Origin of the sequence: Lysobacter niastensis (genome assembly GCF_031457115.1) — a bacterium.
Classification (GTDB): domain Bacteria; phylum Pseudomonadota; class Gammaproteobacteria; order Xanthomonadales; family Xanthomonadaceae; genus Lysobacter_J; species Lysobacter_J niastensis_A.
In genome coordinates, this window is sequence record NZ_JAVDVY010000003.1 from 334,333 (window position 1) to 447,247 (window position 112,915).

Annotated in this window: 103 protein-coding genes and 1 tRNA gene (2 of these 104 running past the window's edge); 52 read left to right on the top strand and 52 right to left on the bottom strand. The window is 66.1% G+C overall.

The window, feature by feature from the left end; genetic code table 11:
- Together J2X06_RS16240 and J2X06_RS16245 are read right to left on the bottom strand one after the other, a co-directional pair.
- On the bottom strand, window positions 1-332 hold the 5' portion of the coding sequence (locus tag J2X06_RS16240; protein ID WP_310064215.1) for a nuclear transport factor 2 family protein. Its footprint begins 103 nt before the window's first position; 332 of the gene's 435 nt are visible here — the first part of the coding sequence; the start codon lies at window positions 330-332; its stop codon lies off the left edge, out of view.
- Between the two features lie 196 nt (window positions 333-528).
- Window positions 529-1,272: an SDR family NAD(P)-dependent oxidoreductase gene (locus J2X06_RS16245; RefSeq protein WP_310064217.1), complete on the bottom strand. Its 744-nt coding sequence runs from the start codon at window positions 1,270-1,272 to the stop codon at window positions 529-531.
- Between the two features lie 99 nt (window positions 1,273-1,371).
- On the opposite strand from J2X06_RS16245, the gene J2X06_RS16250 reads away from it, so the two are divergent.
- Window positions 1,372-2,283: an AraC family transcriptional regulator gene (locus tag J2X06_RS16250; protein ID WP_310064219.1), complete on the top strand. Its 912-nt coding sequence runs from the start codon at window positions 1,372-1,374 to the stop codon at window positions 2,281-2,283.
- Window positions 2,284-2,316: 33 nt separating this feature from the next.
- Here the strand turns inward: J2X06_RS16250 and J2X06_RS16255 are convergent, their stop codons facing one another.
- The 3 genes from J2X06_RS16255 to J2X06_RS16265 form a co-directional block, all read right to left on the bottom strand.
- Window positions 2,317-3,357, bottom strand: a complete 1,041-nt coding sequence (locus J2X06_RS16255) for an esterase/lipase family protein (protein ID WP_310064221.1) — start codon at window positions 3,355-3,357, stop codon at window positions 2,317-2,319.
- Between the two features lie 166 nt (window positions 3,358-3,523).
- Window positions 3,524-4,381 (bottom strand): PA4780 family RIO1-like protein kinase, encoded by an 858-nt coding sequence (locus tag J2X06_RS16260; RefSeq protein WP_310064223.1) that lies wholly within the window; start codon window positions 4,379-4,381, stop codon window positions 3,524-3,526.
- A gap of 191 nt (window positions 4,382-4,572) precedes the next feature.
- The gene (locus J2X06_RS16265) at window positions 4,573-5,748 is read right to left on the bottom strand and encodes a glycoside hydrolase family 18 protein (protein WP_310064225.1); all 1,176 of its coding nucleotides are present in this window, start codon (window positions 5,746-5,748) and stop codon (window positions 4,573-4,575) included.
- 117 nt (window positions 5,749-5,865) lie between these two features.
- Between J2X06_RS16265 and J2X06_RS16270 the strand changes: the two genes are divergently transcribed.
- Window positions 5,866-6,684: a hypothetical protein gene (locus J2X06_RS16270; RefSeq protein ID WP_310064227.1), complete on the top strand. Its 819-nt coding sequence runs from the start codon at window positions 5,866-5,868 to the stop codon at window positions 6,682-6,684.
- Between the two features lie 235 nt (window positions 6,685-6,919).
- On the opposite strand, the gene J2X06_RS16275 is transcribed toward J2X06_RS16270, so the two are convergent.
- The gene (locus tag J2X06_RS16275; RefSeq protein ID WP_310064228.1) at window positions 6,920-7,360 is read right to left on the bottom strand and encodes a hypothetical protein; all 441 of its coding nucleotides are present in this window, start codon (window positions 7,358-7,360) and stop codon (window positions 6,920-6,922) included.
- 450 nt (window positions 7,361-7,810) lie between these two features.
- On the opposite strand from J2X06_RS16275, the gene J2X06_RS16280 reads away from it, so the two are divergent.
- Both J2X06_RS16280 and J2X06_RS16285 read left to right on the top strand, forming a co-directional pair.
- Entirely contained in the window at window positions 7,811-8,128 is a 318-nt protein-coding gene (locus J2X06_RS16280) for a hypothetical protein (RefSeq protein ID WP_310064230.1), read from the top strand.
- A 143-nt stretch (window positions 8,129-8,271) separates the two neighbouring features.
- A complete protein-coding gene (locus tag J2X06_RS16285; protein ID WP_310064232.1) occupies window positions 8,272-8,814 on the top strand; it encodes a hypothetical protein in 543 nt (180 codons plus the stop codon).
- A gap of 244 nt (window positions 8,815-9,058) precedes the next feature.
- Here J2X06_RS16285 and J2X06_RS16290 read toward each other — a convergent pair whose 3' ends face one another.
- Together J2X06_RS16290 and J2X06_RS16295 are read right to left on the bottom strand one after the other, a co-directional pair.
- Window positions 9,059-10,855, bottom strand: coding sequence for a CPBP family intramembrane glutamic endopeptidase (locus J2X06_RS16290; RefSeq protein ID WP_310064234.1), 1,797 nt, complete (start codon window positions 10,853-10,855; stop codon window positions 9,059-9,061).
- Window positions 10,856-11,127: 272 nt separating this feature from the next.
- Window positions 11,128-13,695: an alpha/beta hydrolase family protein gene (locus J2X06_RS16295; protein ID WP_310064236.1), complete on the bottom strand. Its 2,568-nt coding sequence runs from the start codon at window positions 13,693-13,695 to the stop codon at window positions 11,128-11,130.
- Window positions 13,696-14,263: 568 nt separating this feature from the next.
- Here J2X06_RS16295 and J2X06_RS16300 point away from each other — a divergent pair.
- Entirely contained in the window at window positions 14,264-15,994 is a 1,731-nt protein-coding gene (locus J2X06_RS16300) for a TPR end-of-group domain-containing protein (RefSeq protein WP_310064238.1), read from the top strand.
- Between the two features lie 28 nt (window positions 15,995-16,022).
- Window positions 16,023-16,745 carry an rRNA pseudouridine synthase gene (locus J2X06_RS16305; protein ID WP_310064240.1) on the top strand — a complete coding sequence of 241 codons (723 nt, stop codon included), beginning with the start codon at window positions 16,023-16,025 and terminating at the stop codon, window positions 16,743-16,745.
- Window positions 16,746-16,782: 37 nt separating this feature from the next.
- Here the strand turns inward: J2X06_RS16305 and J2X06_RS16310 are convergent, their stop codons facing one another.
- On the bottom strand, window positions 16,783-17,256 hold the full coding sequence (locus J2X06_RS16310; protein WP_310064242.1) for a DUF1456 family protein: 474 nt from the start codon (window positions 17,254-17,256) through the stop codon (window positions 16,783-16,785).
- Window positions 17,257-17,511: 255 nt separating this feature from the next.
- On the opposite strand from J2X06_RS16310, the gene J2X06_RS16315 reads away from it, so the two are divergent.
- The gene (locus J2X06_RS16315) at window positions 17,512-18,870 is read left to right on the top strand and encodes a sensor domain-containing protein (RefSeq protein WP_310064244.1); all 1,359 of its coding nucleotides are present in this window, start codon (window positions 17,512-17,514) and stop codon (window positions 18,868-18,870) included.
- Between the two features lie 150 nt (window positions 18,871-19,020).
- Here the strand turns inward: J2X06_RS16315 and J2X06_RS16320 are convergent, their stop codons facing one another.
- Together J2X06_RS16320 and J2X06_RS16325 are read right to left on the bottom strand one after the other, a co-directional pair.
- Window positions 19,021-20,562, bottom strand: a complete 1,542-nt coding sequence (locus tag J2X06_RS16320; protein ID WP_310064247.1) for a M20/M25/M40 family metallo-hydrolase — start codon at window positions 20,560-20,562, stop codon at window positions 19,021-19,023.
- A gap of 86 nt (window positions 20,563-20,648) precedes the next feature.
- A complete protein-coding gene (locus tag J2X06_RS16325) occupies window positions 20,649-21,596 on the bottom strand; it encodes a M14 family metallopeptidase (protein WP_310064248.1) in 948 nt (315 codons plus the stop codon).
- A gap of 331 nt (window positions 21,597-21,927) precedes the next feature.
- Here J2X06_RS16325 and J2X06_RS16330 point away from each other — a divergent pair, with 331 nt between their 5' ends.
- Entirely contained in the window at window positions 21,928-22,722 is a 795-nt protein-coding gene (locus J2X06_RS16330; protein ID WP_310064250.1) for an OmpA family protein, read from the top strand.
- Between the two features lie 141 nt (window positions 22,723-22,863).
- Here J2X06_RS16330 and J2X06_RS16335 read toward each other — a convergent pair whose 3' ends face one another.
- The 4 genes from J2X06_RS16335 to J2X06_RS16350 all read right to left on the bottom strand — a co-directional run bounded on the left by J2X06_RS16335 (window position 22,864) and on the right by J2X06_RS16350 (window position 29,180).
- Window positions 22,864-23,466, bottom strand: a complete 603-nt coding sequence (locus J2X06_RS16335) for a DUF6445 family protein (RefSeq protein WP_310064252.1) — start codon at window positions 23,464-23,466, stop codon at window positions 22,864-22,866.
- Between the two features lie 10 nt (window positions 23,467-23,476).
- Window positions 23,477-24,907, bottom strand: a complete 1,431-nt coding sequence (locus tag J2X06_RS16340; protein WP_310064254.1) for a hypothetical protein — start codon at window positions 24,905-24,907, stop codon at window positions 23,477-23,479.
- A 61-nt stretch (window positions 24,908-24,968) separates the two neighbouring features.
- Window positions 24,969-26,987 (bottom strand): M13 family metallopeptidase, encoded by a 2,019-nt coding sequence (locus J2X06_RS16345; RefSeq protein ID WP_310064256.1) that lies wholly within the window; start codon window positions 26,985-26,987, stop codon window positions 24,969-24,971.
- 135 nt (window positions 26,988-27,122) lie between these two features.
- A complete protein-coding gene (locus J2X06_RS16350; RefSeq protein ID WP_310064258.1) occupies window positions 27,123-29,180 on the bottom strand; it encodes a M13 family metallopeptidase in 2,058 nt (685 codons plus the stop codon).
- Window positions 29,181-29,357: 177 nt separating this feature from the next.
- On the opposite strand from J2X06_RS16350, the gene J2X06_RS16355 reads away from it, so the two are divergent.
- Window positions 29,358-30,200, top strand: a complete 843-nt coding sequence (locus tag J2X06_RS16355) for a TSUP family transporter (RefSeq protein ID WP_310064260.1) — start codon at window positions 29,358-29,360, stop codon at window positions 30,198-30,200.
- 36 nt (window positions 30,201-30,236) lie between these two features.
- Here the strand turns inward: J2X06_RS16355 and J2X06_RS16360 are convergent, their stop codons facing one another.
- The gene (locus J2X06_RS16360) at window positions 30,237-31,478 is read right to left on the bottom strand and encodes a PilT/PilU family type 4a pilus ATPase (protein ID WP_310064262.1); all 1,242 of its coding nucleotides are present in this window, start codon (window positions 31,476-31,478) and stop codon (window positions 30,237-30,239) included.
- 335 nt (window positions 31,479-31,813) lie between these two features.
- Between J2X06_RS16360 and J2X06_RS16365 the strand changes: the two genes are divergently transcribed.
- Window positions 31,814-32,194 (top strand): cupin domain-containing protein, encoded by a 381-nt coding sequence (locus J2X06_RS16365; RefSeq protein WP_310064264.1) that lies wholly within the window; start codon window positions 31,814-31,816, stop codon window positions 32,192-32,194.
- A 462-nt stretch (window positions 32,195-32,656) separates the two neighbouring features.
- On the top strand, window positions 32,657-33,298 hold the full coding sequence (locus J2X06_RS16370) for a response regulator transcription factor (RefSeq protein ID WP_310064266.1): 642 nt from the start codon (window positions 32,657-32,659) through the stop codon (window positions 33,296-33,298).
- A gap of 244 nt (window positions 33,299-33,542) precedes the next feature.
- Here the strand turns inward: J2X06_RS16370 and J2X06_RS16375 are convergent, their stop codons facing one another.
- Window positions 33,543-33,959: a hypothetical protein gene (locus J2X06_RS16375; RefSeq protein WP_310064268.1), complete on the bottom strand. Its 417-nt coding sequence runs from the start codon at window positions 33,957-33,959 to the stop codon at window positions 33,543-33,545.
- Window positions 33,960-34,267: 308 nt separating this feature from the next.
- On the bottom strand, window positions 34,268-35,290 hold the full coding sequence (locus J2X06_RS16380) for a lysyl oxidase family protein (protein WP_310064270.1): 1,023 nt from the start codon (window positions 35,288-35,290) through the stop codon (window positions 34,268-34,270).
- A 259-nt stretch (window positions 35,291-35,549) separates the two neighbouring features.
- On the opposite strand from J2X06_RS16380, the gene J2X06_RS16385 reads away from it, so the two are divergent.
- From J2X06_RS16385 to J2X06_RS16410, 6 genes are all read left to right on the top strand, one after another.
- Window positions 35,550-36,059: a DUF2975 domain-containing protein gene (locus J2X06_RS16385; RefSeq protein WP_310064271.1), complete on the top strand. Its 510-nt coding sequence runs from the start codon at window positions 35,550-35,552 to the stop codon at window positions 36,057-36,059.
- 17 nt (window positions 36,060-36,076) lie between these two features.
- Entirely contained in the window at window positions 36,077-36,298 is a 222-nt protein-coding gene (locus J2X06_RS16390) for a helix-turn-helix domain-containing protein (protein ID WP_310064272.1), read from the top strand.
- 4 nt (window positions 36,299-36,302) lie between these two features.
- Complete coding sequence (locus J2X06_RS16395) at window positions 36,303-36,782, top strand: hypothetical protein (protein ID WP_310064273.1); 480 nt, start codon at window positions 36,303-36,305, stop codon at window positions 36,780-36,782.
- A gap of 88 nt (window positions 36,783-36,870) precedes the next feature.
- Entirely contained in the window at window positions 36,871-37,533 is a 663-nt protein-coding gene (locus tag J2X06_RS16400) for a glutathione S-transferase family protein (protein WP_310064275.1), read from the top strand.
- A gap of 118 nt (window positions 37,534-37,651) precedes the next feature.
- The gene (locus J2X06_RS16405; protein WP_310064276.1) at window positions 37,652-38,260 is read left to right on the top strand and encodes an FMN-binding negative transcriptional regulator; all 609 of its coding nucleotides are present in this window, start codon (window positions 37,652-37,654) and stop codon (window positions 38,258-38,260) included.
- Between the two features lie 210 nt (window positions 38,261-38,470).
- Complete coding sequence (locus J2X06_RS16410) at window positions 38,471-39,115, top strand: outer membrane beta-barrel protein (RefSeq protein ID WP_310064278.1); 645 nt, start codon at window positions 38,471-38,473, stop codon at window positions 39,113-39,115.
- Between the two features lie 8 nt (window positions 39,116-39,123).
- Here J2X06_RS16410 and J2X06_RS16415 read toward each other — a convergent pair whose 3' ends face one another.
- Window positions 39,124-39,774, bottom strand: a complete 651-nt coding sequence (locus J2X06_RS16415) for a CPBP family intramembrane glutamic endopeptidase (RefSeq protein ID WP_310064280.1) — start codon at window positions 39,772-39,774, stop codon at window positions 39,124-39,126.
- Window positions 39,775-39,867: 93 nt separating this feature from the next.
- On the opposite strand from J2X06_RS16415, the gene J2X06_RS16420 reads away from it, so the two are divergent.
- Together J2X06_RS16420 and J2X06_RS16425 are read left to right on the top strand one after the other, a co-directional pair.
- A complete protein-coding gene (locus tag J2X06_RS16420; protein WP_310064282.1) occupies window positions 39,868-40,551 on the top strand; it encodes a TetR/AcrR family transcriptional regulator in 684 nt (227 codons plus the stop codon).
- A 29-nt stretch (window positions 40,552-40,580) separates the two neighbouring features.
- On the top strand, window positions 40,581-41,423 hold the full coding sequence (locus tag J2X06_RS16425) for a class I SAM-dependent methyltransferase (protein ID WP_310064284.1): 843 nt from the start codon (window positions 40,581-40,583) through the stop codon (window positions 41,421-41,423).
- Window positions 41,424-41,470: 47 nt separating this feature from the next.
- On the opposite strand, the gene J2X06_RS16430 is transcribed toward J2X06_RS16425, so the two are convergent.
- Window positions 41,471-42,064 (bottom strand): DUF6151 family protein, encoded by a 594-nt coding sequence (locus J2X06_RS16430; protein WP_430539613.1) that lies wholly within the window; start codon window positions 42,062-42,064, stop codon window positions 41,471-41,473.
- 172 nt (window positions 42,065-42,236) lie between these two features.
- Between J2X06_RS16430 and J2X06_RS16435 the strand changes: the two genes are divergently transcribed.
- Window positions 42,237-43,952, top strand: a complete 1,716-nt coding sequence (locus tag J2X06_RS16435) for an AMP-binding protein (RefSeq protein WP_310064288.1) — start codon at window positions 42,237-42,239, stop codon at window positions 43,950-43,952.
- Between the two features lie 113 nt (window positions 43,953-44,065).
- Window positions 44,066-44,704 (top strand): DUF4136 domain-containing protein, encoded by a 639-nt coding sequence (locus J2X06_RS16440; protein WP_310064290.1) that lies wholly within the window; start codon window positions 44,066-44,068, stop codon window positions 44,702-44,704.
- A 91-nt stretch (window positions 44,705-44,795) separates the two neighbouring features.
- Here J2X06_RS16440 and J2X06_RS16445 read toward each other — a convergent pair whose 3' ends face one another.
- Together J2X06_RS16445 and J2X06_RS16450 are read right to left on the bottom strand one after the other, a co-directional pair.
- Window positions 44,796-45,941 (bottom strand): SDR family oxidoreductase, encoded by a 1,146-nt coding sequence (locus tag J2X06_RS16445; RefSeq protein WP_310064292.1) that lies wholly within the window; start codon window positions 45,939-45,941, stop codon window positions 44,796-44,798.
- 300 nt (window positions 45,942-46,241) lie between these two features.
- Window positions 46,242-47,462: a S1 family peptidase gene (locus J2X06_RS16450; protein ID WP_310064293.1), complete on the bottom strand. Its 1,221-nt coding sequence runs from the start codon at window positions 47,460-47,462 to the stop codon at window positions 46,242-46,244.
- Between the two features lie 305 nt (window positions 47,463-47,767).
- On the opposite strand from J2X06_RS16450, the gene J2X06_RS16455 reads away from it, so the two are divergent.
- Together J2X06_RS16455 and J2X06_RS16460 are read left to right on the top strand one after the other, a co-directional pair.
- Window positions 47,768-48,163, top strand: coding sequence for an EF-hand domain-containing protein (locus J2X06_RS16455; protein ID WP_310064295.1), 396 nt, complete (start codon window positions 47,768-47,770; stop codon window positions 48,161-48,163).
- A 95-nt stretch (window positions 48,164-48,258) separates the two neighbouring features.
- On the top strand, window positions 48,259-48,873 hold the full coding sequence (locus tag J2X06_RS16460) for a dihydrofolate reductase family protein (protein WP_310064297.1): 615 nt from the start codon (window positions 48,259-48,261) through the stop codon (window positions 48,871-48,873).
- A 66-nt stretch (window positions 48,874-48,939) separates the two neighbouring features.
- On the opposite strand, the gene J2X06_RS16465 is transcribed toward J2X06_RS16460, so the two are convergent.
- The 4 genes from J2X06_RS16465 to J2X06_RS16480 all read right to left on the bottom strand — a co-directional run bounded on the left by J2X06_RS16465 (window position 48,940) and on the right by J2X06_RS16480 (window position 53,443).
- A complete protein-coding gene (locus tag J2X06_RS16465; protein WP_310064298.1) occupies window positions 48,940-50,481 on the bottom strand; it encodes a serine hydrolase in 1,542 nt (513 codons plus the stop codon).
- A 351-nt stretch (window positions 50,482-50,832) separates the two neighbouring features.
- Complete coding sequence (locus tag J2X06_RS16470; protein WP_310064299.1) at window positions 50,833-51,483, bottom strand: hypothetical protein; 651 nt, start codon at window positions 51,481-51,483, stop codon at window positions 50,833-50,835.
- Window positions 51,467-52,906 (bottom strand): phospholipase effector Tle1 domain-containing protein, encoded by a 1,440-nt coding sequence (locus tag J2X06_RS16475; protein WP_310064301.1) that lies wholly within the window; start codon window positions 52,904-52,906, stop codon window positions 51,467-51,469. The genes J2X06_RS16470 and J2X06_RS16475 overlap by 17 nt, the downstream gene beginning before the upstream one ends.
- Window positions 52,907-52,927: 21 nt before the next feature.
- Window positions 52,928-53,443: a hypothetical protein gene (locus J2X06_RS16480; protein ID WP_310064302.1), complete on the bottom strand. Its 516-nt coding sequence runs from the start codon at window positions 53,441-53,443 to the stop codon at window positions 52,928-52,930.
- 341 nt (window positions 53,444-53,784) lie between these two features.
- Between J2X06_RS16480 and J2X06_RS16485 the strand changes: the two genes are divergently transcribed.
- Window positions 53,785-54,840, top strand: a complete 1,056-nt coding sequence (locus J2X06_RS16485) for a nuclease-related domain-containing protein (protein ID WP_310064303.1) — start codon at window positions 53,785-53,787, stop codon at window positions 54,838-54,840.
- 9 nt (window positions 54,841-54,849) lie between these two features.
- Window positions 54,850-55,074: a hypothetical protein gene (locus J2X06_RS16490; RefSeq protein ID WP_310064305.1), complete on the top strand. Its 225-nt coding sequence runs from the start codon at window positions 54,850-54,852 to the stop codon at window positions 55,072-55,074.
- A gap of 251 nt (window positions 55,075-55,325) precedes the next feature.
- On the opposite strand, the gene J2X06_RS16495 is transcribed toward J2X06_RS16490, so the two are convergent.
- Window positions 55,326-56,204, bottom strand: coding sequence for an acyltransferase (locus tag J2X06_RS16495; RefSeq protein WP_310064307.1), 879 nt, complete (start codon window positions 56,202-56,204; stop codon window positions 55,326-55,328).
- Between the two features lie 30 nt (window positions 56,205-56,234).
- Between J2X06_RS16495 and J2X06_RS16500 the strand changes: the two genes are divergently transcribed.
- The gene (locus tag J2X06_RS16500) at window positions 56,235-56,594 is read left to right on the top strand and encodes a hypothetical protein (protein WP_310064308.1); all 360 of its coding nucleotides are present in this window, start codon (window positions 56,235-56,237) and stop codon (window positions 56,592-56,594) included.
- 9 nt (window positions 56,595-56,603) lie between these two features.
- On the opposite strand, the gene J2X06_RS16505 is transcribed toward J2X06_RS16500, so the two are convergent.
- Window positions 56,604-57,077: a hypothetical protein gene (locus J2X06_RS16505; protein WP_310064310.1), complete on the bottom strand. Its 474-nt coding sequence runs from the start codon at window positions 57,075-57,077 to the stop codon at window positions 56,604-56,606.
- Between the two features lie 325 nt (window positions 57,078-57,402).
- On the bottom strand, window positions 57,403-58,248 hold the full coding sequence (locus J2X06_RS16510; RefSeq protein WP_310064311.1) for a hypothetical protein: 846 nt from the start codon (window positions 58,246-58,248) through the stop codon (window positions 57,403-57,405).
- Window positions 58,249-58,416: 168 nt separating this feature from the next.
- Here J2X06_RS16510 and J2X06_RS16515 point away from each other — a divergent pair, with 168 nt between their 5' ends.
- A complete protein-coding gene (locus J2X06_RS16515; RefSeq protein ID WP_310064313.1) occupies window positions 58,417-59,403 on the top strand; it encodes a hypothetical protein in 987 nt (328 codons plus the stop codon).
- 525 nt (window positions 59,404-59,928) lie between these two features.
- Here the strand turns inward: J2X06_RS16515 and J2X06_RS16520 are convergent.
- Window positions 59,929-63,369 carry a methylmalonyl-CoA mutase family protein gene (locus J2X06_RS16520; RefSeq protein WP_310064315.1) on the bottom strand — a complete coding sequence of 1,147 codons (3,441 nt, stop codon included), beginning with the start codon at window positions 63,367-63,369 and terminating at the stop codon, window positions 59,929-59,931.
- A 179-nt stretch (window positions 63,370-63,548) separates the two neighbouring features.
- On the opposite strand from J2X06_RS16520, the gene J2X06_RS16525 reads away from it, so the two are divergent.
- The 3 genes from J2X06_RS16525 to J2X06_RS16535 all read left to right on the top strand — a co-directional run bounded on the left by J2X06_RS16525 (window position 63,549) and on the right by J2X06_RS16535 (window position 67,519).
- A complete protein-coding gene (locus J2X06_RS16525; RefSeq protein ID WP_310064317.1) occupies window positions 63,549-64,829 on the top strand; it encodes a 2OG-Fe(II) oxygenase in 1,281 nt (426 codons plus the stop codon).
- A 249-nt stretch (window positions 64,830-65,078) separates the two neighbouring features.
- The gene (locus J2X06_RS16530) at window positions 65,079-66,182 is read left to right on the top strand and encodes a Glu/Leu/Phe/Val dehydrogenase dimerization domain-containing protein (protein WP_310064319.1); all 1,104 of its coding nucleotides are present in this window, start codon (window positions 65,079-65,081) and stop codon (window positions 66,180-66,182) included.
- Window positions 66,183-66,361: 179 nt separating this feature from the next.
- A complete protein-coding gene (locus J2X06_RS16535) occupies window positions 66,362-67,519 on the top strand; it encodes an isovaleryl-CoA dehydrogenase (protein ID WP_310064320.1) in 1,158 nt (385 codons plus the stop codon).
- Between the two features lie 75 nt (window positions 67,520-67,594).
- Here J2X06_RS16535 and J2X06_RS16540 read toward each other — a convergent pair whose 3' ends face one another.
- Window positions 67,595-70,381, bottom strand: coding sequence for a S8 family serine peptidase (locus J2X06_RS16540; RefSeq protein WP_310064322.1), 2,787 nt, complete (start codon window positions 70,379-70,381; stop codon window positions 67,595-67,597).
- Window positions 70,382-70,479: 98 nt separating this feature from the next.
- Between J2X06_RS16540 and J2X06_RS16545 the strand changes: the two genes are divergently transcribed.
- The 7 genes from J2X06_RS16545 (at window position 70,480) to J2X06_RS16575 (ending at window position 76,306) form a co-directional block, all read left to right on the top strand.
- On the top strand, window positions 70,480-71,118 hold the full coding sequence (locus J2X06_RS16545) for a GNAT family N-acetyltransferase (protein ID WP_310064324.1): 639 nt from the start codon (window positions 70,480-70,482) through the stop codon (window positions 71,116-71,118).
- Between the two features lie 99 nt (window positions 71,119-71,217).
- The gene (locus J2X06_RS16550) at window positions 71,218-72,393 is read left to right on the top strand and encodes a thiolase family protein (protein ID WP_310064326.1); all 1,176 of its coding nucleotides are present in this window, start codon (window positions 71,218-71,220) and stop codon (window positions 72,391-72,393) included.
- Between the two features lie 120 nt (window positions 72,394-72,513).
- Window positions 72,514-72,882 carry a hypothetical protein gene (locus J2X06_RS16555; RefSeq protein WP_310064327.1) on the top strand — a complete coding sequence of 123 codons (369 nt, stop codon included), beginning with the start codon at window positions 72,514-72,516 and terminating at the stop codon, window positions 72,880-72,882.
- A gap of 156 nt (window positions 72,883-73,038) precedes the next feature.
- Window positions 73,039-73,413: a hypothetical protein gene (locus J2X06_RS16560; protein WP_310064329.1), complete on the top strand. Its 375-nt coding sequence runs from the start codon at window positions 73,039-73,041 to the stop codon at window positions 73,411-73,413.
- 167 nt (window positions 73,414-73,580) lie between these two features.
- Window positions 73,581-75,191, top strand: a complete 1,611-nt coding sequence (locus J2X06_RS16565) for a carboxyl transferase domain-containing protein (protein WP_310064331.1) — start codon at window positions 73,581-73,583, stop codon at window positions 75,189-75,191.
- 192 nt (window positions 75,192-75,383) lie between these two features.
- Window positions 75,384-75,938, top strand: a complete 555-nt coding sequence (locus J2X06_RS16570) for a bactofilin family protein (RefSeq protein ID WP_310064332.1) — start codon at window positions 75,384-75,386, stop codon at window positions 75,936-75,938.
- A complete protein-coding gene (locus J2X06_RS16575) occupies window positions 75,935-76,306 on the top strand; it encodes a hypothetical protein (protein WP_310064334.1) in 372 nt (123 codons plus the stop codon). Before J2X06_RS16570 ends, J2X06_RS16575 begins: the two co-directional genes overlap by 4 nt.
- A gap of 60 nt (window positions 76,307-76,366) precedes the next feature.
- On the opposite strand, the gene J2X06_RS16580 is transcribed toward J2X06_RS16575, so the two are convergent.
- The 3 genes from J2X06_RS16580 to J2X06_RS16590 are packed head-to-tail and all read right to left on the bottom strand — an operon-like array spanning window position 76,367 to window position 78,731.
- The gene (locus tag J2X06_RS16580; RefSeq protein WP_430539615.1) at window positions 76,367-76,618 is read right to left on the bottom strand and encodes a DUF6587 family protein; all 252 of its coding nucleotides are present in this window, start codon (window positions 76,616-76,618) and stop codon (window positions 76,367-76,369) included.
- Window positions 76,615-78,489 (bottom strand): ferrous iron transport protein B, encoded by a 1,875-nt coding sequence (gene feoB, locus J2X06_RS16585; RefSeq protein WP_310064336.1) that lies wholly within the window; start codon window positions 78,487-78,489, stop codon window positions 76,615-76,617. The genes J2X06_RS16580 and feoB overlap by 4 nt, the downstream gene beginning before the upstream one ends.
- The gene (locus J2X06_RS16590) at window positions 78,486-78,731 is read right to left on the bottom strand and encodes a FeoA family protein (RefSeq protein ID WP_310064338.1); all 246 of its coding nucleotides are present in this window, start codon (window positions 78,729-78,731) and stop codon (window positions 78,486-78,488) included. The genes feoB and J2X06_RS16590 overlap by 4 nt, the downstream gene beginning before the upstream one ends.
- A gap of 146 nt (window positions 78,732-78,877) precedes the next feature.
- Here J2X06_RS16590 and J2X06_RS16595 point away from each other — a divergent pair, with 146 nt between their 5' ends.
- The 9 genes from J2X06_RS16595 to J2X06_RS16635 all read left to right on the top strand — a co-directional run bounded on the left by J2X06_RS16595 (window position 78,878) and on the right by J2X06_RS16635 (window position 89,192).
- The gene (locus J2X06_RS16595; RefSeq protein WP_310064340.1) at window positions 78,878-79,660 is read left to right on the top strand and encodes an enoyl-CoA hydratase/isomerase family protein; all 783 of its coding nucleotides are present in this window, start codon (window positions 78,878-78,880) and stop codon (window positions 79,658-79,660) included.
- A gap of 161 nt (window positions 79,661-79,821) precedes the next feature.
- Complete coding sequence (locus J2X06_RS16600) at window positions 79,822-81,822, top strand: acetyl/propionyl/methylcrotonyl-CoA carboxylase subunit alpha (RefSeq protein WP_310064342.1); 2,001 nt, start codon at window positions 79,822-79,824, stop codon at window positions 81,820-81,822.
- A complete protein-coding gene (locus tag J2X06_RS16605; RefSeq protein WP_310064343.1) occupies window positions 81,819-82,712 on the top strand; it encodes a hydroxymethylglutaryl-CoA lyase in 894 nt (297 codons plus the stop codon). Before J2X06_RS16600 ends, J2X06_RS16605 begins: the two co-directional genes overlap by 4 nt.
- Window positions 82,709-85,303 (top strand): sensor domain-containing protein, encoded by a 2,595-nt coding sequence (locus tag J2X06_RS16610; RefSeq protein ID WP_310064345.1) that lies wholly within the window; start codon window positions 82,709-82,711, stop codon window positions 85,301-85,303. The genes J2X06_RS16605 and J2X06_RS16610 overlap by 4 nt, the downstream gene beginning before the upstream one ends.
- Window positions 85,304-85,351: 48 nt before the next feature.
- Window positions 85,352-85,837: a GNAT family N-acetyltransferase gene (locus J2X06_RS16615; RefSeq protein WP_310064346.1), complete on the top strand. Its 486-nt coding sequence runs from the start codon at window positions 85,352-85,354 to the stop codon at window positions 85,835-85,837.
- Window positions 85,838-85,895: 58 nt separating this feature from the next.
- Window positions 85,896-87,254, top strand: a complete 1,359-nt coding sequence (locus tag J2X06_RS16620) for a metal-dependent hydrolase family protein (RefSeq protein WP_310064347.1) — start codon at window positions 85,896-85,898, stop codon at window positions 87,252-87,254.
- A 31-nt stretch (window positions 87,255-87,285) separates the two neighbouring features.
- On the top strand, window positions 87,286-88,056 hold the full coding sequence (locus tag J2X06_RS16625; protein ID WP_310064348.1) for an SDR family NAD(P)-dependent oxidoreductase: 771 nt from the start codon (window positions 87,286-87,288) through the stop codon (window positions 88,054-88,056).
- Window positions 88,057-88,126: 70 nt separating this feature from the next.
- On the top strand, window positions 88,127-88,693 hold the full coding sequence (gene yeiP / locus J2X06_RS16630; protein ID WP_310064349.1) for an elongation factor P-like protein YeiP: 567 nt from the start codon (window positions 88,127-88,129) through the stop codon (window positions 88,691-88,693).
- 55 nt (window positions 88,694-88,748) lie between these two features.
- Entirely contained in the window at window positions 88,749-89,192 is a 444-nt protein-coding gene (locus tag J2X06_RS16635) for a GNAT family N-acetyltransferase (protein ID WP_310064350.1), read from the top strand.
- 46 nt (window positions 89,193-89,238) lie between these two features.
- Here J2X06_RS16635 and J2X06_RS16640 read toward each other — a convergent pair whose 3' ends face one another.
- The gene (locus tag J2X06_RS16640; protein ID WP_310064351.1) at window positions 89,239-89,802 is read right to left on the bottom strand and encodes an NUDIX hydrolase; all 564 of its coding nucleotides are present in this window, start codon (window positions 89,800-89,802) and stop codon (window positions 89,239-89,241) included.
- Between the two features lie 153 nt (window positions 89,803-89,955).
- On the opposite strand from J2X06_RS16640, the gene J2X06_RS16645 reads away from it, so the two are divergent.
- Together J2X06_RS16645 and J2X06_RS16650 are read left to right on the top strand one after the other, a co-directional pair.
- Entirely contained in the window at window positions 89,956-91,527 is a 1,572-nt protein-coding gene (locus J2X06_RS16645) for an amino acid permease (protein ID WP_310064352.1), read from the top strand.
- 102 nt (window positions 91,528-91,629) lie between these two features.
- Window positions 91,630-93,054, top strand: coding sequence for an amino acid permease (locus tag J2X06_RS16650; RefSeq protein WP_310064353.1), 1,425 nt, complete (start codon window positions 91,630-91,632; stop codon window positions 93,052-93,054).
- A 79-nt stretch (window positions 93,055-93,133) separates the two neighbouring features.
- Here J2X06_RS16650 and J2X06_RS16655 read toward each other — a convergent pair whose 3' ends face one another.
- The gene (locus tag J2X06_RS16655; protein WP_310064354.1) at window positions 93,134-93,469 is read right to left on the bottom strand and encodes a high-potential iron-sulfur protein; all 336 of its coding nucleotides are present in this window, start codon (window positions 93,467-93,469) and stop codon (window positions 93,134-93,136) included.
- Between the two features lie 92 nt (window positions 93,470-93,561).
- Between J2X06_RS16655 and J2X06_RS16660 the strand changes: the two genes are divergently transcribed.
- The 3 genes from J2X06_RS16660 to mtnC all read left to right on the top strand — a co-directional run bounded on the left by J2X06_RS16660 (window position 93,562) and on the right by mtnC (window position 95,683).
- A complete protein-coding gene (locus tag J2X06_RS16660) occupies window positions 93,562-94,200 on the top strand; it encodes a methylthioribulose 1-phosphate dehydratase (protein WP_310064356.1) in 639 nt (212 codons plus the stop codon).
- On the top strand, window positions 94,197-94,754 hold the full coding sequence (locus J2X06_RS16665; protein WP_310064357.1) for a 1,2-dihydroxy-3-keto-5-methylthiopentene dioxygenase: 558 nt from the start codon (window positions 94,197-94,199) through the stop codon (window positions 94,752-94,754). Before J2X06_RS16660 ends, J2X06_RS16665 begins: the two co-directional genes overlap by 4 nt.
- A 230-nt stretch (window positions 94,755-94,984) precedes the next feature.
- Window positions 94,985-95,683 carry an acireductone synthase gene (gene mtnC / locus J2X06_RS16670; RefSeq protein ID WP_310064359.1) on the top strand — a complete coding sequence of 233 codons (699 nt, stop codon included), beginning with the start codon at window positions 94,985-94,987 and terminating at the stop codon, window positions 95,681-95,683.
- A gap of 29 nt (window positions 95,684-95,712) precedes the next feature.
- On the opposite strand, the gene J2X06_RS16675 is transcribed toward mtnC, so the two are convergent.
- The 13 genes from J2X06_RS16675 to hisS all read right to left on the bottom strand — a co-directional run bounded on the left by J2X06_RS16675 (window position 95,713) and on the right by hisS (window position 108,938).
- Complete coding sequence (locus J2X06_RS16675; RefSeq protein WP_310064361.1) at window positions 95,713-96,297, bottom strand: YdeI/OmpD-associated family protein; 585 nt, start codon at window positions 96,295-96,297, stop codon at window positions 95,713-95,715.
- 4 nt (window positions 96,298-96,301) lie between these two features.
- Window positions 96,302-97,888, bottom strand: coding sequence for a calcineurin-like phosphoesterase C-terminal domain-containing protein (locus tag J2X06_RS16680; protein WP_310064363.1), 1,587 nt, complete (start codon window positions 97,886-97,888; stop codon window positions 96,302-96,304).
- A gap of 91 nt (window positions 97,889-97,979) precedes the next feature.
- Window positions 97,980-98,597, bottom strand: coding sequence for a bifunctional phosphoribosyl-AMP cyclohydrolase/phosphoribosyl-ATP diphosphatase HisIE (hisIE, locus tag J2X06_RS16685; RefSeq protein WP_310064364.1), 618 nt, complete (start codon window positions 98,595-98,597; stop codon window positions 97,980-97,982).
- Entirely contained in the window at window positions 98,587-99,363 is a 777-nt protein-coding gene (hisF, locus tag J2X06_RS16690; RefSeq protein WP_310064366.1) for an imidazole glycerol phosphate synthase subunit HisF, read from the bottom strand. Before hisF ends, hisIE begins: the two co-directional genes overlap by 11 nt.
- Window positions 99,357-100,106, bottom strand: coding sequence for a 1-(5-phosphoribosyl)-5-[(5-phosphoribosylamino)methylideneamino]imidazole-4-carboxamide isomerase (hisA, locus tag J2X06_RS16695; protein WP_310064368.1), 750 nt, complete (start codon window positions 100,104-100,106; stop codon window positions 99,357-99,359). The genes hisF and hisA overlap by 7 nt, the downstream gene beginning before the upstream one ends.
- A complete protein-coding gene (gene hisH, locus J2X06_RS16700) occupies window positions 100,103-100,702 on the bottom strand; it encodes an imidazole glycerol phosphate synthase subunit HisH (protein WP_310064371.1) in 600 nt (199 codons plus the stop codon). Before hisH ends, hisA begins: the two co-directional genes overlap by 4 nt.
- A complete protein-coding gene (hisB, locus tag J2X06_RS16705) occupies window positions 100,702-101,790 on the bottom strand; it encodes a bifunctional histidinol-phosphatase/imidazoleglycerol-phosphate dehydratase HisB (protein WP_310064372.1) in 1,089 nt (362 codons plus the stop codon). The genes hisH and hisB overlap by 1 nt, the downstream gene beginning before the upstream one ends.
- Window positions 101,787-102,878: a histidinol-phosphate transaminase gene (gene hisC, locus J2X06_RS16710; RefSeq protein WP_310064374.1), complete on the bottom strand. Its 1,092-nt coding sequence runs from the start codon at window positions 102,876-102,878 to the stop codon at window positions 101,787-101,789. The genes hisB and hisC overlap by 4 nt, the downstream gene beginning before the upstream one ends.
- Window positions 102,875-104,206 (bottom strand): histidinol dehydrogenase, encoded by a 1,332-nt coding sequence (gene hisD, locus J2X06_RS16715; RefSeq protein WP_310064376.1) that lies wholly within the window; start codon window positions 104,204-104,206, stop codon window positions 102,875-102,877. The genes hisC and hisD overlap by 4 nt, the downstream gene beginning before the upstream one ends.
- Window positions 104,203-105,117, bottom strand: coding sequence for an ATP phosphoribosyltransferase (gene hisG / locus J2X06_RS16720; protein WP_310064377.1), 915 nt, complete (start codon window positions 105,115-105,117; stop codon window positions 104,203-104,205). The genes hisD and hisG overlap by 4 nt, the downstream gene beginning before the upstream one ends.
- A gap of 39 nt (window positions 105,118-105,156) precedes the next feature.
- Entirely contained in the window at window positions 105,157-105,468 is a 312-nt protein-coding gene (locus J2X06_RS16725; RefSeq protein WP_310064379.1) for a YerC/YecD family TrpR-related protein, read from the bottom strand.
- Window positions 105,469-105,618: 150 nt separating this feature from the next.
- Complete coding sequence (locus J2X06_RS16730) at window positions 105,619-107,508, bottom strand: HAL/PAL/TAL family ammonia-lyase (protein WP_310064381.1); 1,890 nt, start codon at window positions 107,506-107,508, stop codon at window positions 105,619-105,621.
- 2 nt (window positions 107,509-107,510) lie between these two features.
- Window positions 107,511-108,938, bottom strand: a complete 1,428-nt coding sequence (hisS, locus tag J2X06_RS16735) for a histidine--tRNA ligase (protein ID WP_310064384.1) — start codon at window positions 108,936-108,938, stop codon at window positions 107,511-107,513.
- 146 nt (window positions 108,939-109,084) lie between these two features.
- On the opposite strand from hisS, the gene J2X06_RS16740 reads away from it, so the two are divergent.
- Window positions 109,085-109,161 (top strand) — tRNA-Pro (locus J2X06_RS16740).
- A 349-nt stretch (window positions 109,162-109,510) separates the two neighbouring features.
- Here the strand turns inward: J2X06_RS16740 and J2X06_RS16745 are convergent.
- The 3 genes from J2X06_RS16745 to J2X06_RS16755 form a co-directional block, all read right to left on the bottom strand.
- Window positions 109,511-109,873, bottom strand: coding sequence for a hypothetical protein (locus tag J2X06_RS16745; RefSeq protein ID WP_310064386.1), 363 nt, complete (start codon window positions 109,871-109,873; stop codon window positions 109,511-109,513).
- Between the two features lie 680 nt (window positions 109,874-110,553).
- Window positions 110,554-110,922: a hypothetical protein gene (locus tag J2X06_RS16750; protein WP_310064388.1), complete on the bottom strand. Its 369-nt coding sequence runs from the start codon at window positions 110,920-110,922 to the stop codon at window positions 110,554-110,556.
- Between the two features lie 12 nt (window positions 110,923-110,934).
- A protein-coding gene (locus J2X06_RS16755) for an RHS repeat-associated core domain-containing protein (protein ID WP_310064390.1) crosses the window boundary here: on the bottom strand, window positions 110,935-112,915 show its 3' portion. 1,028 nt of this gene lie beyond the right edge of the window; only the last 1,981 of its 3,009 coding nucleotides appear in the window; its start codon lies off the right edge, out of view; it ends in the stop codon at window positions 110,935-110,937.

Sequence of the window (112,915 nt, forward strand, 5' to 3'; positions counted from 1 at the left end):
ACCGCGGCATTGCCGGCGACGTCCAGCACGGTGCATGAGCGATCCCATTGTTCCTTCGGCGTCTTCAGCGCGCCCTGCCGCGTCAGTTCGACCAATTCGTCCCTGCTCATGCGACGCAGGCCCAGGCGTTCGTCTGGGGTTTCGCCCAGCACGCGTCGCTTGGCGAGATCGGGGTGCAGCGAGCGGGCGACACGCTCAGGATCGCCCTCCAATTGGCCGTCGACATAGTCGAAGCAAGTCGCTTCGATCGCGGCGCGGGTGGTCGGTTCGATCGCAGGCGACACGGTGGTCGCGGCCGATGCAGCGGCGAGCGCTAGGCTGAGTATGGTCACGGGCTAGTCCTTGCATGCGGGCATACGAAAGCAGGTGCCAGCCTACCGCTTCTTGTTGCCCGAGGAGAAGGTCGACTCCCCTCCTTTCCACCCTACTGGAGATCGAGCAGTTCGTCCTTTTGTTGTCGGTTTGGCATTTTGGGTTCGAGCCGCAGGCACCTTGGACAGCCGGCCGCCTCCTGGTGGCGAGGACTGTTCATCTCGACTGGGCCAGCGCCACCGCATCTGCACCCGCGGGAAACCGCAGCTGTCCGGTCGTATCGTTCGCAGCACGCCACACCACCTGCGCCACATCCGATTCCTTCGTCACGGCGGTCGGCTGCGCAAAGCCAGCGAACACGCGCTCGGCAAACGGCGCATAGATCTCGGGAATCAGGCCCGCCATTCGCGGTGCGCCGTTGCTGGTGAAACCCGTCGTCGGGCCATAGCCGGGCTCGACCAGCTTCACGAGGACGTCGAAGGCCTCCAGCTCGAACGCCAGCGAACCGGTGAAGCCTTCGATGGCCGCCTTGCTCGCGGTGTACGCCGCAGCCAACGGCATCCGCGCCAACGTCACGCTCGAGGTGACATTCACCACCACGCCCGAGCGGCGCGAGCGGAGCTGGGGCAGCACCGCGTGGGTCATCGCCATCACGCCGAAGGTGTTGGTCTCGAACACTTCCCGTACCGTGGACATCGGCGTGGCCTCGAATGCGCCGACGACCCCGATGCCCGCATTGTTGACCAGCACGTCGATCGGCCCGCTGGCGTCGAGCGCGGCCGCGATGCTGTCGGTGCTGGTCACGTCCAGCGCCAGCACGCGCATCCGCTCCGACCTGGGCAGCAGGTCTTCGCGCGGCGTTCGCATGGTCGCGATCACGTTCCAGCCCTGCGCGTGGAAATGGCGCGCGGTCTCCAGCCCATAACCAGAGGAGCAGCCTGTAATCAGCACGGTTTTCATGATCTGTATCCGAGTGGGGAAGCAATGCGGCTACGATGGATGAAGCGCGCCGGACGCTCTACCATCAGGCGTCCGGACTTCATTGGCGATCGTCCAGCCATGAGCGACCCACTGTCGGAAGTCATCGCGCTGCTGCAGCCGCGTACCGTGTTCTCCAAGCGCATCAGCGGCGCCGGCCGTTGGGGCGTGCGCTACTCGGATTACGGCCAGCCCAGCTTCTGCGCGGTGCTTGAAGGGAGTTGCCGTCTCGCCGTCGACGGTCACCCTGCCCTTGTGCTCGAAGCCGGTGACTTCGTGCTGTTGCCGGCGACGCCGGGCTTCACGCTATCAGGCTTCGAGCCGGTGACGCCCGAGCACATCGATCCGAAGGTAGCCGCCTCGCCGACAGGCGAAGTCCGCCATGGCACTCGAGGCGGACGCCCCGACGTGCGCTTGCTCGGCGGTTACTTCGTCTTCGATTCACCCGATGCGGTGTTGCTGGTGTCGCTGCTTCCCACGGTGGTGCATGTGCGCGGCGCCGAGCGTCTGACCATGCTGGTGCGATTGGTCGGCGAGGAATCGGGCGAGCGCAGGCCAGGCCGCGAGCTCGTGCTTACGCGCCTTGTGGAAGTGCTGCTGATCGAAGCGCTGCGGTCGGCGTCGGGCGAACACGCGCCTCCCGGGCTGCTGCGCGGGCTGGCCGATCCGCGACTCGCGCCCGCGATCCGGCAGATGCACGACCGACTCGCGCATTCGTGGACGGTGGAGCAACTGGCCAAGCGGGCCGCGCTTTCACGGTCGGCTTTCTACGAGCGCTTCACGCGAACCGTCGGCGCGACGCCGATGGAATACCTGCTCACCTGGCGCATGGCCGTCGCGAAGAACCTGCTGCGCCACCACGATGTCGGGCTCGCCGAAGTCGCCGAACGGGTCGGCTACGGCTCGGCAAGCACGTTCAGCACGGCGTTCAGCCGGCACGTGGGGCAGCCTCCCGGTCGCTATGCACGGCAGCCAATCGACGCCGGCCACTGACGGGCCCGCGACCGAGATCCACGACATCGGGACCTAACCCACTGCAGTGGACTTGCGGGGCGCCTCGGTCGAACCGCTGCCACGCTCGATGAGATCCTCCCGAAGAATCCGCAGCACTTCCGCCACGGCCTGATCGTGGTCGTAAACGTCGTGCCCCGATTTGAGGACCAGCGTCGATGCCGCGCCTGGAAGCAGCGCACTGCTCAGCGGCACCGCGCCATCGCTTGCAGGCTCCCAATCTGGCAGGAAGGCGGCAATGGTGTGGTAATCGATGCCGGCTACCGGCATCAGCGACTCGCCAGCGCGGCGAATGGGTTGCGACACCTGCAGCGTGCTGATGCTGTTGACCCTGGCCTGCTGATAGGTCACGCGCAACGCCTCGTTCACCATGTCGGGGTGGTCGCGCGCAAAGCGGCTCAGCGACTGTATTTCCGGAGACCTGCCGCCCACCAGGGCGCGGAACAGCCGCCCAAGCCACAGGTCGGCGTTGGGGCTGCCCTTATGTGGTGCCGCCATGAAAATAGCGCGGGAAACACCTGGATACGGCTGGAAACGAAACACGCTTTCGATGTCCGTTCCATCCGCCGTGTTTGCCTGCACAGTTTGGGGCGGCACGGTGAACGCGGTGGACCAAAGCGCGTCTCCGCTCTCCACGCACAGCATTCGCGCGACCACACCACCAAGACTGTGTCCGATCAGGACGATTCCCGACCGCGCCGCAGCACCGCCTTCTGGATCGAGCGCACTCCACGCTCCGTCGAGATAGCGCTGCACGCGGCGACGCAGCGCCAGCGTCGGTGCATTGGCGTGGTAGAGCACATGCCAGACCTGGAAGCAGGCGCGCAGTTCGGGATCACTGCGTATTTCGTTCGACAGCTGGGCCCACGCAAGCTGGCTGCCTCCCAGCCCATGGATCATCACGATCGGGCGCTTGTCCGGATCGTAATCGTCGAGCAGGCGCAAGCCAGCGTGACGGCCCACGTCGTTGCCGATGAGGTCCCACGCCGCACGCAACCTGGCGGGGTTGATCGCGTGCCTCGCACCGAGGATTCCGCTGGCGAGGTGGTTGCGCATCGGAGCATCCGAACTCCAAAAGGAGATGCCGGGTCCCGTATACCGCGGGTCGCATGAGGCGCTGGAGCCCGATACAACGTCCGGCCGAGACGACTCGGATTATAGGTATCGTTTCCGGCGGCCGATGCCGTGCAAGTTCTGGGCCCGCACCCGCGGACGCGGACCCTCAGTCGGCCAGGGCCGCCTCTTCGCGTCCCTGCTGGCGGATCAGGGCCTCGTCGCGGGCCTCGTTGATCGCGTCGCGGACGCTGTCGATGTCGGCAAGACGCTCGTCGTGCTCGAACTCACCGGTGAGCACGCTGTCGGGCTGCAGCGAACCGGCCTCGAACAGCGCCCACATTTCCTCGCCGTACCAGGTTTCGAGCAGTTCCGGCGCCCAGCGACCCAGGCTCGCGGTGAGGTTGTTGACGTCGCGCAGCAGCATCCGCCGCGCGGCGTTGTTGCCCGCGGCACTGACCACCTGCGGGAAGTCGATCACGATCGGGCCATCCGGGCCGACCAGCACGTTGTACTGCGACAGGTCGCCGTGGATCAGGCCGCAACACAGCATCCGCACTACCTGCCGCACCAGCACCGCGTGGAACTCGCGCGCCTGCTCCGCAGTGAGTTCGACCTCGCCCAGCCGCGGCGCCGAAAACCCGTTCGCGTCCGTCACCAGTTCCATCACCAGCACGCCGTGGAAATAGCCGTGCGGTTCAGGCACGCGCACGCCGGCCTCGCGCAGCTGGTACAGCGCGTCGACCTCGGTGTTCTTCCAGGCGGTTTCCTGCTGCTTGCGGCCGTACTTGGTCGCCTTGCCGATCGCACGAGCCTCGCGGCTGCCGCGCACCTTGCGCCCTTCCTGGTACTGCACGCGCTGCTGGAAGCTGCGCTGCGCCATGTCCTTGTAGACCTTCGCGCAGCGCACCTCAGAGCCGCTGCGCACCACGTACACGGCCGCTTCCTTGCCGCTCTTGAGCGGACGCAGTACTTCGTCGATGACGCCGTCGTCGATCAGCGCCTGCAATGCGGCAGGAGTCTTCATGGAATCCAGGGAATGGGTCCAGGCGCGGGCGGCGCGGACCGGGGCGGCATTCTCGCATTGGGAGGCGCCGGGGTGGCCGGTTTGGGCCACTGGGAACGGGGCCCGTTCAGGCGGCGGCGGTGCCTGGGGGCCCCATGAGGGGAAGGGGCCGGGTTCATTTTGCGGCGCGGGGCGTCAGGCTGGCGGGCTTCTCATTCAAACGGTCCGACCATCGCATCCAGCAGGCTGTGCTCCTCGTCGTCGCCGGTCAGCTCCCACATGAAGACCCCACGCAGGCCTCGATCCTTCGCCAACTGCGCGCGGATGCCGATCGACTTCGGGTCTTCGTAGCTGACGAACACGCGCTCGGCGGCGTTGAACAACCACGGCGTCTGCGCGATCGGATGCCAGTGCTGTTGCCACTGGGGGGCACCGAGCAACCTGGTCTTGATGGACGCCCAGCTCCCCACCTCGTACGGAGCACCGTAAGGCTGGTACAAGCCGTCCCTGCCCTCGCCGATCACACGGAAGCCGCGCCCATAGAACGGCACGCCCAGCACCAGCCTGTCGGCGGGCACGCCATGCTCGCGGTAGTAATCGACCGCGCCATCGACGTTGTTCCAGCGGCGCAGCGCCGGGTCGAGCGGGTCGGCGGGGTCTTCGCGCAACGGTGCGTTGAAGGTGGAGACTTTGGAGAACCCGGTGCCCATGTCGTAGGTCATCAGGTTGATGAAATCGAGCGTCCTGGCCAGCGTCGCCAGCTCGAAGCTGCGCGCCGGGTCGTAGGCGCCGGCCGATTGCATGCGTCCGGCCGGCAGCGCCGCGGTCAGCAGCATCGGCTGTTCGCGTGCCTTGCCAAGGCCATCCAGCCGGCGGCGGAACTCCTGCGCCAGCAGGGTCATGTTGTGGCGGTCCTGCGGCCGCGCGGCGATCTCCGGCGGCCCGCCCTGGACCGGGAACTCCCAGTCGATATCGACGCCATCGAAGCTGCCACGGTGCTTCTCGAAGAACAGCGCGATGCACGAGTCCACGAAACGCTTGCGGCTGGCCGCGCTGAGCGCCGCATCGGAAAACCCGCCCGCTTCCCAGCCGCCGATCGAGATCAGCGTGCGCAGCTTCGGGTGCTGCCGCTTAAGCTCCTTCAATGCGGCGAAATGCGCGTCCGCATCCGCGCCGACCACGCAGTGCCCGTCCTCGATCCGCGCGAAGGCGTAGAACAGGTGCGTCAATTTGTCGGCCGGGATTTTGTCCACCGGATAGCGCCCGGCCGAGCCGCCCGGGTAATAGGCCCCGATGACCTTCGCTTCTGTCGCCTCACCGGCACAGGCGCTACCGGCGATGGCAGCCGCGAGCAACATGGCCACGGCGACCAGAGTCCTTCGAGACATGCGCGTCCTCCTCTGCGAAGGGGGAAAGATAACCGCCTGGCCAGGCGCCATGGGTGGCCGGGGCCCGAAACCGCCTCCGTAATCCCACTCATCCGTCGAGACGACAAGGAGAGGCCCATGGCCATCGGACGCAATAACCTGGCGCTTGTGCAATTCCACAAGGCGGTGGAGACGCACAAGGAAGCGCGACGGGCGCTGTGCTTCGGCGACTCCTGGTTCCAATACCCGCCACACCCTACCGACCTCAACAAGCAGATCGCCAAGCTCTTCAAGGGCACGCTGTTTCTGCGCGAAGGCGTGGCCGGGCGCGACAGTGCGATGTGGAAGGCGGCCATGCCGCGCATCCAGCGCGAGATCGGCACTTATCGCTTCGACGCGATTCTCCTCTCGACCGGCGGCAACGACATCGTCGGCGAAGAACTGAGGGAGTTCGTCAAGACGCCCATCCAACCGCAATCACCGGGCAACTCGGCCTGGGGGGAGATTCCGGTGCCGGTCTTCGACCACATCCGCCTGGAAACCTTCGAACACGCGCTGCGCTATGCGATCAAGGACATCAAGGAGGTGGTGCAGTGCCGCGACCTGTACTCACCCCAGTCGATCATCTATCTGCACACCTACGATTACATCTGGCCATCGGGCGTCGGCTACAAGCTGGGGCCGATCAAGATGCAACCCTGGGTCAAGCCATACCTGGACCAGGTAGGCCTCACCGATCCAAAACGCCAACGCGTGGTCACCCACTGGCTGATCGATCAGTTCACGCGCGAGCTGCGCGCGTTCGTCTCGCAGCACGCCAACATGATCCTGATCGACTCACGCGGCGCGTTGAGGAGCCAGCAGCAATGGGAGAACGAGATCCACCCCACGGCCCAGGGCTTCGAAAGCATCGCGCGCAGGTTCTGGAAGCCGGCGCTTAGCGGCACGCTGGCCTGACGTGGCGTCGTCAGCATCCCGCATGGCGGACGGCATCGGGCGAGTCGTCATCCCAGCGGAAGCTGGGATCCGTTTTGCTTTTGCTCTTTGGCTTCACGGACACACGCAAAGGCAAAACCAAAATGGATCCCGGCTTCCGCAAGGATGACGTCCCAGCGGATGTAATCGCAGGTGGCGTGCCTGATCGTCGGCACAACCACCTCCTCCGCGTCGCCTCCTACGGCGACAGCACCTCCTATGGCGACAGCACCAACTCCCGCACCACCTCACTGCCCAGGATCTCCCGCATTTTGGCGCGCGATGCCGTGGCCTCGTTGGCCTGCTCGCGCGTCTGGTTGTTGACCTTCAGCGCCACCGGCTCCGAGCGCTGGCGCAACCCATCGAAGCTGGCCATGTTCGCGTAGCGCACGACCAGGTACAGGTCGGCGTCGCTGGGGCCCTGCGGGCTGGCATCGTAGATGGAGTAACTGATGATGTTGCCGGCCTTCTTCTGCGCTTCCATCACCGGCCGGTAGGACTTCTGCAGGTAGGACATGTAGTTGTCGAACTGCCCGTCCATCACCTTCACCCGGGTGACGACCGATACCGGCCCTTCCGAATATGGCAACTCCTGTGCGCACACAACGCCGGACACCGTCAGCAACAGGACCGCGAAACCCTTCTGCAATTTGTTCATGGCGAATCTCCCCGCGGGGTTGCCACGCCGGAAGTGCCCGGCGCAGCGCGGTGTCGGCCGTCCCCTGAGCGTCGCCATCGCCCACGGGGGAACGCTGTCTCCTGGAAGGAGCGGACAGACGCCCGGACTGCGCGGGTTGGACTGTGCAAATGGACGCCCGCACTGTTTCCAAGAACCACCGACATGAGGGGCGCTTCGCTTACGCGAAGCGGCTCGTGTCGCACGCGCGCGGCTGATCTGATCGAAACCGCGGATCTCGGAAGCGCCACTAGACATCTCGTTGCTCGCGCGTGGCCGCCGCAGTGTCACGGCTTCGTTGAGGCTCCATGCCAGCACGGACTTGGACATCTGCCTGCAAGCAGATGTGTCGTTGAGATGGAGCGCAAAAACCAGAACGTGCACTTCAGGGGGTGCACCCCAACCCCTGTTTTTTTGCAAGAGGAAGCGAAGATGAGCAAGACACGTTTGTTCGCGATCTCGTTCTGTACCGTCACCCTTTTGGGTGGCTCGACCATCGGGTTCGCGGGTGAAGTGAAGGGTCCGCCGGGCACCTTGGACAACACGAACTACACCGGAGCCCGGGAGAACGCGAACTCGAACTGCGCCTACAGCGGGTTGAATGATTTCGACTCGACAGATCCGATGGGCCAGATGTTGAAGCAGGTCCAGACCGCGGCGGACTCCTGGAAGCTCTACGGCCTGGAGCATGGCTTCCCGGGTAAGTCCGGAGCCTGCAGGGGCGGCACCAACGAGAATCGTACGAAGTAGTGGGTCCGCACGCTTGGCCCCGGCGCTGGCTCGGGGCCAGGCGGAAGGACGTCGTGCCTTTCTCAGCCCATGGCCACGGAAGCGCCAAGAGTCAGCTGTTGACTAGAAAGAATGCACCGACATCACGTCAATGGAGAAGCATCATGTTTACGATGAAGTCTGTCCGCATCGCCCGCCACGTCTCTGACTGGCTGCGAGCCACGACACTCACGGCTGCTGTGGCGGCATTGGTGTTCGCCGCCCTGGCGATACCCGCGAGTGCGGGTCCGGGGAACACGCAGGTATCCGGAATCGGCGTGTTCAACAACGCGTGTCAACCGCCGGCCGGGAGTCCACCCGGCGATCTGGGGGATTACCCTCCGATCGAGCTCTCCGACGGGGGTCTGGAGGGCTGCTGGTACACGTACGTCTCCGCATCCAAGTTCAACCCGAGCGGCACGTATATAGAGCAGGGAACCGAGATCTTCGTCGGCTGCCTGAACGGTACGAAGTGCGGAACCTTTGAGACGACCTACACCTTCACGGCGAAGTACGTGGACGAGACGTTCGCGGAGGAGCTCCACGGCCGCTGCCACCACCCGATCGTGGGCGGCACAGGGGACTTCGCGACGGCGACAGGCGTGATCCTGTTCAAGGACGACGTTGTCAACCTCAAGTTCAACTACAGGGGGCACATCAGCCTGTAATGACTTGTGCGCGAGGAAACCCTCGCATCAATCGATGACGCTCTGGAGCCTCGACCGCAAAGCAGAACGCGCTGTTCGCGAGGCTCAGTGGCGTCGTGCGCGAGGCTCGGAGGCTGTTGGGCGAGTTACGCGGGGCGACTCCCGGCGATGTGGCTCAGGCTCGCGGGCAATCTCCCGGCAGCAGGAGCAACTCCACCACGGCCCTCCTCTCTCGGAGGAGGGAGACAAGCGTGGAGCCTCAACCTCACATGCGCAGCGAGAACGCCAGCAGGTTGTTGAGGACGTGCAGAGCTATTGCCGGGCCGAGGGCCTGCGTGCGCTTCACCAGTGCGCCGGCCAGCAGGCCGAGGGTGAAGTAGTACGGGAAGCGCGTCAGGTCGTCGTGGATGGCGGCGAACATCAGGGCCTGCAGGAGGTTTGCCCAGCCGAAGCTGATGTAGCGCGACAGGCCACCGAGTACGACGCCGCGGAAGATGATCTCCTCGAAGATCGGCGCCAGCAGCGCGACGACCAGCAGCGTCAGCAACGGACCGGCATCGCGCGCGCCGGCGGCCAGCGCATCGACCATTTTGATCTGCATGGTCGCGTCGCCACCGCCGGTCGACTGGTGCCACAGGGCGAGCAGCCAGCCCACGCCCAGCACGATGGCCCAGGCCAGCAGCACGCGCCACCATGCCTTCAACGCGGCACGGTCGCCGATGACCTCTCGCCGGCCCATGCCAAACACGATCGGTAACGTGCACAACAGGCCGACGACGGCGCCCCAGGCGGTGATGCGGAACAGGGCCTGCGGGGGCGGCACTGACTCCTCGCCCAGCAGCATCGCCAGCGTGTCGGGGGAGACCACCGCCGCGACCACCAGCGGCACGCACAGCATCAACGCGAGGCCGTACCAGGCGTGGCGCAGTCCGATGCTGTGGAACAACGCGTAAGGCGCGTTGCCGCTGACCTCGCGAATCAGGCCGCGGTAATGGATCGGCACCAGCAGCAGGCCCGGCAGCAGCGCGATCATGCCGATGGCCAGCAGGCAGATCATCGAGGCCATGAGCATGGGACGCGTCATGAGCGTGCCCGGCGCGCGCGTGGCCACGATGGCAAACCGCTGGGCATTGGCGGCCAGCTGGTCGGTGTCGGTCATGTCGACCAGTTGCGCCGCAGCAGGCATGTCGTTGGCGGCGATGGCGACATCGAAACGCACCTGCTTCAGCGCTTCGGTCTTGTCGTCCTCGTCGCTGAGCAGCTTGCTTGCGGTGGCGACGTCGCCCGCACGCAGGTAGGCGCGGGCGGCGATGGCCGGGGCGATCTCGAATTGCGCACCGGCATAGCGGCGCAGTTCCGCCAGCGCGGCCTGCGGGTCCGGCAGCGCCAGGGCGGCTTCGATGCGCTTGCGCGCAGGCCAGGCCCCGTCCGCCAGCGGTGCGTCGCGCAGCAGGGCCGTGGCCGCGGCGAACTCCTTGCGCCTGGCGAGATGGGTGACCGCCGTCGCCACGCTGGAGGGTTCGCCGAGGAATGCGGCCATGACGGCCAGTTCGCCGGCGCGCTCGGGCTGGTCCTCGCCTTGCAGTGCGTCGGACACTTTGCTCAGCAACGCGCGACGCAGCGGCGTGGGCCAGTCCCTGGAAACGGCGACCAGCTTCTCGCCCTGCTCCACCGCGTCCTCGCCCCACAGCCGCTGGAGTGCGAACAGTTGTGCGACGGGCTCGTTGGGCCATTCCGATTCAAGCGCTTTCGCACAGGCTTCGAAGTCGTCCGGTGCGGACTCGACGTACTCGCCGTAATCCTCATCGGTGAAGTTCTCGATGAACCTGCAACGTGCTACGGCGATGGCCGCGTCGCGAGGCTGGGCGCGGATGGCGGCGTCGAACTTCGCCAGCACGTCGCGATAGGCGGCCGCCTTGGCCTGCGTCACGTGCACGACGCCGCTTTCGGGCGTCGGTGCTACGGGCGCTGGCGCGCGACTGGCCGCGTGTGCGTGAACGGTGACGGCAAGCATCGCGCCCCCCAACGCGATGCCAGCCAAGGCATTACCGATCCGTGTCATGAATCCCTCACCTTTGATGGCGCAAAGCTACCCCGGCAGCAGCAAGTCGGCTGTTTGCGGTGCGAACGGTGCCCCCCACCGTTGGCCCGGGCCGGATTGTTGAGTCGCCCTCTTTGACTCCTTTCTTCGTGGGCAGCCGTGTGTCCGTCGCGACCCGGTTAAGTTCTCACGTCTTTCCGCCATCAGCCGAGAACGACTGCCCGAAACGGCACGAGCCCGACCCAGGACGCTGATCACGAGTCACGGACTGACGAATGGCGCCGGCGTGACCTTTATTTCGCCCCTCCCTGCCCCGCGTTGACCGTGGCGGGGCTGGGCGTGGTCGGTGCAGGCGATGCGCTGGCAGCGGCCGGCGCGGGCTGGTCGCCGAGGTTGGCTTTCAGGAACCCGGCGATGCCGGTCCAGGCGATGTCGAGTGCGATCGGATCGTCGAAGCCGTGGCCCATGTCGGGAAAGGCCAGCACGACCGGCGGACGGCCTTCCAGGTTGAGCATGCGCACCAGGCGGCGGGTGTGCTCGAAGTCGACGCGCACGTCCTCGCGGCCGTGCACCAGCATCAGCGGCAGGTCGAGCTGGCGCGTGTGGTATAGCGGCGAGACGGCCTGGATCTGCTCCATGTCGGTGTTCGGGTTGCCCATCCGGCGCTCCTGTACCTTGCGGGACTCCGCATCGCGCATGAAGTCGCTGGAGGTGAACACCAGCGCGCGATCACTGACGCCGGACATCGACACCGCGCAGCGGTAGCGGCCGGGCCAGCGCATCGCCGACACCAGCGCGGAGTAGCCGCCGTAACTGGCGCCCATCATGCACATGCGCTTGTCGTCCAGCGGATAGGCGGCCAGTGCGACGCGCAGGGCGGCGTCGATGTCGTCTTCGATCATGCGGCCGAAGTTGCCGCGGGCGGCGTCGCGGAAGGCCTTGCCGTAACCGTCCGAGCCGCGGAAGTTGACCTGCAGCACGCCATAGCCCTGCGAGGCCAGGAACTGGACGTCGCGATTGAAATGCGTGTCGTCTCTGACGCCCTCGGGCCCGCCGTGCGGGTACACCACCACCGGACGCTTGCCGGTGCCGGGCGGCAGGGTGAGGAAGGCCTCGATGGGCAGCCCGTCACTGCCCTTGGCCGTGATGACATGCGTCGGGGCGAAGGTCTTGTCGGACAACCAGGGGGCGATGTCTTCCAGCAGTTCGGCGCGCTTGCGGGTGCCGTCGTAGCGGTACATCTGCGGCGGACGATCACTGGCATCGACCCACAGGATCAACTGTTGGCCATCGCCACTGCGATCGATCATGCGAACGGCGCGGCCGGGAAATGCCGCCTGCAGTTGCCGCTCGGTCTGCTGGCTGGCGCTGTCGAAGTACTCGGTGACCAGCCGGCCGGACTCGTAGTAACGCGCGGCGACGGGTTCGCGGCGGTCATCGAACAACATGCCCACCACGTCGACGCCGGGCTTGGAGAACAACGTGCGGGTGACCTTGCGCGTGGCCGGGTCGAACGCGACCAGGTCGCGCTGGCTGCGCTCGTCGTCGGTGAAGCCGTAGATGGTCTCGCCGTCGAACGACAGGCCGGCGGGCTCGAATCCGCCCTCGGCCTTGGAACGCCACACCTCGTTGAAGACGCCGTTCTTGCCGTGCATCAGCACCAGGGTTTCGTCGCGGCTGGCCATGGCCACGCGCAGGCGGCCGTGGCCGTCGGCGTACCAGCCCAGGTCGTTCTCGACGCCGACGTTGAGGCGGTCGCGGCTCCTGGCATTGGCGAAGCCGCTGATCGTCTTGTTGCCACTCAATGCGACCAGGTGCACCGCCAGTTTTCCGCGGCTGTCGAAGCCTTCGAACAGGATCATGCCGGGCGCCGCCGGCATCAGGTCGACGACGCGCCCCGTGCCTTCGATGCGCAGGCGCTCGACCTTGTGGCGAGTGCCGTCGCTGTCGCCGATGCGGTACACGACGTGCTCCTGACGGCCGCTGCCGGGGGCGGCGATCAGCGTGCGGTCGTCCTTCCACATCAGCAGATAGGCCGGGCTGCTCGAAATGCCCAGCCGCTCGGACGTGCCGGACTTGAGGTCGATCAGGTAGATGGCCCATTTGTCCCCGTCGCGCACGGTCTCGGCCAGCAGGTCGCCGGCAGGATTGAGGCCGACGGCAACGACGCGGTTGGGCTTCCACAGCAGGTCGACCGGCAACGGCAGCGTGCCGGGCTTGGGCGGTTCGCGGCCGCCGTTGAGCTGGTCAGGCGGCTGCGTGTTGCCCGCGCGCGCGGTGCGGTAGTACGCGGGGAACGGATCGGGATACAGGCCCTGGTATTCGAAGGGCAACTGCTTGTAGAGGGCTGCGTGCTGGGTTTCCAGCCAGTCGATCACCGGCAGCGAATGGTTGGCGACGTGGATGCTGGTGTAGCTCCACGAGGACGGGCGCAGGATCAGGTCGCCCGGGTAGATGATCTTTCCGGGCACGACCTTGAATCGATAGTCCTCCGAGCGCAGCGTGAAGCGCACGCGGGTGTACCAGGTGAACACATCGACTTCGGTCCAGCGGTACTCGCCGGCCTTGGCGGCATACAGGCGCACGTTGCGGCCGAAGCGCAGGGCGCTGATCACCTTGGCCGTGCCGCCGCCGACTTCGCCGATGCGCACGGCGCTGACGGGGGCGCTGACATCGATCGACAGCACCACCAAGCCCTCGCCCGCGGCGAGCTTGGGGTCTTCGCCGGGTTCGATCAGGCGCATCGCGGCGGCATCGAGCGAGCAGACCAGCATGGCGGCGGCCAACAGCAGGCGTGCGGCTTTCGAACCCAGGTTTGTCGCGCCCAAACGGCGGCGGACACCGGCGAAGGTGTTGTGCATGGAACCCCCTTGTTCCCGGCCATGGCGGCCGTCCCCGGAAGGAGGATAGCGCAGGGTTGCAATGGGTTTAGAGCAGCAGAATGGGATGGCTCTCGCACATGAGCGAAGTCCCATGGAGTGGCGTGCTTGCTGCGCGCAGAGCGCCCTCACTCAGCCCTCTCCCGCGTGCGGGAGAAGGGGCTGGTTGCCGGGCTGGGGCTGGTCAGTCTGGCGTCGGGGGCGGTATGGGCGCGGCTGACTCGAAGGCGCTCGCCACAATGATGCTGATGGATGGCTCGGGTGTGCAGCTGCGAATCCGCGCATCCACGCATCCACGCATCCACGCATCCACGCATCCATTAGCCAACGTGACACCCTCGCGCAGCCGGACACGGCAAGGCGCATGCCCGACCGCGCGATGCTCCACCCTTCACATCCCCCGGATTCCGGCGATTCATCGTGCGAGATTGCCGCATACTCCGGACCTGCCTGTCCTGTGGACCTGCGGCCGAGGCCGCAAGCCGGACCGGCGTGATCGCGCAAATCGCGCGAGGCAAGGCGATGGCGATTCTTCTTTGGAGATAGTCCCTTGGCCGACATTTTCGTTTCGTATTCCCGCCAGGACCGCCCGCGCGTGGCTCCGCTCGTGACCGCGCTGGAAGCGCAGGGATGGTCGGTGTGGTGGGACCCGGACATCACGCCGGGCGAGGAATTCGACTCGCTGATCTCGCGCGAGCTCGACGAGGCGCGCAGCCTGATCGTGGTGTGGACGCCGCAATCGGTGGAATCGCGCTGGGTGCGCGGCGAAGCGCGCGATGCCGCCGACCGCGGCGTGCTGGTGCCGATCCGCTTCGACAACGCCAAGCTGCCGATCGATTTTCGTGCGATGCATGCCACCGATATGGACGGTTGGAGCGAGGATCGGCATGCCCCGGCTTTCCTGAGCCTGTGCAAGGCGCTGGAGGCCAAGCTGGGCGTCGGCCACCACGCGACGCACAAGAAGGACGACAAGGACGAACGCATCGGCATCTGCGTGCTTCCGTTCGTCAACATGAGCACGGTGCCGGAAGACGAATACTTCAGCGACGGCATTGCCGGCGAAATCCTCACGTTGCTGGCCAAGCTGCCGCAGCTCAAGGTCGCTTCGCGCACATCATCCTTCAGCTTCAAAGGGCGTCAGGTCAGCATCCCCACCGTCGCGCGCGAACTGGGCGTGAGCGTGGTGCTGGAAGGCAGCGTGCGCCGTGCCGGCGACCGCGTGCGCATCACCGCGCAGCTGATCGAAGCCGAGTCCGACTCCTACCTGTGGTCGGAGACCTACGATCGCCAGATGAAGGACGTGTTCGCCATCCAGGACGACATCGCCCATAGCATCGTCGATGCATTGCAGGTGACGTTGACCCCGGGCGAGCGGCGCTCGATGCAGTACGTGGCGACCACCAACCCGGAGGCCTACGACTTCTACCTGCGCGGACGGCGCTACATGTACTCGATGGCCCGGCGTGACTACGAGCACGCCATCCGCATGTTCGAACAGGCGATCCGACTCGACGGCATGTATGCACTGGCCTATGCCGGCATGGCCGATGCGTATTCGCACCTGTACCGCTATGCCGATGCCTCGGCGGAGAATGTGGCGCAGGCCAACCGCGCCAGCGAGAAGGCGCTGGTGCTGGACCCGCAGTCGGCCGAGGCGCATGCCTCGCGCGGGCTGGCCTTGGTGATCGGCGAGCAATACGAGGAGGCGCACAAGGAATTCGACATCGCCACCACCCTCAACCCGCATCTGTTCGAGGCGTACTGCTACTACGGAATGGCCTGCTCGTCGCAGGGGGACCACGAGCGCGCGGCGCAGTTGTACGCGCGGGCGATCGAGATCAATCCGTCCGACTTCCAGGTGCCCATGTTCCTGGCCCAGTCCTATGCGTCGTTGGGCCGCCGCCAGGACGAGATGCGCGTGCGCCTGGGGGCGCTGTCGACGCTGAACCAGCACATCCGCCTGAATCCACACGACACGCGCGCGCTCTACATGAGCGCGCTCAACCTGTTCCGCGTGGGCGAGAAACAAAGGGCGAAGGAACTGGCCGAGCAGGCCTTGCGGCAGGACCAGGACGAACCGGTGGTGCTCTACAACGTGGCCTGCTTCTATGCCATCCAGGGCGACCACGAGCGCGCCATCGAGTTGCTCGAGAAGGCCGTGGCGCTGGGCTTCGGTGACCGCGCCTGGATCGAGACCGACAGCGACCTGGACCCGCTGCACGGGCACCCGCGCTTCGCCGCGCTGCTCGCAAAGATTGGACCGGCGGCGGCAGTGGCCTAGGATGCTGGGCCCCGCTTGAGGTTGCCCCATGTCCGATCCCACCCGACTGTCCAAACGCCTGGCCGAGCTGATCGGCTGCTCGCGCGCCGATGCTGAAAGCTATATCGAGGGCGGCTGGGTATCGGTCGATGGCCAGGTCGTGGAGTCGCCGCAGCGCATGGTGACGACCGAACGGGTGGAACTCGATCCCGCGGCGACCCTGGAGGCACCGCAGCCCGCCACGATCCTGCTGCACAAACCCGCCGGCTGGGACGCGATCGAGGGCCGCAAGCCGGCCGCCGCGCTGGTCACGCCCGACACGCGCTGGGCCGACGACCCCACCGGCGTCCGGCTGCTGCAGCGCCACTTCATCCGGCTGACGCCGCTGGTGCCGCTGGACGTCGATGCCAGCGGCCTGATGGTGCTGACCCAGGACGGCCGGGTGTGGCGGCGACTCACCGAGGACGCCGACCAGATCGAACAGGAATACGTCGTCGAGGTGGCCGGCGACATCGCGCCTTACGGCCTGCGCCGCCTCAACCATGGCCTGCGTTACCGCGGCCGCGAACTGCCGCCGTGCAAGGTGAGCTGGCAGAACGAGATTCGGCTGCGCTTCGCGATCAAGGCCGTGCAGCCCGGACAGCTGCGCGACATGTGCGCGCAGGTGGGGCTGCAGGTCGTGGCGATCCGGCGCATCCGCATCGGCAAGGTCCCGCTGGGCAAGATGCCGGCGGGAGCGTGGCGTTATCTGCCGGCGGGCGAGAAGTTCTAGGCAGGCCCGTTTAGGCTGGCCCGTCTGATCAGATCCGTTATTCAGGCCCGCGCACGCGCAGGGTCAAACCCTTGAGGAAATTGCGCAGCAGCTGGTCGCCGCAGGCGCGGTAGTTGTTGTGGCCGGGCTGGCGGAACAGCGCGGTCAGCTCCGGCTTGGAGATCGGGAAGCCGGCCGACTCGAAGACCTGGTGCATGTCGACGTCCTTCAGTTCGAACGCGACACGCAGCTTCTTCAGCACCACGTTGTTGGTGATGCGTTTCTCCACGGGCCGCGGCGGCAGGCTGTCGTTGCGCCCGCGGCAATGGATCACCAGGCCGTCGAGGAAATGCGCCAGCACGGGGTTGCCGCAGGTGGCGTAGTCAGGATCGTCGTCGCGGCGCAGGAACGCCTGCACGTCGGCCTTTTCGAGCGGGAATGCCGGATCGGCCAGCCTGGTGATCTCGACGACCTTGATGTCGCTGAGGTCGAGCATGTAGCGGATGCTGCGCAGCACATCATTGTTGATCATGGGGGCTTCCGGTGCGGCGGCGCGCGTGGGGCTGGGCTGGCCAGGCCGAGCGGGCCAGCAGGACACGCGCTGGCGAGTCTTCCGGCCATTATCGTGGATGGCGAACCAGCGTGGGCGACCAACCACGCCGGCATCGGGGCGGCCGTGGCCCAACGGAGCCATGGACCAGCCCCCCACCACTCCCGTTAGACTGATGTCGACCACCGGATTGCCCTGGCCATGGCCGGCCTCGTTCCGCCACCAGATGCGTGCCTGATGGAAAACGCCCACCCGCCGCTTGCCACCGTGATGGACCTGCTGCTCGACGCAGTGTGCGTGGTCGATCCCGACGGCCGCTACCTGTACGTCAATGCCAGCTACGAGCGCATCTTCGGCTACAGCGCCGCGGAGGTGCTGGGCAAGCCGATGATCGAACTGGTGCACCCCGACGACCGCGAGCGCACCCTTCAGGCGGCGCGCGAGATCATGGACGGCCAGCCCAAGCTGCATTTCCGCAACCGCTACCTCCGCAAGGATGGCAGCGTGGTCGACATCCAGTGGTCGGCGCGGTGGTCCGAGGACCAGCGCGTGCGCATCGCGGTGGCCCACGACGTCACCGAACTGCGGCGTGCCGAGACGGTGCAGGCCGCGCTGCTGGCGATTTCCGAGGCCGCGCAGACCGACGGCGACCTGCACGCCATGATCGCCAGCATCCACCAGATCATCGGCGGGCTGTTGCCGGCCACCAACTTCTTCGTGGCACTGCACGACGCCAGGCGCGGCGTCCTGGAATTTCCCTATTTCGTTGACGAACACGACGCCCCGCCCGGTCCCATGCCGATCGAGGAGGCGACGCTGTCCAGCGAGGTGATCCGCAGTGGCCAGGCCTTGCTGATCACGCCGGACCTGCAAGCCACCCTGCCCCCGCACCTTCAGCGGGTGATCGGACACGATGCGGTGGACTGGCTCGGCGTGCCGCTGTGCACGGCCGACCGGGTGATCGGCGCGTTGGTGGTGCAGAGCTACCACAGCACGACGCGTTACACCGCGGAGGACAAGCAGCTGCTGCAGTTCGTCTCGGCACAGATCGCATCGGCCATCGAGCGCAAGCGCAGCCGGGCCAGCCTGGAGCATCTGGTCGCCCACGACCCGCTGACCGACCTGCCCAACCGCAACTGTTTCCACGAGCGGCTGGAGCAGGCGCTGGAGACGGCGCAGCAGCAGAACCTTCGGCTGGCGGTGCTTTACCTCGACCTGGACGGGTTCAAGGGCATCAACGACCGCTATGGCCACGAACTGGGCGACCTGCTGCTGCACGAGGTCGGCCAGCGCATCCGGCATTGCATCCGCCAGTCGGACATGGTGGCGCGACTGGGCGGAGACGAGTTCGTGGTGATGCTGTACGGCATTTCGCACGACGAGGACGCGCTTGCCGTCGCCGAGCAGATCCGCACCGCGTTGCTGGAGCCCTACCTGCTGGAAGGACAGACCTTGCGGATCAGCGCCAGCATCGGCATCGCCCTGCACCCGGAGCACGGTGCGGAGAAGAAGCCGCTGCTGCGGCATGCCGACAATGCGATGTATGCGGCCAAGCGTGAGGGCGGCAATCGGCTGGCGTTGGAGAGCGTGGCTTAGCGGGACTGGGACGCGGGTCGATCGCTGGCCTGCTCATCCTTCGACTTCGGCCTGCGGCCTACGCTCAGGACGAACGGTGGTAACCGGTGGGCTGGAAAAACAACGCCCGCGTGAGCGGGCGTTGTTCGGAACAGAGTTGGTTTGCCCGGCTTATTGCCCGGCCGTCGTCTCAGCTGATGGACGTCCCAACTCGTAGAGATAGTCGACGAACGACATCACCGAACCGTCGAAACCCCGCACCTTCGGATTGCTCGACTCGATGAGGAAGAACTCGTCCGGCGCATGCGCGCCGCCGCCGTGGCCGAGGCCGAAGTGGGCGGCCGGCAGCGACAGCGGTGGCTGGGTGAAGACGAAGCCGGGGTACGAACCGGCCAGGCGCGGCCACAGCAACGGATCGAGCCCGTCGCGACGCAGCACCGCCAGTTGCGCCTGGACCAGGCGCGAATCGGCACTGGTGCTGGTCGAGTCGTAGCCGCCGCTGACGTTGACGGCAATGTCGCCATAGCCGTGCTTGGCCAGGTGCGCCTTCAGCGCCGCGACCGCCCCATCACGCGTGATCGGCGGCACCAGCCGCATGTCGATCTTGGCCACTGCGCGGTGCGGCAGCACGGTCTTGCCGCCGACGCCGGTGTAGCCGCCGACCAGGCCTTCGATATTGATCGTCGGCTGCGATACCAGGCGCTCGTTGGCCTGCTGCCACGGCAGGTCGTCGATCCAGTGCGGCACGCCCAGCACCTGTTTGGCCCGGGCTTCGCTGCGCGCGGCCGTCGATTTGGCGATCATCGCGCGCTCGTCCGCCGTCAACGGCGCGGGCTTCGGGAAACCGTCGATCGCCACGGTGTTGCCGTCCTCAGACACCAGCGTGTCGAGCGCCTTGACCAGGCGCCACGCCGGGCTGTCGACCATCGCCTTCAGCGACGAGTGCACATCCTTCGACGGCCCACGTCCCCAAGCCTTGCCATCGGCGACCAGCTCCAACTCGACCACGCCCTTGGCGCCGAGATTGACCGTCACCGCGCCATCGGCGTCCTGCAGCCCCATCGGCATGAAGACGCCGATGCTCTTCTTCAGCGCGGCCTGGATGTCCGGCCGCAACACCAGCTTGCCGATGTTGGGCGAGCCGATCTCCTCTTCGCCCTCGGCCACCAGCACCAGGTTGACCGGCATTGCCTGCTTCGCGTCGCGGATCGCGTGCAACGCCGCCAGGAAGGCCATCTCTGGCCCCTTCTGGTTGGCCGCGCCGCGGCCGACAATCGCCTTGCCCAGTCCCGGCTTGTCGACGATGCGTGCTTCCAGCGGGGGCGACGACCATTCCGCCGGGTCGAACTGCTTGACGTCGTACATGTAATACAGGCCGACGGTGGTCGGCGCGCCGGCATCGAGCGTGGCGTACACGCCCGGCTTGCCGCCGGTCTCGACGATCTCGACATGCTGGAAGCCGGCCTCGCGCGCCAGCTTCGCCATGTACTCGGCGCCCTGTTTGGCATTGAGGTCCTCGGCCGCGATGGACGGCAGTGCGATCCAGTCCTGCAGCGCCTTCACCGACGCATCGTGGCGTTGCGCCACCTGCGCCTGGATCGCATCGCGATCCGGCGTGGCCGCCTGCACGGCACCGGCCATCATCAGCGCCAGTGCAGCCACCTTCCATGCGCGCCCCCGCGCGCGACGAACCGCAAAATCCGATGCTCCCATTCGACGCTCCCCAGCAGTGATGGTGAGGCCGAGTCTAGCGTGGCGGCGCTGCGATGTTCGGCGCCGGACTTTGCCGATTGAGCGATTTAGACCCGTCCCGGGCCACGCGCATCGGCACGGTGCGCAAGCGCGTAATCGATGGCCGCGCACACCGACGTCGACTGCGCGGCGTTGCATTGCTCGGGCGTGGCGCGTGGGCTGTCGGGGTAAACCTCGGTGGTCGTCTTGTAGGGAGCGTCGGTGATGCCCGCGCACAGGCCGAGTTGCCGGAGCGGGTAACGGATGACGCCCGGCGCGACCACGGTCGAGCCGATGATCTCGCCGTTGGCGTCGGCCGGGGCGATGTGGGTGACCTTCGCCACCGCCTCGATCACCGCCTGCTGGAACCCGGGTTGCGGATGCTCGGTGTCGTCGACGAGGTAGAAACCGTCGGGGATCTCGCCCGGCTCGGACGGCTTGCCGTCGCGGGCGGCCAGCGCCGGCCGGAACTCGGACTCATCGCTGTCGGTGGTCTCGTGCAGGTCGACGTGCACGAGCACGCGATCGCGCAGCGGCGCGACCAGCTGCATCAGCGCTGCCGACTCGTGCGCCGGGCTGTTCTCGCGGAACGAACGGTTCGGGTCGATGGCGTCCGCATTCCAGCGATGGATGCGCTCATAGGCCCACGGGCTGACGCACGGCGCGACAAGCAGGTTGACGCGGCCCTCGTAGTCCGCAGCATGGCGATCCACGAACTGCAGCGCTCCGTGCACGCCGCTGGTTTCGTAGCCGTGCACGCCGCCGGTGACCAGTGCGGTCGGAAGGTCGTCACGCCAGCCGCGGCTTTTGATCGCCAGCAGCGGGTAGCTGTCCGGGCCATAGTCCAGGCGACCGTACTCGACGACATCGAAGCGCGAGCGCAGCCGCTCGATCACGCCCTGCACGTCCGCCTCGAAGCTGCGCTGGCGCGTCTGTCGCGACAGCCATTGAGACTTCTCCTCGGCGCCCCAGGGCTGGCCGGGCGTGCCGATCGGATATGTGGCAGGGGAGGTCATTGCGTGCTCGCTCTGTAGGCTCACGGAGGGCCCGACACTTTATCACTGCCCTGAAATTCGCCGCCGGCGAGACAAGACAAGAGCGGATTACGCCGGGCCTGGCGGCCGATTGGACGGCGCCTGAACGGTTTTGGTCCAGCCAGCTCACGCGATACCGATGCCTGCGCACTGCCAGTTTCTCACGTCCCCTTTATCCGCAAGGGGGGTTAATGGCGCTACTGCCCGTTTTGCTGGCAGTGGGGATCGGTCTGTTTCGACGCCGGCCCGAGAACACAGGCGGGATCGAAACGGCAGCACACATCTTCTTACAACCTCCTCCAAGGGATTGACCATGAATACCAGCAAGCCTCAGAAACATCTGTTGTTGGCTACCACACTGGTGGCGATCCTGGCTGCGCTACCCGCCTTTGCCGCCGATGGCGACAAGAGCAAGATCAAAGGGCTGATCACCGCGGTGCAAGGCAATACGATCACCGTCAAGGACGCCAACAACAACGTGCAGACGATCACCGTGTCGTCGGAAACGAAGATCAAGAGGACCAAGGGTCTCACCGGAGCCGTGCGCGAGAAGGCCGAACAAAGCGCCCTGATGCCCGGTCTGCCGATCAACGCCGACGTCGTCGCCGATGGGAACGGATTCGACGCGACCGAGATCACCTTCAAGTCGGAAGACTTCAGGACCGCGCAGCAGGTCCAGGCCGGAGTGGCCCCGACCAGCGCACGCGTGGATGCGGCCGACGCGCGCATGAACGACTTCGGTACCTATGAAGCCCTTGCCACTGCCGAGGTACAGTTCGCGTCGGGCAGTGCGGCGATCTCGGAGAAGGGCAAGTCGGACCTGATGGATTTCGCCGCCAAGGCCAAGGACACCAAGGACTACCAGATCGTGCTGCAGGGGTTTACCGACTCGACCGGCAACGCCGCGGCGAATCAGAAGCTCAGCACGATGCGCGCCAACGCGGTGGAGAACTTCCTCCGGCAGCAGGCCGGCCTGGCGCCCGGGCGCGTTCGCGCAGGCGCCGGCATGGGTGTTGCCGCCGACGCCGGCTCGGGCAGCAATGCCGACGCACGCAAGGTCGTGGTGAAGCTGGTGGTCGACAAGGGCGTGCAGGACGCAAACAAGTAGTCGTCGATGTTCACCGGCAGATGATCGGAAAAGCCCCGCTTCGGCGGGGCTTTTGCGTTGCGGCGAGTAGCGACGGGATTGCGCTCAATTTCTCGTCAGGGGGGTGCGACCGTTGACGATCAATCGGTTTGCGCGGCAACCTCACGCCGCCGCGAAAAACATCAGGTAGACCAGGCGGCCGTTATCGAGGCTGTCGCCGAAGCCCGCGCCGGCGGTGTGCCACAGCCACGGGCGCAGCAGGATCAGCCGGTTGAAGCGCATCGGCACGCTCATCGTCAGTTCCCAGGCGCTGTCGTCCAGGCCGTCGCGTTCGATGATGTCCTGGTGCGCTTCGTCGATGGAGCGGTAACCCAGCGCCGCCAGCTCCTGATCGTTCATCGGGCGGCGATCGGTATTGGTACGGCGATGACGGAAGAAATCTGTGCCGCCGCTGCAATCCTCGGGACGACTCAGGTACAGCACGCCCGACCAGTAGCCAGGATCGACATGCACCTTGCCCCGCCCCGTATCGGACGCCAGCGTGCTGCGGAACTTCGCGTGCGAGCCCAGCGGCTCGATCACCTTGAGCCGCTCGCCGACGATGCTGGAGATGTACGGCGCCAGCCCGTCGATCTCGATGCGCTCTTGCGAGTTGCGGCCGGGGAACGCGCCTTCCTGGTCGGGATAGGTCAGGCGCAGGCCCGCGTCGCGCAGTTCGTTCGCGCGTTCAAGGAAGTCGTCGACGACGATCAGGGAAGTAGGCATTGCGGCATTGTCAGGAAGCGGGAGTTGCGGGCGCCAATGTCAGCAGGCCGCCGGCAAACAGGCGATGGGTGGATTCGATGCGGTCCATCTCGTCCGAGGCCAGCTCGGCGCAGCGGCGCCCGAGCAACGCCTTCGCCGCTGCCAATGCCTGCGGCCGCAGCGTGGTGCTGGCGTAGTCGTTGAGGCAGCGGCCCGTGTCCCAATCCACGTGGCGGACCAGCGGACTGATCTGGACCTGCAGCGCTTCGAAATCGGGCGCGGTCGGCAGCGGGCTCTCCAGGCGGTCCAGCGCGGCCAGCAGGCTCTGCTCGAACGCCGCAAGCGACCACTGCCGGTCGATCAGCGCCGCACCGCGCTGGCACTCTGTGGCCATGGCATCGCCCTGGCCAAGGTCGGCGAGAATGCGTTCCGCAACACCACGATAGGCCTCTGCGTCCTGCCTGCCGTCGGCCGCGGGCGTCATCGCCGGCGTTTCCAGCACGTGGATGCCGTGCTCGGGCGGCAGCAGGAAGCGGTTGTTGCCGACGCCGTTGGTGTACACCGGGCAACCGTTGTGGACGGACTCCAGCACGTAGAAGCCGAATGGTTCCGGGAAGCGGTTGTACGCCAGCGCAAACCGGCAGCGCCGCATCAGCTGGAACAACGTGCGCTGGTTCAGCAGCGGCACGCTCAGGAAATAGTCGTCGCAGTTGCGCCCGGCCGGCGCCAGCATGGCGTCGAGCGCGCGGCGATTGTCCGGGGTCAACGAGGACTCGGAGACCAGCAATTTGATTCGTTTGGCATTGGGGCTGGTGCGCAGCTCGTTGAGCCAGAACATCACGCTCAGCGTCGCGAACCAGTCCTGCTTGCCCGGCTGCAAGGCATGGCCCCACACGACATCGTCGCTGAGCTGGCGTTGGATGTACGGCGGCAGGTCGGCCCCATAGCCGAAGCCCGGATGGCCGTCCGGTCTCTCCACGCACGGCACCGGCAGCGTGATGCGGGTCAGTGCGCGCAGTGCGTGCGGGTTGAGGCAGCGGCGCTGTTGCCAGTTCGGGAAGGCGAATATCGCGCCCAGGGTGCGCTCGAGGTACGGCGAGTTGGCGCAATGCAGGTCGATGTCGGGCGACGTCATCCACGCGCCGGTACCATAGGCCAGGCCGTGGTAAAGCACGACGTTGCGTCGCGCCCAACCACGGGCCGGAGTGCGGACGGCCATGCCGGCGGCGTCGAAGAACGCCACGTCGGGCGCCGCCGCGCCGTCGAGCGCGGCCAGTTGCGCGCTGAGGGCGAGAGGCACCATGGCCTCTTCGCCCAGGTCGTTGCGCGGAGGTGCGAACGTGCGCACCTGCCAGCCGTTGCGCGTCAGGATCGGTCCGATGGCGTCGTTGACGTAGCCGACCGAGCCATGGAACGGCGGCCCGCCGGTCTTCGACAACATCAGCGCGATGGATCCGGACACGCCCCTCCCCTGCATCAGGCACGCAACTCCAGCGGAGGAAACGCGACGTGGTTCTGTTGCATCACCAGACCTCGCAGCGATCGGCCTGCGGACGCACCATCGGGTCGCCGGCCTTGCATTGGAACGCTTCCTGGAACGCAGGCAGGTTCGATAGCGGGCCGTTGACGCGGTACTTGGCGATCGGATGCGGGTCGCCCTGGATCATCGTGCGCTGGGTTTCCATGCGCGTTTCGTCGCCGCGCCATTGGCCCCAGGCGATGAAGAACTGCTGCTCCGGGGTGAAGCCGTTGAGGGTCGGTTCCGGGCCCTTGCCTTCGCGCGACTTCAGGTAGGCGCGGTAGGCGATCTTCGCGCCGGCCAGGTCGCCGATGGATTCGCCCAGCACCAGCTTGCCGTTGTGGTGGACGCCCGGCTCGATGAAATAGCCCTCGAACTGGTTGACCACGCACTGGCCCTTGGCCTGGAACTGTTTGTTGTCCGCGGGCGTCCACCAGTTGGCCAGGCGGCCCTGCGCGTCGAACTGCGCACCCTGATCGTCGAAGCCGTGGCTGATTTCGTGGCCGATGACCACACCGATCGCACCGTAATTGACGGCATCGGTGGCGTTCACGTCGAACGCGGGCGGCTGCAGGATGCCGGCCGGAAACACGATCTCGTTCTGCAGCGGGTTGTAGTACGCGTTCGACGTCGGCGGGGTCATGCCCCAGCGGCTGCGATCGGTCGGCTTGCCGACCTGGCTGCGGTTGTCGGCCACGTTCCAGCGCGACGCGGAGACGACGTTGTCCCAGGCCGAATCGCGCGTCACCACCACGCCCTTGTAATCCTTGAACTTGTCCGGATAGCCCAGCTTGGGGAAGAAGGTGGCGCGCTTCTCCAGCGCTTTCTTCTTGGTCGCCTCGTCCATCCAGTCCAGGCCGCGGATGGTGTCGTCCATCGCCAGCAGGATGTTCTTCACCATCTCCTGCATGCGCGCCTTGGCTTCCGGCGGGAAGTATTTCTCGACGTATTTCTGGCCGAGCGCCTCGCCGAGCTGGTTGTCGGTGAGTTCGGCACAGCGCTTCCAGCGCGGCTTGATCTCGGTCGCGCCGGTCAGGAACTTGCCGTTGAAAGCGAAGTTCTCCTCGACGAAGGGCTTGGACAGCGAATCAGCGGCGGCATTGAGGACCTGCCACTTCAGATAGGCCTTCCACTGCGGGAGTGGCGTCGTCGCCAGCTCCTTGTCGACCTGCTGCAGGAACCCGGGCTGGGTCACGTTCAGTGCATCGTGCGGCATGTGGGCGGCGTCGAAATACCTGGCCCAGTCGAAGCTCGGCGCGAGCTTGGGCAGGTCGGCGAACGCGGTCGGATGGTCCTGCAGCTTCGGGTCGCGCAACTGCACGTTGTCGAGCGAGGCCTCGGCCAGGCGCTTCTCGAAGGCGAACACGGTCTGGGCGTTCTGCTTGGCCTGATCGGGCCCGGTGCCGGCAAGCTCGAACATCCTGGCCACGTGTTCGAGGTACTTCGCACGCGCCTCGACGAAGCGTGGCTCGGTCTTGAGGTAGTAGTCGCGGTCGGGCATGCCCAGGCCGCCGGCGTAGATGTTGGCGATGGTCCTGGACGGCTCGTGGAGATCTTCACTGGCGAAGACAGCGAACGGCACCATCACGCCCACGTCGTGCAGCTTGCCGATCATGCGCAGCAGGCCGGCCCTGTCCTTGATCGCGTCGACTTCGGCGAGCCAGGGTTGGACCGGCTTGCTGCCGAGCGCGTCGACCCGGGATTCGTCCATGCAGGCGGCGTAGAAGTCGCCGGCGAGCTGGCCGGCGCTGCCCTTGGGCCAGTCGGTTTTCGCCGACAGCTCATTGAGGATGTCGCGGACGTGTTCCTTGTTGACCTCGCCGGATTGCCAGCGCCGGCTCCAGCGGTCCATGTAGTCCGGAATCGGATTCTGTTGCCGCCACGCGCCGTTGGCGTAGTCGAAGAAGTCGGTGCAGGCGTTGCCGTTGCGGTTGATGTCGTCCGGATCGATGCCGTGCAATGCACCGGCTGAAGCCGTCGTGGCGGCGAGTAGCAATGCGATGGAAAGGCTGGACCTGATCACGGCAACGTCCCCGGCTGGCGATGTGGCGGCCACTATAACGAGAAGCCGCGTGACGCAACCGTACCGGTCGTCGTGGTTCCACTGCCCTCACCCCAACCCCTCTCCCGCAAGCGGGAGAGGGGTACGGTTCCGGCCTTACCAGATGCGCACGCGCTTTTCCGGCGCGATGTACAGCGCGTCGGTGGGCTTGACGTCGAACGCCTGGTACCACGGGTCGAAGTTGCGCACCGGGCCGTTGGCGCGGTACATCCCCGGCGAGTGCGGGTTGGTCTTGATCAGCGTCAGCAGCGACTCGTCCCGGTACTTGCCCTTCCAGATCTGGCCGAACGCGAGGAAGAAGCGCTGGTCGCCGGTCAGGCCGTCGATCACCGGCGCCTTCTTGCCGTTCAAGCTCAGGTGGTAGGCGGTGTAGGCCATCGAGATGCCGCCCAGGTCGCCGATGTTCTCGCCCATCGTCAGCGCGCCGTTGACGCACTGGCCTTCGAGCGGGCAGTACGAGTCGTACTGCGCGCCCAGCGCCTTGGTGCGCTGGTCGAAGTTCGCGCGGTCCGAGTCAGTCCACCAGTTGCGCTGGACGCCGGCGTAGTCCGACTTGCTGCCCTGGTCGTCGAAGCCATGGCCCATCTCGTGGCCGATCACCGCGCCGATGCCGCCGTAGTTCACCGCCGCATCGGCGTTCACGTCGAAGAACGGCGGCTGCAGGATCGCGGCCGGGAACACGATCTCGTTGAAGGTCGAGTTGTAGTAGGCGTTGACCGTCTGCGGCGTCATGCGCCATTCGTCGCGGTCGGTCTTCTGGCCGACACGACGGTTCTGGTCGGCGCGGTTGAAGCGGCGCATCGCCACGGCATTGGCGACCAGATCGTTGGGCACGATGGCGACGCTGCCGAAGTCGGTCCACTTGTCCGGGTAGCCGATCTTCGGACGGAAGGTTTCGAGCTTGTGGTAGGCCTCGGCCTTGGTCGCCTCGCTCATCCAGTCCAGTTGCTGGATGTTCTGGCGCAGTGCCACGCGCAGGTTCTTGACCAGCTGGTCCATGGCCACCTTGGCCTCGGGCTTGAAGTAGCGCGCGACGTACATCTCGCCGACCGCATCGCCCAGGCCTTCCTTCGCGCCCACCATCGCCACGGCGCGCTTCCAGTCGTCGCGCTGCGCCTTCTGGCCGCCGATGACCTTGCCGTTGAACTGGAACGACGCATCGTCGATGGCATGGCTGAGCAGATCGGCGTTGCCGTCGATCGCGTGGAAGGCAAGGTAGTCGCGCCACACCGGCAGCGGCGTGGCGGCGATCACGTCCAGCATCGGCTGCACCGCGTCCGGCGTGACCACGTTGACGCGGTCGGGCTGCGGCATTTCCTGGGCGCGCAGGTGCGCGGTCCAGTCGTAGCCCGGGAACTGCTTCTGGAACTGCGCGAAGGTCGAGACGTTATAGGTCTTGTCGCGGTCGCGGCGCTTGGCGCGCTCCCACTGCGGCTTGGCCAGGGCGGTTTCCAGCGCCAGCACCTGCTCGGCGCGTGCCTTGCCATCGGTCACGCCAGCGAAACCGAGGATGCGCTGGATGTGCTGGACATAGGCCTCGCGGATGGCGACGAAACGTGCGTCCGGATTGAGGTAGTAGTCCTTGTCCGGCAGGCCCAGGCCGCCGACGTTGAGGCTGACCAGGTACTGGTCGGGGTTCTTGCGGTCCAGCTCGACGCCCAGGCGCACCGGCGCGGCGCTCGCGTCGAGGTCGGCATTGGCGAACGCGGCGATCAGCTCCGGCCTGGAATCGATCGCGGCGATGCGGCCCAGCACCGGCTGCAGCGGCTTGATGCCGGCGGCATCGCGCGCGGCGCGGTCCATGTAGCTGACGTAGTAGTCGCGCACCTTCTGGCCGTTGCTGCCGGGGGCCAGGTCGCTGCGCTTCTGCAGGTCCTCGACCAGGCCGTGCACCTGCTCCTCGGAGCGGTCGCGCAATTGGTTGAACGAACCGTAGGAAGTCTCGTAGTCCTTGAGCTGGTAGGTCTTCAGCCATTCACCGCTGACGTAGCGGTTGAAGTCGTCGCCGGGCTTCACCGACAGGTCGCGCGCGCTCAGGTCGACGCCGAAGTCGCCGAGCTGGGGCTTGCCCGCGGGGGCCTCCGCGGCAAAAGAAATGGCGGAAGCCAGGCCAAGCGCGGAAGCCAGGCCAAGGCTCAAGGGCGAAAACTTCATCGGATGGTCCCCCATGGATTTGAACGCCGGAGCCTAGCGGCCACCGACGGGGCGGTCGAGTGTCTTTGGTTGGTAGCCGGGATCCGCCGGCCGACTCCGGGACGGCCGCCAGAATCTGCAAAGACGATCGTCCATTCCGGCTCGGCGCCGCCCCGTTGGCGCCATTTTCCGGAGACAATGCGCGCCCCTGATTTCGAGGCTGGTCGTTCGATGGAGTTGTCGCTGGAGGTCCTTGCCTTCCTGATGGCGGTCGCGTTCGTGGCCGGCACCATCGACGCGATGGCGGGAGGCGGCGGGCTGCTGACCATCCCGGCCCTGCTCGCCGTCGGCGTCCCGCCGGTGGCCGCGATCGCCACCAACAAGCTGCAGAGCGCGATGGGCACGACCGGTGCGGTGGTGGCGTTCGCCCGCAAGGGCCACGTCGATTTCCGTCGCTTCGCCCTGCCCGCCTTGGCCGCATTCGTCGGTGCGGCGTTCGGTGCCTGGTTGCTGCAGCGGCTGGATCCGTCGTTCCTGAGCGGCGTCATTCCAGTGCTGCTGGTCGCCATGGCCGTGTATTTCCTGCTCGCACCGCGGATGAGCGACGAGGACCGCCACCAGCGCATCGGCCCGTTCGCGCTGGCCGGCGTGATCGCCGTGATCGGCGTTTACGACGGCTTCTTCGGCCCGGGCACGGGATCGTTCATGACCACGGCGCTGGTCGGCCTCGGCGGCCTGGGCGTGGTGCGGGCGACGGCGCAGACCAAGTACTTCAATCTCTCCAGCAACCTCGCGGCGCTGGCGGTGATGATCAGCGGCGGCCACGTTCTGTGGACCGCCGGCCTGGCCATGGCCGTGGCCAGCATCCTGGGCGGCCAGGTCGGCGCGCATGCCGCGATGCGCTTCGGTGGACGCGCCGTGCGCCCGGTGCTGGTGACGATGTGCCTGGCGCTTACCGTGAAGCTGCTCGCCGATCCGGCCAACCCGTTACGCGTGGCCGTGATCGATTTCGTCGCAAACGTCGCAAACCGGCCGGCCTAGTTCCGGCGGGGTGGTCCACCAGCGGAATGGCTCCGCCTACGCCGCCGCCTGCCTGCTCGCCTTCAGGCGCTCCAGTTCCAGCCGGTCGCGCTTCTCCTGTTGCCTGCGCTGCTCTTCGAGACGCTCCTCCTCACTGGGCTCCTCGTGCAACGACAGCGAGGCCCCCGCCGCATTGGTCGGCTCTCCGCGAGGGCTCCTGAGCTTGATGTTCAGCCGCAGTTCGTTGGCGGAGTCGGCGTTGCGGATCGCCTCCTCGTAGGAGATCTGCCCCTCGTTGTAGAGCTCGAACAGCGCCCAGTCGAAGGTGCGCATGCCCAGCTCGCGCGACTTGTTCATGATGCCCTTGAGCTCGTTGAACTCGCCCTTGAAGATCTTCTCGGCGATGGTCGGCGTGTTGATCAGGATCTCGATCGCCGCCACCCGCCCCTTGCCGTCCTCGGTGCGGATCAGGCGCTGCGAGACGATGGCGCGCAGGTTCGCCGACAGATCCATCAGCAGCTGCGTGCGGCGCTCCTCCGGGAAGAAGTTGATGATGCGTTCCATGGTCTGGCTGGCGCTGTTGGCGTGCAGCGTGCTCAGGCACAGGTGGCCGGTCTCGGCGAAGGAGATCGCGTGCTCCATCGTCTCCGCGTCGCGGATCTCGCCGACCAGGATCACGTCGGGCGCCTGGCGCAAGGTGTTCTTCAACGCGTGATGCCAGCTGTGGGTGTCCACGCCGACTTCGCGGTGGGTCACCAGCGACTTCTGCGAGACGTGCGCGTACTCGACCGGATCCTCGACGGTGATGATGTGGCCGGCCGAAGTGCGATTTCGGTGGTCGATCATCGCCGCCAGCGAGGTCGACTTACCGGAGCCGGTGCCACCGACGACCAGCACCAGCCCGCGCTTGTTCATCACCACCTCCTTGAGGATCGGCGGCAGGCGCAGTTTCTCGAAGTTCGGGATCTCGGCGGCAATCGTGCGCACGACCATGCCGACCTGCCCCTGCTGCACGAACACGTTGACGCGGAAACGCGACACGCCATGCAACGCGATCGCGAAGTTGCACTCCAGCTCCTGGGCGAACTCCGCGCGCTGCTTGTCGTTCATCAGCGCCTCGGCCAGCTTCGCCGTGATGGCGCCGCTCAGCTTCTGCTCGGTCATCGGCGTCATGTGGCCGTTGGCCTTCATGCTGGGCGGGAAGTCGTGCGCGATGAAAAGATCCGAGCCCCCCGCTTTCACCATCGAAGCCAGCAGTTTGTGCATGTAGTCGCGGGCTTGCTCTGGGGTCAGTGACATGTGATCCGTGGGAAAGTTCTAAAGCCTGATTCTGCCAGTGGAGCTTGCGACTCGTGTGACTGGATGCGCGAAATGCGAAGCAGCGCACGGCATTCCAGTCGTGACGAATTTTGGTATCACTCCATACGACGCAGGCGAGACGCAAGTGACCACGCGCGTCACCTCGCCGCCCCGGCAAAACAGCGGTCACAGTGCATACCCCGGAGTACCTATTCCAGGGGGCAGAACACGAGGCTGGTTGCCGGGAGCTTCTACACTCCCTGCATGCCAGCTCACCACGACGGCGCCGGGCGTCGATGAACTTGGCATGCCGCCCTTTTGGTTATGGAGGCCAAATGAAGGAAGCCATCAGTCGCATCGACCCCGATGCCGAGTTCCACACCGACGAGCTCTGCTACGTCAATGAGCTTTCCAACACGCCGGACGACCCGGAACTGTCGATCGCCCGCGCACGCGTTGCGCCTGGCGTCGTCACCCGGTGGCACCGGTTGAGCGGCACAACCGAACGCTACGTCATCATCGAAGGCCAGGGCCGCGTCGAAGTGGGCCGTCTTGCGCCCCAGGACGTCGGCCCCGGCGACGTCGTGATCATCCCGCCAATGTGCCCGCAGCGGATCGCCAACCTGGGGCCAGGCGATCTGGTGTTCCTCGCCGTTTGCACGCCGCGCTTCACGCAGGAGGCGTATGAGGACATCGGGCACGAGATGGACGGTTGAAAGTCGCACGGCAAGCGCCGCGATGCTTGCACTGCAACCTTGCATACGCGCGATGCGGCCGGCTCCGTCCTTCATGCGGCGCAAATGCTCGTGCCTGCGAGCCATCGGCGTCCTGCCCCCCTTTCCAGTCGTCGCCCGATCCCCCTGTTGGGGGATGCAGTCCGACGGCCGTCGCAAGGCGCGTTGTTGATCGATAAGGCGTCGCCCCGAGGATGGCGTCGAGGGATTGGCGGGGACAGGGAACGGTACCTTCGAGGTACTTGGGGTTCCTGTCTAAGTCAGCGCGCCTGGTTCGCCATGCGCGGCCGGAACTGCGTCGCCTGAAAAAGTTCGGCTGCTTTACACAGGAACAGGATGACCACGATGCACGCAGAACAAGACCGCGCTGTACGTTCAGGCGAAGCCCCTTATTCGGCGCCGCTTGTTCTGGACGAGTTCGGGGTTTCGGCAGCCATCACGGTCATGACCGCTTCCAACAGCAGGGCCCTGCACGCGACCTGGCTGTCCATGCTGGCATGCGAGCCAGGCATCGAGATCAAGGGCGAGCCGGTCATGGACGCGACCTGCCTGGCGACCTGCCTGGAGCGCCGCCATCCCAAGGTGCTGCTGCTCGACAAGATGTTGCTGGACCGTCTGGACCCGCTGTCGCTGCGAAGGATCCGCCAGCACCGCCCTCACGTGCGCGTACTCCTCGTGTCGGGACAGGTTTGTCGCAGCGTGGTGGCCGACGTGTTGCGCAACCGCTTCCACGGGCTCCTGTTGACGACGAGCCCTCCCGATCTCTACCTCAAGGCGATCCACGCCATCAGCAAAGGCGAACTGTGGCTGTCGCGCCAGCTGATGGCCGAGGCCATCATCGACCCGACGTGGCCGTTGGAAATCGGAGTATCGGCCGATCCGGAACGCCTCCACGCCATGGAAACGCTCTCGCGAAGGGAGTTGCAGGTCGTCGAACGACTGCATCGGGGCTGCAGCAACAAGGAAATCGCGCGCGAACTGGGGATCATGGAAGACACGGTCAAGAAGCACCTCAAGAGCGTCTTCGCCAAGCTCGGCGTGCGCCGCCGCGCACTGGTCATCCTCCAGGGGTCGGCTACTGCGTGACCCCCCGGCAAGGACGCCGCCGGATCAGAACTGTCGATCCGAGATCAGGTGCTTCGGATCGATCGCGATCGCAGCTTTATAGGGTCCCCGCGGCTCGTTGCCCGTGTACAGGGCCGCCCCTCATGAGGTGGGAGCCCAACTCCATTCCCAACACTCGCCGGATGCAGACACGCAGCGCAGTCGAACGGAGGATTGCTCCGCTCAGCCACAGCTGCGTCTCTGCATGCCCAGCCTTCCGGTTTGGTTAGTTGCCGGGCTCGGGCGGCTGCGGGAGGATTCTCGTCGCAAGGCATTCCACATTGGAGGCCTTATGGGGGCCGATCACCGATGCCAGGTGCAGCGGCGGATCAAAAAGCGCATCCACGAAACCATCGCCATGGGCAATGTGGGCCGCTGCTGCATTGTCACTGGCCCCGATCACAATCCCGAGGAATTGATTCGGACCAAGGGTAATAGTCAGCCCGCCCTCTACTTCGACAGAACAGGTGCCGGTCATGTCACAGTTGGCGCCCAGGTCTCGTGGCCCGCCAATGTTGTGGCAGATGACGTCGCCTTTCGGAGGAGGAGGATACTTGTCGCCAGCGAGGGCGGATCCGGCAATCAAGGTCGCGCCGACACTCAGCGCAGCCGTCATCAGCGATTTCTTTGTCAGCCTAATCATTTCAGTCTCCTTAGCTCAGTTGGTTGAACGTATGTCCGTGCCCGTGGGACTCGCTGTTATGACCGGTGACCGCGCGTTCCTTCTGTCCCAGACGCACGTTGGCAGAGTCGAAATCGTGAAGCCATTCCACAAAAGAGGAATTTGCTCACCCCGGCGACAGCTTTTGATTTCCTGTACTTCGGGCGGCAGCAACAGGAAAGTCGCACGCGAACTCCGGATCCAGGAAGACCCGTCAACAAGCTCTGCAAGGCGCGTCCGCGAAGCTCTGCGTTCACCACCTCGCGGGGCTGCACCGAAAAAGTCGTCAGCTACTGCGTGACCGTGAACCCATTGACCAGGGTGCCGCCGCTACCGACACGCACGTTCCAGACCGGATCCTGACGCCCCTTCCTCTTGACGTAAGGCACCGTCACGGTTGCCGTGATCGTGTCCACCGTGTCGGTGTCCGATGTCAGCTGCACGTTGCTGGCGACCGGCCGTGAGCCGTTGCCGCCATCGAAGGTGACGCCCATGCCCTGGGTGAATCCGTAGCCGGTGATGGTGACCTGCACGGTGGTGCCCACGCGCGCCGATTTCGGGGTGATCGACGCCACCGACGAGCACAGGCCGCTGGTGTCGAGCACGGTGACGGTGCTCGGCTTCTTGATGCTGAGCAGCACGCACGACACGTTGTCGTTCTCGTTGGTCTCCTGGAGCACTTTCTTCGGATCGACTTCGATCTTCAGCTGGTAGATGCCGTCGGCGTTGCCGGTGAAGTCGATCTCCTGCCCGGCGAGATAGGACAGGTAGGTGTCGCCCCACCCGACCGACATGCCCTGGAGATCGCGCCCGCACGTGCTGTAGAACGGCTGTGCCGGCGCGCGCGGCAATCCAAGGTTGATCGCGGTGGTATCCATTACGCAAAACGTGGTCTTGGCGCCGGTGCGAAGCGATCCGCCAGGTGCATTGACCGGCTGCAGCGTGTAGAGCGCGTAGTCGTTGAAATGCATGTGGTCGTGCGCGGGGTGGTATTCGAAAGCGCCCGCGAAGTACAGGATCGGAGGCCCGCTGCTCTGGTACACCACCTGGTACACCCGCAACTTGCCCGACCCGGTTTCGACCTCGCCGGCGGCAAGTTCCAGCGGCCCGGCGCCGTTGTTCCAGCTGGTGGTGCTGAACCGCAGCGTGGAACGGCCGCCGGCATCCGTGCCCAGCGTCGTGCTGAAGGCCCCCAGCGGGATCAGGTTCGGTTTCAAGGCCGTCTGCGCGGCGGCGGTGCCAGCAAGCGACAACGCGCCGGCCAAGGCCGCTGCCAGCCAAGGCGCGCGCCTGCGAAGTAGGTTCGGAGTCATTGCGACACCTCGAATTCATGACGTCCGGCAGCCCACGCCGCTGCCCGGCGGCCAACGCGCCGGACCGGCGGCTGGTCCACCCACGCTCTCAAGGCCGGCCAAGGCGGGCAATTCCACTAAAGAGGAAGTCCGGGAACGTGCTCGCCCGGCCTTGAAGCGATTGGGCACCGAGCCACCGCCGAGGGATGACTTCCGGCCTATTTTTATCGTTTATCGATATTTGTATTATCGTTTTACGATACCCATCGGGAATGCTCCCATGAATCGCACGTCCGCCCGAGCCCTCGCCGTTGCCCGCCCGGTCATCCAGGTCCTGACCGTCCTCAACATCCTCTACGCCGTCTGCATCGCCTTGCTGCTGGGCTGGAGCTTCTTCATGGAAGGCTGGCCGGAAAGGGCGCTCGGCTTCGACCTGTCGAAGTACCCGCTGGTGCCGCTCGGGCTGCGCGCCATCGTCGTCGTCGGCCTCATCGGCGCGGCGATCGTGCACACGATCCTGCGTCGGCTGCTGGCAATCGTCGACACGGTGCGCGGCGGCGACCCCTTCATCGTCGAGAACGCGCGGCGTCTGGATGCGATCGCGTGGAGCGTGCTGGCGCTCGAAGTGCTGCGGCTGGTCGTCGTTGCGATCGCGGCGGCGGTGTGGGAGCCGGGGCGGCTGGGCGGTTTCTCGTTCGCGCCGTGGCTCGCGGTGCTGATGCTGTTCGTGCTGTCCGGCGTGTTCGCACACGGTGCCCGCATGCGCGCCGACCTCGAAGGAACGGTGTGACATGGAGGCACTGTGACATGGCCATTGTCGTCCGCCTCGACGAACAGCTGCACGCGCGTCGCATGACGCTCACCGAGCTCGCCGCGCGCATCGACATCACCCTCGCCAACCTGTCGATCCTGAAGACCGGCAAGGCGAAGGCGATCCGCTTTTCCACGCTGGAGGCTATCTGCGCGGTGCTGGAGTGCCAGCCCGGCGACCTGCTCGCCTTCGATCCCACGCTGCCTTCCGAGGAGTGATGCCATGCTCGTCCGCCCGGTCGTCCAGTTCCTTGCTCCCGACCCGCGCCACGACGGCGTCCGCCCCGTCCAGATATGGGGCCTGCGACTGTTCTTCTTCCTGATGCTGGTGTTCGTCGCGTCGTTCGCATGGCGCGTGCTGCTGACGCACGAAGGTCCGTGGGATCCGGTGCGCGCGATCGCGTTCGCGGTGTGGGCCACCTACCCCGCGCTCGCGCTGTTCGGGCTGCTCCATCCCCTGCGCTGGCTGCCGCTGATGTTCTTCACGATCGGCTACAAGGCGATCTGGCTCGCGTTCGTGGCGTATCCGCTATGGCAGGCCGGCACGCTGTGGGGTACGCCCACCGGCGAGGTCGCCGGCTCGTTTCTCGCGCTGCCGCTGCTGGCGGCTGTAGTGCCGTGGGGGTATGCGTGGAGGACCTATTTCGCCTGGCCACGGCGAGTGATCGAGGCGCGGCCGACGTCGGCGAGTGAAGCCGGGTAGACGCCAGCGCTGCCGCACTCCGCTCCCAGGAGCTGTCGAATCGCGGCCTGTCCAATCGTCATACAGGCAAACCCCAGGAGAGTTCCGCATGCCCGTTGCCCGTCCCCGCCTGTACGCCCACCCGTTTTCCTCGTACAGCCAGAAGGCGCTGATCGCGCTGTACGAAAACCAGATTGCGTTCGACTACCGCAATCTGGAGGACGCGCAAGCCAGTGCCGAGCTTGCGGCGTTGTGGCCGATGCGTCGCTTCCCCGTGCTGGTCGACGGCGATCGCACGGTGATCGAAGCAACCAGTGTCATCGAATACCTCCACCTGCACTACCCCGGCCAGGTGAAACTGATCCCGGACGATGACGACACCGCGCTCGAAGTGCGAATGCTCGACCGCTTCTTCGACAACTACATCTCCACCCCGCAGCAGAAGGTGGTCCTCGACCGCCTGCGTCAGGAAGCCGACCGCGACCCGCACGGCGTCAAGGAGGCCCGCGCGATGCTCGAGACCGCCTACGCCTGGCTGGATGAGCGCATGGCCACGCGCGAATGGGCCGTCGGCGCGGCCTTCACCCTGGCCGACTGCGGCGCGGCGCCGTTCCTTTTTTACGCCGACTGGACGCACCCGATCGATGCCCGTTTCGCCCGCGTCCGCGCGTATCGCGAGCGGTTGCTCGCGCGCCCTTCGTTCAAGCGCGCGGTCGACGAAGCACGGCCCTACCGTCCGTATTTCCCGCTGGGCGCGCCGGATCGGGATTGACGGGCAGAAAGACGCGGACTCGCTCTCCCGACCGGCAGTGGCGAACGGGTCCGGCGCCTCGTTCGTATTGGGACGCGCGCGCGTCCCCGACTACGCCGCATCGTAAGATCGTCGGATGATGACCCATCCTGCCTTCGCGCCCAATTCCCCAGCCGACATCGATCGACTGATTGCCGCCCACCCCTTCGCGCTGATGATCAGCTCAGCCGCCGGCGCGCCCATCGCGACCCCACTGCCTCTGTTGCTGGAACGCGACGAGGACGGTGCGATCACGCTGCTGGGCCACATTGCGCGCATCAGTCCCCACACGGAGCTGCTGCGTAGGGAGCCGCGGGCACTCGTCGTGTTCCTGGGGTCGCATGGATACATCTCGCCGTCGTGGCTTGCCGATCGCACCCAGGCGCCGACCTGGAATTACGAAACCGTGCATTTCGAGGTCGACGTCGAGTTCGACGACCGCGCCGAGGCCACGCAGACCGCCCTGACCCAATTGGTGGACCATATGGAACGTGGCCGCCCCAACGCCTGGTCGGTGGCTGACATGGGGTCGCGCTATGAAATGCTCGCGCAGGCGGTTGTCGCATTCCGGGCGCGCGTGATTTCGACCAAGGCCAAATTCAAGCTCGGCCAGAACGAGCGGCCCGATGATCGTGCGGACATCCTCAAGGGTCTCGAACTCACGGCGCATCAGTCGTTGCTCGAAGCCATGACGCGGTCCAACCCTTAGCTGATGACCAACCACTGGGCGCCGCGCGAACCCGGCGGCGTCCTGCGGATGATGCAGGCGAAAACGTGCTCTGCCCCCGGTTTTGAACCCGTGGACCATGGAACCTGCGACGGCGGTCCATAGGGCGGGCTGACGCCGCGGGTTAACCTATGCGGCTCCGCGTTGCCGCCACGGCGATCGCGCCTTCTCCCCATCGGAAACAGAAAAAACATGCGCAATTTTGGATGCGCGGCATTGTTCGCCGCCTGCCTCGCCGCCGCCCCCGCGGCCTCGGCCGGCGATTTCTTCATCAACGGCCAGCTTGGCCAGATCGAACTCGACAGCAACAGCTTCGACGACGAACAGACCAATTTCGTCCAGGCCGGCGCCGGCTACCGCTGGGGCATCGGCATGGCGCAGGTCGGGCTGGAAACGGGCCTGGGCAAGCTCGACGACCTGGAAGACCAGAGCCGCAGCGATTACACCGGCGGCCATGTGGACCATGCCTACACGCTGTCCTGGCGCTACGCCTTCATCGGTGCCAACGCGCGGATCAAACCGCCGGTGCTGCCGGTGTACTTCATCGGCCGGGCCGGCTACGTAGGCCTGGAACGGAAGCTGGAGGACACCTACGTCGATCATTACCTGGACACCTCGCCGGTCACCGGGCACCGCGCATCCAAGGAAACCGACGGCGGCACGTACTACGGCGTCGGCGTCGGCACCACGATCCTGCCGCTGCTGGACGTGGGCCTGATGTTCAACCAGTACCGCTATTCGCAGGCCGTATACGACCCGGTCGGCGACGAATACCACCTGTCCGACGACAAGCGCGACGCGCGCAGCGTGAGCGTGTCGGTCGAATACCGCTTCTGACATTTCATTCAGCCGGGGCGCGCTCCGGCATACAGCGCGAGCATGCTGACCGTGTCGATCAACCCATGCGCCACCACCAGCGGCCACACCGTGCGGAAGCGCAGCATCAGCAGGCCAAACGCGAGCCCGATCGCGCCACTGACGAGGATGCCGGTCGCCCCCTGGTAGGCATGCCCCAAACCGAACAGCACCGCCTGCGCGAGCGCGGCGAGCACGACGGCATGGCGGCGCTCACCGAACAATGACTGCAGCCGGGACTGCAGGAAGCCACGGAACAGCACTTCCTCGCCGAGCGCCGCCGTCGTCCAGCTGATCGCCAGCATGCCGAGCAACCTGCCCTCGTCGCCCTGGATGTCGGCAAACCGCGCGGTGTCGATGGGGTCCCAGCCCAGACCCCGCGTGGCCAACAGCGTCGCGGCCAGCGCCGCGCTCCAACCGGCCAGCAGGCCGATCAGAGCTTGCAACGCCAGGCGCGCGGGGCCGTCGGGGGCGCCCAGCCCGATCGAGGCCCAGGGCAGGCCGCGGCGGCGTTGCGTCGCGACCATGGCGATCAGGCCGGCACCGACCGCGAACGGGCCTGCATATGCGATGCCGACGGCCCCCAAGCCGAAGAACGCGGCCAGGAACGTGGAAACGACGATCAGCAGTTGGCTCGACATGGCGACCTCGGAGGTATCCGGTGTGCCTGTAGCGTGCACGCGCGAAAAGCGAACGGCCTTATCCTTTTGCGCACCGTCCGTCCGGCCTCCCCGATGCCCACGCACCCCGCCCCTTCCCCGCTGCGCCCGGTCCGGCAGGACCGGAGCCTGCGCACGCAGCAGCGCATCATCGCGGCGATGGAAGCGCTGCTTGCGAACACGGACGGCAGCGAGATCACCATGGAGCGCATCGCCGACCACGCGCACGTGTCGATCGGCGCGATCTACAAGCGCTTTCAAGGCAAGGACTCGCTGCTCCCGCTGGTGCTCGAACGAGTGCAGGATCAACAGTTCGAGCGGCTGCGCGAGTTCCTGGCCCGGCCATGCTGGTCCGACGCGGGACTTGCACAGCGCATCCACGTATTGCTCGAAGTATTCGCGCAGAGCCAGCAGGCGCGGCAGCGGTTGATCCGCGCGCTCGTGGTCGGCCACTGGCAGTCCAACGACCGCGCGCCGATGGAGGCACGCAGCGCCGAACTCATCGGGGCGATGCACGCATGGCTTTCGGAGTGCGCGGCGGAGATCCGTCACCCCGACCCGCGGCTCGCACTCTCGTTCGGCCTCTTCAGCACGCTGCAGACCCTGCAGACGGCGGTGCTGTTCGACCGCGTGCCGCCGGCACTCGGTCTGGCGGGCTTCGTCGCCGAAATGGCGCGGATGTTCCAGGCCTATCTCGGCTTGGCGAATGAACCCGCCCCACTTCTTCGCGCGGCCGGACCGCGCGAAAGCGCAACCTGACCACTGTTCTCGGAAGGAGATTACCCGCCGTGTCGCACTATTCAGGCCCCCTGCTCACCCGCGACCTCGCGCAGGCGTTGCTGGCAGCGCGCGATGCTGGTGCGGACGCATGGACCGGATCGCTGGACCTGGGACGCTCACGCGGCGAGGCGACTTTGGAAACGGACGCGTGGCGATGGCGCGATGAGCGCTATCCGTACCCGCAGAAGCTGAAGGACCGGACGATCTACTACTGGGACGGCGATGAGTTCGCGCCGGTATCGCGCTTCTCCGGTTCGCTGATCAAGCTGGTGCCCAGCGAATGGGGCGCGCCGACCTTCGAGATCGACGGCATCAAGATGTTGCCCACCTCGAAGGAGTCGCCCATCGACGACGCGCGCCGCAAGGTGGCGCTGGTCGAGCCGCGCGGCAAGGTGGTCCTCGATACCTGCGGCGGCCTGGGTTACTTCGCGGCGTGCTGTGTCGAGGCAGGCGTGGCCCGCATCGACTCGTTCGAGAAGAACCCCGACGTGCTGTGGCTGCGCACGCTCAACCCGTGGTCGCCCGACCCCGACGCGCCGGCCATTGGCGGCCGCCTGCAGCTCGTCCATGCCGATGTGTCCGAGGCGATCGCGCAGATCGCCGATGCTTCAGTCGATGCCGTGCTCCACGACCCGCCGCGTTTCGGCATCGCGGGCGAGCTGTATTCGCAGGCCTTCTACGATCAACTGGCGCGCGTCCTGCGCCCGGGCGGGCGCCTGTTCCACTACACCGGCACCCCGAACAAGCTCACCAGCGGCCGCGATGTCCCGCGCGAGGTGCACAAGCGACTCGAGAAGGCCGGCTTCAAGGCCCAACTCGCGCTGGACGGCGTGCTCGCGACACGGCGCTGAACCGCCCGATAAAAATGGGCGCTAACCCTGCCCGTCTCAGGCCGCTGTCAGGCCGCGTCCCGCTCCAACGCGGCACGTTGCTCGCGGCTGATCACATCCGGCTCGCGCAATGGCCGGCCGCTGGCATCGAAGAACGGCGAGGTACGCTCGTGGCGCAGGCGAGCACCGATGAGGCCGGCGAGGATGCGCCATCCGCCCGCCAGGAAGGCGAGCGGCGTCGCACGCACTTCCGCGGTCGCTGATCCGGTGTTGAGCACGATGCGATCGCGAGGCCCAAACGCCGCGTCCACCGCCAGCGGCGCTGCATCGAAGCAGGCCGTCACGATGCCAGCGTAGAACACGTTCGGATCTCGTGGCGTGTTGCCCAGCGGCGTGCGGCAACAGGACGCGTACCAGCGAAGCAGACCTTTGGGACTGAGCGACATGCAGGCCACGTGCTCGGAGCCGGCGGTGAACCGCACCGCAGCCGGTGCCGTCGCGACGATGTCGGTGCCGCCTCTGTCATCCAACACGCCCGGCTGCCCGAGGTAACGGGCAAAAGCACGGCAGTCCTTGCAGTAGCAGGTCGCCCGCGCGTAGGCGCGGCCTGTGTCCATTTCGCCCCTCACCGCTCCGCAGCGGCATCGCAGTTGCATCGTCATGCCAGTGGGCCTCTGTCGTTACCAGATTTCGCAGCGATCCTTCTCCGCCGCCTCCACATCAGCAAGAAACGGGATCAGATTCATGTTTATACCCCAATGAACCTGACCCTTTTTCGGTGCCGGTTGCGAAACGCTAAGCTAGCCTCCGCACGCTAGTCGCACAGGCAACGCCATGCAGGCTCTTGACCCCGCCCTCAGCCACGTCGTCGGCGACACCTCGCAGCCACTGCTGGACGAAACCATCGGCGCGATGCTGCGACGTATCGCCTCCACCTGGCCGCAACGCCCCGCCTTGGTGGTGCCGGCACAAGGCGTGCGGCTGACGTGGCGCGAATTCGACGACGAGGTGACGCGGCTCGCAGCCGGCCTGCTGGCGCTGGGGCTGGCGCCGGGCGATCGCATCGGCATCTGGTCCCTCAACCGCGCCGAATGGGTGTTGGTGCAGTTCGCCACCGCACGCGCCGGGCTGATCCTGGTGAACATCAACCCTGCTTACCGCAGCCACGAACTCGAGTACGCGCTCAACGCGGTGGAATGCAAGGCGCTGGTTCTGGCGCGCGCGTTCAAGACGTCGGACTACCTGCGCATGCTGCGCGAACTCGCGCCCGAACTCGACGCCAGCGCGCCGGGCGAACTACGCGCGGCGAAACTGCCCGCGCTGCGGCACGTGATCGTGCTCGGCGACGAACCCGCGCCCGGCTGCCGGCGTTTTGACGACATCCCCATCCGCGACGACGCCGACGCGCTCGCTCTTGTCGATGCCGTGCAGGCACGGATCGACCCGCACGATCCGATCAACATCCAGTTCACCTCCGGCACCACCGGCTCGCCCAAGGGCGCGACACTCACCCATCGCAACATCCTCAACAACGGCTGGTTCGTCGGCGAATGCATGCGCCTGGACGAACGCGACCGGCTGTGCATCCCGGTGCCGTTCTACCACTGCTTCGGCATGGTGCTCGGCAATCTGGCCTGCGTGACGCACGGTGCCTGCATGGTCGTGCCGGGCGAAGGCTTCGACCCTCTGCTCACGCTGCAGGCCGTGCAGGCCGAACGCTGCACCGCACTGCACGGCGTGCCGACCATGTTCATCGCCATGCTCGAGCATCCGCGCTTCGGCGAATTCGACCTCTCGACCCTGCGCACCGGCATCATGGCCGGCGCGCCCTGCCCCATCGAAGTGATGAAGCGGGTCACCGCGCAGATGCACATGGGTGAAGTCACTATCGCCTACGGCATGACCGAGACCAGCCCGGTCAGCTTCCAGACCACGCCGGACGATCCCGTCGAACGCCGCGTGGATTCGGTCGGCCGCATTCATCCGCACCTCGAAGTGCGCATCGCCGACCAGGAAGGTCGCACCGTGCCGCGCGGCGAAACCGGTGAACTGCTCACGCGCGGCTATTCGGTGATGCGCCGCTACTGGGGCGATCCGAAACGCACCGCCGAGGTGCTGGTGGACGGCTGGATGCACACCGGCGACCTGGCCACGATAGATACCGACGGTTATTGCCGCATCGTCGGCCGCCTCAAGGACATGCTGATCCGCGGCGGCGAAAACGTGTATCCGCGCGAAATCGAGGAATTCCTGTTCACCCACCCCGCCGTGGCCGAGGTGCAGGTGTTCGGCGTGCCGGACGAGATATTCGGCGAGGAAGTCTGCGCCTGGGTGCGCCTGTCCGATGGTTCCCAATGTACCGACGACGACCTGCGCGCGTTCTGCCAGGGCCGCATCGCGCACTACAAGATCCCGCGCTACATCGAATTCGTGGATGCCTTTCCGATGACCATCACCGGCAAGGCACAGAAGTTCCTGATGCGCGAAGAAATGGCCAGGCGGCTGGCGCAACATGGGGATCAGGTCCATCCATCCGGTGGCGACAAATGACCTGCCCCTCTTATCCCGCGGTACTCAGCCCCCCTCTGAAGGACTGCGCGCGCATCACGCGGCCATGATGCAGCCAGACCCAAAGTAGCGCCCTCCGCCAGGGGAAGAACACCATGACGACGATGAGAACACTCGGTCTTGCGATGGCCTGCTGCACAGCGCTGTCCGCCGCTGCCCTGTGGCCTGCGCGCGCGCAAACGCGCAATGCGCCCGCGGCGCAAGTGGAGGTATCCAAACCCGCCGTATCCCTGCCCGGCCCGACCTATGCCTGGGTGCCGATGCCGCCGCGCCTGAAGGCGGAATCCGACCCGCGCGTGCAGGACCCGAAACTGCGCGCGGACTTGCAGGCATCGCTCGACAAAGCGTTACGCGCCAAGGGCTACCAGCGCATCGACGACCTTCGACAGGCCGACATCGCCGTGGCCTACCGCGTGGGCGTACAAGACGTGCAGCAGACCAGCGTGCGCGAGACCGGCCTGCAAACCGCGAGCGCATCCGCGGTGGAGTGCCGCAGCGGCGGTTGCTCACAGATAGTCGTCCAGGGCACCGACGGCGCGCCCACCATCAAGGTGGATTCCGTCGACATGGTCGAAGGCGGTCTGATGATCGAGGTGATCCAACCCTCCGACCTGCGCGTGCTGTGGCGGGCGCTCTACCGCGGCTCCGTGCGCGCGAAGGATGCGGGCTCGGTCAACCTCGACGCGATCGCGACCCGCACCCTGGATCAACTGCCACGCGCCAGCGCGAAGTGAGCGGTCGAAAAGGGATCGAAGCAGCACAAAAGAACGCGCACCTCGCGCAAGGCCCCGGGTGCGCTTCGCTTACCCGGGCTACGCTGGCTGGCTACGCGCCCTTGCGCGCATGCCACGCCTTGAGCAGTTCCGCTTCCTGTTCGCGGGTGAGGCCGGCGCGCAGCTGGGCCTGGCGCTCGGCCGGCTGGCTGCGGAACCACGCCAGCAGGTCGGTCACGGTGGTCGCAAGCGGGCGGTAGGTGAGCCCGGCCTGGATCGCGCGCGCGTTGCTGACCGCTCCGTAGCCGGCGTACGGGCCGCTCTTCCTCGACACCCAGATGGGCAGCTCGGGGACTTTCTGTTCTTCAAGGAATTCCGGGGTGACGTGCGTGTAGGTCGGCTTCCCGCCCGTGACGGTCTGGCAGGTCCGCAACATCGCATCCATCAACAGCGGCTTTTCCGGGCCGACGGCGTTGAATGCACCAAGGGTGCCCGCCTCCGCCAGCCGGATCATCCATTCACCCAGGTCGCGGCCGTCGATGACCTGCACCGGATCGGCACCATCGCCGGGCACCAGCATTTCGCCGCCCTGGGCAACGCGGTGCGGCCAGTAGGTGAAGCGGTCGGTCTCGTCGCGCGGGCCCACGATGTAACCCGGGCGCACGATCGTCACGCGCTCGCCGAACTGCTTGCGCGCTTCGGCCTCGCTCAACGCCTTGAGCGGGCCGTACAGGTTTTCGATGTCGGCGCGCAGCGACTCCTGCGTCTCGGCCATCGCGTCCTTGCCTTTGTAGACCGCGAGCGCGTCGTCCTCGCTGATGCCGGGCTTGCTGCCGTCGGCATACACCGAGATCGTGGAGATGAAGAGGTATTGCCCGACGTTGCCGGCCAGGACCTTGCCGGCATCGCGCACCCAGAACGGCAGGCTGGTGGGGTTGTCGATGCACACATCCCACTTGCGCCCCTTCAGTGCCTTGAGGTCGCCCGTGTTGCGATCGCCGAACAGCTGCTCCACTTCACCCGGCCACTCCGGCGACGGTCGCTTGCCGCGATTGAACAGCGTCACCTTGTGCCCGCGCGCCAGTGCGTAGTTCACCTGGAACGGGCCGGTGAAGCCGGTGCCGCCCAGGATGAGGATGTTCAGCGGCTTGACCGCGCGCGCCACGGGCTTGGCGTCGTGCGCGAAGGCAATCGATGGCAGCGCGGCCGCTGCGGCGGCGAGGGCACTGAACTTGAGCAGGTCACGGCGGGTGGTCATTGGGCGGTTCCTGATTGAGCGGGCCTGCCGGCAGACGCCCTGCCCTTCGGCTGGCTTCGTCCGGCTCCAAACGGGTCAACTCTAATCCGCCGACATCCGGGTGCGCCAATGTGCCATCGATCAATATCGACGGCGGCATCGCGGCCGCGATCGCAGTCGAACGCACGGCACACAGCATCGTTGCTCGATGCCACGACGCGGTCCAATCCGAGACGTTGGTTCGCTTCGATCCCGATCAGGGTTGTCAAAACAAACGCCCCGGCAAGCCGGGGCGTTCGTGTTTGCACTGGCGCGAGCGGATCAGGGACTGGTGCGCAGCGTCAGGTTGTACGCCGACAGGATCGGCAGGAGCGGCTGGTAGAAGCTCCGGGTGCGATTGTTCGGCTGCTTGCCCTTGCAGGTGCCGCTGCCGCCCGACAGCACGCCCTGGGCCTGGCCGGGGCCGGTGATGAACGAGCCGCCCGAGTCGCCGCCTTCGGAACAGGCGGTGGTGCGCGTCAGGTTGAGGATCGTTTCGCCGCTGCTGTAGTTGACGGTCTGGTTCTTGGCCTCGATCGTGCCGCAACGCCAGCCCGAGGTACGACCGGAGCGGCAGATCGCGGCGCCGACGGCGGCTTCCGTGCTGCCCCTGACCGTGACGTCGCCCTTGCCCCAACCATAGACGGTCGGCAGCAGTGCGTTGCCCGCGTCGACCCTGACCCAGGAGTAGTCGTTGCCGGTCTGGCCCGGCTGCGGGAAGTTGGACGCGGCGAACGTGCCGATCCTCGGCCCCAGCGTCCACTGCGAGGGTTCGTAGTACACCGGCTCGTTGGCGGTGCCGCAGTGGCCGGCGCTGACGAAGCCCGGGGTGCTGCCCTGGGTGACCGTGAAGCCGATCGAGCAGGCGTAGAGATAGCCGTCGCCGGGATTGCGCAGGTAGCCGAAGCCGCCCTTCAGGTCGGTGCGCAGGGTCGGCTGTTCGTCCGCCGTTTCCAGCCGCACGCTCTGGACATCCACGCCGCTGACGGCGGCGAAGTCGATGCCGGCCTGCTGCGCGCCCTTGCCGACGCTGACCACGACGCTGTTGCTGGGCAGGTCCACGTACCAGCCGTACACGCCGTTGGGCACCTTGCCGCCGCGCGACAGCACGGCATCGAGCCGGGCCTTGGATGCATCGAGCTCAGCCAGGCTGTGGCGCGCGCTGCGGATCTCGATGTCGGTGGCGCCTTTCTGCGGGCGGATCGAGGTGCTCGCGACGACCAGCCGGAAGGTGCCATTCGACTGGCGCTCGATCCAGCTGCCGGCGAAGTTGCGCCCCTGCGCCTTGGCCAGTTGCTTCTCCTGCAGAGCCGCGAGGCGTTCGATCTTGAGGTACTGGGAGAGCTGGGCCGAGGTCAGGCCGAGGTCACTCTGCATCGCCGCACGGAGCGAGGGCGACATCGTGTCTGACGGCCCCGCTGCGGACGCGGCCATGGCGAAGGCGAGCGAGAGGGGCGAGAGCACGATCAGGCCGCGCTGGGCCCAGGAAGCGAACTTGCGCATCTGCAAATCTCCAGTCGGATTGAGTCGGATTTGCAGGACCCGTCGTCCGCGCGGCAGGGGACACAGCTCGCGAACAGGCCCGGCCGGCGGATGCTGTCACAGGGATATTCAGATGGCGTGAAGCTTGCAGGTGCCGTACGGCAACAGGACTCGCGACGGACCGGTCCGGAGTTCACAGGCATGAACCCTGTCCCCGGCAGGCACTTGAATCACAAGTAAATTCACTCTGCCCGCACTGCGCCTTTACGGCCCATCTGCAAAGTTCAGGTGTCCCACAACGGGCAGGCCGTGCCCAAGGATCTGCCATGACGCAGAAGACGCTCCCGATACTCGTTGTTGCCCTGGCGACCGCCATGCTTGCCGTCGCCTGCAAGAAGGCCGAGGAAACCCCGACCACCACGCCACCGGCCGAGACCGCGACCGCCCCGGCAGCGGAAACGCCGCCACCGGCTACGGAAACCCCGCCGCCGGCAACGGAGCCTGCGCCGTCCACGACGGCATCCGCCGCGCCTGTCGACAGCGGCATGAGCTTCGCAGACATGGACAAGAACAAGGATGGCGGCATCACCAAGGACGAACTGGCGCCCACCGAAATGTTGAGCCAGCACTTCTCGGCCGCCGACAAGGACGGCGACGGCAAGCTGACGCAATCCGAGGTCGATGGCCACCGCGCCGAGATGGCCGCCAACCCGGGCGGTTGATCCGGACAGCAGGATCCAACGGTTGAAACGCGAACGCGCCCGGGTGACCGGGCGCGTTCTTTCCTGTCGAATGCGATCCACACAGGAGTCCCGACATGAGAAAGCTCACCGTTGCCGCAATGACCAGCCTCGACGGCGTCATGCAGGCGCCCGGCGGCCCGGAGGAAGACACCAGCGGCGGTTTCGCCTATGGCGGCTGGATCTGGCCCTACGCCGACGAAGGCGTGGACGTGATGGGCGGAGCGTTCAAGCGCCCGTTCGATCTGGTGCTCGGACGCCGCACCTACGACATCTTCGCTGCGTACTGGCCGCACGTGCCGGAGGGTGCGCCGCACCAGTACATCGCCGACGCGTTCAACGGCGCCACCAAGCACGTCGCCACCCACCATCCCGACACGCTCGCGTGGCAGAACAGCCGTGCCCTGGGCCCGGACATCGCCGCCGCGGTGCGCGAGCTCAAGCGCGGCGACGGCCCCGACCTGCTGACCCAGGGCAGCAGCGACCTGCTGCACCAGCTGCTGGCCACGGACCTGGTCGACGAGTTGCGCCTGCTGATCTACCCGGTCCTGCTCGGCCGCGGCAAGCGCCTGTTCGACGACCGCACGCGGGCGTCGGCGTTCCGGCAAGACGAGTCGCAGACCTCGTCCACCGGCGTGCTGGTCACCCGCTACGTCCGCGACGGCGAGGTGCGGACCGGATCGTTCGAGTGACCTGCCGACTGCCTGGCAATGCGCTTGGCTCATCGCGCCCCGCGCGTCCGTACCGCCCTCCGCCTGCTATTCGATGCGCGGCGTGGGCACGGTCTCGCCGTTTTCCACGATGTCGATCCGCACCACCCGTCCACCCTCGCGCACGAAGTTCATCGTCCACGGCCGGATCTTCACGAACAGTTGCGTGGGCGATTGGGCGAACAGCTCCGCGCGCTGGCCCTGGGGGAAGTCCAGGAACAGGCGGTCGCCTTCGCGGCTGATGGTGGCGATGCGGCTGGGGAACTGATAACGGCCGGCGTACGCGGCGGCGAGCTTGGGATCGAGCGGGACGATGGTGCGCGCCTTGGCGCGGCGGTCGGCGATCCACCTGTCGAGTGCCAGGCGCGAAGTGCGCTCGCAATCGGTCGACGGCGCCGTCGACCACGCGGTCGCGCCCTTGTCCGGCGCCTGCGGCTTGGCGTCCACCGTCGGCGATGCATCGTGCTTGTCGCCGCGGTCCGCCACCTCCGGCACGAACGTGTTGATGAAGTCGCAGGCGAACAGATCGTTCGTGACGTCCTCGCCGACCTTGTAGTGGTGGTCGGCCAGGGCTTCGCTGTTGGCGAGCAGGATGAGCGTGAGCTTGCGCGCGGGGATCTTCAGGTACAGCGCGGAGAAGCCGGTGCCCCAGTGGCCGTAGTGCCAGACCAGGCGCTCGCCGCGGTAGGCGGTGGCGTACCAGCCCAGGCCCATCGGGAGGGGCTCGCCCGTGCTCGACCGGACCGGCGTCCACGCGCGGGTCAGCATCGCTTTGCCGAGCAGCGCGTGACGGTCGATGGCGACGTCGTACTTCGACAGGTCGCGCACGGTCGACACCAGCCCCGCCGATGCCCAGAAGTCCGCGGGCGGATAAGTGGTGAGCACCACCTCGCCATCGCCGTAGTAGGTGTAGGGCCGCGCGGATCGTGCCAGCACCTTGCGATAACGCTCGAGGTTGGCCTCGCCGAGCATCGGCCACTTGTCCGCATCGTCGGCGAGGTCGGGGCCGGGCACGCTGTCGTCCATCGACAGCGGATCGAGGAAGGTCTCGACGAACTGCTGGCGCAGCGGCTTGCCGGTCGTCTGCTCGAGGATCGCCTTGAGGTGCTCGAAGCGGTCGGGGTTGTAGTTGAACTTCTCGCCGGGCGTACCTTCGGACGTGTGGCTGAGCAGGTGCCTGATCTGGACACGGTCGTCCTTGATCTCGGGCACGTAGCGCGACACGGGCGCGTCGAGGTCGAGCTTGCCCTGCTCGACGAGCCGCAGCGTGAGGATCGCGGTGAAAGTCTTGGTGACCGAGGCGATCTGATAGAGCGTGTCCGGCGTGGCCGGCACGCGGTGCTCCACGTCGGCGTAGCCGAAACCCTCGGTCCACAGAACGTCCCCGTCCTCGAGGATCGCGGCGGACATGCCGGGTATCTTCAGCCGCGCGCGCTCGGCTTCGAGCTGCTGACGGAACCGATCGACACGCGGGTCGTCCGCTTTGGCAGGCGCCGGTTCGACTGCCTGCACCCGAAAGGCCGGGGCGCCGACCAGCATCAGCCCGGCAAGCAGCGCCATGGCGAGGGTGCGCGATGCGTGGAGCGGCATGAGGTTCTCCTTCGGTGGACGGGAACGGCGCGGGGATGCGCAGGCCGGCACGGCGACGTCCGCCGAGAGCTTAGACGCGCGTATGGACAAGATGGTTTAGAGGAACGTTCACCCGCGGCAAAACCGGGTCGCGATCGCGCTGCTCGTATGTCAGACGCCAATTCATGCGAGCGTGGCCCCTCCTGGCCGAAGGGACCTACCGTGTAAGTCGCTCGCGATTGCCAAGATGGTGGACGCCACTGCGTTGCCGCGGGCGCGCTTCGCTCATCCGGGCTACGCCACCTGCTGGCGCGAAGGCATTCGTTCGAATACGCCAGAACCGTTAGCCACGGCCGCTTGCGAATCGCCGGGTTACTCCGTCAACACCACGTACTCGCCGTCCTTTCCGGCACGCTTGGGCTTGGCGCCCACCTTGATGCAGAGCGCGCCGTCGCCGCAGGGCACCAGCACCCCCGATTGCGTGGCACGCAGGATGTCCCGCGGAAACTCGGCCTCCCTCACATCGCGCAGGGTGCGCCACGCATAAAAACCGCACCCCATCGCGGCGAGCATGGAACCCATGCCCAGGGCGATCAACCCTTTCCAGATCAGCGTGCTCTGCGCCGCCGTCAGCAAGCGGCGTTGTTCGGCAAGGGCATCGGCCGCCCACTTCGCGGTGTCGGAACTCCTCTGCAATTGCTGCTGGAGCTCACCCACCGCGCGACCACTTCCCTGCACTACTGCCTCGTGCGCCTGGGCGCGAATGGCCTGCAACGCCGTTTCGGCGAAGCGCTCGCCACCTTCGTTCAGGCGACGGGCACCCTGCTCCAGTACGGCCACACCGCCCCCGAGCAGCTGCACCGCCTGCGCGCTTCTGGCCTCCAGACGTTCGACGATGGTGGACACCTGCACCACGGTCTGCTTGAGCGTTTCCACGTTACCCGCGTCATCGACATTCCGGTTCATCGCCGCTCGACTCCAACCCGCTTCTTCATCCCGGAACCCTTCACAGGCTTCTGCCATGCGAACGCTGCGGCGCTTCCATCTGCTCCGCCTGTTCGACCATCTGGCGCTGCTGCATCGCCCACTGCTCCTGCGCGTCCATCCGTTGGCTGCACTCGCGAATCTCCCGTTGCATCTGCTGTCCGTACGGCGAACGTGCAAACTCGTTCGCGATCTCATGTGTCTGCTGCCGCGACAGTGCATCATCTGGACGCGCACATGCCCGGTGCAGGCGTTCGAACAGATCGTCGATCTGGCTGACGGGTGGAGCCGTTGTCAGATCGAGCCGCGGCGGCGGCTGGTCGGCAGCTACAACGCGGTGTTCGAACCGCCGGCTCAAGACCTCGTCGCGCGGCTCGGCGTTGTAGGCGTCGGCCACCTGCCCGCCCCAGGCACGCGGCACCAGTCGATCGACGTGGCCTTCCGGCTGAAGACGGTCAACCTTGTCCCCCCATCGGTACAACAGCATGCCCTCCTCCGAACGGTGCACCACATTCAGGCGCGGATCGTCCGGCTCCGGACGCCGTTCGAGGAACGGCTTGTCGCTGAGCGAGTTGAGGTAATTCACCACCAGATTGCCGCTGCGCACGCCCAGGCCATCGCGGTGGTAACTGCCGCCAATGTCCGAATGCTTACCGCCCACCACCACTCCGAGGAAGCGACCATCGGCCGTCATGCCCGGATCGATGATGTGACTGCTCTTGAACAGGCCGCGCCTCTCGTCCTCGGCGATGATCTGGAAGCCGGAGATCACCGACGGCGGCAACCGGCGATCCTTCTCGTTCACCGGCTCGCCGGTACCGACCGGGTCAAACAAGGCAGCGACTTGAGCCACCTGGCCCGGGGCCACGAACGGAGGCTTGGTGTACTCGACGCTTTTGATCTGGCCTTGGGCGTCGTAGATGTATTTCGCGCCGGACGGATCCTGTATGCCACGCTCGTGTACCAGCCGAGCGAAGCCAGCTGCCTGTTCGGCGCCGCGGCTGAAACCGAGGTCGACGACGCTGATCTGTGCTTCAGGATCTTCTAGTTTCCAAGTTCGAGCCTGCTCGATGAACAGCTTGTACATCTTCTCGATTCGCTCATCGTACGTATGGCCGCGCGCGCCGTCCCATACTCGATCGATGACGCCATGCTGAGTACCTGGGCCCTCGACGTACTCCGCTCTAATATGGGGATTCCTCGCCCTCTCAAGTTGCTTGTGGATACTGGCGACATTGGTCGCATGCTCAGGGTCGTGGATTGCGTCATTGCCCGTACCGTCCAATGCCGCAACGAACAGACGATCATGGGGATTTCCAGCGCGGATCAACCCCGGCGTTGGGAATCGCGCCAACGCCTCCGCAGCGAGAGCGTAGCTTTGCAGGTCGTGCGCGTCGGCAGGGTAGTGCGACACGCCGTCGCTTCGCACACCATCCTTATTCTTCTTGTGCTTCTCGGCCATTGCTATTGCCATCCTTGGTCGTTAGTAGGTTCTACTCCACGCCATAATCAAATCTTCCCGTCCATAGCTGTACCTGTTTCCGGGAATCTGCTCATTAATGGTTGCAACAAACGCCTTCATGTAGACGCTAATAGTCCGATCATTGACCTCCAAAATGATGTCGGGACTCCCTCCGAAGGATTGCTCCGCATAGTCCGACTCCGGCACCCGGTGCAGCACCCGCTGGTCCTTGAAGATCGCCCCGATGTCGACCTTCGCCTCATGTGCCACCCCGTCCAGAGAACGCCAGCGCACCTCGGCCGGAGGCGGGAAGTTGCGGATACCAGCGTGGGTGCCCTGCCATTCCTCTCGGTAGTCCGGCGACTCCGGGGGAGGCGTCACCTCATCCCGCCCACTCCATGCGCTCTGCTGTTGGTTGGCGTAGATCACGCTGCAACCGATGGTGCCGTAGCAGTAGGCATTGAAGTTGTGCTCCCTGAACGTCAACGGAAACACGTTGGGCGGCTTCGTCGAAGCATGGGATTCGGACTTGGACATTACGGATTGGCATCCTGCAATGAGGGGAAGTGACAACACGGCAGCTAGGGCTGCGCGGCACAGACGAGCGTCGAGGCGAAAAATCACAATCCTTCCTTGGGCTTCCTGGCGTGATGGAAGCAGAGCACAGCCGCAGCTAGCTTTCAAACGTGATTCAACCAATAAGCTGCAACAGGCATGAAGACCTTGAGTGCCAGTACGCGGGTTGTCTGAAAACCTCGACGCCGAGTTCGCACGGCGACGACGCACAGCCCATGCGGACGGCAAAGACCCGCCGGGCGGCGGGTCTATTTGTATCCGGGTACCGAATGAGCGATGGGTGCGGTGGGCTCTCAGATTCTGTGACGACGCGCCACAGGGTATCCTCGACCCAAGGGGGATCCACCGTGCTGATCAAAAAAGCCGATGACCATTCGGCCTTCATTCGCGAACTGGAGCGCACCGCGTCCGGAAACGGCCTCGAAGCAAAGCGCGCCACCGATGAACTGCGGATTCGCCAAGCCGGCCTAAGGGGCGAAGCGGAATCGGCCTATCTGATCGACTTCGACTTCGCGAACTCGCGAAACTGGGCCGTGGTCCATGACCTGCGACTGGAACAAAATGGGCGCGTGGCACAGATCGACCACCTGCTGATCAACCGCTGGCTGGACGTCTATGTGCTCGAGACCAAGCATTTCCACGCCGGCCTGAAGATCACCGAACAGGGCGAGTTCCTGCGCTACGACAACTACAAGCGCACCTACCTGGGCATGCCCTCGCCCCTGCAGCAGAACGAGCGGCACATCGCCGTGCTTCACGATGTCGTCGAGCGGATCGAATGGCCAGTGCGGCTAGGATTGCGCATCGCGCCCTCGTTTCACTCCCTCGTTCTCGTCGCGTCCAATGCGCGCATCGACCGACCGAAACACTTCGACACCTCGCGCGTGATCAAGGCCGACCAACTCAAGGCACGGATCTGGAAGGACATCGACGACGAAGGTTTTCTGTTGATGATCAAGACCGCCGCCAAGATGGTGTCGCGCGACACCGTGGAATTCGTGGCTCGGCAATTAGTGGCGCAGCATCGGCCGCTTTCGCGGAAAGCATCCCCCGAGGAGGCGCCGCCCGTACACAATCGCACCCGCATCGAGCCGACGTTCACCCCTGCCACCGCGGTACAGCGCAAGCAGAACACGCCCACCGCACCCGCGTGCAAATCCTGCAGCGGCCGCAGCGGCGAGATCCTGCACGGCAAGTTCGGCTATTACTTCAAGTGCGGCAGTTGCGCCGCCAACACTGCCATCCGCTTCACCTGCCAACCCGGACACAGCCCCCGCCTGCGCAAGGAAGGCGCCGCCTTCTACCGCGAATGCGCCGAGTGCAACAGCAGCGCCCTCTTCCACCGCAATGGCCAGTGAGTACCCGCGATGATCCTGACCCTGCCCGTCCTGCTCTACCAACTGCTGTTCGTGCTGATCATGTATGTCGCCAGCCGTTTTGGACACAAGGCGATGTTGTTCGCGTTGGTCGCCTGCCTGGCGTGGACCGCAACGCATATCTTCTTTCCGCCGCTGATGGTGGTGCAGGCGGTGGTAATTGTTGCCAGTTATATATGGCTCCGCAGGCGCATCAAGTCGAGCGCTGCTTCATAGCGAACGGGCCAAGCACGGTCCGACCAATTGATGCGCGCACTTCGGCGTCAAAGCGGTGCCCTCACTACATCGAGCTCAACCTCGTCCGTGCGGCCATGGTGGCCGCCCCGGGGACTATCGCTGGTCCAGTTACACCCACAACGCGCTGGGCGGACGACCCGCTGTTACGCCGCATCCGGCTTACTTCGCCCTAGCGCGGAAACACCTGCACCGCAGCAGGCGTACCTGCACTTGACCCCTGTTTTGGTCCTTCAGTCCGCCAGCAGGCGGGTCATGTCCGCATCCTTCTCCTGCCACAACCGGTTCATCCACTGCTGGAAACGGGCACGGAACGCGCGGTCGTTCTGGTAGTCGCCACGCAGCAACTCATCGGGGATCGAGCGTTGGCGCAGGTGCACGCGGATTTCGGGGATGCGGTCCGCCAGCAAGTCCATCATCGAGGGTCGCCCGCCGGGATACGCGATGGTCACGTCGAGGATCGCGTGCAGGCCCTCACCCATCGCGTCCAGCACGAAAGCCACGCCGCCGGACTTCGGCTTGAGCAGGTGTCGGTACGGCGCGCCCTGCGTGGCGTGCTTGCCCGGCGTGAAGCGTGTGCCTTCGACGAAATTCATGATCGCCACCGGGATCGCACGGAATTTTTCGCAGGCGCGGCGGGTGGCTTCGGTGTCGCGCCGGGCCAGCTCCGGGCGACGCGCGATCTGCTTGGGCGTGTAGCGGCCCATGAATGGGAAATCCAGCGCCCACCACGCCAGCCCCAGCAGCGGCACCCAGAACAGCTGCCGCTTCAGGAAAAAGCGCAGCAGCGGAATGCGTCGGTTGAACACCTTCTGCAATACCAGGATATCCACCCAGCTCTGGTGATTGGCCAGCACCAGATAGTGGCCGTCCACCTGCAGCACCGCGTCCTCCTGCACGTCGACGCGCATGCTGGTGAAGCGGTCCATCATCCAGGTGTTCACCCCGATCCAGCTTTCCGCCAGCCCGGTGAGCAGAGGATTGCTCGCCCGCCGCACACGGTCGAACGGCAGCAACGCCTTCACCAACGCCACCAACAGCAGTGGAAGCACATGCAACACGGTGTTGGCTGCGATCAGCAGGGAAATCAGTACCAGGCGCAATGGGAGCATGGAAACACGACAGTCTCGGATGAATGCCTATTGTCCCGAGGAAACCGAGGCCACGTCACCCTGCAGGCCGGAGCCGGGCAGGCCCGCGGATGCTTCTCCAGGGCATTTCCGGTTGTCGATGCCCGATTTCCGGTTGCGGGCGACCATTTCCCGGTGGCCGATGCCCGGTTTCCGCTTGCTCACAACCCCTTTCCGTTTGCCGATGACCGGTTGCCGGTTGGGCATGACCATCTTTTGGCTGCAGATGACCGGCTTCCGGTTGCACGCAACCATTTCCCGGTTGCGGACGACCGTGTTCCGGTGGTGCACGACCACTTTCCGGTCCCCGTCGCACGGGACATCCATGAAGAAGAAGGCCGCCCGGAGGCGGCCTTCGGTTCTGGAGCGTGACGCGACGGCTCAGGCCGGCTGGGTTTCGGCCGGGTTGCTGCGGCGCTGGCGCGACCAGCGGGCGCCGACTTCCTTGCGCAGCTCGTCCAGGCCATGCGCGGCGCCGGAGAGCTTGAGTTGGCCGTAGCCTTCCAGCGCGGTGACCATCACGTCGCTGCCCAGCGCGTTGACGGTGTCGTCCACCCGCGACAGCAGCCGCTGCAGGCGTTCCAGCACCGGGCGCAACTGGTCGATGGCGACGAGATCGGCCTGCGCACCGCCCAGGTCCAGGCTCGGCGGCACGATCTGGCGGTTCTGGTCCAGCACCCGCACCGTCTGCCGGCAGAACGCCTCCGAACGCGGCCCCATGAAGACCAGTCCCTTGCGGTCTTCCGGCTGCAGCGAGATCAGGCCCGGCAACGAGGCCTCGACCTGGTCGAGCGCCGTCAGCGCGGCGGTGACCTGGTCGTGGGTGAGAGTCAGGGAAACGAGGTTTTGCGACACAGCAATCTCCTTTGCATATCCATGTGTAAGACCGGCGACGCCGGCTCCCTGCTCCGCCGCATTCCGTGTGGCGTGTTGATCGCACGGGGCGATCGGAGCGAGGTCGAGTGTGCCAAAGGATCGAGGGGGTTGGAAAGCAGAAGACCCACCGGGTGGCGGGTCTATTTGTATCCGGGTATCGAATGGGCGATGGGCGCGGTGGGTCCGTCGCCAAAAAAGGGCTGGCTCATTTACCGCCAAGTGGGTAAGTGAACCTGACCCCATATTCGCATCCCGTCCATTAGAAGGGCGGTGGCGAGATTTCTCCCACCACCGCCATGCTGCGCTACTGGATCACCTGGACCATGCAGGAACCTTCCACGCAAACGATGGCATGCGTGGCGCCGGACCCCGGGCTCATGTTGATGATAGGAACGCCCATGTTGGTCAGGCGCGAATACATGTCCACAAAGTCGTCATACGCCCGCTCATCGCCGGCATTCGAGTTCGGGAAATAGAAGGTAATGCCGACAGCCTGTTGCTTCGTCTCGGGGATCTTGTTGCCAGAGGCGTCTCGGGAACTATCGGGAACCCTCACGTACTTTTCGATCTTTGGGTCGTACTGGTACAGCGCGCGGCTCCCGTCTTGGTAGATCACCTCCATCGTGACCAAGAGCGTCTTAGGATCAAACAAACCGGCCGAGTACGAGTTAAGCCAACCGACTACGCCATTCAGAGCAGCAGCGTCAGTCATGGACTTGATGTAAGCATCCATATCGTCGTCCATGTCGGTCCGGCTTAGCGCTTGTTGTGCGTCTGAGGGTAGATCTGGGCGATTGGGGTTGACGACAACCTGTTCGACGAGCTGACGTGCAAGGATGCCGGCCTGCTGCATGTATCCTGATACCCCGACCTCTGGTGTAACTTCCTGCGCCCATACTTCAAGGACGTCGTACTCAGGGTCGAAGTTCGGGCCTTCATTGCTCATGCGGTAGTACTTCCTCACTACGCCACCGCGAAGATCTGCGACGTAGAGCGGTCCGTAGCGGTATTGACTAAGACTACTACCCGCGAGGCTGTCCATCTGTTGTTCCGTGCATCGCTCACACTGCTTCGTTAGCGCCCAAGCTGGATTCGACAGCCCAAAAAGCCCAAGAAGCACGCATCCTGCTGTTACCAGAATCTTTGCCATTCCTAGCTCTCCATCTATAGCCTCTCCTGAGGCAAATGGAGCCTAGCCCTGCTTACAGCCGCAGCAATTTGCGCAGTTTGGCGTCGTCGAGTAACGAGGCGGCGCTGCATCAGCAGTTGAATAAGATCGAGGTCAGCCAGGCACTCGCCGCCAAAGGAGGAGTACACCATGGGAAGGCCCTCACTCTTATTGATTTTCGCGACCTGCGCTTTGCTGAGTTGCGCAAAACATGATTCTGATAATCAGCCGAAGTCCGCGCTGCCTGGCAAGCTGCGCGCAGCGGCGGATGCGGCGGCATCGACCTCACCCACAGGTTCCGCGCCGCTGCCACATAGCCTGTATCTCAAGGATGACTATCCGCAGCTCATCGCGAGGTCGCAGAACGGAGACGCGCGGGCAACTTGCCAACTCGCCACGAATCTGGATTTCTGTGCAGGGGCGGAGGAGGACGCCAAGCGCCTCGGCGAGGCACGCGAGCGCATCGAGCAGATCAATACCAGTAACCCGTCGAAACAGGGCACGCTTGCAACATTCACGGAGTTGGCGCGGCTTCGTGGCGAGTACTGTGTTGGCGTGCCAACGGCTTCGCCATCCGAACGCGTCCGCTATTGGAGGCGTGCTGCGATGGCAGGGCATCTCCCCTCGCTCCTTCACTATGCATCGGGCCGTGCGTTTCGCTCAAACGAAACTCTTGCACTGCTCGATGAACTAAAGGCCTTCCGGTCGGAGGCCTTGCCAATGATGAAGGAGGCCGCAACTAGTGGAAGCTTCCAGGCCAATGTCATGCTTGCTCGTGTGTACTCCCCCGAGCGCCCACCGAACCGCGCAGCGCTCTTGGAACAAGCTGTTGGGAAGAAGGACAAGGCAAAGGCGCTCGCCTACTTCATGGTCGCCGAGCAGATTGCCCGCCAAGGCGGCGGGGGTAACGATCCTGACGCAAGGTTGGTTCCACACGAAATCGAGGTCCTCCAACGTTTCATGACCGAAGACGAGATCGTTGCTTCCAACCAGGTGTTCCGAGAACTGATGGCCCGCCAAACTGCCCTCGGCGCGACGGACCCCGGCGCCGAGTCTCGGACAATTCAGGAAGGGTATCTCGCGGTACCGGAAACGACTTCTTGCGAGAAGGGAACGCTTCTTGGGCGATCTCGCTAAGGATGACGTGGCTTTCGCCTTCGGGAGGCTCGAAGATCACGCCTCACCGAGCACGTAGGGCGCATTAGCCGAAGGCGTAATTCGCCGAATGTTGTCGAGTCCGGAACTGCGGCACCTTATGGGAAGGCCGATTCAAAGCGCGTCCGGTCGCTCTTCAAACTATCGCGACCAGCAGAGGCTATGGGTCACGTTCGAGCAGGGTTGGCCGTGAAATAGGTCACCCATACACGTCCATAGTTGGGCGTGCCCCAACTTGCACCCCAAGCACTTTCAAGCATGACCTTCTTGTGCAGATCGGACGACTGGATCCTTCGCTCTCGCCAAAACCCCTTTTGAGAGCAATGCCGAAGATCGGCCGCAATCAGATTGTCTCAGTTCGCCTTGCCAATGGAACAGTCACTACAGGGAAGTATAAGAAGTTTGAGGACCGCCTCCATTCTGGAGAAGCGGAGTTGATCCTTTGAGGCAAGCCCGTGCCATTAAGACTAAAGCCCCGAACTAACGGGGCTTTTTTCTAGTTGTTTTCTACATGTTGCGGCGATACTCGCCACCCACGTCGTAAAGCGCATGACTAATCTGCCCCAGGCTATGCGTCTTCACCGCCTCCATCAAACTGGCGAACACGTTGCGGCGCTCGCGGGCCGTGGCCTGTAGCGACTTCAGGCCTTCGGCGGCGTAGCCGTTGCGGTTGCCCTGGTAGCCGGCGACGTTGTCGATCTGCTGGCCCTTCTCCCCTTCGGTCGAACGGATCAGCTCGATCTCGGTGACGATGTCGCCGCCGTGGTCCTTGGGCAGGAAGGTATTGACGCCGATCAGGGGCAGGCTTCCGTCGTGCTTCTTGTGCTCGTAGTACAGGGACTCTTCCTGGATCTTGCCGCGCTGGTACATGGTGTCCATGGCGCCGAGCACGCCGCCGCGCTCGCTGATGGCTTCGAACTCCTTGTAGACGGCTTCTTCGACGATGTCGGTGAGCTTGTCGACGATGAAGCTGCCCTGCCAGGGGTTCTCGTTGAAGTTGAGGCCCAGTTCCTTGTTGATGATCATCTGGATCGCCACGGCGCGGCGCACGCTTTCTTCGGTCGGCGTGGTGATGGCTTCGTCGTAGGCGTTGGTGTGCAGGCTGTTGCAGTTGTCGAACAGCGCGTACAGGGCCTGCAGCGTGGTGCGGATGTCGTTGAACTGGATCTCCTGCGCGTGCAGGGAGCGGCCGCTGGTCTGGATGTGGTACTTCATCATCTGGCTGCGCGCGGACGCGCCGTAGCGCTCGCGCATCGCGCGGGCCCAGATGCGGCGGGCGACGCGGCCGATGACGGTGTACTCCGGGTCCATGCCGTTGCTGAAGAAGAACGACAGGTTGGGCGCGAAGTCGTCGATCTTCATGCCACGCGCGAGGTAGTACTCGACGATGGTGAAACCGTTGCTCAGGGTGAAGGCGAGCTGGCTGATCGGGTTCGCGCCGGCTTCGGCGATGTGGTAGCCGGAGATCGACACCGAATAGAAGTTGCGGACGTTGCGGTCGACGAAGTACTGCTGGATGTCGCCCATCATGCGCAGGGCGAACTCGGTGCTGAAGATGCAGGTGTTCTGGGCCTGGTCCTCTTTCAGGATGTCGGCCTGCACGGTGCCGCGCACGGTGGCGAGCGTGTGCGTCTTGATCTTCTCGTAGGTCTCGGCGTCGACGACCTGGTCGCCGGTCACGCCCAGCAGGCCCAGGCCGAGGCCGTCGTTGGTCTCGGGCAGCATGCCGCTGTATTCGGGGCGCTTGCGGCCCTCGAACATCTTTTCGATCTTGTCGTGCGCTTCGTCCCAGCGGTGCTGGTCGGCGCGCAGGTACTTCTCGACCTGCTGGTCGATGGCGGTGTTCATGAACATCGCCAGGATGATCGGCGCCGGGCCGTTGATGGTCATCGACACCGAAGTGCTCGGCGCGCACAGGTCGAAGCCGGAGTACAGCTTCTTCATGTCGTCGAGCGTGGCGATGTTGACGCCTGAGTTTCCGATCTTGCCGTAGATGTCCGGGCGCACGGCCGGGTCTTCGCCGTACAGCGTGACGCTGTCGAAGGCGGTGGACAGGCGCGCGGCCGGCTGGCCGACCGACAGGTAGTGGAAGCGGCGGTTGGTGCGCTCGGGCGTGCCTTCGCCGGCGAACATGCGGATCGGGTCCTCGCCGGTGCGGCGGTACGGGTAGACACCGCCGGTGTACGGGTAGTAGCCCGGGAGGTTTTCCTTCTGCAGGAAGGTCAGCAGCTCGCCCCAGCTCTTGTAGGTCGGCGCGGCGATCTTCGGGATCTTCTGGTGGCTCAGCGACTCGCGGTAGTTCTCGACGCGGATGGTCTTGTCGCGGACCTGATATTCGTTGACCTCGTCGGTGATCGACTTCAGACGGGCCGGCCAGTCGCGCAGGAGCTTGAGGGCTTCGGAGGTGAGCGAATGGATCGCGTCGTTGTAGCGCTGGCGCAGGGTCTTGAGCGTGCGGTCATCGCCTTCGGTCAGCGCTTCGGCGGCGAACAGGTCGAGCGCCCTGGGCAGCTTGTCGTCGCCCAGGTCGTGCAGGGACTGCCAGTAGCTCTGCGCGCGGTCGGCGACCTCGGCCTGCGTCTCGATCCTGGCATTGATGCCTCGGCCCTGCTCGGCGATCTCGGCGAGGTAACGCACGCGGGCGCCGGGGATCAGCACCGTGGCGCGCGGCTCCTTCAGCGAGGTGTCGAGGTCCGGCGTCCACTTCTGCTCCGGCAGCGAGAGCTTCTCGCGCAGCAGGCGGCACAGGTTGGCGAACATCCAGCTGATGCCGGGGTCGTTGAACTGGCTGGCGATGGTCGGATAGACCGGCACGTCCTCGTCCTTGGTCTGGAACGCGACGCGGTTGCGCTTCCACTGCTTGCGCACGTCGCGCAGCGCGTCTTCGGCGCCGCGCTTGTCGAACTTGTTGAGCACTACGAGCTCAGCAAAATCCAACATGTCGATCTTTTCCAGCTGGCTCGGCGCGCCGAAGTCGCTGGTCATGACATACATCGGGAAGTCGACCAGGTCGACAATCTCCGAGTCGCTCTGGCCGATGCCGGCGGTCTCGACGATGACCAGGTCGTAGCCCAGCGACTTGAGGAAACCGATGCAGTCCTTCAGCACGACGTTCGTGGCCATGTGCTGGCGGCGCGTGGCCATCGAGCGCATGAACACGCGCTTGGAGCGCAGGGTGTTCATGCGGATGCGGTCGCCCAGCAGCGCGCCGCCGGTGCGGCGACGGGTCGGGTCGACGGAGATCACGGCGATGCGCATCTCCGGGAAGCTGGCGATGAAGCGGTTGAGCAGTTCGTCGGTCACCGACGACTTGCCGGCGCCGCCGGTGCCGGTGATGCCGATGACCGGGGTCTTGCCGCCGGCCAGCTGCCACTCTTTGCGCAGATGGGCGAGTTCGGACTCTTCCAGCGCGCTCTCTTCGATGGCGCTGAGCATGCGGCCGATCTCGATCTCGTTGCCGAGGTCGACCTGGTGCGGCTTGTCGACCGGCAGGCGCGCGGACTCGGCGCGGCGCACCACGTCCTCGATCATCGCCACCAGGCCCATGTGCATGCCGTCGTTGGGGTGGTAGATGCGCTCCACGCCGTAGGCCTGCAACTCGCGGATTTCCTCGGGCGTGATGGTGCCGCCACCGCCGCCGAACACGCGGATGTGGGAGGCGCCGCGCTCTTTCAGCATGTCGACCATGTACTTGAAGTACTCGACATGGCCGCCCTGGTAGGACGACAGCGCGATGGCGTCGGCGTCTTCCTGCAATGCGGCGCGGACCACGTCCTCGACCGAGCGGTTATGGCCGAGGTGGATGACCTCGGCGCCCTGCCCCTGGATCAGCCGGCGCATGATGTTGATGGCCGCATCGTGGCCGTCGAACAGGCTGGCGGCGGTGACGAAGCGCAGCGGGGAGGTCTCGACAGCGGCTTCGGGGAGGGAGGTGGCAGGAGTGCTCATGACGCGCTCAATACGAAAACAATCGAATGCGGATTGTAACGCCGTGGGGCCGCCTCATCTCCTCGCTTCCCTTTCGGGCGCCAGTAGGACACACCGTACGCGCCAGCATCGATTCGCGGCGCTGGCAACGCCCGGGGTGGACTGTGAACGCCGCGCCGGCTCGGTTAGGCTCCCGTGACATGGCCCCGATCGTTGAAGACACCACCCTGACCCGCCTGCGCCTGGAAGCCGATCGCGGCACGCCGCAGGCCCTGTACCAATTGGCCACCGCGCTGGTCACGCGCCAGGAAGTGGCCGAGGCGTTCGATCTGCACCGTCGCGCGGCGCAGGCCGGGCATGCCAACGCACAGATCGAGACGGCGCGGATGCTGATGTTCGGCATCGGCACCGAGGTCGACGTACCACGCGCGGCCGAGTGGCTGGTGCGCGCCGAGGCGGCAGGCAGCCCGATCGCGGGGTATTTCCTGGCACTGATGGCGGTCGGCAATGCCTCGTTCCCGCGCGAGGGCCGTACCAACGAGCGCCTGCTTGCCGCGGTGAACGCCAACTATCCGCCCGCGCTTCGCGCCGCGGCCATCCACTTCGGCCGCAAGCCGGGCGAACACAACCAGACCCTGTGCCTGCAACTGCTGGAGCGCGCCACCCATGCCGGCGATGTCGTTGCCGCGCAATTGCTTGCCGAGCGCCTGATGCGTGGCGAAGGCTGCATCGCACAACCCGAGGCCGCCGAAGAACTCTGGGCGCAACTGGCGCCGCTGGGCGTCGCCCGCCTGCCGGAGATCACGGTGCCGATGGCTCCGGCCCAAGCCGAATCCGGGCCATCGAACACGCTGGCGCTGGAAGAAGTGCTGCAGCCGGTGACGGTGCAGCTGCTGTCTGCCGGGCCGCGCATCGCGCAGGTGGACGGCCTGCTTTCCGCGGACGAATGCCGCTTGCTGGTCGCGACCTCGGGCCCACGCCTGGTGCGCTCGCGCACGGTCGATCCGGAGACCGGCTTGCCGCTTTCGCTGGAAATCCGCACCAGCAGCGATGCCTCCTTCGACCCGATCGTCGAGGACCTGGCGCTGCGGCTGGTGCAGTTGCGCATGTGCACGGCGGCGCGTGTCGGCCTCCTGCAGGCCGAGCACCTGACCGTGCTGCGCTACGAGCCCGGCCAGGAATACCGCCCGCATCGCGACTACCGTCCGCCCAGCTCGATCGAGCACGACCGTCCCGAAGCGGGGAACCGCCTGCGCACGATCTGCGTGTACCTCAATCACGTCGAGGCCGGCGGCGAAACGGAATTCCCGATCGCCGGGGCGCAGATCTCGCCGCAGCCGGGACGCGCGGTGATCTTCGACAACCTGTTCCCGGACGGGCGCCCGGACCCGGATTCCCTGCACGCCGGCCTGCCCGTGCTGCACGGCGAGAAATGGCTGGCCACCCTGTGGCTGCGCGAGCGACGCTACCGCTACTACTGACGCCCCGCGGCCGATCCTGCCTGCCTCCTTTGGCAACGCCAGCCCAACGCCAAGGGGCTGAACAGGCCCGGCCGCCAGAAACGGCCAGACGCATACTTAGCCGTATCCCCTGTTTGCTTTAGACTGTCGCCCCTGCGGCGGCCGGGTATTACCCGCTGCATAGGCGAATCCTCAAAGATTCAACGACTTACTAGACAAAGCGGGCGTCGGGCGCTGAAGCGCAACACCGACGTCCAGGCGGAGCATCCGATGATTTTCGAAACCCTCGACACCTTCGGTCACGAGCAGGTGGTCTTTTGCCACAACAAGGACGCGGGCCTGAAGGCCATCATCGCGATCCACAACACCGTGCTCGGTCCGGCGCTTGGCGGCACCCGCATGTGGCCGTACAAGACCGAGCAGGATGCTCTCAATGACGTGCTGCGCCTGTCGCGCGGCATGACCTACAAGAACGCGGTCGCCGGCCTCAACATCGGTGGCGGCAAGGCCGTGATCATCGGCGATCCGGCCGTCGACAAGTCCGAGGCGCTGTTCCGCGCGTTCGGCCAGTTCGTCGAGGCGCTGGGCGGCCGCTACATCACCGCCGAGGACGTCGGCATCGACGTCAACGACATGGAATACGTCTACCGCGAGACCGAGTACGTCACCGGCGTGCACCAGGTCCACGGCGGTTCGGGCGACCCGTCGCCGTTCACCGCCTACGGCACGCTGCAGGGCCTGATGGCCACGCTCAACAAGCGTTTCGGCGACGAGGAAGTCGGCAAGTATTCCTACGCCGTGCAGGGCCTGGGCCATGTCGGCATGGAGTTCGTGAAGCTGCTCAAGGAGCGCGGCGCGAAGATGTTCGTCACCGACATCAACAAGGGCCTGGTCGACAAGGCCGTGTCCGAGTACGGCGCCGAAGCCGTGGGCCTGGACGAGATCTACGACGTCCCCGCCGACGTGTACTCGCCGTGCGCGCTGGGCGGCACCGTCAACGAGCAGACCCTGCCCCGCCTGAAGGCCAAGGTCATCTGCGGCGCGGCCAACAACCAGCTGGCCAACAACGCCATCGGCGACGAAGTGCAGAAGCGCGGCATCCTTTACGCACCGGACTACGCGGTCAACGCCGGCGGCGTGATGAACGTGGCGCTGGAGCTGGACGGCTACAACCGCGAGCGCGCCATGCGCATGATGCGCACGATCTACCACAACCTCGGCCGCATTTTCGAGATCGCCGAGCGTGACGCGATCCCGACCTACCGCGCCGCCGACCGCCTGGCCGAGGAGCGCATCAGCGCGATCGGCAAGCTGAAGCTGCCGCTGGGTCGCGCCGCTCCGCGCTTCCAGGGCCGCATCCGCGGCGGCCACTGAGCCGCTTGCGATTCGCGCCAGCATTGAAAAAACGCCCGGCTCGCCCGGGCGTTTTTTTGCACTGCACACGGGCCGCACAGGCGTAACCGATAGAATCCGTACATCGGCGATCACGTAGGCCATCACGCCTGCGACTTCGCCGCTTTCCCGAACCGCTTCAGTCCCACAAAGGCAGCCCCATGCGTCCGTTCCCCCTCGGTGAAGAAATCGACGCCCTGCGCGACGCCGTGCGCCGATTCGCCGACGCCGAAATCGCGCCGCGCGCCGCGCAGATCGACCACGACAACTGGTTCCCGCAGGACCTGTGGCCGAAGCTGGGCGAGATGGGCCTGCTGGGCATGACCGTGCCGGGCGAATACGGCGGCAGCGACCTGGGCTACCTGGCCCACCTGGTGGCGATGGAGGAGATCTCCCGCGCTTCGGGTTCGGTCGGCCTGAGCTACGGCGCGCATTCGAACCTGTGCGTGTCCAACCTCTACGCCAATGGCAACGAGGCGCAGCGCAGCCAATACCTGCCCAAGCTGTGCAGCGGCGAGTGGAAGGGTGCGCTGGCGATGAGCGAACCGGGCGCGGGCAGCGACGTGGTGGGCTCGATGAGCTGCCGCGCCGAACTTCGCGACGGCGTGTGGGTCGCCAACGGCAGCAAGATGTGGATCACCAACGGCCCCGAGGCCGACGTGCTCATCGTCTACATGCGCACGGCCGGCAAGGAATCGGGCAGCAAGTGCATGACCGCCTTCATCGTCGAGAAGGGGATGAAGGGTTTCTCGACCGCGCAGAAGCTCGACAAGTTCGGCATGCGCGGCTCCAACACCTGCGAACTGGTGTTCGAGAACTGCGAGATCCCGGCGCAGAACGTGCTCGGCCAGGTCAACCACGGCGTCAAGGTGCTGATGAGCGGCCTCAACACCGAGCGCCTGGTGCTCACCGGCGGGCCGCTGGGCCTGATGCAGGCCGCGCTCGACATCGCCCTGCCCTATGTGCGCGAGCGCAAGCAGTTCGACCGGGCCATCGGCACCTTCGGGCTGATGCAGGGCAAGATCGCCGACATGTACACCGCGCTGCAGTCCAGCCGCGCATTCGCCTACCAGGTCGGACGCGACTTCGACGCCGGCCACAAGTCGCGCATCGACGCGGCGGCGTGCCTGCTGCATGCCTCCGACGCCGCCGTGCAGGTCGCGCTGGAAGGCATCCAGGCGCTGGGCGGCAATGGCTACATCAACGAGTTCCCGACCGGCCGCATCCTGCGCGATGCCAAGCTCTACGCGATCGGTGCAGGCACCAATGAAATCCGGCGGATGCTGATCGGACGGGAATTGTTCGACGGCAGGAGCTGAGCTGGCGCAGTGCTTCCCGATGCCGGCCACTGCGCCGGCATCAGGCCCTGAGGGAGCCGTGGCTTCCTGCCCGCGTTAGAACCCCACCGACCAAGTCGCCGTTGCGCTCGAGTACGCCTGGCCGCTGTCGTGGCGACTGTCCAGGTCGAACCGCAAGCTGCTGGCGCGACCGAAGCGCGCCTCCAGCCCCAGGCCGAACACGCCGACATTCGTGTCGAGCGTGTCGCCCAGTATTGGCGACCACACATCCAGCGCGGTGAAACGCGCATCGATATCGCCGCCCGACTGCGACAGCAGGTGCTGCCATTCGGCGCGTCCCTGCAGCGTCCATAGCCAGCGCCCCGCGCGCCAGTCGTGGGTGAGACGCGCGCCCAGCAGCGCCTGGGTCGCACTCATCGACGAATCGGCGGCGCTCAGACCGAAGCCGACCGCGCCGTCCTCGCGGAAACCGTCGCGATCCAGTTGCAGTTGCTGCACGCCGGCATACGGCGTCACGCGCGCCCCGCCGAAACGAAGCGGCAGACCGGCCTGCAAGCCGAACGTGGCATAGCGCTGCGAATAGTCGGCGCTGACGCGGAAATCCTGCGCACCGAGCAGGATCTCGCGCTGCGTCCAGCGCTGTATGCGACCCAGCGCCAGACTGCCCAACAGATAGCCACGTCCGAGGTCGTAGGCGGCATAGAGCTGCCCTTCGACCTGGCGATTGCGCTCGCGGTCGAAGCGCTCGTCGTGCCAGGCGTAGCCCTGCGTTTCGGACACCGCAGCGCCGAAGGTCAGGCGGTCGTTGTAACGGAGGTCGTGTCCGAGCATCCAGCCGTCGGCGTCGACATCGAAATGCCCCATCGCCCGTTGCGCCTCGAGGTCGTCGGCCCATGAGCCGCTCGCGGGCGTGGCAAGCAGCGTGTCCACGCGCGATTCCAGCGCGCGCCGGTTGCCTTCGATGGTCATCATCGCGAACGCGCTGTCGGTGGCATGCAACTCGCCGGACAGGCTGGCCAGCGTCTTTTCGGCGGCAGCCGCGGTAGGTGCCTGCTGGATCGCGCCCGCGCCGGTGCGGAAGTCCTCGTCCACGGGCGGCGCGGTGCCGGTGCTGTTGTCGATCTGATCGAAGGCGCCCTCGACCCGTTGTGCGCTCGATATCGACATGGCTGACAGGGCCATGCTCTGCGCCGCCGCAGTGACGTCCAGGCGCGAGATGTTCAACCAGACGACCAGCGGGTCGTAGTTCAACGTGGCCGTGAGGAACACCCCCGGCTCGGTCGTCAGACCGTCGAAACGACCCGACATGCCGGCCATGGCGAACAGCACGTTCTCGCGCGTCTGCCAGACATAGCCCGGCTTCACGCCCATCACGTGCACGTCGCCGCCGTCGATGCGTACCGCGCCAAGGATGCGCACGGGACTGCCGACGGTGTAGGCGAACTTGGCGCCGGCCGTCTGGTGGTAAGCGCCCTGCAACTCGACCGCGTCGCCCGTGGCGACGAATCGACCCTGGTTCTCGATGCCCTGTGCCTGCGCCCCCAGTTGCAACGTGCCCTGCGGACCGATCGTGACCTGGCCACCCAACTGGTTCGCGCGTACGACACCACCGTTGATGCGGGTCGATCCGTGGAATGCAGGCCGTTGCAGCACCAGCGTTCCCGTGCCTCCTTTGACCAGCGCCCCGGGACCTTGCAGGTCATTGCCGAACGTCACCGTGCCGGCATCGAAGTTGACCGCGAAGTCGCCGAAGTCCAATCGCTGCGGACCACGAACGGCCGCGCCGACATTCAGCGCACCATTGCCGAATACCGGGTCAATGCCCGAAGCGCCCAGATCCGTGGCGGTACCAAGCAACGTCTGCCGTACGCTGTCGTTGCTGAAGAACGGAAACGCCTGCCACACCAGCGCCGCCGCGCCCGCGACCTGCGGTGCGGCCAGCGAGGTGCCGCGCCATTGCCAATAAGTCGGACTGGTCGGGCTGTCGTTGGTGCCGGTGACGACGACCGTGCCGGGCGCTGCCAGGCAGTAGCGCATCGCCACGCCGCAGGCGTTGGAATAGCTGGCCAGTTGGGTCGAGTCCAATGCCGCCACCGCCAGCCAGCCACGCTGCAGGTCCGCCGCCGGAAGGCTGCCGGCGACACCGGGCTGGCTCGGCAGCGCCGCGAGACTGGAAGGATTGGCCCGCGATTCGTTGCCGTTGGCGAATACCACCAGCCCACCATTGCTCTGGATGAAAGGACGGTATTCGTCCGCGATCGCCGCCGTCGCCGCCGGATCGGTCCAGTACACACCGCCCCAGGAGTTGTTCATGATGCGCGCGCCGCGGTTGATCAGGTCCTGGTGGATCGCCTTCAACCCGAGTGGGCCATCGACTGCATTGCCTTGGCCGGATCCGTCGTCCGTGGGTTCCTTGTCGGAAATGATGCGCGCGGAAATGATCTGCGCTCCCGGCGCGATGCCACCTGGCCACTGGCCGAACGGCGTGCCGGCCATGATCTGCGACACCGCCGTGCCATGTCCGACGACGTCGTCGACGGCCAGGTTGTTGGGCGGAGAACTGACGTAGTTGAGATTGGCCACCACGCGCGGCGCCAGGGCCGGGTGGTTGCGCATCACGCCGCTGTCGAGCACGCCGATGCGAACGCCCTGGCCAGTGAATCCGGCCTGGTGCGCCGCAGTGGTATTGGTGAGGGCCAGATGCTGGCTGTAGGCGGGATTGGGCGCGGACACCACGGGGGCTGGCGGCGGTGGCGGCGCTGCTGCAGGCGGCGGATCGGGACGGACGTTGCCACCTCCCCCGCCACCTCCACCACCACAGCCGGCCACGACGACTACCGCGCCCAACAGCACGCAGCGCACGGCAACGACAAATCCTTTCATCCGGTAGCGCATATCGTCCTCGTTCGATGACGCCCTCGCCCCACGCGACCCCAGCGCATCCTGCGCTGCCGTTTTAATCCAATGCGGCGCGCTCCACAATGAAACTGTCCCAACAGGATGAACGCTTCAGGGCCGAATACATGGCCGCACGCAAACCAGACGTGATGATCACCACACGCTCACTCGGCCGTAACGACTGGGCGCGCATCGAGACGCTGTTCGGCAAAAATGGGGCGTGCGGCGGTTGCTGGTGCATGTGGTGGCGCGTGCCGATGGGCGGCAAGACCTGGGAGGCCGCCAAGGGATCCCCGAACCGCAAAGCTTTCCGCACGCTGGTCGAAAACGGCGGCGCCCACGGCGTGCTTGCCTTCATCGAAGACGAGCCGGTGGGCTGGTGCTCGGTGGCGCCACGCGCCGACTTTCCACGTCTGGATCGCAGCAAGACGCTGGTTCGTGCCTGGCAGCCGACGACCTGGTCCTTGAACTGCCTCTATGTTCCGTCGCGCTGGCGAGGATTCGGCGTCGCGCGCGCACTGATCGCCGGCGCCATCGAGCTGGCCCGGCAAGGTGGGGCCAGCGAGATCGAAGCCTATCCGCAGGCGGTGGCGCGTGGAGCGCGTCAGGCCGGGGCGTTCGTCTGGACCGGCGTGCCGGTTCTGTTTACGCCGTTCGGTTTCCGGGCGGTTCACCGCCATGAACGTGGGCGTGGTCTGTACCTGTTGAAATTGGCCGGCTGAGGCTGGACTGAGGCGATTTGCCGCACTGCAGCACGACGCCGCATAATTCACTGGTTCCGGCCGCAGTCCGCGCCGGCCCGTGTCCTTCCGGAGTCTCCCATGAGTGACGTCGTCATCGTCGGTGCCAAGCGCACCGCCATCGGTTCCTTCCTCGGCCAGTTCACCGGCGTCCCGACCCCGGCGCTCGGTACCGCCGTGATCGGCGGCGCGCTGTCGCACGCGGGCGTCGCACCCGACCAGGTCGACGAGGTCATCATGGGCTGCGTGCTGCCGGCCGGACTGGGCCAGGCACCGGCCCGCCAGGCGGCGTTGGGCGCCGGCCTGCCGGCTTCGGCCGCCTGCACGACCATCAACAAGGTCTGCGGCTCGGGCATGAAGGCGATCATGCTGGGCCACGACCTGATCAAGGCCGGCTCGGCCAACGTCATCGTCGCCGGTGGCATGGAATCGATGACCAATGCCCCGCACCTGCTCAACGGCTCGCGCACCGGCGTGCGTTACGGCAATGGCGAGCTCCTCGATCACCTGGCCTGGGACGGCCTGACCAATCCTTACGACGGCAAGGCGATGGGCGTGTTCGGCGATGCCACCTGCTCGACCTATGGCTTCGATCGCGACGCGCTGGATGCCTTCTCGGCCGAGAGCGCGCGGCGCGCGCAGGCGGCCGTGTCCGGCGGTGCTTTCAAGGACGAAATCGTTCCGGTCACGGTCAAGGGCCGCAAGGGCGATGTCGTCGTCGATACCGACGAAGAGCCGGGCAAGATCGACCTGGGCAAGATTCCGACGCTGCGTGCGGCGTTCGGCAAGGAAGGCGTGCTCACTGCTGCCTCCTCTTCGAAGATCTCCGATGGCGCCGCCGCGACGGTACTGATGAGCGCCGATGAAGCCGGCAAGCGTGGACTGAAGCCGCTGGCACGAATCGTGGCCCATGCAGGCCACGCGCAGGCACCGGAATGGTTCACCACCGCACCCGTGAAAGCGATTTCAAATGTCCTGGACAAAGCCGGATGGAAGGTCGAGGACGTGGATCTTTTCGAAGTCAACGAGGCATTCGCCTGCGTCGCGATGGCGCCGATGAAAGACCTGGGCATCCCCCACGAGAAGCTCAACGTCAACGGCGGCGCCGTTGCTCTGGGCCACCCGATCGGGGCCAGCGGCGCTCGCCTGGTCGTCACTCTGCTGAACGCTCTCAAGGCCCGCGGAGGCAAGCGCGGCGTGGCTTCGCTGTGCATCGGTGGTGGCGAAGCCACCGCCATTGCCATTGAGCTGCTGTAAAGCATCCAGAACGCCATCTGTAAAAAAAAACGGCCAGCCGCTTGACACGCGTCACGGGCTTGTCATCATGTTATAGGCGCGCAGTTGCGCGTTGCCTAACTAACGACGAGGAAACGAACCATGACTTTCAACAAGGCGCTGATCGCCCTGGCTATGGGCCTGGCCCTGGCCGCTTGCTCGAACAAGGAGCAGGCTGAGAACGCTGCTGCCGACGCTGCTGCCGCTTCGACCGAAGCTCAGGCCGCTGCCGACACCGCCGCCGCCACCGGCGACGCCGCCGCTGCCGACGCTGCTCAGGCTGCTGCTGACACCGCCGCTTCGGCTGCTGACGCCGCTGCCACCTCGGCCGACGCCGCTGCCACCGCCGCTGCTCCGGCCGCTGCTGCCGACGCTGCTGACGCCGCCAGCCAGGCTGCTGACGCCGCCGGCCAGGCTGCTGACGCCGCCGGCCAGGCGACCGAAGCTGCTAAGGAAGAAGTGAAGAAGTAATCGCAGTCCATTGCGATGCACTGAAAAAGCCGTCGGTTCGCCGACGGCTTTTTCTTTTGGAAATGAGAGATAGAATCGGCCCGCGCCGGATCGCTGCGACCCTGGCGTTGCCTGATGTACTTTCAGCTTCTTCAGACTATCCCTTCGGAGACCGTCATGAATACCAAGCTCTATGTCGTCCTGGCCGCCGCTGTCCTGGCTCTATCGGCCTGCTCCAAGCACGAAGCCAACGAAGCCGCCGACCAGGCCGCCGCCTCCGCCGACCAGGCCGCCACGGCTGCCGGTGACGCCGCCAACGCTGCGGGCGATGCTGCCGCCGCCGCGACCGACGCCGCTGCCGCCGCCACCAACCAGGCTACCGACCAGGCCGCCGCGGCTGCCAGCGATGCCGCTGCCGCCACCCAGGCCGCCGCCAACGAGGCCGCTGCCGGTGCCGCCCAGGCCACCGCCGACGCCGCCGCGAAGACAGCCGAGGCTGCGCAGGACGTGGCCGACAAGGCCGAAACCAAGGCTGAAGAAGTCAAGAAGTAATCCGCTTCTGCTCCGCGATATTCGAAAGGCCCGCGCAAGCGGGCCTTTCTTTTTGCATCGCAGGCATCGCTCATCGCCGCATCCCTGTTGTCGGTCCCCGGCTGTCCGATTGGCCGGCTGCATCGCTTTGTGGTTTGATGCCGCGTCTTTCCGCACGCCTCGCCTCGATGCCCGCCATCACGTCCCAGCTCGATCCCCGCTCCCAGGATTTCCAGGACAACGTCGCCTTCCATCGCGCGCTGGTCGAGGAGCTGGACGCACGGTTGGCGCGGGCCGCGCACGGCGGCGGCGACAAGGCGCGGACCAAGCACACCAAGCGCGGCAAGTTGCTCGCACGCGACCGCATCACCGCCCTGCTCGATCCGGGCTCGCCATTCCTTGAAATCGCGCCGCTCGCCGCCGAGGGCATGTACGACGATGCCGCGCCCGCGGCCGGCATGGTCTGCGGCATCGGCCGCGTCATGGACCAGGAGGTCGTGATCGTGGCCAACGATGCCACGGTCAAGGGCGGCACCTACTTTCCCATCACGGTGAAGAAGCACCTGCGCGCGCAGGAGATCGCACGCGAGAACCGCCTGCCGTGCGTCTACCTGGTCGACTCCGGCGGCGCGTTCCTGCCGTTGCAGGACGAGGTCTTCCCGGACCGGGAACATTTCGGCCGCATCTTCTACAACCAGGCGCGGCTGAGCGCGGAGAACATCCCGCAGATCGCCGTCGTCATGGGCTCCTGCACCGCAGGCGGCGCCTATGTGCCGGCGATGTGCGACGAATCGATCATCGTCAAGGAACAGGGCACGATCTTCCTGGGCGGTCCGCCGCTGGTGAAGGCCGCCACCGGCGAGGTCGTGGACGCCGAAACGCTCGGCGGCGCCGACGTGCATACATCGGTATCGGGCGTGGCCGACCATTTCGCGCAGGACGACCGGCACGCGCTGCAAATCGCACGCGACATCGTCGGCCATCTCAACCGCGACAAGCGCCTGCCGGTCGCCGTGCAGCCCGCGCGCGAGCCGCTGTATGCGGCGCAGGAGCTCTACGGCATCGTGCCGAAGGACACCCGCCGCCCATTCGATATCCGCGAGGTCATCGCTCGCGTCGTCGATGGCAGCGACTTCCAGGAGTTCAAGGCTCGCTACGGCAAGACGCTGGTCACCGGTTTCGCGCACATCCACGGCTACCCGGTCGGCATCGTCGCCAACAACGGCATCCTGTTCTCCGAATCGGCGCTCAAGGGCGCGCACTTCATCGAACTGTGCAACCAGCGCGGCATCCCGCTGGTGTTCCTGCAGAACATCACCGGCTTCATGGTCGGTCGCAAGTACGAGAACGCCGGCATCGCCAAGGACGGGGCGAAGATGGTGACGGCGGTAGCGTGCTCGCACGTGCCCAAGTTCACCGTCGTCATCGGCGGCAGCTTCGGCGCCGGCAACTACGCGATGTGCGGCCGTGCCTACGGCGCCCGCTTCCTGTGGATGTGGCCCAACGCGCGCATCTCGGTGATGGGCGGCGAACAGGCCGCCAGCGTGCTGGCCACGGTCAAGCGCGATGGCATCGAGGCCGCGGGCAAGACCTGGTCGGCGGAAGAGGAAGAAGCGTTCAAGGCGCCGATCCGCGAACAGTACGAATCGCAGGGCAACCCCTACTACGCCACCGCGCGGCTGTGGGACGACGGCATCATCGACCCGGCCGATACACGTCGCGTGTTGGGCCTGGCGCTGTCGGCCAGCCTCAATGCGCCCATCGAGGATCGCACGCGCTTCGGCGTGTTCCGCATGTAATCCCACCGCGCAAGCGTGCGCGGGTTCGCAGATCGCATCTGCACGATCGCGAATTCAGGCAGGTGATCGCCAGATAAACGTCCGACGCCACGCGTCGTTATGGTGAGTCGTGTCACATCGGTTGCCGGGCTGGCTGCGTAGCCTCGAGAGGTTCCGCATCCCTGCCGTCCCCAACCGAAGGAAGTACGCACCATGGCGATTTTCAATCAGTCCGCCACCTCCAAGCGCGACACGATGCCGCCGTCCGCGCCGGAAAGCGCGCTCAACAAGCAACCCGATCCCAACGAGATTTCCTTCGGCTCGATGTCGACGCCGACTCCGGCACCGGCGCCCACGCTGGCTTCCGCGCCTGCGCGCGCGGCCGAACGCGAAGCCAAGGAGTCCATCATCGCCGCCGACCTGTCGATCGAAGGCAAGATCCAGGGCTCGGGCCATGTCCGCATCGCAGGCCGTTTCAAGGGCGATGTACATGTCGAAGGCGATCTGACCGTCGAGGTCGGTGCCAAGGTCCATGGCGGCGTGCGTGCGCGCAAGGTGGTGGTCGCCGGCGAACTGGAAGGCAACATCGAATCGGCGCAGCGCGTGGAACTGCTGCAGGGCGGCCAGATCGTCGGCGACGTCAAGGCCGGCACGATTACCGTAGCCGCAGGCGCGCGCATGCGCGGCCAGGTCGACTTCGGCTTCGAGGACAAGTCCGCGCGCACTGGCAAGGCCGAGCATAAGGCGGAGGCGGAAGCCGTCGCATGAGCACGCCGCGCCCCGGCACGCCCGGCGCCACGCGTACCTGCCCGCACTGCAAGACGACCATCCTCGAAAGCTCCACTGTCTGCCCGGCCTGCAAGCATCACCTGCGCTTCGATCCGGCGGCCGAGGCAGCCTCGCGGCAGCGCAGCGTGCCGTTGCGCGTGGAGGGCACGATCACGCCGCCCGACAGCGACACCGCGCTGGAATACGCGATGGTGCTGACCATCGTTGACGACAATGGCCGGGAGCTGGAGCGGCAGGTCGTCGGTGTCGGCGCGCTCTACGCCGGCGACAAGCGCACCTTCACGCTTTCCGTGGAGGCAGTGGAGATCAAGGGTATTCGCGCCCCCCGTGGGCGCGGAAAGCACTGAAGCCTGTAACAACAGAGCCTGTAACGGCAGGATCATCCTTCGCGGGATGATCCTGCCCTTTTAATGCTTGGGCGGATCGCAGCTGTTGCAGCCGCCGCAGGCGCTGTCGGTCGCACGGCCGGGCGGCGCGATGCGGCGTCCGAGGTTGCGCAGCCAAAGCGGCCGACCTTCGCGGACCATCGGCACCGCCAAGGCCATGCGCAACCGGCGCACCGAATCCGGGAACTGGCGCCTGGCGACATAGCCCGCGCTGAATACCACCGCCAGCGCGATCACCATGTACTGCCCGAGCAGGCCGGCGTCCACGCTCACCCCGCTCCCAGCGCCACGGCGACCTGGTAGGTGACCATCGAGACCAGGTATGCCAGGCCGAACAGATAACCGGTGCTGATCGCGACCTGCTTCCACGAGTTGGTCTCGCGTTTGATCGTCGCCAGCGTGGAGATGCACATCGGCGCGTAGATGTACCAGACCAGCAGCGACAACGCCGTCGCCAGCGACCAGCTGCCGCTGACGATCGGGCCCAGCGCCTGCGCCGCGGCTTCGTCGTTGACCGCCGACAGCGCATACACCGTCGCCAGCGACGACACCGCCACTTCGCGAGCGGCCAGGCCCGGGATGAGGGCGATGCAGATCTGCCAGTTGAAGCCGAGCGGCGCGAATACCGACGTCATGGCGTGGCCGAGGCGGCCGGCGAAGCTGTAGTCGATGGCAGGTCCGGTCGCGCCCGCCGGAGCCCCCGGGAACGACAGCAGGAACCACAGCAGGATGGTCAGCGCCAGGATGATGCCGCCGACGCGGCGCAGGAAGATCCACGCGCGCTCCCACAGGCCGATCGCCAGATCGCGCGGGTGCGGCAGGCGGTAGGACGGCAGTTCCAGCAGCAGCGCGTGCTCGCTCTTGTCGCGGCGCCACTTCTTCATCACCCACGCGACCAGCATCGCACTGACGATGCCGGCCGCGTACAGCGCGAACAGCACCAGCCCTTGCAGGTTGAGCAGGCCGCCGGCGACGTCGCGCTGAGGGATGAAGGCGCCGATCAGCAGCGCATACACCGGCAGGCGCGCCGAGCAGGTCATCAACGGCGCCACCAGGATCGTCGCAAGGCGGTCGCGCGGGTCCTGGATCGAGCGTGTCGCCATGATGCCCGGCACCGCGCAGGCAAAGCTCGACAGCAGCGGAATGAACGAACGACCCGACAGGCCGGCCCGGAACATCAGCCGGTCGAGCAGGAACGCAGCGCGCGGCAAATACCCGGACTCCTCGAGTGCGAGGATGAAGGCGAACAGGATCAGGATCTGCGGCAGGAATACGATCACGCTGCCCAGGCCGGCGATGATGCCGTCGACCAACAGACTCCTGAGCGGACCGTCAGGCATCGCGTTGCCGACGAAACCGCCCAGCGCAGCCGTGCCGGCCTCGATCAGGTCCATAAGCGGCGTCGCCCAGGCATAGACAGCCTGGAAGATCAGGAACATCACGACGGCCAGCGACAGCAGGCCGAACACCGGATGCAACAGCCAGCGGTCGAGCGTGTCGTCGACCTCGGCGGTGCGACGCGGCATCGTCACCGCCAGCGAAAGCAGGCGGCGTGTTTCGGCATGCAGCGCGTCGGCATCGTGCGCCTGTGCGACCGGAAGATGCGTGCTTGGCTCGCGCAGCCGCTCGGCGACGCGATCGAGCATTGCCACCAACTCGCGCGCGCCACCGTTGCGCACCGCCACGGTGGGCACGACGGGAATGCCGATTTCGCGCTCCAGGACGGCCAGGTCGACGTCGATGCCGCGACGTTTGGCCGCATCCATCATGTTGACCGCCAGCACCATCGGTCGGCCGAGTTCGCGCACTTCCAGGGCAAAGCGCAGGTGCAGGCGCAGGTTGGTCGCATCGACGACGCACACCAGCACGTCCGGCGCGGGCTCGCCGGGGTAGAAGCCGCGGCACAGGTCGCGCGTCACCGCCTCGTCGAGGCTGGCGGCCTGCAGGCTGTAGGCGCCGGGCAGGTCGAGCACCGCGTAGCTGCGTCCGGACGGCGCGTGGAAACGTCCTTCCTTTCGCTCGACGGTGACGCCCGCGTAGTTGGCCACTTTCTGCCGACTGCCGGTGAGCTGGTTGAACAGGGCGGTCTTGCCACAATTGGGGCTGCCCACCAGGGCGATGCGGATGGTGTCGACGGCGCTCATGCGGCCGGCTCCGGTAGCACCCGGATGCGCGCCGCTTCGCTGCGGCGCAGGGCGAAGCGGGTGAATCCGACCTGCACCAGCAGCGGCTCGGCCGAGAGCGGCCCGGCCGCCATCACCTCGACACGCTCCCCGTGCACGAACCCGAGTTCGCGCAAACGACGGGCAATCGAGTCGTTGGGCGAATGGTCCTCGACGGTCTCTACCGTGGCGGCAATGCGGCGGGGCAGTTCGGACAGCTTCAAGGCTCACCTCAAGCCGGGCCCGAAGCTGCCTCCGGTATCGGCCACAAATGGGAATTGTTCTCAATTGTAGCACCCAGCCCTCGCCGTACGGATGGCAAAAGGCACCGGCTATCATTCGCCAGATTCCAACAAGCGCAGGACGTTCCATGACCCACCCGCTGTTGAGCCTGCGCGACGGTCCCGTGGCCCGCCTGCGCATGAACCGTCCCGAGTTGCACAACGCCTTCGACGCCATGCTGATCGCGGCACTCACCGGCGCGCTGGAGGGCCTGGCCGGTAATGACGAGATCCGGGTGGTGGTGCTGGAGGGGGATGGCCCGTCGTTCTCGGCCGGTGCCGACCTGAACTGGATGCGGGGGATGGCCACCGCGAGCGAGGCCGAGAATCGCGACGACGCCCTCGCCCTCGCCCGCCTGATGCGCACGCTCGACGAACTGCCCAAGCCGACCATCGCCCGAGTGCACGGCGCGGCGTTCGGTGGCGGCGTCGGGCTGGTGGCCTGCTGCGACATCGCCATCGCAACGCCCGAGGCGAAGTTCGGACTGACCGAAAGCAAGCTCGGCCTGTTGCCGGCGGTGATCTCGCCCTACGTCATCGCAGCCATCGGCGCGCGCCAGGCGCGGCGCTGGTTCGCGACCGGCGAACTGTTCGACGCGCCGACCGCGCTGCAGATCGGTTTGCTGCACGGCGTGGTGCCGGCCAGCGAACTGGACGCCGCAGTCGACCGGCAGATCGCGCTGCTGCTCAAGGCCGGTCCGCGAGCCTGCGCACAGGCCAAGGCGCTGGTGCGGCGTGTGGCTGCACAGACAGATCGCGACCGCCTGGATGCCGACAACGCTTCGCTCATCGCGCAGTTGCGCGTGTCGCCGGAAGGTCAGGAAGGCCTGAGCGCCTTCCTCGACAAGCGCAAGGCGAACTGGAGTCGGTGAGCAGCTACCTGTAAGAGCGAACGTACCCGCTCAGATCGCACCACTTCAGCCTGCCGGTACCGGCACGAGCGAACGTTTCAACTTCGACGATTACTGGGAAGGCGAGTAGGCCTCCTCCTGCACTGCCCGCCCCTTCATTGCTCCGGATAAGGCATCACCTAATGTTCGACAAGATCCTCATCGCCAACCGCGGCGAAATCGCCTGCCGCGTGATCCGCACCTGCCGCCGCCTCGGTATCCGCACCGTCGCGGTGTATTCGCAGGCCGATGCCGATGCGCAGCATGTGCGCCTGGCCGACGAGGCCTGGCCGATCGGCGGACCGCGTCCGGTCGAGAGCTACCTGCGTGGCGACGCAATCATCGACGTCGCCCGCCAGTCCGGCGCGCAGGCGATCCATCCGGGCTACGGATTCCTCAGCGAGAACGCCGACTTCGCCGATGCCGTCGAAGCCGCCGGCGTGGTGTTCATCGGGCCGAAGGCGGCCTCGATGCGCAAGATGGGCAGCAAGGCCGGCGCCAAGGAACTGATGCACGCCGCCGGCGTGCCCGTGGTTCCCGGCTACACCGGCGAGGACCAGGATCCGCAGAACCTGCAACGCGAAGCCGACGCGATCGGCTATCCGCTGATGATCAAGGCCGCCCACGGCGGCGGCGGCAAGGGCATGCGCATCGTGCGCGAGTCCGGCGAGTTCATGCCCAACCTGCAAAGCTGCCAGCGCGAGGCGGCCGGCGCGTTCGGCCGTGATCGCGTGCTGCTGGAGCGTTACGTCGAGCGCCCGCGCCACATCGAGATCCAGGTCTTCGCCGACTCGCACGGCCATGCCATCCACCTCAATGAGCGCGAATGCTCGGCGCAGCGCCGCTACCAGAAGGTGCTGGAAGAGTCGCCCTCGCCGTTCCTCACGGCCGAACTGCGCGAAGCCATGGGCGCCGCGGCGGTGTTGGCCGCGCGCGCGATCGATTACGTCAACGCGGGCACGGTGGAGTTCATCGTCGGTCAGGACGGTGGCTTCTACTTCATGGAGATCAACACGCGCCTGCAGGTCGAACATCCTGTGACCGAGATGGTCACCGGCCTGGACCTGGTCGAATGGCAGCTGCGCGTCGCCGCCGGCGAGCCGTTGCCGCTACCACAGGACGCCATCGCACAGAACGGCCACGCCATCGAGGTGCGGCTGTATGCGGAGGATCCCGAAGCCGGCTTCCTGCCGGGCTCCGGCAGGCTCGAGCGGCTTCGCCTGCCCGCCCACGACACGCAGGGCGTGCGCATCGACTCGGGCGTGGTCGAGGGCGACACGGTCACGATCTTCTACGACCCGATGATCGCCAAGCTCATCGTCCACGATGCCGACCGCCCACGCGCGTTGGCGCGCCTGCGCGCGGCGCTGGCCGGGTGCGACATCGCCGGCCCGAAATCCAACATCGAATTCCTGGAGCGGCTGGCCCGGCACCCGGCCGTCGTCTCCGGGACCATCGACACCGGCTATCTGGATCGCAGCCTCGACGAGTTCATGCCCACCCCGGGCGAGGACCACGAGGAACTGCTCATCGCCGCCACCGTGGCCCAGCTGCTGGCACAGGAGCGCCAGACCCGGCAACGCGCGGCGCGGTCTCTGGATCCCACCTCCCCCTGGGCCATCGCCGACGGCTGGCGGCTGGGGCACGGCAGCCGCCGCAGCCTGGCTTTCCTGGCGCGCGAACAGCGCCTGGAGGTTCACGCCCAAGGCAGCGAGGGCGACTACCGCCTCGAACACGACGGCCAGATCCGCCAGGTCGAGGGCGCGCGCCTGAACGGGGACGTCCTCAGCCTGCGGGTTGACGGGAAATCCCTGCGTTTTACGTTGCTGGGGGATGAGGGAAAAATCGTGGTCCATGACGGCGATCGTCGGCTGCGCCTGCAGTCGGTGCCGATGTATCGTCACGAACAGAGCACCGGCGCCGGTGTCGGCAACCAGGTGATCGCGCCGATGCCGGGACGGGTCGTGGTGGTCCGGGCCGCCGCAGGGGATCCGGTCGAGGCCGGACAGGAGCTGATGGTGATCGAAGCGATGAAGATGGAGTTGAGTCTGAAGGCACCGCGCGCCGGCACCGTGGCCGAAGTGCGCGCGGCCGGCGGCGATTTCGTCGAAGCCGACGCCGTGCTGGTGACGCTGGCCTCATGAAGAGCTTCGTGCGCATCGTCGAAGTCGGTCCCCGCGACGGCTTGCAGAACGAAAAGACCCAGATCGCCACGGCCGACAAGATCGCGCTGATCGATCGGCTGTCGGCGACAGGGCTTCGCAGCATCGAAGCCACCAGCTTCGTCAGCCCGAAGTGGGTGCCGCAGCTGGCCGACGCCGCCGAGGTGTTCGCCGGCATCGCCCGGCAGCCCGAGGTCCGCTATCCGGTGCTGGTGCCCAACGAGCAGGGCTACGAACGCGCCCGAGCGGTCGGCGTGGAGGAGATCGCGGTATTCACCGCGGCGTCCGAGGCGTTCAACCAGAAGAACATCAACGCCAGCATCGACGAGTCGCTGCAGCGTTTCGCGCCGGTGATGCAGCGCGCCAGCGCCGACGGCGTCGCCGTGCGCGGCTATGTGTCCACGGTGCTCGGCTGTCCGTACCAGGGCGACGTGCCGCTGACCGACGTGGTGCGCGTGGCGCGCGCGTTGCACGAGATGGGCTGCTATGAGATTTCGCTGGGCGACACGATCGGCGTCGGCACTCCCGCCAAGGCCAGGGCGATGTTGCTGGCGGTGGCGCAGGAAGTACCGATCAGTGCGTTGGCCGTGCACTTCCACGACACCTATGGCCAGGCGCTGGCCAACATCCTCGCCTGCCTCGAGGAAGGCGTGGCGGTGGTGGATTCGGCGGTATCCGGCACCGGCGGCTGCCCGTATGCCAAGGGCGCCAGCGGCAACGTCGCCAGCGAGGACGTGGTGTACATGCTGCACGGGCTCGGTATCGAGACCGGTATCGACCTGCCGAAGCTCGCCGAAACCGGACGCTGGCTCGCCGGCCTGCTGGGCCGGGAGACCGGCAGCAAGGTCGGCAAGGCGCTCGCCGCGTCATGAGCCACACGCCGCCAGCGTCGGCCCTGCCCCAACCCTCCAGCCAGGAGACGGCAGCGACGCTTGCGGCACTGGAACAATCCCTGCTCGACCCGGGCCTGCCGGCATCCGCCCGTGCCGTGATCGAGCGCGCGCGCGACGCGTTGCTGGCGCTCGCCGAGGAGGCCCGGACGGCCCACCAGAACTACCGCTCCCTGTTCGATGCCGTGCCCGATCCGGTCAGCATCATCGCCTGGGACGGCACCGTGCTCGACCTCAACAAGGCCGGCATGGCCGCCTACCGGCGACCGCCGGAGGAGATCGTCGGCCAACCGATCCACGTGCTGAACCCCGAACTGCCGCGCGACCACATGGCGCCAGTGCACGACGCGCTCAGCCGGGGCGATACCTACGTGGTCGACGTCACCAACATGCGCGGGGATGGCACGCGCTTTCCCGTCGAGGTGCATTCGGCTGCATTCCAGCACGAGGGCGAGCGTTGCATCGTCGCCGTCGCGCGCGACCTCAGCGGTCGCCGCGATGCCGAACTGCGTTACCGCGAGCTGATGGAAACCCTCGACCGCGGCATCCTCGTTCGCAATGCCGAACAGCGCATCGTCTACGCCAACCCGGCCGCGATCCGCATGTTCGAAGTCGAACCGGGGCTGAGCCTGGACGAGGAGCTGCGGCCCGAACGCTGGAAGGTGTACGACGAGAACGGGCATGAGTTGTCCGAGTCGCAACTGCCTTCGATACGGGCGCTTCACACCGGCGTCGTCTCGGCAAGCACCGTGCTGGGTTTCTACAACTGCCGCCTGCGACGTCTGCGCTGGATGTCGGTGACCAGCGTTCCGCAGTTCGCTGCAGGCAGCGACCGGCCGCACCAGGTGCTCTCACTGTTTACCGATGTCACCGAACTCAAGCGCGACAGCGCCCTGTTCGACCGCGCCCAGGCGCTGGCCCACATCGGCGGCTGGGAGTGGGACACCGGCCGCGACCATCTTTACCTGACCGCCGAGGCGCGACACATCCTGGGCGCGCACCCGGCACCGGAAACTGTCGAGGAGATGCTCGCCTGCCTGCTCGATCCCGATCGTCACCGGCTGCGTGTCGCGTTCGACCAGGCGGTGTCGTTCGGACGCAGTTTCGACCTGGAACTGCAGGGCCAGCAGATGGAAGGACCGACGTTCTGGGTTCGCGTGATCGGCGAGGCCGAGCCCGGCAACCCGATCGGCTCACGCATCACCGGCACGTTGCAGGACATCACCGAGCGGCGCCGTTCTGACGAAAGCCTGCGCGTACAGGCACGCAGCGATCCGCTGACCGGCCTGCTCAACCGCGATGCGGTGCTGCACGAGCTCGAAATCCGCCTGGACGATCCGCGCCGTTCGACGCTGGCCGTGCTCTACATCGACCTGGACCGCTTCAAGGTGGTCAACGATGTGCTCGGCCACGCCGCGGGCGATCGCCTGCTCGCCTCGGCGGCACGACGCATCCAGCGCGCGGTCGGCAGCGAGGGGCTGATCGCCCGGTTCGGCGGCGACGAGTTCCTGGTCGTGTGCGATTGCGGCGAGCAGCCGCAACGTCCCGAACAACTGGCCGATGCCATCCTGGACATCTTCGCCGACAGCTTCCGCATGGACGGCGAGGAGTTCAGCATCACCGCCAGCATCGGCATCGCCCAGTCGCCGATCGACGGATTGCGCTCGCAGCAGTTGATCCAGAGCGCGGACGTGGCCATGTACGACAGCAAGCGTCGTGGTCGCAATGGTTGGCAATCGTTCACGCCCGAACTGGCCGAACAGCAGCTGCACCGCCTTCAACTGGAAACGCACCTACGCCGAGCGGTCGGCAACGAGGAGTTCCACCTGGTTTACCAGCCGCAGGTGCGACTGACCGACGGCGCCGTCGTGTCGGCCGAAGCATTGATCCGCTGGAGCAACCAGTCGCTGGGCGAGATGCGGCCTTCGCGCTTCATCGACCATGCCGAGACCACAGGCGACATCGTCGGCATCGGTGGATGGGTATTGCGCGAGGCGTGCAAGCAGATGCGCCGCTGGCGCGACGACGGGCTCGATATCGATCGCGTCGCGGTCAACGTGTCGTACCGGCAGTTCCTGGGCGAGGACCTGGCCAGCAGCGTCGCGGCGGCCTTGTCCGAATCCGGCCTGCCCGGCCATGCGCTGGAACTGGAATTCACCGAGCGCGTGCTGATCGAGGACGTGCCCGACACGCTGCGCACTTTCGCCATCCTGCGCGACCTGGGCGTGGTGCTGACCATCGACGATTTCGGCGAGGGCTACAGCGCGCTGAATTACCTGCGCCGCCTGCCCATCCACGGGCTCAAGCTGAGCCAGTTGTTCGTGCAGGGCGTGCCGCACAACCAGTCCGATGTCGCGGTGTGCCAGGCCGTCACCGGCATCGCGCGCAGCCTTGGACTCGGCCTGGTGGCCGAGGGTGTCGAAACGGAGCAGCAACGGCGGTTCCTGCTCGATCTGGGAGTGGAAATCGGACAGGGCTTCCTGTTCTCCGCCGGGTTGCTACCCGAAGCGTTCCACCAGTACTGCCTGGCGCCGACGCCGACCAAGGGCCCGAGCATTCCAGCGATGCTGTGATGCCCGTTATCATCGTTGCCTTCGAGACCAGGCAACGGCACCCGCGACATGTCGAACTACCTCATCCGTCCGATCGAACCGCGCGACGAGGCGGCGGTCGCCGCCATCATCCGCGCGGTCATGCCCGAGTTCGGCGCGGTCGGCGATGGTTTCGCCATCAACGATCCTGAAGTCGACTGGATGCATCGGGCCTACTCGGCGCCGCGCAGCGCGTACTTCGTGGTCGAAAGCGATGGCGTGGTGGTCGGTGGTGGCGGCGTGGCGCCGTTGTCCGGCGGCGATGGCGATACCTGCGAGCTGCGCAAGATGTATTTCCTGCCGCAGGCGCGCGGCGTGGGCGCCGGCGCCGCGATGATGGCGCGCTGCCTCGATGCCGCGCGTGCATTCGGATTCCGCCGTTGCTATCTGGAAACGCTGTGCGGCATGGATGCGGCGAAGAAGCTGTACCTGCGTTCGGGCTTCACGCCGCTGGATGCTCCGCTGGGCGATACCGGCCACGGTGGCTGCAATGCGTTCTACGTGCTCGATCTGTAGCCCGCTCGAGTTGTAATCCACATCCGACCCTGCCGGAGGCGATTCGATGAAGGCTTGCGTGCGTGCTTTCAGTACCCTCCTGCTCGCCATCGCCACGGCGGCCGCGGGCGCGGCCGACACAAGCCAGGCGGCAACCGACCAGGCAATCCTGCTGCGCCCCGAGCGTGTCTGGACGGGCGATGGCGACGCCGCCCACGCGGGCTGGGTCGTGCTGGTGCGCAAAGGCGCCATCGCCGCAGTCGGTCCGCGCGAGAAGGTGGAAGCGCCGGCCGATGCGCGCCAGATCGACCTGCCCGGCGCCACGCTGGTGCCCGGCCTGATCGACCTGCACGCGCACCTGTTCCTGCATCCGTACAACGAGACGCTGTGGAACGACCAGGTGCTGAAGGAGCCGGTCGACTATCGCACGCTGATGGCGGCGCGGCACGCGCGCGACACGCTGCGCGCGGGGTTCACCACGCTGCGCGATCTCGGCACCGAGGGTGCGGGCTATGCCGACGTGTCGGTGAAGCGCGCGATCGACGACGGCCTGATCGAAGGGCCGCGCCTGTTCGTCTCCACGCGCGCGATCGTCGCCACCGACAGCTATGGGCCAGGCCCGCGCGGTTTCCGTCCAGACATCGACCTGCCCGGCGGTGCGCAGGAAGCCAGCGGCGTGGAGGAAGTGATGCGCGCCGTGCGCGAACAGGCCGGCCATGGCGCCGACTGGATCAAGGTCTATGCCGACTACCGCATCGGCACCGACGGCAGCGCACAGCCGACCTTCACCGCCGCCGAACTGCGCGCACTGGTCGAAGCCGCGCATGCCAGCGGCCGCCCGGTGGCCGCCCACGCGGCAAGCGATGCCGGCATGCGCATGGCGATCGAAGCCGGCGTCGACAGCATCGAGCACGGCACCGCCGGCAGCGCCGCCACCTTCAAGCTGATGCGCCAGCGCGGCGTCGCCTACCTGCCGACGCTGACCGCGGTCGAGTCCTACGGCCAGTACTTCGAACACTACGTGCCCGGCCAGTCGCCACCGACTCCGGAAATGCGCGAGGCCGAACGCGCCTTCCGGGCCGCGATTTCGGCCGGGACCACGATCGGCTGCGGCAGCGATGTGGGCGTGTTCCGCCATGGCGACAACTACCGCGAGCCGGCGTGGATGGTGCAACTGGGCATGTCCGCCCAGCAGGCATTGCGCGCCTGCACCTCGGTCGCCGCGCGCATCCTCCGCCAGGAACAGCGCATCGGCCGGATCGCCCCGGGGCTGCGCGCCGACCTGGCCGCCTTCGAGGGCGACCCCAGCGTGCGGATCGACGACCTGCGCCATCCGGTCCTGGTGATGAAGGACGGGACGATCCATCGCGGCCCGGGCGAGCGCCGCCCTGACGAGCGCGAACCGGGCGAGGCCGCCCCGGCCGGTCCAGTCCGGTAAAATTGCCGTTTTCCCTGATCCGGATATTCCGATGCAACTCGACACCGTCCGCGCCGTAGTCACCGGCGGCGTTTCCGGCCTCGGCTTCGCCGTCGCCCAGCACCTGGTCGCGCAGGGCAGCAAGGTTGCGCTGTTCGACGTCAACGACGACAAGGGCGCCGCCGCGGTCGCCGAACTCGGCGAGGCCAACGCGCGCTACTTCAAGACCGACGTGACCAACGAGGCCGGCGTCGTCGCCAACCTCGCCGCCGCGAAGGAGTTCCTCGGCGGACTGAACGCCACGATCAACTGCGCCGGCATCCTCGGTGCCGGCCGCGTGCTGGGCAAGGAAGGCGCGATGCCGCTGTCGCAGTTCCAGTCCACGGTGATGGTCAACCTGGTCGGCAGCTTCAACGTCGCCAAGGCCGCCGCGGCGCTGATGCAGAACAACGAAGCCGGTGCCGATGGCGAGCGCGGCGTGATCGTCAATACCGCCTCGGTCGCGGCCTACGAGGGCCAGATCGGCCAGGCCGCCTACTCTGCCAGCAAGGGCGGCGTGGTCGCCATGACGCTACCGATGGCACGCGAACTGTCGCGCTTCGGCATCCGCGTGATGACCGTGGCGCCGGGCATTTTCTGGACGCCGATGGTCGATGGCATGCCCGAGTCCGTGCAGCAGTCGCTGGCGGCGTCGATTCCGTTCCCGTCGCGCCTGGGCAAGCCGGAGGAGTTCGCCGACCTGGTCGCCTACATCCTGCGCAACACCTACCTCAACGGCGAGACCATCCGCCTCGATGGCGCCACCCGCCTGGCTCCGAAGTAAGCGCTGTCGGACCTTCTTCGTCTCCGGCGCCAGCCGGCGACACCCCCGGACAATCCAAGAGTTGCAAAGCATGAAAGCGTACGACGTCAAGAAAGGTAACGTGGTCGAGTACAACAACGCGGTCTATCAGATCCGCGACATCGAGCGCAGCTCGCCGCAGGGCCGTGGCGGCAACGTCAAGTTCCGCTTCACCATGTACAGCGTGCCCGGCGGCACCAAGCTCGACATCAGCCTCGGCGGCGAAGACGAGTTGAAGGAAGTCGAGCTGAGCCGTCGCCAGGCGACGTTCTCGTACAAGGACGGCGATGCCTTCGTGTTCCTCGACGACGAGGACTACACGCCCTACACGCTCGATGCCGACGTGGTCGGCGACAGCGCCGGCTACATCGTGCCGGACCTGAGCGGTTGCTACGTGCAGATCATCGACGACGCGCCGGTGGCGTTGCAGCTGCCGCAGAGCGTGGCGATCGAAGTCATCGAGACGCCGCCGGAGCTCAAGGGTGGCACTGCGACCAAGCGTCCGAAGCCGGCCAAGCTGTCGACCGGCATCGAGATCATGGTGCCGGAGTACATCGGCAACGGCGAGCGCGTGCTGGTCAACACCACCACCGGCGAGTTCGCCGGCCGCGCCGACTGACGCAACGACCGGCCGCGCACGATCGAGTGCGCGGCCGGATCGTATCGGACTTCCCATGCTCGTCCGCCGCGCCGTCGCCGCCGATACGCAGGCCCTCACGGACCTGACCCAGTCCAGCAGCGCATACGCGGGCGAATACCGCGCGATTCTCGACGGGCTGGCGATCACGCCGGCGCAGATCGAGCGCGGCCTGTATTACCTCGTCGAGGACGACCATGGCGGCACGGTCGGCTATTACAGCCTGATCGCGCACGACGATGGCCTGGCGGAACTCGATCTGCTGTTCGTCGCCGACCACGCGCAAGGCGGCGGATTGGGCGCACTGCTGTTCCGCCATATGGTCATGGTGGCTCGCGAACACGACTTCACCCGCGTGCGCATCGTCTCGCATCCCCCGGCGGAACCGTTCTACCTGCGCATGGGGGCGCAGCGTGTCGGTACGCAGCCGCCACAGGGTCGCGTCACCTGGACACGGCCGTTACTGGAATTGTCTCTCTAAAAACTACGTTGCCGGCGATCCGCGACTGACGAATGCGCGGCCCGACTCACCCGTTACGCCGCAGCCACTTGCCCGCCATGCGCCGCATCGACTCGTCCGACGCGGGGTCGGTAGCGATCTGCGCGATCTCGCGCCACGCCAGGTCGTGCGACTCCTCGCTGACCACGTAGTCCTCTTGGTCGCCGGCGCGCACCACGTAGCGCACGTCGTAATGCCAGTGACCCGGCACGTCGCCGCGCTCGGGGATCCAGTGGCGGTCGATGTCGAACATGGCCGGCTCCACCGTCAATCCGCGCAGGCCGGACTCCTCCTCGGCCTCGCGCAGCGCGACGCGCGACAGGTCGCGGTCGCCGTCGGCGTGACCGCCCAGTTGCAGCCAGCGATCGAGCTTGCGGTGGTGCGTCAGCAATACCCGCGTGCCGCTGCTATCGACCAGCCAGGCCGAGGCGGTGAAGTGGCCGGCCAGCCGCGCCCGCTCGAACGGATCCTCGCCATCGCCGAGCAACTCCAGGAACTGGGCGGCCGCTTCGCCCTCTTCCGGCCATTGCAGACCATAGCCGGCCAAGGCCGTGCGCAGACCGGCGGGATCGCTAGCGAATGAATGGGGCATGCGGTTCTTGAGGGCATCAGGGGCGCCGATTATGGCGTCCCGGACGTTACTTGTGCCTTTGCGCCGCCACGGGGTAAGGTTCCGGCGGGCCGCGCGCCACACCGTGGGGGCCAATGTAGCCCGCCCGCATAAAAATCATCTGGGGAGAACGCAATGCTTTTCTGGCGCGTCAAGCCGCTCGACAAGATTCTGGAAACTGCTGAAAAGAAATCGCTGAAGCGGCAGCTCGGCGCGTTCCAGCTGACCATGCTGGGCATCGGCGCCGTCATCGGCACCGGCATCTTCGTGCTCACGGCCGAGGCCGGGCAGAAGGCGGGCCCGGGCATGATGATCGCCTTCGTCATCGCGGCAACCGTCTGCGCCCTGGCGGCACTGGCCTACGCCGAACTGGCCTCGATGGTCCCGGTGTCGGGCTCGGCCTATACCTATACCTACGGCGTGTTCGGCGAAATCATCGCCTGGGTCGTGGGCTGGGCGCTCGCCCTGGAATACGGCGTCGGCGCATCGGTGGTCTCGGTCGGCTGGTCGGGCTACATGAACGGTCTGCTGGCGCACAGCGACTTGTTCGGCCTCGTCGCGCCAGGTGCACTGGCATTGCCTGAAGCCCTGCGCGCCGGACCGTTCGCAGGAGGCAGCTTCAACCTGCTGGCCTTCCTGATCTCGTTCGCCGTGACCGTGCTGCTGATCATCGGCACCTCCAAGAGCGCCAAGGTCAACGCGATCCTGGTCGCCATCAAGATCGCCGCACTGGCCATGTTCGTCGTCATCGCCTTGCCGGCGGTGAAGAGCACCAACTTCGAACCGTTCCTGCCCGGCGGCTGGGGTAGCCCGCTCGGCGGCGTCGGCGTACTCGGTGCCGCGGCTTCCATCTTCTTCGCCTACGTCGGCTTCGACGCGGTCTCCACCGCGGCAGAGGAAACCAAGAACCCGAACCGCAACATTCCGATCGGCCTGATCGGCTCGCTGGCGATCTGCACGATCTTCTATCTGCTGGTCGGCTACTCCGCGGCCGGCTCGGTCGGCGCGCAGCCGGTTCTGGGTGTCAACGGCATGCCGCTCGATCCGGGCAGCGACGCGATGGCCGCCGCCTGCGCCGGTTCCGAAGCGCTGGTCTGCAGCAAGGAACCGCTGGCACACGTGCTGCGCATGATCGGCTTCCCGACGCTGGGCAACTGGATCGGCATCGCCGCGATCCTGGCGCTGCCGTCGGTCATCCTGATGATGATGTTCGGCCAGACCCGCATCTTCTTCACCATGTCGCGTGACGGCCTGCTGCCCGAGGCACTGTCCCGCGTCCACCCGCGCTTCCATACGCCGCATGTCATCACCATCATCACCGGCATCGTGGTCGCGGTGTGCTCGGCCTTCTTCCCGGTCGGCAAGCTGGCCGACACTTCGAATTCGGGCACGCTGCTGGCCTTCGCGATGGTGGCGATTGGCGTCATGATCCTGCGCAAGCAGCAACCGAACCGTCCTCGCCCGTTCCGCACCCCGCTGGTGTGGCTGGTGTGCCCGCTGGCGGTGCTGGGCTGCCTGCTGCTGTTCGTCAATCTCACCATGACCGCCAAGCTGGTGTTCGTGATCTGGGCGGCGATCGGGCTGGTGGTGTACCGCCTGTACGGCTACCGCCGCAGCCAGATGGCTCCCGACCACAAGACGCTGCCGCCCGCTCCGCACCTGGAGCCGCACCCGACCTTCCACGAAGGTCCGGACCCGGGCCCGTAAGCGGATCGCAATAAAACTCCAAGGCCGGCGGACTCCGCCGGCCTTGTTTCATCCAGACCCATCCCCTCGTGTCGGCCGCGCGCCGGATCCGGAAGTCATTCGATGCTCAAGCAACTCTGGGCCACCAAACACCCGCATGCCAGCCACGCCGACGCGGACGGGCTGAGCCTTCATCGCACTCTCGGCCCGTGGGGCCTGACCGCACTGGGCATCGGCGCGGTGATCGGCGGCGGCATCTTCGTCATCACCGGACAGGCCGCGGCGGATCATGCTGGCCCGGCGATCATGTTGTCGTTCGTATTGGCGGCGATCTGCTGCACGTTCTGCGCGCTGGCCTATGCCGAGTTCGCGGCGATGGTGCCGGTCTCCGGCAGTGCCTACACCTACACCTACGCGACGTTGGGCGAACTGGCGGCCTGGTTCATCGGCTGGATGCTGGTGCTGGAGTACGGCGTATCGGCCTCGGCGGTGGCGGTCAGCTGGACCGGCTATTTCCTCAGCCTGCTCGATCATTTCGGCATCCACCTGCCACAGGCGCTGGTCAGCGCGCCGCTGGATGCGCAGCTCAAGCCCACCGGCGCGATCGCCAACCTGCCCGCCGCCGGAATCGTGCTGCTGCTGACCTGGCTTTGCTATGTGGGCATCCGCAAGTCCTCTGGCTTGAACAACGCAATGGTGGTGCTCAAGACCGGCCTGATCGTGCTGGTGATCTTCGCCGGCTGGAAGTACGTCGATCCCGCCAACTGGCAGCCCTTCATCCCGGACAACCAGGGCCCCGGCAAGTACGGCTTCGAAGGCGTGCTGCGCGGCGCGGCGCTGGTGTTCTTCGCCTACATCGGATTCGAGGCGGTGTCTGTCGCCGCGCAGGAGTCGCACAAGCCGCAGCGCGACCTGCCGATCGGCATGCTGCTGTCGCTGGCGATCTGCACGGTGCTCTATATCGCGATGGCCGCGGTGATGACGGGCCTGGTTCCCTTCGCTCAACTGGGCACCGATGAGCCGGTGGTGACCGCGGTAGCCGCGCATCCGCAGTTGGGCTGGCTGCGCATCGTGGTGGAAATCGGCGCGCTGGTAGGTCTCTCATCGGTGATCCTGGTGATGATCATCGGCCAGCCGCGCATCTTCATGATCATGGCCCGCGACGGCCTGCTGCCGCCGGTGTTCACGAAGATCCACCCCGAGTACCGCACGCCGCACATCAACACGGTCATCACCGGGATCGGCATCGCCGTGCTGGCGGCACTGTTCCCGCTGGACGTGCTGGGCGAGCTGACCTCGATGGGCACGCTGATCGCCTTCGCCGCGGTCTGCGCCGGCGTGCTGATCCTGCGCCGCACCCAGCCCGACCTGCCGCGCCCGTTCCGCATCCCGTTCGCCTGGTTCATCTGCCTGGCCGGCATCTTCAGCTGCCTGGCGCTGCTGTCGACGATGACTGCGCACAACTGGATGCTGATGGTGATCTGGACGTCGGTCGGCTTCCTGATCTACTTTCTGTACGGCTACCGCCACAGCCGGATGCGCCGCTGACAGCCATCCGCACGCGGACGAAACGGCGCGGGCAACCGCGCCGTTTTTTGTTTGCTTTTGTTTGGAAGTCGTTACGGCCTCAGGCCTTCTTGGCCCAGGCCGAGCACCAGCCCTTCGCCGCGACCGTGTTCTGCGGGAACATCTGGCATGGGCCGTAGGCCTGTCCGGCGGCGCCCTTGTAGAAATTGCAGTTGGCGCAGTCGCTGCCGGGCTTGAACAGCGGGTTCTTCACCGTCGCAGCATTCTCGGTATAGGCCAGGGCCTTCGCCTGCGGGTTATCGAGGGGCAGCTTCGGCAGTTTTGCGGGCGCCGGAGCCGCCTGACCGGCCAGGGCATCCATCGCCACCGTCGCGACGGCGGCTGTGGCGACGGCCTGGGCGAGGAAGCGACGGCGCGAAGGATCATGTGCGTTCATGTTCTACCTCCGGGGGCGGAGTATGCGCCCCTCCATGTGAAGCCGCGGCCGTCAGGTCACGGCCCTCGCCGCCATTTCGCTACACTTTCCCCATGAGCACCCCACTGCCCTACGACCCCCAGCGCCTCGCGCATTGCGCCGGCGAGATCATCGTCAACGTGCGCGAGCTGTCCGACCGCGGCTGGACCCCGGCCACCAGCAGCAACTTCTCGCGGCGCATCGACGACCGCCACGTCGCCATCACCGTCTCCGGCCGCGACAAGGGCCGGCTGACCGAGGCGGACATCATGGTCGTCGACCTCGATGGCCAGCCCGTCGCCACGACGCAGAAGTCTTCGGCGGAGACGCTGCTGCATTCGCAGCTGTACAAGCGTTTCCCCGAGATCGGCTGCGTGCTGCACACGCATTCGCTGACCCAGACCGTCGCCTCGCGCCTGTACGCCGGCCATGGTCACGTCCACCTGGAAGGCTACGAACTCTTGAAAGCCTTCACCGGCAACACCACCCACGAAACCAGCGTCGACTTGCCCGTGCTGCCCAACAGCCAGGACATGACCACGCTGGCCGCGCAGGTGGACTGCCTGCTCGACCGGCAAAGCATGTGGGGCTATCTGATCGACGGCCACGGCCTGTACGCCTGGGGCCGCGACATGGCCGAAGCCCGGCGTCACCTGGAAGCATTCGAATTCCTGCTCGAATGCGAGCTGGAATTGAGGAGGTTGCAACGATGAGCCGCTTGCGCATTTTCGCCGAGAACGACACCACCGCTCCGCAGTCGAGCACCAGCGACCAGGCCGAGATGGCGCGCGAGCTGGCGAAGATCGGCGTGAAGTTCGAGCAATGGCAGGCCAACGCATCGGTCGCCCCGGGCGATGCACCCGAGAAGATCATGGACGCCTACCGCGCCGACATCGACCGACTCGTCGCCGACAACGGCTTCAAGACCGTCGACGTGGTCAGCATCGCGCCGGACAACCCGCAGCGCGATGCGATGCGCGCCAAGTTCCTCGACGAGCACTTCCACAAGGAGGACGAAGTGCGGTTCTTCGTCGCCGGCTCGGGTTTGTTCACGCTGCATGTCGAGGACAAGGTCTACGAGGTCAAGTGCGAACAAGGCGACCTGATCGCCGTGCCCGACAGCACCAAACACTGGTTCGACATGGGGCCGGAACCGAGCTTCATCGCGATCCGCTTCTTCACCGAGCCCGATGGCTGGGTCGGCCATTTCACCGGCACCGATATCGCCCAGCGCTTCCCGCGTTTCGAGAAGGGGCAGGCGGGCTAAGCCCGCCACACCTGTTCAAGGCACATAAAGAGCTGCCAGTCGTTTCGGCGAAACCAGCCCGTCCTGCTCGTCATTCCAGCGAACGCTGGAATCCATTTTGACTTCGCCGTCGTACCCGGCGCGAAGTCGTCGGATGCCGGGCAAGCAGATCGAGCCACGTTCGCAGGCAAGACGAGCGACAGCAAAATGATTCCAGCGTTGGCTGGAATGACGATCGAGAGCAAAACCCCATGCCCATCCGCGCCATTCTCACCGACATCGAAGGCACCACCAGCAGCATTTCCTTCGTCAAGGACGTGCTGTTCCCGTACGCGCGCCGCGCCCTGCCCCGCTTCGTCGCCGCGCGCGGCAAGGAACCGGCGGTGCGCAAATGGTTGGATGCGGTGGCCGCCGAGAACGGCGGCATGTGCGAGGACGCCATGATCGTCGAGGTCCTGCAGGGCTGGATAGACGAGGACCGCAAGCACACCGCACTGAAGGCGTTGCAGGGCATGATCTGGGCCGACGGATACCGCGGCGCCGACTTCACCGCCCACATCTATCCCGACGCCGCCGATGCGCTCAAGCACTGGCACGCTGAAGGGTTGCCTCTGTACGTGTATTCCTCCGGCAGCGTGCCTGCCCAGCGACTGTTCTTCGGCCATAGCGATGCCGGCGACCTGACGCCGATGTTCTCCGGCTGGTTCGACACCGAGATGGGTGGCAAGCGCGAGGCCGACAGCTACCGCAACATCGTCGCGGCCATGGGCATGCCGGCCGAAGAGATCCTGTTCCTGTCGGATGTCGTCGAGGAACTGGACGCAGCACGAGAAGCGGGCCTGCACACCGCGCTGATCGATCGCCTCGAGGATTATCCGCAGCCGCGCAATGGCGAGGCCACCCACGGCCATCCGCGCGTGGAGCGCTTCGACCAGATCGCGATCGGCTGAGCCTCAAAGGGCGTGGCCTTGGCCTCGCCCTACCCGTGCAGCTTCTCGCCCCGCGCGAGCATCTCGACGAACTTCGCCGCCTTCGCCACGCGCGACTCGGGCTTCTTGAGCGTGTGCACGCGCCAGCAATAGGCATAGCGGTTGGTCTTGTCCAACTGCTCGAAGAAGCGGCGCGCCCTGGCGTTCTTCGCCAGCGCGGCGGCCAACTCTTCCGGCACGTCCATGCCGCTGGCCGCGTGATAGGCCGCCTGCCAACGGCCATCGGCCCTGGCGGCTTCGATCTCGCGCAGCCCGCCGGCGCGCATGTGGCCGTCGGCGATGAGTTTCTCGGCCTTGCCGACGTTGATCTTCGACCACAGGCTGCCCGGCCGGCGCGGCGTGAAGCGCTGCAGGAAGTATTGCTCGTCGCAGGCGCGCTTCAGGCCATCGATCCAGCCGTGACACAACGCCACGTCCAGCGCCTGCGCATAGGTGACCGAGACGACGCCCTGGTCCTTCTTGGCGATCTTCAACCACAGGCCCGGCGCGTCGCCGTGCGCGCCCAGCCATTTCTCCCACGCAACCGCATCGCGGAACAGCTTGATCGGCAGGTCGGTGGGCAATGGGCTGGTCATGGCGTCACTCGACCACGTCGTCGAGCCGATAGTTCGCCTGCGCCCTCTGCTCGCCCTGCCACTTGTCGAACGCCCGTACCTGGATCCGGTGTTCTCCAGCAGACAAGTCGGTCGGCAACGTCCCCCGCCACAGATGGGTGGAGGGATCGGCTTCCGGCGAGCGGTCGTAGCCGCGCAGCCGCGGGGCTGCGTCGTCGGCCATGTTCTCGGCCAGCAGGCGAGGATCGGGCTGCTCCACGCGCTTCATCGGCTTCCATTCGCCTTCGTCGATGCGGTATTCGACGCGCGAGTCGGCCTCGCCCATGAAGACGTTGGCGTAGACGCCGAAAGCTGGCCACGCGCCGCGACGCAACACGCGCGGCGCATGCAGCGAAATCGCGTAGTCGGCCGGCTTGCCCGCAACCTGATAGCGCAACGAATACTCGCCACCGGCATCGAACGTGAGCCATGCGTAGCCATTGGGCGTGCCGTCGCTCATTGTCGTATCGGGTATGCCGCGCTCGTCCTTCGCACCCGACCAGAATGCACCGCAGGCCGCGCCCACGTTGTACTCGTGCAGCGGCTGCGCGCCATGCCAGCCGTTGGCGGCGTCGTGGCGGTAATGCCGCTGGTTGTGGGTATGCGCGCTGAGCAGCAGCGTGCGGGGATGGTCCTTCAGCAGCGCGAACAGCCGCTCGCGGTCGGCACGACGAAACGTTTCCGCGCCAGGCACCGGATCGAAGAACGGGATGTGCACAGCGATCACCACGCGCCGCTCGCCCGGCAATGTGGCCAGGTACGCCTGCAGGAACGCGAACTGGTCCTCGCGCAAGCCTCCGACGTAGGCAGGCTTCTGGCCGGGCCGGTAAACCACGTCATCGAGCACGATGAAGCTGGCCTGCGGCTCTTCCCAGGCGTAGCTGTCCGGGCCGTATACATTGCGGAAGCTCAGCAGCGAGTCCTCGTCGCGGGCCGCATCGAAATCGAGGTCGTGATTGCCCGGCACGTGCAGCCACGGCACGCCCAGGCGCGCGGTGACCCGGTTCATGTGGGGATACAGCGTCAGGTCGTCGTTGACGATATCGCCCAGGCTCAGGCCGAGCTGGGCGTCGTGCGTGCCCACCAGCGGCGCGACGATATCGCGCTCGTAGTAGCCGACGTCGACGCGGCTCTTGGGCTGGGGATCGCCGAACACCAGCATCCTGAGCTCGTCCGGGCGCGCCTGTGGCCGCAGCGGGAAGTCGAACGTGTGAGCCTGCGAAGGCTCGATGAGGCCGCCATAGCGCAGCTTCGGTGAGCCATCGGGAAAGTGATGGATCCAGAATCGCGGCAAGCCGTTGTCGCCGTTCGCCGTCGCGTAGCCCGGGGGCTTGATCACGAACACCGTACTGGGCGACCGCTCAGGCAGGCGGTAACGCCCCTGCCCGTCGCTGACGACCAGATCGCGCCCGTTGGACACCTTGACCCCGGCGATGCCGCGCTCACCGGCATCGCGCACGCCGTTGCCGTTGTCGTCCTGGTAAACGAATCCGGTCAACGAAGACTGGGCACGGGCATCGGTCTGCCAACCCACGCAGGCCAGCCAGAGCAGGCAACCGAACAGCAGGCGCATGAAAGTCTCTCCGGAGTGGCCAATCGCGACCGGAGGATTATCGACGGCTGACGCGGCTACCGGAAGCCGACTTTCTGCGTTGCGCCGCAACTCAGCCGCGATGGCGCTGTGCCAGCAGCGACTCGACCTCACGCAATCCCAGGCCGCGCGAGCGCAGCAGCACCAGCAGGTGGTACAGCAGGTCGCCGGCTTCTCCGACCAGGGCCTCGTCGTCCTGGGCCACCGCAGCCAGGGCGGTCTCCACGCCCTCCTCGCCGACTTTCTGCGCGATGCGGTGCACGCCGTCTTCGAACAACCCAGTGGTGTAGCTCCCGGCGGGAAGCCTGCGCTGACGCTCGGCGATCAGCGCATCCAGTTCGGCCATGAAAGCCGATGGCGCCCGCGCAAAGCAGCTGTCACGGCCGAGGTGGCAGGTCGGTCCGCGCGGCCGGGCCTGGACCAACAGCGTATCGGCATCGCAGTCGGCCTCGATCGCCACCAGGGCCAGGTAATTTCCGGAGGTCTCGCCCTTGGTCCACAACCGCTGCCGGCTGCGGCTGTAGAAGGTGACTCGACCGGTATCGAGTGAGGCCTGCAGCGCGGCACGGTCCATATAACCCAACATCAGGACACGCAGCGTGTCGACATCCTGCACCACCGCCGGCAGCAGGCCGTCCTGTTTTTCCCACGCCAGCGCTTCGATCTCCAGCGTGGACGCCTCAGTTGTCATCGCGCACCTCGATGCCTTGCTCACGCAGATGCCGTTTCAGTTCTCCGATGCTCACCGTGCCGGAATGGAACACGCTGGCCGCCAGTGCGGCGTCGACATCGGCCTCGCGGAACACCTGTGCGAAATGACCGGTCTCGCCCGCACCTCCCGACGCCACCAGCGGAACGCTGCAACGCTCGCGCACCGCGCGAAGCTGTCGGATGTCGTAGCCATGGCGCACGCCATCGCTGCCCATGCAGTTGAGGACGATCTCGCCAGCCCCGCGCTGCTGCGCTTCCTCGACCCAGTCCAGCGTGCGCTGCGCCAATGCGCGCGTCCTCGATGGATCGCCCGTGTACTGGCGCACGCGCCACTCGCCATCGTCGTCTCGCAGGCTGTCGATGCCGACCACGACGCACTGGACACCGAAGGCATCCGCCAGCTCGCTGATCAATTGCGGCCGATCCAGCGCCGGCGTGTTGATGGACACCTTGTCGGCGCCGGCATGCAGGACCGCTCGCGCCTCGTCGACGGACCGGATGCCGCCTGCCACGCAGAACGGAATATCGATCACCCGCGCCACGCGCTCGATCCATCCGCGGTCGACGCTGCGGCCTTCCGGGCTGGCGGTGATGTCGTAGAACACCAGTTCATCGGCGCCCTCGTCGCGATAGCGCACGGCCAGAGCGACGATGTCGCCCATGTCGACGTGATCGCGGAAGCGCACGCCCTTGACCACGCGGCCATCGCGCACGTCCAGGCAGGGCACGATGCGACGGCTCAGCATGCCACTGCTCCGCACAACGCCTGCTCCAGCGTGAAGCGCCCTTCGAGCAGCGCCTTGCCTAGCACGGCGCCGCGACATCCCGCCGCGGCCGCGGCCTGGATGTCGTCGACACCGCGGATGCCGCCCGACGCCTGTATGTCCATGTCCGGCGCCCAGGCCGACAACTGCCGGTACAGCGCGATGCTGGGCCCGACAAGCATGCCGTCGCGCGCGATGTCGGTGCACAGCAGGTGACGCACGCCGGCTTCGGCGAACGTTTGCACCAAGGGCTCGAAGCGGATGCCGCTGTCCTGGGTCCAGCCAGCCACCGGCAACGTCCAGATCCCGTCGACATCCTGTCGTACATCGAGTGCGATGGTGATGCGTTCGGCGCCGAAACGCCGTATCCACGCGAGCACCTGTCCGGTTTCGCGCACCGCCATCGAGCCGATCACCACCCGCTCCGCGCCTGCGGTCAGGATGGATTCGACCTCCTGCTCGCTGCGCACACCACCTCCGGTCTGCACGCGCAACGACGTGGCCGCCTTGATCGAAGCCAGCAAGGGGCCGAGCGTGTAGCCGCCGGCACGGGCTGCGTCCAGGTCCACCAGGTGCAGCCAGTCCGCGCCCGCCTGCGCATAGCGCTCGGCGATCGCCAGCGGTGTGCCGTCGTAACGCGTCTCCTGCTCATAGTCGCCCTGGAGCAGGCGCACGACGCGGCCGTCGCGCACATCGATCGCCGGATACAAAGTGCAGGCGCTCATGCGGCCGCCCCGCGCAGGAAATTCTCCAGCAGCCGGCTGCCGACCGCGGCGGACCGTTCCGGGTGGAACTGCGCGCCGTAGCAGTTACCGCGCGCCACCACTGCGGCGAACGCAGCCCCATGGATGGCGGTCGCCAACGTGTCTTCAGTAACGGGCGCGGCGTAGCTGTGCACGAAATAGGCGTGCGCTCCGTCGGCCACGCCATCGAGCAGATGGCTGTCGCGCTCGCTGCGCAGGCGGTTCCAGCCGATGTGCGGCACCCGGGCTTCCGCGGAAGCCGGCATGCGCGCGATGCGCCCCGGCAGCAGGCCCAGGCATTCCACCTCACCCTCCTCCGACGACTCGAACAGCAGCTGCATGCCCAGGCAAATGCCCAGCAGCGGCTGCTTCAGTTCGCGGATCAATTCGACCAGGCCCAGTTCGCGCAGGCGTGCCATTGCCGGACCGGCCGCGCCGACTCCGGGCAGGATCACCCGCTCGGCCTGGGCAATGGTTCCCGGATCTGCGGTGAGCGTGGCGTTGGCGCCCAGCCGCTCCAGCGCGTAGCGCACCGAGCCGATGTTGGCGCCACCGGAATCGATCAGCACCACCTCCATCACAGCGTCCCCTTGGTGCTGGGCAACTCGCTGCCTTCGCGCCGTACGGCCTGGCGCAGCGCACGCGCGGTCGCCTTGAAGCAGGCTTCGACCTTGTGGTGGTCGTTGTCGCCCTCCACGCTGAGGTTGAGGTTCAGCCCCGCGCTCTCGCACAGCGAGCGGAAGAAGTGCGGCACCAGTTCGGTCGGCAGATCGCCGACGCGCTCGCGCGCAAAACGGCCGGAGAACACCAGATACGGTCGTCCCGAAAAATCCAGCGCCGCCGTCGCCAGCGACTCGTCCATCGGCAGCGTGAACCCGTAGCGGCCTATGCCGCGCTTGTCGCCGAGGGCTTCGCGCAGCGCCTGCCCCAACGCCAATGCGCTGTCTTCTACGGTGTGGTGCTCGTCGATGTGCAGGTCGCCCTGGCAGTCCAGCTCCAGCGCGAAACCACCATGCTTGCCGATCTGCTCGAGCATGTGGTCGAAGAAGCCCAGTCCGGTGCTGATCCTCGGTTCGGCGGGACGGTCCAGATCCACCTTCACGCGGATACGCGTCTCGCGCGTATCGCGACGGACCTGCGCGATGCGCGGACGGTCGGCCAGCGCGTGCGCGATCCCGGCCCAGTCCCACTCGCCGCCATCGAAGCGCGCGTTGCGCAGGCGGAAGCCGCGGATGCCCAGGTTCTGTGCAAAGACGATGTCGCTGTCGCGGTCGCCGACCATGGCCGAGCGCGACCAGTCGATGCCGCGGTCCTGCAGATAGGGCAGCGCCAGCCCGATGCCGGGCTTTCGCGTCGGCGCGTTGTCGTCGGGCCAGCTGCGGTCGATCAGCACGTCGCGGAAGAAAACGCCCTGGCTGGCAAACACCTGCATCATCAGGCCGTGCGGTCCGTCAAACTGGTCCTGCGGGTAATGCTCGCTGCCCAGGCCGTCCTGGTTGGTGACGATGACGAACTCGTAGCCCGCGTCGCGCAGGCGCAGCATCGCGGGGATGACGCCTTCGACGAAGCGCAGCTTTTCGTAACTGTCGATCTGGAAGTCGTCCGGCTCCTCGATCAGGGTGCCGTCGCGATCGACGAACAAGATCGGGCGTGGCGCGGTGCTCATGCGGCCTCCCGGCTACGGGCCAATGCGCGGACCACCTCGGCGTTCTGCTCCGGCGTGCCCAGGCTGATGCGCAGTGCATCGCCAAGCGCGGGCGCGGCACGCATGTCGCGCACGACGATGCCGGCGGCCAGAAGGCTCTCGAATGCACGCTGGGCATCGTCGAAGCGCACAAGCAGGAAGTTCGCCTGCGACGGATAGACCTGCCGGACGCCGGGCGACGCCGTCAGTTGCCGGTACAGGCGATCACGCTCGCCGCAGGCGGTGGCGATGCGCTGGCGGGTACTGATCAGCGCATCGGGCGCCAGCGCCGCCAACGCGAGGGCCACGCTCGGCGCTGGTAGCGGATACGGCGCCTGGCAGCGTTGCAGCACCGACACCAGCGCGGCATCGGCGATGACGCTGCCGATGCGAGCGGCAGCCAGCGCGTGGGCTTTGGACAGCGTGCGCAGGACGGCGATGTTGGGATTGGATTGGATCAGCGTCGTGGCCGACGCGGCGCAGGCGAATTCGGCATAGGCCTCGTCCATCACCACCAATGCCCGACCCTGCAACCGGCTTGCCAGCGCGTCCACGGCTTCCAGAGGCAGCGATGTTCCGGAAGGATTGCCAGGCGAGCACAGAAATACCAGCTTCGCCGAAGCTGCCAATGCGGCATCGGCGACGGCGTCGAAGTCACAGGCAAAACCGTCGGCCCGATCGATCAGCGGCACTTCGACAACCCGCGTGCCGTGCAACCGTGCGCAGACCGCGTACATGCCGAAGGTGGGCGGCGTCAGCACCACCGCATCCTGTCCCGGACGGCATAGCGCCCGCACCAGCAGGTCGATGGCCTCGTCGCTGCCTCGTCCGGCCAGCAACAGCTCCGGATTGCAGCCGTACAGGCTCGCCAGCGTCCGACGCAGCGCCTGCGGCTGCGGATCGGGGTAACGACGCACAGTCCCCGCGGCATCGGCGTCGCTGGACCATGGCGATTCGTTGGCATTGAGCCAGATGCGCCCATCGAGCGACTCGCTGCGCGCGGACCGGTATCCGGCGAACGAACGCAGGTCTTCGCGCACCAGATCGGTCACGCAGCCCGACCCGCTCATGGCGCCACCGCCTGCAGGCGCAGGGCCACGGCCATCCGATGGGCATCCAGGCCCTCCGCCGATGCCAGTTCGACGGCGCAAGGGCCGATGGCGGCAATGCCGCGCGGATTCACTTCCTGCACCGTGATCGATACCTGGAAGCTGGCCACGCTCACGCCGCTGCTGAAGCGGGCGGCGCCGCTGGTCGGCAGCACGTGGTTGGTGCCGCTGCAATAGTCGCCCAACGCCTCTGGAGCCCAGTCGCCGAGGAACACCGATCCCGCTGCCTGCACCTGCGGCAGCCAGGCCCGCGCATCGCGAAGCGCCAGGATGAGGTGCTCCGGCGCATAGCGATTGCTGATGTCCAGTGCCTGTGCGATCGATGCCACGCGAATGGCGCGCGAGGACGCCAGCGCCTGCCGCGCGATGCCGGCGCGCGGCAGCGCATCGAGCTGAAGTTCGACCTCCGCCATCACCGCGTCGATCAGCGCGTCGTCGTTGCTGAGCAGCAATACCTGCGAGTCGGGCCCGTGCTCCGCCTGCGACAGCAGGTCGGCCGCGACGAACGACGCATTGGCGCCGGCGTCGGCGATCACCAGCACTTCCGAAGGGCCCGCTGGCATATCGATGGCGGCACCGTCGTCGGCCACTGCCACCTGCCGCTTCGCTTCGGTGACATAGGCATTGCCGGGCCCGAACAGCTTGTCGCAACGCGGCACGCTGCCCGTGCCGAAAGCCATCGCCGCGATCGCCTGTGCCCCGCCGATCTTGTAGACGCGCGTTACGCCGCATCGCCGCGCGGCATAGAGCACCGCCGGATCGGCACTGCCGTCGCGACGCGGCGGCGTGCACAGCACCACGTTCGGACAGCCGGCCAGTTGCGCCGGCACGCCGAGCATCAGCGCCGTGGAGGGCAATGGCGCGGACCCGGCCGGAACGTACAGGCCGACGTTCCGGATCGGACGCAGGATGCGCTCGCAAGACACGCCCGGCGCGGTTTCGAGCGAATAGGCCGCGGTCATTCCTGCTATGTGGAAGCTCGCGATCCGTGCAGCGGCCTCGTCGATGGCATCGCGCAGCGATCGCGGCAAGCCGGATTCGGCTGCACTGAATTCATCGACATCCACGGCAAGATCGTCCAGCTCGATCCCGTCGAAACGCCGGGTGCAGGCGCGCACGGCGGCATCACCGTCGCGACGCACTTCGTCGAGGATCGCCGCGACCGCCGCGGCCGTCGTGGCCTGGGTGACCTGCGCCGGCCGCCGCAATGCCTGTTCGCGCTGGGCTGCGTCCAGTGCATTCCAGTCGAGCCGATTCCAATTCAGCAATTCGGGAGGTGTGCAGGTCATGCCAGCATGCCCTCCACCGGCAACACCATCAGGCCGCGTGCGCCGGCACGCTTGAGTTCCTCCAGTCGCTGCCAGGTCAGCGCGCCGTGGCACAACGCCTGCAATGCCAGGCTGTCCTGCCCGTCCACCTGCATGACCGTCGGTGTTTCCGCGTCGGGCAGCAGCGGCAGCAGATCGGGCAGGACGCTGCGAGGCGCCTGGAACAGCAGCAGTTTGCTGTGGCGTATCCGCAATGCCCCGTCGAGTCGGCGCAGCAGCAGATCGGCGAGTTCACCGCGGACGTCGTCGAACGCCTGCTCCGGTCCGGCCAGCACCGCTTCGCTCTCGATCAGCGTCTGCACGGGCTTGAGCTGGTTGGCGGCCAGCGTGGCGCCACTGGAGACGAGATCGCAGATGGCATCGGCTTGTCCGAGACGGGGAGCGATCTCGACCGAGCCTGACAACACCACCACCTTGGCGTCGATGCACTGCGTCGCCAGCCATTGCGACAAAAGCGCCGGATAACTGGTGGCGATGCGCTTGCCCGCGAGTTGGGATACCGAACGCCACTCCCAGCCATCGGGCACGGCCAGTGCCAGTCGGCAGCCGCCAAAACCGAGCGCACGCCATTCGCGGAACGCCGGCGCGCGACCGATGCCGCGGCGCTCGCCGTCCTGCTCCAGCAGCACGTTGCGGCCGACGATGCCCAGGTCGCAGACGCCGTCGGCGATCAGCCCCGGGATGTCGTCGTCGCGCACCAGCAGCAGGTCGACCGGCAGCGTTTCGCCATAACAGAACAGGCGATCGCGGCTCTCGCGCCAGCTCAGGCCGCAGGAACTGAGCAGCGCGCGCGCCGGCTCGGCCAGGCGGCCGGATTTCTGGATGGCGATGCGCAAGCGGTCGCGCGCGGGCGCGGCACTGGGGGGAGTCATGGCATATCTCGGGAAGTATTCGGGGCGGGTTCGGGACGATCAGCGCGACCTGGCCGGATGTCGCGACAGTGCGGCCGCGTACCCCCCCGCGCCCCGCTCCAGCGTGCGCGCCACGCGACCGATGGTGGTCACGCTGACCTGTGTGCGCTCATGGATCTCGCGGTACGGGACGCTCTGCTCCAGCAGCGGCACGACCCGCCAGCGATCGGTCATCGCCTCCAGCTCCGCGGGCGTGCACAGGTCTTCGAGGAACGCCCTGATCTGCGCCGTGCTGCGCAGGCCGGCCAGGGCAGCCGACAGGCTGCCCAGCGGATCTTCGGCGTTGTCGATGTCGTGGGCGCGTCGCTTCATGCCGGGGAGCCTGCCAAATCACGTATTAATGTATTAACGCGTTAATACATTAGATGCGCGAATCGTCGTCGTCAAGCCGCGGCCCCAGGCTTCACTCAGGATTGGTCGACAAAGGGCCCCCGGCGCACGACAGCGCCGAGGGCAGCGGCTTTACGCGCCCCTGGCGGCTGCCAGGACGCGGTTCTCGGCGACCAGGCGCACGGCGGTGGCGACCTCGCCATCCATCGCCCGGTCGCGGTCGAGGAACGGAATCTCGGCGCGGATGGCGGCATGCGCGGCGGACACGGCGCGACCCGGCGTGAAGTCGTCGGACTTGGCCAACTCGACGCGCAAGGATTCGACTTCATCCAGGAACGCGTCGTACTCAAGCGTGCCCGGCGTCGGCCCACCGGCCACTTTCGCCGCCAGCGCGCGCGCGTCGGCGCGGTCGGCCAGGTCGCGCGCGGCATTGATCATGTCGCGGCGCAGGTCCAGCGCCTGCGCGGCGGTATACAGCTCCAGCGCCAGCACCTTGCCGAGGTCGTCGGCCATCGCAAGCACGTGACGGGCCTCATTGGCGCCCATCGAGACGTGATCCTCGGCGTTGGCGCTGGTCGGGATCGAATAGACCGAGGCCGGATGCGCGCGACTGGCCAGGTCGTTGACGATCGCCGCTGCGGTGTACTGCACGATCATGTGGCCCGACTCGGTGGAGTCCTCGTTGCCGATCAGGAATCCCGGCAGGCCGTCGTTGGTGGCCGGATCGACCAGCTTGTTGAGGCGGCGCTCGGAAATGCTCGCCAGCACCGGGATCGCCGCCTTCACGTAGCTCATCGCCAGCGCCAGCGGCATGCCGTGGAAATGGCCGGCCGAGATCACCTGCTGCTCGACGAACTCCGCCTTGGCATCCGGGAACACGATGGGGTTGTCGGTCAGTGCGTTGAGCTCGATGTCGAGCACGCGCGCGGCCTGGGCGACGGCGTCGCGCACCGCGCCATGCACCTGCGGGATGCAGCGAAGCGAGTAGCTGTCCTGCGGCTGGTGCTTCTTGCCACCGCGGAACGGCCGGAAGCGCGTGTAGAACTTCTCTCGGCCATGGCGCTGGGTCAACGGCACCCAGTCCCAGCCGATGTCGAAGCGCAGCGCCTGCGATTGCGCGGTGTCCCAGCTGCCGGGCTGCCAGGCGCGGAACTTCGGCACCAAGTGATACGGGATATCGGCCAGCGTCGAGCCTGCGAGCAGGCGGCGCAGGTTGCCAGCGCTTTCGACCTGGCCCGGATGCGGACGCAGCGCATGCACTTCCTCGGCGAACGCGCCAAGCCGGCCGGCGAAGGCGTCGATGGTCATCGCCGCGGCCAGATCGGCGGTGTCCATCAGCTCCTCGAGCCGCGCCAGCGCCAGCACGCCGCAGGCAAGCATCTGCGCGGTGCCGTTGTTGAGCGCCAGGCCTTCCTTGTACGACAGCGTCACCGGCGCCAGGCCGGCGCGCTTCAGCGCTTGCGCGCCCTTCAATCGCTCGCCCTGATAGAACGCCTCGCCGCCGCCCAGCAGCACGATGGCCAGGTGCGACAGCGGCGCCAGATCGCCACTGGCGCCTACCGAACCCAACTGCGGCACCACAGGCACGATGCCGGCATTGAGCATGGCCGCCAGCGCCTGCAGGGTTTCGACGCGGATGCCGGAATGCCCGCGCATCAACGTGTTGATGCGGATGCACAACATCGCGCGGACGATCTCCGGCGCGAACGGCTCGCCGACGCACACCGCATGGGTCACGATCAGGTTGCGCTGCAGCTCTTCGTGCAGGGTTTCATTCGAGGGTTTCGCGCCGGGCAACTGGTCGCGCAGGTGATGCGCGCCGAGCAGGCGGTCGGCATTGCTGCCGAAGCCGGTCGAGACACCGTAGATGGGCTCTTCGCGGCGCACCTGTTCGGCCAGGAAATCGGCGGCGCGTGCCACCGCGGGCAGCTGCTCGGCAGCCAGTTCGACCTGGGCGCCACGGGCCACGGCCACCAGCCCGGCGCGCGTCAGCGTGCGGCCATCGAGACGTACGACATTCATTTTCATGCGGTCGGTTGAGCCTTGGACAATGCCTGGGCCTGCGCGAGTTCGACGCGCAGCGTTTTGGCGAGTTCGGAACGCGGAACCTCGAACTGGTCCTCGCGGCGCAGATCCTTGACCGTGACCGTGCCCTTGGCGATCTCATCCTCGCCCAGCACGATCACGAAGCGGATGCCGGCGCGGTCGGCGTACTTGAACTGCTTGCCGAGCTTGGACGGTTCCATCACCACCTCGGTGTTGAAGCCGCCGTGGCGCAGCTCGCCGGCCACCGCCAGGCAATGCGGCAGATGCGCCGCGTCCATCTGCGTGACCAGCGCCTGCACTGTGCTTTGCGCGGTATCCAGCAGGCCGGCCTCGCGCAGCTGCCAGAACAGCCGCGTCAGGCCGATCGAGATGCCCACGCCCGGCAGCTTCGACTTGGTGTAGTGGCTGGCCAGGTTCTCGTAGCGACCGCCCGAGCAGACCGAGCCGATCTGCGGGTAATCGTTGAGCGTGGTCTCGTAGACGGTGCCGGTGTAGTAGTCCAGGCCGCGCGCGATCGAGAAGTTGAGCGCGTAGGCGCTTTCCGGAACGCCCAGCGCGCGCACCAGTTCCAGCACTTCACGCAGCTCGGCCACGCCCTCGCGCAGCGCGTCGGTGCCCTCGCCCAGTGCATCGAGCTTGGCCAGCGCGTCAGCGTGCGAGGTCGAACGCACTTTCACGAAGTCCAGGATGCGGGCGACGACTGTGTCGGCCAGGCCGAAGTCGTCGACCAGCGTGTCGCGCACGTGCCCCTCGCCACGCTTGTCGAGCTTGTCGACCTCGCGCAGCACCAGCGCCTGCTGTTCGCCGTCGGCGACGCCCAGCGCCTCGAAGAAACCGCGCATCAGCTTGCGGTTGTTGAGCTGGATGGTGAATGCGCCGACATTCAGTTCCGAGAACACGGCGTGGATCACCGCCGGCAGTTCGGCGTCGAAGCGGATCGACAGCGCGTCCTTGCCGATCACGTCGATGTCGCATTGGTAGAACTCGCGGAAACGGCCGCGCTGGGCACGCTCGCCGCGATACACGCGCTGCATCTGGTAGCGGCGGAACGGAAACGCCAACTCATGCTCGTGCTCGGCGACGTAGCGCGCCAGCGGGACGGTCAGATCGAAGCGCAGGGCCAGTTCCGGCGTGGATTCCCCGCCGCCCTCGGACTTGCCCAGCGCGCCGGTGGACTGCACGAAATAGACCTGCCGCTCGGTCTCGCCTCCGGACTTGGTCAGCAGCACTTCAGACAGCTCCATGACCGGCGTTTCTACCGGAAGGAAGCCGAAGCGTTCGAAATTGCGACGGATCGTGTCCAGCATGCGCTGGAAGGCGATCTGGTCAGGAGGCAGCAGCTCCATGACCCCAGGTGGGGTGCGCGGCTTGATCAAGCGGGGCTCCGGTGACGGCGGACCGCCCATGCGGCCCGGTACAGGTGGGGAAAACCCGCACAGTTTAGCGGTTGCCGCTCGGGATGAGCCTGACAATGGAACGAACCGAAAGGAAAATTGCATCCAACCCCTTGCCTCGACCCCGCAGAACTGACTAGAATTTGCGGCTCAGCAGTCGGGGTGTAGCTCAGCCTGGTAGAGCGCTACGTTCGGGACGTAGAAGTCGCAGGTTCAAATCCTGTCTCCCCGACCAATAAAACAAGCTGAATCGGAAAGCCCAGCCATCGCGCTGGGCTTTTTCGTTCTGCAACCGTTCTGCAAAACGGCCAGGACTCAGCCGGCATCCTTTAGGGGCTTTCTAGGTCTGATCGCCCGATTGCCTCCTGGAATGGCGGATAGGCGTCGTCGCCTGACTGCTCACGATATCGACGATCAGCATTTGAACGCCAGGGCACTTCCTCAGGGCTTCGGCTTCGCGCGGTCTACGGCCGACATCGGCACCACAGGCCAGCCGGCCTGCGACTTGGCCGCGCGAGCCAGAAGTTAGGAAAAGCGGCGCGTCGGCCATCTATGGCTCGCAAAGCTTCGACTTGAATGAACAGTTAGAGCTCGTCAGGACGCTTGCTATCCCAATCTGGAGCGTGCAGAAGGACCGGGGCACGGTCGGGCGTTCCCCAGATTGGCGAGCCAATGTCCCAGTAGAAAAAGTGTGCCTTCTTGCCGCTCTTTAGGGTGCTTTCGGTCTGCGTGCCTCTCTTTGTGTAAACCACGACAAGATCACCTGCAGCAACTGGCTTATATGGAAACCAGAACGCGTGGCGCACGCCGATTGTCACGTCCTCGTCTTTGAATCCTGTTTGAAGGAGCAGGTACTCGCCAATATCGGTATCAGCCTGCACCTTGAGCAAAATTCGTTCTTTCTCAAGGTCTTCCTTGTCTGCAACAGAGGAGATCGTGACCTTCATTTCCTTACCACCTTAGCGACTACTCCACCGCCCACTAGCACTAACCCAAAGAGCACACTTATCAATCCGGCCGGCTGCTGAGCCCAAAGGCTAGGGGCGAAGCCAAGTGCGACAGAGCCTAGACATAGGCAGACACCGTAGAGGATTTCGGAAGAGTCGGTCGCTTTCCTCTGCTCGTCGAGCACAGCGCACCGCTTGTCTGCGTCATGATACTTGTCCCGTATCGACCGAAGCTCGATTGCCTCTCGCTCTAGGCGATCAACGTCGTCCAGCAGCATTCGCTGCACCGCTGGCGAAGAGAGTTCTTCGTCTGATAGCTCGCGCCGCAGCTTGGAGAAGGATTGCCTACCTTTTGCAGGCGCAACAGGTCCCGGATCGGCTGGCGCAACCGGCTCCTGAACTGGCTTTTCTGTTTCAGACATGCGATTGCCTATAGCCCACTGATTAGCCCTGAGCTTATGCAACCCAGGTCCGGCTAACAAGCCGATGTATAACCGGACAAGCTGGCTCCGGCAGGGGTCGCAATGTCCGCGACAGCCAGACGCACAATTACCCTATGCGCCCGCCCCACCCCGACCTCAAATGGCGTCCGGCCAACTCGGCTGGGTGTTGCCCCCAGCCCGCACCCGATCAGCCAGTACCGCAACTGGCAAACCGTCAGTGCGCGGATTGTTCGGGCATCAATCCGTCATTGCTTTCAACATTTCCATCCCTTTCTCAGTCGGCACAAAATGCAGAAATACACCCTCCTGGGCTTGCACCTTAGTCAGCTTGATCAGTCCCTGCTTCTCAAGCTCGGCCAGCCCACGCAACTGGGTTGAACTGAGAGAGTCCTCCAGGACGTACGATTTGGGATCAGCCTGCTCAAGCATTCCTAGAGCAGCGAGGCCCACTCCTAGCTTGTCCCGACTGTGCCTATCGATCTCTTTTACCACCTGAAAGACCGAGGGCGCGGATGCTCCCGCGCCACCGTTGAGCTGGCCCGTCTCGCGCCCGCAACCGGACAGCATGGCTGCAATGGCAACAACTTGAAGCATCGCGTGTTTCATTCTCATGGAGTCCTAATACCTATCAATCATCCGAAGGCGCACACACCGGCAGTTGGGGTCATTGGCAAAGGAATAGCCAGGGCCAACCATGAAAGGTCCGCGCCTCCAGCCGGTTGGATTATCGCGAGTGCAAACATTGCGTGGATCCTTGCATTCATACTCAGCGCACTTGAATTGTGTTTTCGGCCCCGGCCCGCAAAGGTCGAGCCCAAATGCCTCGAGTTGCCTGCAGGTTCCCTGCCCTGGCGTCAAATTATCTGAGTTATCGGGAACCTTGTAATCATCTGCTTCTACCGGAGGCAGCCTCAGATCCGGAGGTGCTCGATCCGAGGCGCTGCGCAAGAATTCTCTCGTAGCTTTCCGTCGATCCGCCGAACTCCCGCCCGCGCCGGGACCAAAGTTGCGTGGCGCTTTCGTCGTACCCGCCAGCCCCGATTCGTCGACAAAGGTTAACGGTTGATTGGAAACGTAAGCATACAAGGACACATCAGCAAGTAGTCCGAGCGGGTCCGCTTGCTGATAACGACCCGTTGCGGACTCATAATCCCTATAGCCGTTCTGATTCAAGCCACTCGCCACATCATAGCGCTGACCAGCGAAGCGCAAGTCGAACACGAACCCGACCGAATCTCCGTCCACATCCTCGTTTGGAACGCTATTGCCGAACGCCTCGCTGGCGATGTCCCACTTCCACACCGCCGCGTCGCGCTCTGGCTCAATCACCGCCCGCGGCGTGCTAAGCGCGTCGGCCTCGACGTAATGCAGTTGGTTGCTGGCAATTACGCCAACCGGCAGGTCATCCAGCCACACCCCCTGCTGGATGGGACTGCCAGCACTGTCGTAATCGCCGATCCAGCGGCCGCTTTCGTCGTATAGCGTGTAGACGTTACCGACGCCCAGATACTTGCGCACCTGTTCGCCCTTGCCGTTGTACGCGTACTGCATCACCACTGCGTCGTTGCGCTCAACCTGACTCATTCGGCCGGCGGCGTTGTAAACAAACTCCTGCGCCGTGCCGCCGATCGACGTGGTGTTTCCGGCGTCATCGTAGCTGCGGCCAATACCGTCGACTGCCGTCAGGCGGTGACTATCGGTCGGATAGTCATAGGTCTGCGCCCCGCCGGCGTTGGCGAAGCTAGTACGGTTACCCGTAACATCGTACGTGTAGCTTTCGATCATCGCACCGGTTGGACCGTCTCGGAAGGCTATAAGTCGATTCAGTGCGTCGTAGTCGAAGGTCATCCGCGGCGGTGATGTCAGATCGGCGGCTTGAATACTTGCCAAGTTACCGACCGCATCCCAGGCGTAGCCGAGGTCCAGCCCGCCGGTGCCGCTGCCGGTGCTGCGGATCGCCTGCATCCGGTAGTCCAAGTCGAGAGTGCGCACGAAAGTACGGCCGTTGCCGAACGTCCAACCGCTGGTGGGCCCGAACGGGTAGTAGGTGGCGCTGTGTAGCAGCATCTGGCGATTTCCGCCGACGGGCGTCACGCCAACCTCAGTCACCCTACCCAGACCGTCGCGAACGTAGTCGACACCCGTGCCGTCCGGATAGCTGATACCGCTAAGCCGACCGGCCTTCGTATAGGCGTACTGCAGGACGAAGCTCTGGCCGTTGGTAATTTGCACCTTGCGTGTCAAATTGCCAAAGCGATCGTAGCAGTACTTCGTGCTCCCGCTCCCGTCGTCGATTCGGGTTAGTCGGCCAACCGCGAACGTCTCTTCGGCGGTGCAGTCGGCCTGCACAGCATCGTAGACGTAACCGATGCTAAGCGCGGTGTCGCTGTAGTCAACGACAGTTAGGCGGTTTAACGCATCGTAGTTGTAGCTAACCAGCTCATTGCGGGCATCGACTGCGCTGATGCGGTTGCCGGCCGCGTCATACCCAAATGTCGCCACCCCGGTGTCCGGGCTCTCCAACTGGGTCAGGTCGCCGAAGGCGTTGTAGCTGTAACTCGTGACCAAGCCTTTCGGGTCGACGACCGCCGTCAGTTGA

Excerpts from the sequence above, each read along its gene's own strand:
- J2X06_RS16245 (WP_310064217.1), bottom strand. The coding sequence starts at position 1,272 with ATGAAAACCGTGCTGATTACAGGCTGCTCCTCTGGTTATGGGCTGGAG.
- J2X06_RS16250 (WP_310064219.1), top strand. The coding sequence starts at position 1,372 with ATGAGCGACCCACTGTCGGAAGTCATCGCGCTGCTGCAGCCGCGTACC.
- J2X06_RS16255 (WP_310064221.1), bottom strand. The coding sequence starts at position 3,357 with ATGCGCAACCACCTCGCCAGCGGAATCCTCGGTGCGAGGCACGCGATC.
- J2X06_RS16260 (WP_310064223.1), bottom strand. The coding sequence starts at position 4,381 with ATGAAGACTCCTGCCGCATTGCAGGCGCTGATCGACGACGGCGTCATC.
- J2X06_RS16265 (WP_310064225.1), bottom strand. The coding sequence starts at position 5,748 with ATGTCTCGAAGGACTCTGGTCGCCGTGGCCATGTTGCTCGCGGCTGCC.
- J2X06_RS16270 (WP_310064227.1), top strand. The coding sequence starts at position 5,866 with ATGGCCATCGGACGCAATAACCTGGCGCTTGTGCAATTCCACAAGGCG.
- J2X06_RS16275 (WP_310064228.1), bottom strand. The coding sequence starts at position 7,360 with ATGAACAAATTGCAGAAGGGTTTCGCGGTCCTGTTGCTGACGGTGTCC.
- J2X06_RS16280 (WP_310064230.1), top strand. The coding sequence starts at position 7,811 with ATGAGCAAGACACGTTTGTTCGCGATCTCGTTCTGTACCGTCACCCTT.
- J2X06_RS16285 (WP_310064232.1), top strand. The coding sequence starts at position 8,272 with ATGTTTACGATGAAGTCTGTCCGCATCGCCCGCCACGTCTCTGACTGG.
- J2X06_RS16290 (WP_310064234.1), bottom strand. The coding sequence starts at position 10,855 with ATGACACGGATCGGTAATGCCTTGGCTGGCATCGCGTTGGGGGGCGCG.
- J2X06_RS16295 (WP_310064236.1), bottom strand. The coding sequence starts at position 13,695 with ATGCACAACACCTTCGCCGGTGTCCGCCGCCGTTTGGGCGCGACAAAC.
- J2X06_RS16305 (WP_310064240.1), top strand. The coding sequence starts at position 16,023 with ATGTCCGATCCCACCCGACTGTCCAAACGCCTGGCCGAGCTGATCGGC.
- J2X06_RS16310 (WP_310064242.1), bottom strand. The coding sequence starts at position 17,256 with ATGATCAACAATGATGTGCTGCGCAGCATCCGCTACATGCTCGACCTC.
- J2X06_RS16315 (WP_310064244.1), top strand. The coding sequence starts at position 17,512 with ATGGAAAACGCCCACCCGCCGCTTGCCACCGTGATGGACCTGCTGCTC.
- J2X06_RS16320 (WP_310064247.1), bottom strand. The coding sequence starts at position 20,562 with ATGGGAGCATCGGATTTTGCGGTTCGTCGCGCGCGGGGGCGCGCATGG.
- J2X06_RS16325 (WP_310064248.1), bottom strand. The coding sequence starts at position 21,596 with ATGACCTCCCCTGCCACATATCCGATCGGCACGCCCGGCCAGCCCTGG.
- J2X06_RS16330 (WP_310064250.1), top strand. The coding sequence starts at position 21,928 with ATGAATACCAGCAAGCCTCAGAAACATCTGTTGTTGGCTACCACACTG.
- J2X06_RS16335 (WP_310064252.1), bottom strand. The coding sequence starts at position 23,466 with ATGCCTACTTCCCTGATCGTCGTCGACGACTTCCTTGAACGCGCGAAC.
- J2X06_RS16350 (WP_310064258.1), bottom strand. The coding sequence starts at position 29,180 with ATGAAGTTTTCGCCCTTGAGCCTTGGCCTGGCTTCCGCGCTTGGCCTG.
- J2X06_RS16355 (WP_310064260.1), top strand. The coding sequence starts at position 29,358 with ATGCGCGCCCCTGATTTCGAGGCTGGTCGTTCGATGGAGTTGTCGCTG.
- J2X06_RS16360 (WP_310064262.1), bottom strand. The coding sequence starts at position 31,478 with ATGTCACTGACCCCAGAGCAAGCCCGCGACTACATGCACAAACTGCTG.
- J2X06_RS16365 (WP_310064264.1), top strand. The coding sequence starts at position 31,814 with ATGAAGGAAGCCATCAGTCGCATCGACCCCGATGCCGAGTTCCACACC.
- J2X06_RS16370 (WP_310064266.1), top strand. The coding sequence starts at position 32,657 with ATGACCGCTTCCAACAGCAGGGCCCTGCACGCGACCTGGCTGTCCATG.
- J2X06_RS16375 (WP_310064268.1), bottom strand. The coding sequence starts at position 33,959 with ATGATTAGGCTGACAAAGAAATCGCTGATGACGGCTGCGCTGAGTGTC.
- J2X06_RS16380 (WP_310064270.1), bottom strand. The coding sequence starts at position 35,290 with ATGACTCCGAACCTACTTCGCAGGCGCGCGCCTTGGCTGGCAGCGGCC.
- J2X06_RS16385 (WP_310064271.1), top strand. The coding sequence starts at position 35,550 with ATGAATCGCACGTCCGCCCGAGCCCTCGCCGTTGCCCGCCCGGTCATC.
- J2X06_RS16390 (WP_310064272.1), top strand. The coding sequence starts at position 36,077 with ATGGCCATTGTCGTCCGCCTCGACGAACAGCTGCACGCGCGTCGCATG.
- J2X06_RS16395 (WP_310064273.1), top strand. The coding sequence starts at position 36,303 with ATGCTCGTCCGCCCGGTCGTCCAGTTCCTTGCTCCCGACCCGCGCCAC.
- J2X06_RS16400 (WP_310064275.1), top strand. The coding sequence starts at position 36,871 with ATGCCCGTTGCCCGTCCCCGCCTGTACGCCCACCCGTTTTCCTCGTAC.
- J2X06_RS16405 (WP_310064276.1), top strand. The coding sequence starts at position 37,652 with ATGACCCATCCTGCCTTCGCGCCCAATTCCCCAGCCGACATCGATCGA.
- J2X06_RS16410 (WP_310064278.1), top strand. The coding sequence starts at position 38,471 with ATGCGCAATTTTGGATGCGCGGCATTGTTCGCCGCCTGCCTCGCCGCC.
- J2X06_RS16415 (WP_310064280.1), bottom strand. The coding sequence starts at position 39,774 with ATGTCGAGCCAACTGCTGATCGTCGTTTCCACGTTCCTGGCCGCGTTC.
- J2X06_RS16420 (WP_310064282.1), top strand. The coding sequence starts at position 39,868 with ATGCCCACGCACCCCGCCCCTTCCCCGCTGCGCCCGGTCCGGCAGGAC.
- J2X06_RS16430 (WP_430539613.1), bottom strand. The coding sequence starts at position 42,064 with ATGACGATGCAACTGCGATGCCGCTGCGGAGCGGTGAGGGGCGAAATG.
- J2X06_RS16435 (WP_310064288.1), top strand. The coding sequence starts at position 42,237 with ATGCAGGCTCTTGACCCCGCCCTCAGCCACGTCGTCGGCGACACCTCG.
- J2X06_RS16440 (WP_310064290.1), top strand. The coding sequence starts at position 44,066 with ATGACGACGATGAGAACACTCGGTCTTGCGATGGCCTGCTGCACAGCG.
- J2X06_RS16445 (WP_310064292.1), bottom strand. The coding sequence starts at position 45,941 with ATGACCACCCGCCGTGACCTGCTCAAGTTCAGTGCCCTCGCCGCCGCA.
- J2X06_RS16450 (WP_310064293.1), bottom strand. The coding sequence starts at position 47,462 with ATGCGCAAGTTCGCTTCCTGGGCCCAGCGCGGCCTGATCGTGCTCTCG.
- J2X06_RS16455 (WP_310064295.1), top strand. The coding sequence starts at position 47,768 with ATGACGCAGAAGACGCTCCCGATACTCGTTGTTGCCCTGGCGACCGCC.
- J2X06_RS16460 (WP_310064297.1), top strand. The coding sequence starts at position 48,259 with ATGAGAAAGCTCACCGTTGCCGCAATGACCAGCCTCGACGGCGTCATG.
- J2X06_RS16465 (WP_310064298.1), bottom strand. The coding sequence starts at position 50,481 with ATGCCGCTCCACGCATCGCGCACCCTCGCCATGGCGCTGCTTGCCGGG.
- J2X06_RS16470 (WP_310064299.1), bottom strand. The coding sequence starts at position 51,483 with ATGGCAGAAGCCTGTGAAGGGTTCCGGGATGAAGAAGCGGGTTGGAGT.
- J2X06_RS16475 (WP_310064301.1), bottom strand. The coding sequence starts at position 52,906 with ATGGCCGAGAAGCACAAGAAGAATAAGGATGGTGTGCGAAGCGACGGC.
- J2X06_RS16480 (WP_310064302.1), bottom strand. The coding sequence starts at position 53,443 with ATGTCCAAGTCCGAATCCCATGCTTCGACGAAGCCGCCCAACGTGTTT.
- J2X06_RS16490 (WP_310064305.1), top strand. The coding sequence starts at position 54,850 with ATGATCCTGACCCTGCCCGTCCTGCTCTACCAACTGCTGTTCGTGCTG.
- J2X06_RS16495 (WP_310064307.1), bottom strand. The coding sequence starts at position 56,204 with ATGCTCCCATTGCGCCTGGTACTGATTTCCCTGCTGATCGCAGCCAAC.
- J2X06_RS16510 (WP_310064311.1), bottom strand. The coding sequence starts at position 58,248 with ATGGCAAAGATTCTGGTAACAGCAGGATGCGTGCTTCTTGGGCTTTTT.
- J2X06_RS16515 (WP_310064313.1), top strand. The coding sequence starts at position 58,417 with ATGGGAAGGCCCTCACTCTTATTGATTTTCGCGACCTGCGCTTTGCTG.
- J2X06_RS16520 (WP_310064315.1), bottom strand. The coding sequence starts at position 63,369 with ATGAGCACTCCTGCCACCTCCCTCCCCGAAGCCGCTGTCGAGACCTCC.
- J2X06_RS16525 (WP_310064317.1), top strand. The coding sequence starts at position 63,549 with ATGGCCCCGATCGTTGAAGACACCACCCTGACCCGCCTGCGCCTGGAA.
- J2X06_RS16530 (WP_310064319.1), top strand. The coding sequence starts at position 65,079 with ATGATTTTCGAAACCCTCGACACCTTCGGTCACGAGCAGGTGGTCTTT.
- J2X06_RS16535 (WP_310064320.1), top strand. The coding sequence starts at position 66,362 with ATGCGTCCGTTCCCCCTCGGTGAAGAAATCGACGCCCTGCGCGACGCC.
- J2X06_RS16540 (WP_310064322.1), bottom strand. The coding sequence starts at position 70,381 with ATGAAAGGATTTGTCGTTGCCGTGCGCTGCGTGCTGTTGGGCGCGGTA.
- J2X06_RS16545 (WP_310064324.1), top strand. The coding sequence starts at position 70,480 with ATGAAACTGTCCCAACAGGATGAACGCTTCAGGGCCGAATACATGGCC.
- J2X06_RS16550 (WP_310064326.1), top strand. The coding sequence starts at position 71,218 with ATGAGTGACGTCGTCATCGTCGGTGCCAAGCGCACCGCCATCGGTTCC.
- J2X06_RS16555 (WP_310064327.1), top strand. The coding sequence starts at position 72,514 with ATGACTTTCAACAAGGCGCTGATCGCCCTGGCTATGGGCCTGGCCCTG.
- J2X06_RS16560 (WP_310064329.1), top strand. The coding sequence starts at position 73,039 with ATGAATACCAAGCTCTATGTCGTCCTGGCCGCCGCTGTCCTGGCTCTA.
- J2X06_RS16565 (WP_310064331.1), top strand. The coding sequence starts at position 73,581 with ATGCCCGCCATCACGTCCCAGCTCGATCCCCGCTCCCAGGATTTCCAG.
- J2X06_RS16570 (WP_310064332.1), top strand. The coding sequence starts at position 75,384 with ATGGCGATTTTCAATCAGTCCGCCACCTCCAAGCGCGACACGATGCCG.
- J2X06_RS16575 (WP_310064334.1), top strand. The coding sequence starts at position 75,935 with ATGAGCACGCCGCGCCCCGGCACGCCCGGCGCCACGCGTACCTGCCCG.
- feoB (WP_310064336.1), bottom strand. The coding sequence starts at position 78,489 with ATGAGCGCCGTCGACACCATCCGCATCGCCCTGGTGGGCAGCCCCAAT.
- J2X06_RS16595 (WP_310064340.1), top strand. The coding sequence starts at position 78,878 with ATGACCCACCCGCTGTTGAGCCTGCGCGACGGTCCCGTGGCCCGCCTG.
- J2X06_RS16600 (WP_310064342.1), top strand. The coding sequence starts at position 79,822 with ATGTTCGACAAGATCCTCATCGCCAACCGCGGCGAAATCGCCTGCCGC.
- J2X06_RS16605 (WP_310064343.1), top strand. The coding sequence starts at position 81,819 with ATGAAGAGCTTCGTGCGCATCGTCGAAGTCGGTCCCCGCGACGGCTTG.
- J2X06_RS16610 (WP_310064345.1), top strand. The coding sequence starts at position 82,709 with ATGAGCCACACGCCGCCAGCGTCGGCCCTGCCCCAACCCTCCAGCCAG.
- J2X06_RS16615 (WP_310064346.1), top strand. The coding sequence starts at position 85,352 with ATGTCGAACTACCTCATCCGTCCGATCGAACCGCGCGACGAGGCGGCG.
- J2X06_RS16625 (WP_310064348.1), top strand. The coding sequence starts at position 87,286 with ATGCAACTCGACACCGTCCGCGCCGTAGTCACCGGCGGCGTTTCCGGC.
- yeiP (WP_310064349.1), top strand. The coding sequence starts at position 88,127 with ATGAAAGCGTACGACGTCAAGAAAGGTAACGTGGTCGAGTACAACAAC.
- J2X06_RS16635 (WP_310064350.1), top strand. The coding sequence starts at position 88,749 with ATGCTCGTCCGCCGCGCCGTCGCCGCCGATACGCAGGCCCTCACGGAC.
- J2X06_RS16640 (WP_310064351.1), bottom strand. The coding sequence starts at position 89,802 with ATGCCCCATTCATTCGCTAGCGATCCCGCCGGTCTGCGCACGGCCTTG.
- J2X06_RS16645 (WP_310064352.1), top strand. The coding sequence starts at position 89,956 with ATGCTTTTCTGGCGCGTCAAGCCGCTCGACAAGATTCTGGAAACTGCT.
- J2X06_RS16650 (WP_310064353.1), top strand. The coding sequence starts at position 91,630 with ATGCTCAAGCAACTCTGGGCCACCAAACACCCGCATGCCAGCCACGCC.
- J2X06_RS16655 (WP_310064354.1), bottom strand. The coding sequence starts at position 93,469 with ATGAACGCACATGATCCTTCGCGCCGTCGCTTCCTCGCCCAGGCCGTC.
- J2X06_RS16660 (WP_310064356.1), top strand. The coding sequence starts at position 93,562 with ATGAGCACCCCACTGCCCTACGACCCCCAGCGCCTCGCGCATTGCGCC.
- J2X06_RS16665 (WP_310064357.1), top strand. The coding sequence starts at position 94,197 with ATGAGCCGCTTGCGCATTTTCGCCGAGAACGACACCACCGCTCCGCAG.
- mtnC (WP_310064359.1), top strand. The coding sequence starts at position 94,985 with ATGCCCATCCGCGCCATTCTCACCGACATCGAAGGCACCACCAGCAGC.
- J2X06_RS16675 (WP_310064361.1), bottom strand. The coding sequence starts at position 96,297 with ATGACCAGCCCATTGCCCACCGACCTGCCGATCAAGCTGTTCCGCGAT.
- J2X06_RS16680 (WP_310064363.1), bottom strand. The coding sequence starts at position 97,888 with ATGCGCCTGCTGTTCGGTTGCCTGCTCTGGCTGGCCTGCGTGGGTTGG.
- hisIE (WP_310064364.1), bottom strand. The coding sequence starts at position 98,597 with ATGACAACTGAGGCGTCCACGCTGGAGATCGAAGCGCTGGCGTGGGAA.
- hisF (WP_310064366.1), bottom strand. The coding sequence starts at position 99,363 with ATGCTGAGCCGTCGCATCGTGCCCTGCCTGGACGTGCGCGATGGCCGC.
- hisA (WP_310064368.1), bottom strand. The coding sequence starts at position 100,106 with ATGAGCGCCTGCACTTTGTATCCGGCGATCGATGTGCGCGACGGCCGC.
- hisH (WP_310064371.1), bottom strand. The coding sequence starts at position 100,702 with ATGGAGGTGGTGCTGATCGATTCCGGTGGCGCCAACATCGGCTCGGTG.
- hisB (WP_310064372.1), bottom strand. The coding sequence starts at position 101,790 with ATGAGCACCGCGCCACGCCCGATCTTGTTCGTCGATCGCGACGGCACC.
- hisC (WP_310064374.1), bottom strand. The coding sequence starts at position 102,878 with ATGAGCGGGTCGGGCTGCGTGACCGATCTGGTGCGCGAAGACCTGCGT.
- hisD (WP_310064376.1), bottom strand. The coding sequence starts at position 104,206 with ATGACCTGCACACCTCCCGAATTGCTGAATTGGAATCGGCTCGACTGG.
- hisG (WP_310064377.1), bottom strand. The coding sequence starts at position 105,117 with ATGACTCCCCCCAGTGCCGCGCCCGCGCGCGACCGCTTGCGCATCGCC.
- J2X06_RS16725 (WP_310064379.1), bottom strand. The coding sequence starts at position 105,468 with ATGAAGCGACGCGCCCACGACATCGACAACGCCGAAGATCCGCTGGGC.
- J2X06_RS16730 (WP_310064381.1), bottom strand. The coding sequence starts at position 107,508 with ATGAATGTCGTACGTCTCGATGGCCGCACGCTGACGCGCGCCGGGCTG.
- hisS (WP_310064384.1), bottom strand. The coding sequence starts at position 108,938 with ATGGGCGGTCCGCCGTCACCGGAGCCCCGCTTGATCAAGCCGCGCACC.
- J2X06_RS16745 (WP_310064386.1), bottom strand. The coding sequence starts at position 109,873 with ATGAAGGTCACGATCTCCTCTGTTGCAGACAAGGAAGACCTTGAGAAA.
- J2X06_RS16750 (WP_310064388.1), bottom strand. The coding sequence starts at position 110,922 with ATGAAACACGCGATGCTTCAAGTTGTTGCCATTGCAGCCATGCTGTCC.